Raw genomic sequence first — 88,175 nt, forward strand, 5'->3', positions numbered from 1 at the left:
CTCACCTGTTCGTGGGGGTCTCGAGGGACTTCGCCCGCTGGGTCTCGGCCCCTGGCCACCCGGCCGTGGGCCCCCCCGCGGGGGGCGGCCTTCTCCGGGTTCGAGGTCAGACTTTGCGGGCGCGGGCCCACATCACGGGGCCGCTCAGCAGGTATGCCGCGACGACCGCCACGAACGTGAGACGGGCGTCGACGAAGGCGGCCACCAGCGGCAGCAGCCACAGCCACGGCGGCAGCTTGAGCAGGCGGGCGAGCTTCGCGTAGGGGAAGCTCGACACCATCGCGAAGGCGAGCAACGCCACCCCGCCGAGCAGGGCGAACCCGGGCAGCGGCAGGTCGATCAGCACGGTCAGCGCCAGCACGGCCGCGGCCATGGTGGTGGGCACGCCGCAGAAGAACTTGCCGTCCTTGGGCGAGACGTTGAACCGGGCGAGCCGGATCGCGGCGCACGCGGCGACCAGCACGCAGGCGACCATCGCGGCCGCCGTGGGCACCTCGTGGGCCAGTGACGCGTAGACGACCACCGGGGCGGCCAGGCCGAACGAGCACATGTCGGCCAGCGAGTCCATCTGGGCGCCGAACGGGCTCGACACGCCCAGCTTGCGGGCGAGCGCGCCGTCGAGGCCGTCGAACGCCACGCAGGCGACCAGGCAGGCGGCCGCGCCGCGGACCTCGCCGTGCATGGCCAGGAAGATCGCGACCAGGCCGAGGCTCAGGCTGGCCAGGGTGCAGCCGTTGACCAGCGCGAACCGCAGTCGCCGGGCGACCGTGTGCTCGCCCGGCAGCAGGGAGGCGACACCCTCGGCCTCGACGACCGAGGCCGCGATGGCCGGTGCGGAGGCTGCCATGTGTACGCCGGTCGGGAGTTCGGTCCGGGGCGTGACGATCTCCGGCCCCGTGTAGATCACCTCGGCCCGGGTGGCGGTGGCGGCGCGTCCGGAATCACCGGGACGACGGCTCACCCGCACCAGCAGGGCTTGCCGGGCGATGCTTCCGCCTCGGCGCAACCGGCCTGCCCAACGACGCCCGGCGGGACGGGGACTATCCGTCGTACGCCGCCGGCGCCAAGGGGTACTCGGCACTTGCTTCCTCCAGTTGGGGATCGGTCGGCCCACCAGCTTCATTGCGGTGGGTTGTTGAGGTATCGCCCGTTGTCGTAACGGGCCCGGGGGAATGGCGGGTTACACCATCGCACAGCCGAAGGACCTTGGCGAGAGATCAAATGACGCTCCGAGGGTCGGTGCCTCGCGTCCTCTTCATCCCCCTCTGTCCACCCAGCTCGCTAGGCAGGTGAACTTCTTCGTGGGGCAAGTTTAACGCGTCGATTCACTATCGATCTCCGGTCCAACCGCCCGGCCCCGTCCCCGGGCGTACTAAAGGTGGTCGATGGCGGCCCGGGCCAGCTCGGTCAACTCCAACTTGTCGATCTCGTCACGGGTGAACCAGGCCGCCTGCGCGGTGGAACCACCGGCAGCCTCGGTGACCACCGCTTCGGTCGGCGCGTCGACCTCGACCCGGTAGAGCACGCGAATGGTGTGCCAGTCGATCGGCTGCCCCTCGGGCCCGAGCGCTCCGGGGTCGTAGCGGTGCGACACGCCGATCAGGCCGGTCACCCGGCCGTACTGGGAGCTCTCCTCGTACAGCTCGCGGGAGAGTGCCTGCTCGGGTGTCTCGCCGTGGTCGGTGCCCCCGCCCGGTACGTGCCAGAGGCCGGCTCCGGGGTAGCCCTCACTGATCAGGGTCAGCAGGATCCGCCGATCGGGGTCGGTGGCCGCCGCGTACGCCCCGAAGCGCTGGACCCGCTCGGGGCGGGCGAGCGGCTCGTCGGATGAGGTCGCCGGAGGCGGCGAATCGGACCGGCCGAGCAGATAGGCCGTGAACGGCATCAACGGCAGTTCCGGCAAATCCGAAGAAACGACCCATTCGACCCGATCGGTGGTCCCGTCGGCCTCGGCCCGCAGGCTGCCGCCGATGATCGAGACGTCGTAGACCAATCGGTCGGTGTGTTCCAGCGGCCCGGCCGGCAGCCGGAGCACGTCGGCGGTCACCGTGCGAAGTGAGTCGATGCGCACGGACAGACCGGTCTCCTCGGCGAACTCGCGGACCACCGCGTCGTCCGGATGCTCACCCTGCTCGACGCCGCCCCCGGGCAGCGTCCACTGCCCGGGGAACTCGCTGAGATCCGAATTGCGGGCGAGCAGCACCCGGCCGTCGGCATCCCGGCAGATCCCGTACGCGCCGACCCGTCTGATCTTCATCGCCCTAGATTAGTTGCGCCTTCCGCAGCGCCTCGGCCGTAATTTCCGTCAACTCGTCCTCGGACAGGGCCCTGACCTCGGCCAGCGGCATCCAGAGGGCCTCCGACGTGGAGCCGCCCACATCCTTGATCACAACCTCGGTCGGCTCGTCGACGATCACCCGGTAGAAGGCACGCACGCCGTGCCAGTCGATCGGGTAGCCCTCCGGGCCGAGCGACGCCGCGTCGCGATGGCTGGCCACGCCGAGCAGCTCGATCAGCCGGCCCTCCTGCCCGGTCTCCTCGACGAGTTCCCGGATCAGGGCGGTGCCGGGCTGCTCGCCGTAGTCGGTGCCGCCGCCCGGCAGGTGCCAGCGGCCCTCACCCGGATAGCCCGGGGCGATGCGGGTCATCAGCAGGTTGTCGTGCGGGTCGGTGGCGATGGCGTACGCCGCGAAGCGCTGCGCGCGGTGGAGGCCGTCCGGCCCCGGGTAGGCGTAGAAGGACGGGAAGTCGGGTGCCACCTCGGGCCGGAGGTCGCCGGCCGAGGCGTCGAGGCCGAGGGCGGCCGCCGCGAACGTGCGGAGTTTGAGCCGCGACGCCTCTTCGAGGGTGTGCCAGCGAGCCAGGTCGGTGGGGTGCCCGACGCGGTCGACGAGGGTGCCGCCGCGGATCGAGACGGCGTAGATGAGCCGGTCCGTGTGGATGGTGACGCCGCGGTGCGGCAGGGAGCGCATGTCCGCGAGGACGTCGCGCAGCCCGGTCACGGCCACCGAGAGCCCGGTCTCGGCGGCGGTCTCGCGGACGACGGTGTGGTTGGGGTCCTCGCCGTGGTCGACGGCGCCGCCGGGAAGCGACCAGACGCCCGGAGTGCCGGAGCGGCTGGACGCCCGGACCAACAGGACACGGCCGTCGTCATCGGTGGCAACGGCGTACGCGGCGATCCGGCGAAGCGGTTCGAGTGCGGGGGTCACGGGCGGCATTCTGCCCGGTTTAGGTGACCTTCAGAAAACGTCTGTCAAATTCCTGACAGACTGATCGCAGAACGTAACTGCTGATCAGAGCGTTGTAGCGGACACCACGCAGTCGGGTCGTTACCGGGCGTATCCACAAATCAGGGTTGGTATCCGGGCGGTCACCGAGGTCGTTGAGGGCCGTCCGCGGCGACCATCGAGGCATGACAGTCACCGCGTACAAGCAACTCCGCCGGCCCCTCGACGACCGGATCGTCGCCGGGGTCTGCAGCGGCCTCGGCCGTTACTTCGGCGTCGACCCGGTGCTGGTCCGGGTCGGTTTCGCGATCTTCGCCGCGGCCACCTGGGGCGCCGCCCTTCTCGCCTACCCCCTGATGTGGTTCCTGATGCCCGAGGAAGTCACTCCCACTCGATAGTGCCCGGCGGCTTGCTCGTCACGTCGAGCACGACCCGGTTGACCTCGCGCACCTCGTTGGTGATGCGGGTCGAGATGCGGGCGATCAGGTCGTACGGCAGGCGCGACCAGTCCGCGGTCATCGCGTCCTCGCTGGAGACCGGGCGCAGCACGACCGGATGGCCGTAGCTGCGGCCGTCGCCCTGCACGCCGACGCTGCGCACGTCGGCCAGCAGCACCACCGGGAACTGCCAGACGTCGCGGTCGAGCCCGGCCGCGGTCAGCTCCTCGCGGGCGACCAGGTCGGCGGCGCGCAGGATGTCGAGCCGGTCGCGGTCGACCGCGCCGATGATGCGGATGGCCAGGCCGGGCCCGGGGAACGGCTGCCGCTGGACGATCTCGTCGGGCAGCCCGAGCTCGGTGCCGAGCGCCCGCACCTCGTCCTTGAACAGCGTGCGGAGCGGCTCGATCAGCGCGAACTGGAGATCGTCGGGGAGGCCGCCGACGTTGTGGTGCGACTTGATGTTGGCGGTGCCGGTGCCGCCGCCCGACTCGACCACGTCGGGGTAGAGCGTGCCCTGCACCAGGAACTCGATGTGCCGCTCGGCGTCGAGCTCGCGGGCCGCGCCCTCGAACGTCCGGATGAACTCGCGCCCGATGATCTTGCGTTTCTGCTCGGGGTCGGTGACCCCGGCCAGGTGCCCGAGGAAGACGTCGGCCGCGTCGACCACCTTGAGCCGGATGCCGGTGGCGGCCACGTAGTCCTTCTCGACCTGCTCGGCCTCGCCCGCCCGCAGCAGGCCGTGGTCGACGAAGACGCAGGTCAGCTGGTCGCCGATGGCCCTGTGCACGAGCGCCGCCGCGACCGCCGAGTCGACCCCGCCGGAGAGACCGCAGATCACCTGCTTGTCGCCGACCTGCTCGCGGATCGCCGCGACCTGGTCCTCGATGATGTTGGTCGGCGTCCAGGTCGGCTCCAGGCCGGCGATGTCGTAGAGGAACCGGCGGAGCATCTCCTGGCCCTGCTCGGTGTGCGCCACCTCGGGGTGGAACTGCACGCCGGCCCGCTTGGCGGTGAGGTCTTCGAACGCGGCGACCGGGGCGCTCGGGGTCGACGCGGTGACCGCGAAGCCCTGCGGGGCGACCGCCACGCTGTCGCCGTGGCTCATCCAGACCGGCAGGCCCTCGGGCAGCCCCCGCAGCAGCGTGCCGCCCTGGGCGGTCAGGGTCGTCCGCCCGTACTCCCGGGAGCCGGTGTGCGCGACCGTGCCGCCGAGCGCCTGGGCCATCGCCTGGAAGCCGTAGCAGATGCCGAAGACCGGGACCTCGCTGTCGAACAGGGTCGCGTCGAGGCCGGGCGCGCCCGCCTCGTAGACGCTGGACGGGCCGCCGGACAGGATGATCGCGGCCGGGTCTTTGGCCAGCATCTCGGCGACCGGCATCGAGTGCGGCACGATTTCCGAGTAGACCCGCGCCTCCCGGACGCGGCGGGCGATCAGCTGAGCGTATTGAGCGCCGAAGTCGACGACGAGAACGGGACGCGGGGTAGTCACCGGCCAAAGTTTACCGAGCGCGTTTTCGCCTGCTCAGACGCGCACCCCGCGAGCGGTGCCGGCGGCGTTCCCGGCCCGGTCGTCGGCCCGCGCCTGGATCGCGACCAGGCCCTTGGCGGTCGCCTTCCAGGAGAGGGTGTACGGCGCGGTGGTGTCGGTGGCGACCAGACGACCGGCCGCGTAGAACCGCACCCGGGCGACACCGTGCTGGTCGGCGGCGGCGACCGTGGCCGTGACGACGCCGCGGGTCACCTTCGGGGTGGCCGCGAAGACCACGGTCGGCGCGGTCTTGTCACCCGCGACCGGCAGGGCGTTGAGCGCGTTCAGGGCGTCGACCCGGCCGACCGCGCCGACCCGGGAGGCGACGAGCGCGGCCCGGACCGTGGCCGCCGACGGCGCCGGGTCGGTCGAGGCGAGCAGGCCGGCCAGACCGGCGGCGAACGGGGTCGCCGACGACGTGCCGCAGTACTGCTCGATCGCGCCGTTCAGCGCCTGCGACGGGTTGCAGCCGGGCGCGGTCACGTCGACCCAGCTGCCGTAGTTCGACCACGCGTAGCGGGTGCCGGTGCTGGTCTCGCCGCCGACCGCGACCACAGCCGGGATCGCGGCCGGGTAGTGCGCGACGCTCGACCCGTCGTTGCCGGCCGCGGCCAGCACCAGGGCACCCTTGCCGGTCGCGTAGGTCACCGCGTCGCGCAGCAGCTGGCTGTCGTCGGTGCCGCTCAGCGACAGGTTGACGATGGTCGCGCCGTGGTCGGCGGCGTACCGGATGCCCTCGGCGATGTCGGTGTAGCTGCCGCTGCCGTCCTTGCCGAGCACCTTGACCGGCAGGATCCGGCAGGCCCAGCAGACGCCGGCGATGCCGGTCCGGTTGTAGCCGTCGGCCGCGATGACCTCGGCGGCCATCGTGCCGTGGCCGCTGTCGTCGCGCGGGTCGTCGTCGTTGTTGACGAAGTCGTGGCCCGGCAGAACCCGCCCGGCCAGGTCGGGGGTGGCGGTCACGCCGGTGTCGACGACCGCGATCACGACGCGGTTCGCGCCGCGCACCGACGACCAGGCCTGGTTGACCCGGGTCTGCACGGCACCCCACTGGGTCTTGTAGCCGGGGTCGTCCGGGGTCAGCGCGGCCGCGTGGGCGACGTGGTCGGGCTCGACGTAGGCGACGTCCGGGTCGGCGGCGAGCGTGCGGGCGGCGTCGGCGACCCGGGACGCCGGCACGTCGACGGCGACGGCACCGGGGAGGGCCTCGGTGCGTACGGGATCAACGGCGGCCAGCGCCTTCCGGCCGTCGGCCGACGGCCGGAGACCGACGACGAGGGTCTCCGCGGCGGTGGCGGCATGAGCGGGGAGGGCCGGCGTCACGGCGATCGCCGCGAGGGCTCCCAAAACCAGTTCCCGTACGCGCATGTACCCGCTCCCCTGTTGTCCCGGCCTGCCCCCTCACCTTCGGATTCGACGGGTTGAGTCTTGGTGGGCGCGTGGTTGCGGATCTGGTGCCGCTGGAGAGGGTCATTTACTGTGCGGCCATGCGAACTTCGAAGTTGCGACGCTCGATCGGCGGAGCCCTGGTCATGGTGCTGCTGGCCACCGGGGCCGCGTGTTCGCACTCGAAGAAGCCGGCCGGGCACCCGGCCGCCGCGGCGCCGACCACCTCCGCCCCGGCCGCGCCGACCTCCCCGCCGCCGTCGCCCGGTGCCGACATCAAGGGCCCGCTCGACCTGCTGCTGCTCGGCGTCGACACCCGCGTGACGATCCCCGACTGGGAGCCGCACTCCGACGCGATCATGCTGCTGCACGTCGAGCCCGGCCTGAAGACGGCCTACCTCTATTCGCTCCCCCGCGACCTGCTGGTCAAGATGCCGGCGTTCGGCAAGGCCGGCTTCGGCGGCGGCACCTACAAGCTGACCGAGGCGATGAGCCGCGGGTCGCGGGTGCCCGGCTCGAAGACGGCGAACGTGCCGCAGGGCTACGAGCTGCTCACCAGGACCCTGAGCAACTACACCGGCATCAAGACGTTCCAGGCCGGCGCGATCCTCAACTTCGGCGGCCTGTCCGGCCTCGTCGACAAGCTCGGCGGCATCGACATGACGGTCGACGAGACGGTCAAGTCGCACCACCGCAAGCCGGACGGCTCACTGCGGCCGCTCAAGCCGGGCGGCGGCGACTACACCGGCCCGCAGGCGGTCTACAAGCCGGGCCGACACCACTTCATCGGCTGGCAGGCGATCGACTACGCGCGCCAGCGCTACGGCCTGCCCAACGGCGACTACGACCGGCAGCGGCACCAGCGCCAACTGGTCGAGGCGATCCTGGCCAAGGCGCGCACCCAGGGGCTGAACGGCGACGCCGGCAAGCTTCAGGGCATCATCTCGGCGCTCGGCAAGTCACTGGTCGACGTGGGCGGGCGCAGCCCCCTCGAATACGCGTACGCCCTGCGCGACCTGACCCCGGCCGGCATCACCCTGGTCGGCCTGCCCGGCACCGGGGTCGGCAGCGGCGGCGCCTACCGGGGCGAGGCGCTCCAGAGCGAGGGCAAGGCGTTTCTCAAAGCGGTCGCGCAGGACAAGGTCGCCGCGTTCCTGGCCGCCCACAAGAAGCTGGTCAACCACTAGGGGTGCGGCGGTTTGGTCTTGCCGTAGAGCCAGGCCTGGAAGAGCGGCTCGAGGTTCTTGCCGGACAGGCTCGAGGCGAGCGACTTCATCTCGGCGGTGGTGCCGTTGCCGTCACGATGGGTGCTGGTCCAGGTGGTGAGCAGCTTGCCGAACGCCTCGTCGCCCATCGCCTCGCGCAGCGCGTAGACGGTCATCGCCCCGCGCTGATAGACGGCGTCGCCGAACAGCCGGGACACCCCCGGGTCGCCGGGCGGATCACCCCAGTGGAACCCGTTGTAGGCCTGGTCGAACGACCCGGCCACGGTCGCGCCGCCCGAGTGCTCGGTCCACAGCCACTCGGCGTAGGTCGCGAAGCCCTCGTTGAGCCAGATGTCCTTCCAGCGTTCGAGCGCCACGCTGTCGCCGAACCATTGATGGGCCAGCTCGTGGGCGACCACGGTCGGGTCGGGGCCGTCGTTGAAGAACGACGAGGCGTACGCGGGCCGGGTCTGGGTCTCCAGCGCATAGCCGATCCGGCTGTCGTCGACGACGATCGCGCCGTAGGCGTCGAACGGATAGGGCCCGAACTTACCGGCCAGGAAGTCAGCGATCTCGCCGGTGCGGTCCACCGACCGGGCCGCGGGGCCGTCGGCCGGCAGCGAGTTCGCCACCGCGATCACCATCGGCTTCCCGTCGTGAGTGGACGTTTCGACCCGGTAGTTTCCGATCACGACGGTGGACAGGTAGCTGGCCATCGGCGAGGCCTCGGACCAGTTCCAGGTCGTCCAGCCGCCGCTGCTCGAGGGCGGACCGGCCACCCCGTTGCTGATCACCTTCAGGCCGTCCGGCACGGTCATCGCCAGCTTGAAGGTCGCCTTGTCGGCCGGATGGTCGTTCACCGGGTACCACGTGCTCGCCGACTGCGGCTGGCCCAGCGCGATCGCGCCGTCCGGCGTGCGCAGCCAGCCACCCCCGCCGATGTCGGGATCCCGCAATTGCGCCGGCTTCCCGCTGTACGCCACGACGACCGTCATCGCCCCGCCCCGGCGAATCCCGTCCGAGGGCGTCACCACCAGCTCGTCACCGTCCACATCGGACGTGGCGGGAAGGTTGTCGACCACCACCGACTGGACGCTCAGGTGAGCCAGATCCAGGTCGAAACGCCGCAGGTTCTCGGTCGCGGTCGCCGTGATCGTCGCCGTACCCTCCAGCTGCCCCGACTCGGGGTCGTACTTCAGGGCCAGGTCGTAGCCGGCCACGTCGTAGCCGCCGTTGCCGGCGGTCGGCAGATAGGCGTCGCCGATGCCCTTCGCCCCGTCGACAAACGTCAGCGGGTCACTCGGCTTGCTCGTGCAGCCGTCCATCGCGCCGGCGCCCAGAAGCACGGCGGCGGCCAGCACCGCGACCGGCCGCCTCTCTCGTCTCACGTCGCCCGGCCTCAGTGGTCGAGGACCAGGGCGACCTTCTGGAACTCCTTGACGTCGCGGTAGCCGCACTTGGCCATCGCCCGGCGCAGACCGCCGAACAGGTTGAGCTGGCCGTCGGCCCGGTTGGCCGGGCCGTACAGCAGTTCCTCGAGCGTGCCGTCGGGCTCGCCCGCGATGCAGAACCCGCCCCGGGGCAGCGACGGGTGGCTGGCCGACGAATGCCACCAGGCGCCACCGGCCGGCGCGCCCTCGGCCAGCGACAGCGGCTCGCCGAGCATGACCGCGTCGGCGCCGCAGCCGATCGCCTTGGCGATGTCGCCGCTGGTCGAGATGCCACCGTCGGCGATCAGGTGGACGTAGCGCCCGCCGGTCTCGTCAAGGTAGTCGCGGCGGGCGGCCGCCGCGTCGGCGATCGCGGTCGCCATCGGCACGCGGATGCCGAGCACGGTGTCGGTCGTCGACCACTCGTCGGCGCCGACCCCCACGATCACGCCGGCCGCGCCGGTACGCATGAGGTGCAGGGCCGTCTTGTAGTCCGTACACCCGCCGACGATGACCGGGAGGTCGAGGTCGGCGATGAACTCCTTGAGGTTGAGCGGCTCGTCGGTGACCGAGACGTGCTCGGCGCTGACCAGCGTGCCCTGGATGACCAGCAGGTCGATGCCGGCGTCCAGCACGACCGGGGCGAGTGCCAGCGTGTGCTGCGGCGACACCCGGACCGCGACGGTGATGCCGCCGTCCCGCATCGTCTTGACCCGCTCGGCGATCAGCTCGGGACGGATGGGTTCCGAGTAGACCTCCTGGAGACGCTTGGTCGCGTCGGCGTCCTCGTCGAGCGAGGCCAGCTCCTCCAGCACCTTGGTCGGGTCCTCGTACCGCGTCCAGAGGCCCTCGGCGTTGAGCACGCCCAGGCCGCCGAGGCGGCCCAGGGCGACGGCCGACTCCGGGCTCATGGTCGCGTCGGACGGGTGCGCGACGCACGGGATCTTGAACGGGTAGGCGTCGACCCGCCACTCGGTGGACACGTCGTCCACGTCGCGGGTCCGCCGGCTCGGCACGATGGCGATGTCGTCCAGGTGGTAACCGCGCTGGGCGGTCTTGCCGAGACCGATCTCCACGACGTCACGCATATTGCACTGCCTTTAGTCGATGTTGGGTGGTGGGCGGAGCGGTTGGATGGCTCTTGGCGTTCGCTATTCAGCGGGAGTGGTAATTGGGGGCCTCGACAGTCATCTGGATGTCGTGCGGGTGACTTTCCTTGAGGCCCGCAGCGGTAATCCTGATGAGCTGCCCACGCTCCTGCAAGTCGGGGACGGTCTCGGCACCGACGTAGCCCATTGCTGCCCGCAGGCCGCCGACCAGCTGGTGCGCCACCCGGGAAAGCGGACCGCGGTAGGGCACCTGACCCTCGACGCCCTCGGGGACGAGCTTGTCCTCGTTGACATCCTGCTGGAAATAACGGTCCTTCGAGTACGACTTGGCCTGACCGCGCGACTGCATCGCGCCGAGCGAGCCCATGCCCCGATAGGACTTGTATTGCTTGCCGTTGATGAAGATGAGGTCGCCGGGGCTCTCCTCGGAGCCGGCGAGCAGGCTGCCCAGCATCACCGAGTCGGCGCCGGCCACGATCGCCTTGGCGATGTCGCCGCTGTATTGAATGCCGCCGTCGGCGATCACCGGCACGCCGGCCGGGCGGCAGGCCCGGGACGCCTCCATGATCGCGGTGATCTGCGGGACGCCGACCCCGGCCACTACCCGCGTCGTGCAGATGGCGCCCGGACCGACACCCACCTTGACCGCGTCGGCACCGGCCTCGACCAGCGCCCGGGCCCCCGCGTACGTCGCGATGTTGCCACCCACGATGTCGATCGAGACGTCCTTCTTGAGCCGGGACACCATCTCGAGCACCGCCCGCTGGTGGCCGTGCGCGGTGTCCACGATCACGACGTCGACGCCGGCGTCGACCAGGGCCCGCGCCCGCTTGTAGGAATCGTCGCCGACCCCGACCGCCGCGGCCACCCGCAGCCGGCCCTGGGCGTCCTTGGTCGCGTTGGGGTATTGCTCGGACTTCACGAAGTCCTTCACCGTGATCAGCCCACGGAGGTGGCCGCCCTCGTCGACCAGCGGCAGCTTCTCCACCTTGTGCTGGGAGAGCAGCGCGAGCGCCTGGTCCTTGGTGACCCCGACCGGGGCGGTGATCAGCGGCATCTTGGTCATCACCTCGCGCACCTTGGCGCTGGTGTCGGTGACGAACCGCATGTCACGGTTGGTCACGATGCCGACCAGCACGCCCTGCGCGTCGACCACCGGCAGGCCCGAGATGCGGTAGCGCGCGCACATCTGGTCGACCTGCTGCAGCGTGTCGTCGGGGCTGCAGGTGATCGGGTTGGTGATCATGCCGGACTCGGACCGCTTCACCAGGTCGACCTGGGACGCCTGGTCTTCCAGGGAGAGGTTGCGGTGCAGCACGCCGATGCCGCCCTGACGGGCCATGGCGATCGCCATGCGGGCCTCGGTGACCGTGTCCATCGCGCTCGAGAGCAGTGGGATCGACAACTCGACATGGCGAGTCATCTGGGTGATCGTGTTGACCCGGCTGGGCACGACATCCGACTCGGCGGGTTGCAGCAGCACGTCGTCGAAGGTCAGGCCGAGCGGCACGGTGCGAGCCGACTCAGAACGGGCGGACTCAGTTTCCCCGAACTCACTTGGCACGGACTCACTTGGCACTGGGCATCCCTTACTGCAGAAAGACGGAGTGTTTATCCTACCCATCGCCCCGCTCCGGCCTCCCGTGGCGGACAGCGCGTGCGGGCCAGCGCACACCTGCCGAAGGTGGGTACGGTAAGGGGGTGCAAGAAGAGCCGATCGACCCGTTCAACGGCGACCCCGCCGACCCGGCCGCGGGACTCGACGACCTCTCCGAGGAAGACGAGACCGAACCGCTGACCGAGACGGAGCGACAGGACGTCCTTGAGGACCTCTCCGACCTGGAGATTTACCAGGCGTTGCTGAGTCCCGCGGGCATCCGTGGGCTCGTGATCGAGTGCGAGGACTGCCACGAGCCGCACTACTTCGATTGGGACCTGCTGCGCGGCAATCTGCGGCACCTGCTGTCCAGCGGGCGCCCCCGCGTGCATGAGCCGGCCTATGATCCCGACCCCGATCACTATGTGACGTGGGAATACGCCCGGGGCTACGCCGATGGCGTACACGACACCCTGGCCGAGGGCACCGAGGAAGAACCGAGCTGACATTGAAGAAGGGGGCCGAATGGCCCCCTTCTTCAATGTATTGAATTGATCAGGCGACCAGGCCGGCCCGGAAGCCCGCCGCGACCGCGTGCGCGCGGTCCCGGGCCCCGAGCTTTCGGAACAACCGGCGAGCGTGCGTCTTGACGGTGTCCTCCGAGACGAACAGTTCACGACCGATCTCGGCGTTGCTCTTGCCGTCGGCCATCCCCCGGAGCACCTGCAGTTCCCGCTCGGTGAGCGTGAGCCGCCGGCCGGCCGGGGCCGGATCGGCCACCCCGACCTGGGTTTCGTTGCCCGGCCAGGCCACCATCGGCCGGCCGGTGACCGGGTCGATCGGGGCGTCGCCGCGCTGCGCCGGGACCATCGGCGAGTTGGGCAGCATGGCCGGCACCGCGGCGGCGTTGGGCGAGCCCATCGGCATGCCGTTCTGATAGGCCTGGCGGGCGGCGGCCGAGTTGGTGTTGCGGGCGCCCCCGGCCACGGTGGCCGGCTGGGCGTTGGTGCCGTTGATCGGCATGCCCTGGGGGCGCACCGGGAGCAGCAGCAGGAGCAGTGCCTTGGCGACGACGCTGACCAGGTCGTGTTCGACGCCGCGGATCACACCGCGGGCGCCGGCGGCGACCGCGGCCGCGGCGACCCGCGGATCTTCGGCGCCGAAGAGCACGAGCTGCGCCTGCGGGGCGCGGGCAAGCACACGCCGGGTGAACCCGACGCTGTCGGGACGGGTCACGGCAGTATCGGCCAGAACGACCTCGGCCGGCCGTTCAGCCAGTCGGATCATGGCCTCGGTCTCGCTGACCGCGGTCCGGACGACGCCGGTCATGCCGAGCCGGGCCGCGGTGGACGCGACGGTCTGGGCCGCCAGCGGGGTACGGACGCACACGAGGACGGTACGCACAGTGATCCTCCTTCTCTCTCAGAGGAGATCACGCGAGGGCCGCAGCATTACGCGCTTTAGATGGAAAAAATGGGAAAGATCGGTATGAGTTGCTTGCCCGATGTCATGCGGTTGTCGAAGACATCGAGATGTTGCGTGTGAGCCGGGGATCACCGGGGTAACACCGCGGCAGGCCTGAGCAAGGCCCCTCATGACGACACACCGCGGTGCCGCGCGGGAGGAGGGTGTTTCATGTCGAATGTTCGCAGACTGCCCGGGCCCATCGCCGATCTGTGGGACTGGCAGCGCCTCGGCATCTGCCGGGGGCGCGACAGTGCCCAGTTCTTCCACCCCGACGGCGAGCGCGGGTCGTCCCGCAACCGCCGCGAGGCCAAGGCCAAATCGATGTGCGCCGCCTGCCCGGTTCGGGCGGAGTGCGCCGCGCACGCCCTGGCGGTCCGCGAGCCGTACGGGGTCTGGGGAGGTTTCAGCGAAGCGGAGCGGCTGCGGCTGCTCGCCGTCGGCTGGGAGGACCTCGCCGACCGTTCTCACGGACGTGTTGACCTTGCGCGGCTGGAAGCTCGTCTCGGCCGGCCCCACAAATCGGCCGTTCCGGCGCAGAGGCAGGCACCGGCCGCCTGACGCCGGCCATCGCGCGGCATCACCACACAGCTGACGACACGGTCCCCGTCCGGGGGTCGTGTCGAGTTGTACCGCGGTTCTTCAACAACCGCATCGGCTGACATGCAAGCCACCGTATGAGCGACTTGCGTAATCCCGACGGACCGCTAGTGCGGCCTTCAACTAATCGACCTGGACCTGGATGGTGTGCCATCCGCTGGCCCCGTTGGGCGCCGGATCGGCCGGTTCACTGGTCTGGGTTTCTCCCGTCGCGTCGGTCGCCCGAACTCGCACAGTGTGCTTGCCGGAGGTGGCCGGCCACGGATAGCTCCACTCCCGCCAGGTGTCGCTGGACACCGTCGCGGCCAGGGTCGCCGGCTGCCAGGGACCGTCGTCGACCTGCACCTCGACCTTGCTGACCCCCCGGTGCTGGGCCCACGCCACCCCGGCCACCGCCACCGTGCCGGCCTTGCGCTTGGAGCCGTCGCGAGGCGTGTCGATGCGCGACTCGGTCTTGATCGGCGCCTGCTGCGACCAGCCGCGCGGCACCCAGTAGGCGTCGAAGTCGGAGAACCGGGACAGCTCGATCTCGGTGATCCACTTGCAGGCGCTGACGTAGCCGTACAGGCCGGGAACCACCATCCGCACCGGGAAGCCGTGGTCGATCGGCAGCGGCTGCCCGTTCATGCCGACCGAGAGCAGCGCGTCCCGCCCGTCCATCAGCACCGAGGTCGGCGACCCGCAGGTCCAGCCGTCGACCGACCGCTGGATCACCTGGTCGGCGCCGGGCAGCACCCCGGCCTCCTCGAGCAGCGCCTTGATCGGCGTGCCGAGCCAGAGCGCGTTGCCCACCAGATCCCCGCCCACCTCATTGGAGACGCAGGTCAGCGTCACGTACCGCTCGATCATCGGCCGTTGCAGCAGCTGCTCCCAGGTGATCGTGATCGGGTTGCGGACCATCCCGTGGATGGTCAGCGACCAGTTCGAAGGGTCGACCTGCGGCGGGTAGAGCGCGGTGTCGATCCGGTAGAAGTCACCGTTCGGCACGACGTAGGGCGAGGCGCCGGGCACCTGCACCCCCGCCGGCAGCGTCGGCGCGGGCTCCCTCGGCACGGGCAGCCGGATCGCGTTCCGCGCCTCGGTCACCGCCTGGCGCGAGGTCAGGAACCGGCCGGCCAGGCCGCTGGCCACGGCCACGCCGGCCGCGATTCCCAGGGCTTTGAGGAACCGGCGGCGGCTTTCCAGGACGTACGCGTAATCGCGCCCGCCGGCGCCGTTGCGCGAGCCGTTACTCCGGCCGCTGTTGTTGCCGCCGCTGTTGTTGCCGCCGCTCTTGTCCGCGCCCGTTTTGTCCGCGCCCGTTTTGTCCTCGTTGCCGGCCCCCGCAGACCTCCCCCGCCCCGGTACTGGGTGGGGACGAGTAGAGCGGTCGGGTACGACAATTTTCGCCTCGCTGTCCACAGCTGCGCCGCCCACCGCCACGCTGTCCACAGCGAGCACGGCCACCGGCTCCGGCTCGGCGGCGTCCTCGGCCACGCCGAGCAGATAGCGCAGCACCGGAACGGCCAGCCCCGTCCCGACCAGCGACGGCAGGGCGGCCAGCGCCGACGCGTCGTGCCGGGTCATCGCGGCCACGACGCCGACCAGCCCGAACACGGCGACCCCGACCAGCGCCACCCGCCAGTGCCGCCGCGCGACCACGCCGACGCCGAACGCGTACGCCGCCAGCAGAAGAGCCGTGCCGGTGATCAGGGCGGTCTTGTCGTGCACCCCGAAGACCTGCACACCGAAGTCCTTGACCGGCCCGGGAACGTTGTCGACGACCACCCCGCCCACCGCGAGCAACGGCGCCGACAGCGGCCCGGTCAGAACCGCCACGATCTCGGCCACGCCGAGGGCCACCGCCGCGGCCGCCACTCCGGCGAACCCGGCGCGCAGGGAAGATTTCACGTCCCCATCGTCCCGCGCCCCGGCGTCATCGACGACGGCCGCAAGCACCTCGTAAGAAAGCTCGCAGCTAACTAATCACCGGCCGCGCCCCGGGGCGAGGCTCCGGAGTGCGGTGGCGAGGGGCCCGGGGGCCTTGCCGGGCCGGGGAATGTGCTGCGGGTCGCGGGCGGGCAACGAGACCCGGAGGTGCGGTGGCACGTGGGCGTCCAGCCACGGGATCGCGGCCGGTAGGTCCCGGTAGAGCGTCGGCTCGACCCGCATCGCGAGGCCGTCGTTGCCGAAGAGCTGACGGCCGCCGTCCGGCCAGCACAGCATCATCGCGCACTCGGCGAAACGGACGGTCACGGCCACGTCCTCGTCGGTGATGCTGACCCCTTCGCCGCCCAGGATCGTGCTGCGGGTGGGCCGCTCCCGCGAGGCGTACGACCGACCGGTGACCGCGCGCCCGGAGGCCTCCGGCTCGGGGGCATAGCCGGCCCAGTCGGCGACGTGATCCCCGGGCGCCATCAGCAGTCCGTCCGCGTACGCGGCCGCCGCCACCCGCGCGACGTCGGCGCGGCTGATCGCGCGGTCTCGGCGACGGCCTCCGCCGGTTCGCGTACGGGGCGACCGGCGAGCAGTCCGAGCGCCTGCCCCCGCAGCAGGCCGCCCCGTTCCGCGGCCTCTTCCAGCGCGGCAACCCGCTGATTGATCACGGCGGTGACGTCGGCCGGGTCGATCCGGCCGATCCGCATCGCGGCCAGCACGTCGATCAGGCCGCCGAGCACCGCGCCCTGCTTGTCGGGCAGCGAGTCGGCCACGGCGGTGATCAGGGCGGTGCCGTTGTCACGCGGGTCGTAGTCGGTCTCCACGACGTAGGACAGGCCGCCCTGCTGGCGCAGCGACCGGAACATGACCCGTTTGAGCACATCGGCGAAGACTTCGGCCGCGGGCTCCTGGCGTACGGTCGCGTCCCAGACCACCGCCCCGGCCGTACCGGAAAAGGCGGCGCCGGAAAAGAACGCCGGCCGGACCGGCAGGATCGACGACGGCGCCGGCGCCGGCCGGCGCCCGCCGTCCCGAAGGGTGAGTCTCAGCCCGGCCGGCATCGCCGGACCGGACACCCAGAGCACCGCGTTCTGCCGCGTGAAGTAGTAGGCGGCCCAGGCGTGCAGGTCTTCGGCGGTGATCCCGGCGAGGCCCCACTCCGGGAATCCGCTCAGGCCGTAGTCGCGAGCGCCGTGGCGCCGCACCGACATCGGTTCGTTCGCCCGGTGCCCCCGGGAGGACGCCTCGGTACGCAGGATCTCCTTCTCGGCCGGAAGCCGGTCCAGTGGCGGCGCGGCCAGTGAGGCGCAGACGCCGGCGAGGAAGGCCACGATGTCCTCCGGCGAGCCCTGCGTGTGGAAGTAGGTGCGCTCCAGCCCGGTCGTGCCGTTGTAGTGATAGTCGGCCATCCCCGCCGAGTGCAGCGCCAGATGTTCGAGCAGGTGGGTGATACCGCTTTTGGGCAGCGTCTCGTCGGCGATCCCGACCCGGAAGCCGAGCCCGGCGCGCATCGGGCCGCTGGCCCGGGTGAACAGCGCGGGCACTCCGTCGACGTCGAACCGGGTGATCATCGAGGTCCTCCCGCGGCGGCGTGGGCCCGCCGGCGACGGTCGCGAACGACGGCGGCCACGTCCGCGCCGAGATACTCCCAGGGCCGGACCGAGGCCAGGGAACCCAGCAGCGAGAACGTCCGCGCTGCCGCCTGCTCGTCGCCGGCCTGGCTGAACGCCATCGCGAACGCGCTGGCCGCGTGCACCCAGCCGGCCGGTCGCCGAAAGTCCGGATTCCAGATCGAGTGATGCGCCGCGTAATGCAACTCGTCGCGCGCCGGGCCGAAGTAGGCCTGCCGTTGGACGTACGCCATGTCGATGCTGTGCTCGAGGTGAGCTTCGGCGACCAGTGCACCGGCAAGCGACCCGGGAGGCGAGGCCAGCATCTCCTCGCGGGCCCAGGCGTGCAGCTTCTCCCAGGTGCCCGCCCATTTCGGGCACATCAGCTGCAGGAACTGCGACTGCCCGAGGTAGTTGTGGGGGTCGGACGCCCGCAGCCGGTCGTACCGCCGCCTGCCCTCGGCCGGCCCGAGCTCCAGTCCCCGCGACGAGGTGATCCGCGCGACCCAGACCGCCGGCTCCTCCGGGTGACGTGCCGTAGCTTCGAGCAGCACGTGTTCGGCCCTGGTCAGCCACGCGCGAAAGGCAACGAACTGTTCGCGGCTGACGTGCCTGGCCCGCGCCCGGGTGCGGATCCGCCAGCCGACCTCGATCAGGTGCGTGCCGAGCAGGGCGGCGGCGAGCGCGTCGTCGGGGTCGTCCGCGAGCACCCGCAGCAGGAGATCCTCCAGGCCCGGCAGGTCGCTGCCCTCCCGCACCAGCAGGCACCGGGCGTCAGCGGGAGCGCTTTCGATCACCGATCGGGTCGCGGCCCAGTCGCGCCGGGCGAGGGTGGCCCGCAACTCGCCGACCTGCGGATAGGCCGCGGCGGGATCGAACAGGACGTCAGCGGCGGCGAGCATGGCGCGGAGCATAAAGGATCTTGAGCAGGCGGAATGGTCAGAACTTTTCAGCCGAGCAGGGGATCCTCGAGGAGGTGTTCGAAGGCGAGCTCGGCCGCGCCGATCAGGGCCGCGTCGGGGCCGAGCTCGGGCGTACGCAGGCGGATGTGCTCGCGGCACGCCGGCAGCGCGATCGCGTTGAGCCGGCTGCGGATCTGCGCGGCGGCGACCAGGTAGATGTCGCGCAGCGTCCCCCCGAAGATCACCGCCTCCGGGTTGAAGATGTTGACCAGGTTGCCGACGCCGAAGCCGATCCACTCGCCGACCTGCCGCACCGCGAACTGGGCCTGACTGTCCCCGCGCATCGCCGCCTCGACCACGTCGAGCACCGCGTCGCGGCCGCTCTGGTCGGCCCGCCCGGCGTACTTGAGCAGCGCCGCCTCGCCGATCTCGGTCTCCCAGCAGCCGCGCGACCCGCAGCTGCACTCCCGCCCGTACGGGTTGACGACCATGTGGCCGACCTCCCCGCCGTACCCTCCGTGGCCGGAGACCCGGCGGCCGTCGGCGATGATGCCGCCCCCGACCCCGACGTCGCCGTAGAGGTAGATGACGTTGTCGCAGCCGACCGCCGCTCCCCGGGCGTGCTCGACCAGCGCCGAGACGTCGGCGTGGTTGGCCACCGTGAGCGGGCCGAGGTCGCCCAGTTCGGTACGCAGCGCGGCGCCCACCGGCTCCTCGACCCAGCCGATCGTCGGCGCCAGGCGAACGACGCCGTCGGCCCGCCGCACCATGCCGGCGACCGCCACGCCGGTGCCGACGTAGCGACTGTCGTCGGGCGCGTCCCGGCGCAACTCGTGGACGAACTCGGCCAACGGCTCCACCGCGTCGAGCACCTGCATGCCGCGGGGCCGGTCGGTCTCCCGGCGGTCGAGGATCCGGCCGCCGAGTCCGACCCGGGCCGCGCGCAGCCGGTCGACCTCGATGCTCAGCGCGTACGCGAACACTTTGGACGACTCGGGCCGGACGACCAGTGACGGTCGCCCGGCCCGGCCGGTTTCGCGTGGTGTCGCCTCGCTGACCAGCCCGGCGGTGGTCAGCTCGGCGGTCAGGGCTCCGATGGTGCTCCGGTTGAGCCCGAGCCGGGTGGTGAGTTCCGCCCGCGACGTCGCCCCGTGCACGTGCACGTAGCGCAGCAGCGTCCCGAGGTTGTGCCGGCGAATCTCCTCCTGGCTGGGGCCGGCCCGCATCAGCGTGCCGCCCCCACACCCGGGTTGGAGTTGTTCATCGGTTGCCGGTGGCAGCCGCCCTGCGGCGCGACAGTGCGTCGACGCTGGCCGCGACCAGGAGGATGATGCCGGTGACCACGTACCGCACGCCGTCCGAGAACTCGAGCAGGATCATGCCGTTGTTGATCACGGCGATCACGAAGCCACCGACGACCGCGTGGACGATCTTGCCCTTGCCGCCGAAGAGGCTGGTGCCACCGATGACCGCCGCGGCCACCGCGTAGAGCAGGACGTTGGAGCCACCGGTGTTCGGGTCGACCGAGGCCGCCCGGCTGACCTGGATGATGCCGCCGACCGCCGCCATGAACGAGCAGAGCACGAAGACCGAGATGCGGATCCGGTCGACCGGAATACCGGCGCGGCGAGCCGCCTCGGTGTTGCCACCGACCGCGTAGATGTGGCGGCCGTAGGAGGTGCGGCCGAGGATGAACGTCCACAACACATAGAAGAACCCGATGATCGGCACGACGATCGGCACGCCCTTGAGCGAGTTGATCGCCGGGTTGATCGCGCGCTCCTGGGTCAGCAGGAGGGTGAAGACGATCGTCACGACGGTGAGGCCGACGATCCGCATGGCGATGATGCCCCACGGGTCGGAGACCAGGCCGCGCGAGAGCCGGCTGCGGGCGTTGTTGAGCTGCACCCCCGCGAACGCGATGATGATCACCGCGGCGAGGACCCAGCTCCAGGTCACCGACAGGTTGTTGTTGTTCAGCGCGACCGTGAACTTGTCCCGCACCGAGATGTTGGTGCCGCCCTTGACCAGCAGCAGCAGGACACCCTGGAAGCCGAGGAAGCCGGCCAGCGTCACGACGAAGGAGGGGATGCCGACCTTCGCGACCAGGAAACCGAGCAGGAAACCGATCAGCAGGCCGGTGACCAGGGCCGCCGGGATCGCCACGTACCAGGACATGCCGTGGTTGGTCAGCAGCACGGCCATCACCGCGCCGGCCACACCACTGGCGTAACCGGCCGACAGGTCGATCTCGCCCAGCAGCAGGACGAAGACCAGGCCCATGGCGATGAAGATGCCCGACGCGCCCTGGTTGAACAGGTTCGCGATGTTCAGGGTGCTGGTGAACGTGTCGGTGGTGACGCCGAAGATGACGCAGAGCAGGACCAGGCCGAGAACGGCCGGGAGGCTGCCCAGGTCACCGCCGCGGACGCGGCCGAAGTAGTCGCGGATGTGGCTCTGGACGGTCGGCTTGACGACCTTGAGGCCACCCACGGTGGTCGTCGTGGTTGCGGTGCTCACTGCTCGCCTCCGGGCGTGATGTCGATGGCCGCCTCGGCCGGCTTCTCCGGGGGCAGGCCGATGTTGCCGCTGCGCCCGGCGGTGATCAGCTCGACGATCTGGGAGTGAGTCACGTCCGTGGTCTTGACCTGGGCCGCCATTCGGCCGAGGTAGAGCGCGGCGATGCGGTCGGAGACCGCGAAGACGTCGTTCATGTTGTGCGAGATCAGCGCCACGCCGAGACCGTTGTCGGCGAGCCGGCGGACCAGCTCGAGGACCTGGGCGGTCTGGGCGACACCGAGGGCGGCGGTCGGCTCGTCGAGGATGACGACCCGCGAGTTCCAGAGGACGGCCTTGGCGATCGCCACGGTCTGCCGCTGGCCACCGGAGAGGCTGGCCACCAGCTGGCGCAGCGACTTCACCGTGCGGACCGAGAGGCTGGCCAGGGTGTCACCGGCCATCTGCTCCATCGTCGGCTCGTCGAGGACGATGCCTCGGGTCTTCTCCCGGCCGAGGAACATGTTCTGGACGATGTCCAGGTTGTCGCACAGGGCGAGGTCCTGGTAGACGACCTCGATGCCCAACGCGGCCGCGTCGCGCGGGGTGTGGATGGCCACCGGGTTGCCGTCGAAGCTAACCGTGCCCGAGTCGATGCTGTAGATACCGCTGATGCACTTGACCAGCGTCGACTTGCCGGCGCCGTTGTCGCCGACGAGAGCGGTGACCTCGCCGGGATAGACGCTCAGGGCGACGTCGTGCAGAACCTGCACGGGACCGAAACTCTTGTCGATCCCGCGAAGCTCCAGAAGGGGTGTCGCGGCCACGGATGGATCTCCTTCGCTAAGTGACCGGGGTCGTCGTCGTGGCTCCGCCACAGGCGAGAAGGGGGGTGGTGCCGACCCAACTCCGGCGCCGCCCACACCCGTTGGGCGTGAGCGGCGCCGTTGTCAGCCGTGTTTCGGGACTAGCCCGTCACTGGAGGTCAGCTGATGCCCGCGTCCGTGCAGGCCTTGGCCAGAGCCGCCGTGCAGATGGCGTCCTTGGTGACGAAGCCGTCCGCGATGACGTCCTTGACGTTCGCCTTGGTGATCGCCTCGGGGTCCAGCAGGACCGACGGGATGGTCGCCTTGCTCTGCGGGTCGGTGGTGGTGCCGGTCGCCGTGGTCGGCTTCTGGCCCTTGGCCAGCGAGATCGCCAGCCCGGAGGCCGCGTCGGCCTCCTTCTTGATCGCCTTGTAGACCGTCATGCACTGGTCGCCGGAAAGGATGTTCTGCAGACCCTGGACGGTCGCGTCCTGGCCGGTCACCGGGACCTGGCCGTTCAGGTGCTGCTTCTTGAGGATCTCGATGACCGCGTTGCCGAGACCGTCGTTGGCGGCCAGCACACCCTTGATCTTGTTGTTCTGGGTCAGCATCTGCTCGAAGTAGGTGCCGCCGGTGGCGTTGTCCCAGTCCGGAACCGAGCGGTTCGGGCCCTTGACCAGGGTGCCGTCGGTGTACAGCGGGTTGAGGACGCCGTCGTAACCCTGGGCGAACAGGGTCGCGTTGTTGTCGGTGGGCGAGCCGTTGAGCTCGGCGACGACCGGCTTGGTGTAGTTCTTGGCCTTCAGGCAGTCGACGAGGCCCTGGCCCTGGAGCTGGCCGACCTTCACGTTGTCGAACGACACGTAGTAGTTCGCGCCGCCGCCGAGGGTCAGGCGGTCGTAGTCGATCGTGGCGATACCCGCCTGCTTGGCCTTGGCGAGAACGGCCGCGCCGGTGCCGGAGTCCAGGTTCACGGTGATGAGGACCTTGACGCCCTCGGAGATCATGCTGTCCGCGATGGTCTGGAACTGCTGCTTGTCACCCTGCGCGTTCTGCATGTCGTACGACACGCCGGCCGCGTCGAACGCCGCCTTCAGGTACTTCGGGTCGTCCGTGCCCCACCGCTGCGAGCTCTTGGTGTCGGGCAGGATGATGCCGACCTGCTTGCCGCCCGCCTTCGTGCCGCTACCGCTGCCGGTGTCGTCGCTCTTGTCCTTGCCACAGGCGGCCATGCCACCGGTGGCCAGCAAGCCGACCGCGGCAAGGGCGAACAATCCCTTACGCATTCCTTGTGTCCTTTCGGGTAAATCCGGGCCTTCGATCGGATTCGATGTTGTGCGCTGCCGGGAGTGTCACTCCCCGTGCCGCGGTTCAGATCACGAGCTAGTTTGTTGTGCCCGGCAACGTATTCCTGTCGCCGCCCGTCGCACAAGCCGTGTTGCCGGGCGAACTCGTAACCGGGCATAACAATCCGGCAACACGGCCGTGATGCGGGGAATCCGACTCGATCTTCAGCCCGAAACCGGTCCCGGACATTCGCTGGTGGTGGGCCACATTGTGACGCTAAGTCACTTGCGTGCCCGTTCTCGGCCGATCTCAGGAGAAAGATCCTCTCGGCGCGTAACGTTGTCGTAACGGCGGATGCATCGACTGCGTGGATCGCCCCTTATGTCCGGATCGCGGCGGTAACGGCCTCGGTCAGCCGAATCAGGTCGCCGGGCGCGAGCCCCACCTGGAGGCCACGGCGGCCGGCCGAGACATACATCCTGGTCAGTGCCGTGGCCGAGTCGTCGATGACGGTCGGCAATCGTTTGCGTTGCCCGAGCGGGCTGATGCCACCCCGCACATAGCCACTACTGCGCTCGGCGGCCGCCCGATCGGCCAGCGCGGCCCGCTTGCCGCCCGCCGCCTGAGCCAGCGCCTTGAGGTCGAGCTCGCCGGTGACCGGCACGACCGCGACCACCAGTGCCCCGTCGACCTCGGCGACCAGCGTCTTGAAGACCTGCTCGGGCGCGATCCCGAGGGCCTCGGCCACGAGCGCCCCGTAGTTGGGCGCGTCGGGGGACACCTCGTACGGATGGAGGGTGTGCTCGACCCGTTGCGCGGTCAGGAGCACGGTCGCCGGGGTGCCGGCCGCGGCTTTCTTCGCCATGGGCGAACGCTACTACCGGCGATGATCGCCGCGCCTGCCCGTTTTCCCGTCGTTATCTGCCCCTCGGCGCCACTGTTTCTATAGAGGTCGACACAGAATGACGGTCGGGGCGCCGGCCACCCGGGTCAGCACGAGCGACGCGGCGGCCGGGCCGGACAACTTGAGATCGCGTCTCAGCTTCTCCGGCTCCAGCGCCGAACCCCGCTTACGGATCTCCAACCGGCCCACCCCGCGCTCCCGCAGCAGGGCCCGCAACCGCTTGAGCGAGAACGGCAGCACGTCGGTCACGGCCAGGCGCCGGGCGTACGGGGTGTCGACCGGCTCGTCGGTGTAGACGTAGGCGATCGAGGGGTCGGCGAGGCGGCCACCGACGGTAGCGGCGAACTCGGCGACCAGATGCGCCCGCACCACGGCCGGGTCGGGGTCGTACAGGAAGGCGCCGGGCGGGCCGACCGGAGCCGCCTCGATCCCCGAGCCGGTGAGCTCGGCCCCCGACGGCAGCAGAACCGCCCGGCGCGGCACCGAGGCCAGCGGGCCGCACCAGAACGCGGCCTCGACCAGATCCCCGTCGACGCTCACCCACTCCCCCTCGGCACCCGGCGGCAGCAGGTCGTGGTCGATGCCGGGGGCCAGCTTGAGCACCGTGCGGGGAACCCGGTCGGCCAGCGCGGCCACGAAATCCCACGGCGGCGAATAGGAGCGTGGGTCGAAGACGCGGCCGCGGCCCGCCCGGCGACGGGCCGGGTCGGCGAAGACCGCATCGAAGCCGGCCAGGTCGACGGTCGTCGCGTCGGCGCATTCGACCGTGATCAGATCGGCCAGTCCCGACTCGGCGACGTTCGCCGCGGCCAGGGCCGCGGTTTGTGGATCGGCCTCCACGGCGTACACCGAAAGCCCGGCGCGGGCCGCCGCCAGCGCGTCGGAGCCCAGCCCGCATCCCAGATCGGCCAGGCTCTTGACCCCGGCCGCCGCGAGGCGCGCCGCCCGCCGGTCCGCGACGACCGCCCGGGTCGCCTGCTCGAGGCCGGCGCGGGTGAAGAACATCCGCCCGGCCGCCGCGCCGAACTTCGCCACCGCCCGGCGGCGCAACTCGACCTGGGTCAGGGCCGCCGCCGCCAGATCCGGCGCGACCCCACGGGCCCGCACCGACGCCGCCGCGGCGAGCGGATCGAGGTCGGCGACCTCGCCCGCCAGGGCCAGCGCGTTCACCCCTTCGGGGGTTCGCAGGAGAGTGGTCAAGTCATCGGTCACGCAGGCATTCTCCTCGGCATGACGACATTGGCACTCTGGTTGACGGAGTGCTAGTTCCGGCATAACCTCGCGATTAGCACTCTCAACATGAGGGTGCCAGCCACCCGCCTTCCGGCGGGAGGTTAGGCACCAGGCGGACCGGCACCCGCGACGACGGCCCCGCCCGGTGGCATGAGGCATCAGTTCGGCCAGAACTGGCCGGCGAAACCTGTACCCAGGAGGGTATGCCCGTGACTACCGCGACCAAGGTTGCGATCAAGCCGCTCGAGGACCGCATCGTGGTCCAGGCGAACGAGGCTGAGACCACCACGGCGTCGGGCATCGTGATCCCCGACACCGCCAAGGAGAAGCCGCAGGAGGGCACCGTCCTCGCCGTCGGCCCCGGCCGGATCGACGACAAGGGCAACCGCGTGCCGATCGACGTCAAGGTCGGCGACACGGTCCTCTACTCGAAGTACGGCGGCACCGAGGTCAAGTACGCAGGCGAGGAGTACCTGGTGCTCTCCGCCCGCGACGTCCTCGCGGTCATCGAGAAGTGACCTACTGACAGTGCTGACCGCCCTGGCCCACATCGTGGGGTCAGGGCGGTGGTGCGTGAAGGGACCAATACATGGCGAAGATTCTCAGCTTCTCTGACAGTGCCCGGCACCTGCTGGAGCACGGCGTCAACACGCTCGCCGACACGGTCAAGGTCACCCTCGGCCCGCGCGGCCGCAACGTCGTCCTCGACAAGAAGTTCGGCGCGCCCACGATCACCAACGACGGCGTCACCATCGCCAAGGAGATCGAGCTCACCGACCCGTACGAGAACCTCGGCGCCCAGCTGGTCAAGGAGGTGGCGACGAAGACCAACGACGTCGCCGGCGACGGGACCACCACGGCGACCGTGCTCGCCCAGGCGCTGGTCCGCGAGGGCCTGCGCAACGTCACCGCGGGTGCCAACCCGATCGGCCTCAAGCGCGGCATGGACCAGGCGTCCGAGGTCGTCTCCAAGGCGCTGCTGGCCAAGGCCGTCGAGGTCGCCGACCACAAGGCGATCGCCAACGTCGCCACCATCTCGGCCCAGGACGCCACCATCGGCGAGCTGATCGCCGAGGCCATGGACCGGGTCGGCCGCGACGGTGTCATCACCGTCGAGGAGGGCTCGGCGATGGCGACCGAGCTCGAGGTCACCGAGGGTCTGCAGTTCGACAAGGGCTTCATCTCGCCCAACTTCGTCACCGACGCGGAGTCGCAGGAGTCCGTCCTCGAGGACGCGTACATCCTGATCACCACGCAGAAGATCTCCAGCATCGAGGAGCTCCTCCCGCTGCTGGAGAAGGTTCTGCAGGAGAGCAAGCCGCTCCTGATCATCGCCGAGGACGTCGAGGGCCAGGCCCTGTCGACCCTGGTGGTCAACGCGATCCGCAAGACCATCAAGGTCGCCGCGGTGAAGGCTCCCGGCTTCGGCGACCGCCGCAAGGCGATGCTGCAGGACATGGCGATCGCGACCGGCGGCGAGCTGATCGCGCCCGAGCTCGGCTACAAGCTCGACCAGGTCACCCTCGACATGCTGGGCCACGCCCGGCGCATCGTGGTCGACAAGGAGAACACGACCATCGTCGACGGCGGTGGCCGCTCGTCCGAGGTCGCCGACCGGGTCTCGCAGATCCGCAAGGAGATCGAGGCGTCCGACTCCGACTGGGACCGGGAGAAGCTCTCGGAGCGGCTGGCCAAGCTCTCCGGCGGCATCGCGGTCATCAAGGTCGGCGCCGCGACCGAGGTCGAGATGAAGGAGCGCAAGCACCGCATCGAGGACGCCATCGCGGCGACCAAGGCGGCGGTCGAGGAAGGCACCGTCCCCGGTGGCGGCGCCGCGCTCGCCCAGATCGTCTCGGAGCTCGACGGTGACCTCGGCCTGACCGGCGAAGAGGCGATCGGCGTCGGCATCGTCCGCAAGGCGCTGGTCGAGCCGCTCCGCTGGATCGCCCAGAACGCGGGCCACGACGGCTACGTCGTGGTCGGCAAGGTCGCCGAGCTCGGCTGGGGCCACGGCCTCAACGCCGCGACCGACGAATACGTCGACCTCGCGGCCGCCGGCATCATCGACCCGGTCAAGGTCACCCGCAACGCGGTGTCCAACGCCGTCTCGATCGCCGGCCTGCTGCTCACCACGGAAAGCCTCGTGGTCGAAAAGCCGGCCGAGCCGGAGCCGGCCGGCGCGGACGGACACGGGCACAGCCACGGTGGCCACGGCCACCAGCACGGCCCGGGCTTCTGATCCGCCGCAACGACGAAAAGGCGCGCTCCGCGAGGGGCGCGCCTTTTCGTATGGAGCGTTACAGTGCGGCCGTGGAAATGCGGGCGTCGGACGCGGACCGGCAGCGGACGGTGGCCGCCCTGGAGCAGCACACCGGGGCCGGCCGGCTGACGCTCGACGAGTTCGCAGAGCGGGCGCGACTCGCGCACGACGCCCGTACGCTCGAAGACCTCGCCGCCGTCGTGCGTGACCTGCCCGCCGAGGCCCCGCCGGAGGAGCGGCCCCGCCGCGACCTCCTGGCGCTGTTCGCGATCGCCGCCGTGACCCTGGTCCTGCTGGCGATCTTCATCGCGGTGACGCGCTAGCGGTCGACCGGGCTGAAATCCCAGACGTGGGGCGCCCGCGCGGTCAGCTTCGGCGGCGGGGCGGGCAGGTTTTCCGGGGTGTTGCGCCACTTCGTGATGACCACGATGCGGTTGTCGGTCGACGAATAGACCTCGCTGGACACGTGCTGCGGCAGCACCTCGAGCCGGGGCACCGCCACGTCGCACACCCAGGACAGCAGCTCGTCGAAGCCGCTGCCGAGGGCTCGCACTTCCCACATCCGCGCGATCATGGTTGGTTCCTATCCCGCCACGCTGACCGCGGTCAATGACATCGCGGAATCGGCAGGCAGATCGAGACGACTGGGTGCGACGCCGGCCGCGACGAGGTGCGAGCCGAGGGCCGCCACCATCGCGCCGTTGTCGGTGCACAACTGGGGCCGGGGCACGCGAACCTCGATGCCGTGCTTCCCGGCGCGCTCCGACGCGAGCACGCGCAGCCGCGAGTTGGCCGCGACTCCCCCGCCGATCAGCAGCGTCCTCACCCCGTTGGCCAGGCACGCGTCGATCGCCTTGGCGGTCAGCACGTCGCAGACCGCCTCCTGGAAGCTGGCCGACACGTCGGCCACCGGCACCGGCTCGCCGTCGCGCTCGCGGGCCTCGACCCAGCGGGCGACCGCGGTCTTGAGCCCCGAGAACGAGAAATCGAAACGGTGGGCGGCCTGGTCACGGGCCGCGGTGAGACCCCGGGGAAACGCGATCGACCGCCGGTCACCCTCGGTTGCCGTACGGTCGATGACCGGCCCGCCCGGGAAGCCGAGTCCGAGCAGCCGCGCCACCTTGTCGAACGCCTCGCCCGCCGCGTCGTCGATCGTCGCGCCGAGCGGTGTGACCCCGGCGGTCAGGTCGTCGACCAGCAGCAGCGACGAGTGTCCACCGGAGACCAGCATCGCGATCGCCGGCTCGGGCAGCGGCCCGTGTTCCAGGGTGTCGACGGCGACGTGGGCGGCCAGGTGGTTGACGCCGTAGATCGGCTTGTCGGCGGCGAGCGCGTACCCCTTGGCCGCGGCGACGCCGACCAGCAGCGCCCCGGCCAGCCCGGGCCCCGCGGTGACCGCGATCGCGTCGATGTCGGCCAGGGTGACCCGGGCGTCGGCGAGGGCCCGCCGCATGGTCGGGACGATCGCCTCCAGGTGTGCCCGGCTGGCGATCTCGGGCACCACCCCGCCGAAGCGGGCGTGCTGGTCCACACTGGACGCCAGCGCGTCGGCCAGCAGCGTGTGCCCGCGCACGATGCCGACACCGGTCTCGTCGCAGGAGGTCTCGATCCCCAGAACGAGGGGTTCATCACGCATTGCGCATCATCACCAGAGCGTCCGTGTTGCTGGGTTGGTAGTAGCCGCGCCGGATCCCGACCGGCTCGAAATCGTATCGGGCGTAGAGGTGCTGGGCGGGTGCGTTGTTGACCGCCACCTCGAGCAGCGTCTTCTTGATGTCCTGTCCGGCCGCCTCGGCGAGCAGCGCCTCCAGCAGATCGCGCCCGATGCCCCGGCGCTGGGCGGTGTCCTTGACCGCGATGTTCTGCACCCACGCCTCGTCGCCCGTCACCGCGAGTCCGGCGTAACCGACCACTTCGGACTCGTCGGTGGCCACGATGTAGAAGTTGCGCTGCGCGAGCTCGTTCCAGAACATCGCGCTCGACCACTTCTCCTCGCCGAACAGGTCTTCCTCCAGCGGCATCACCTCGGCGATGTGCCACCAGCGGAAACGCTCGATCCGCATCAGGTCAGCACCGGCTTGCGGGCGGACGGCTCGACCGCGTCGGGCCGTCGCAGGTAGAGAGGGGTCAGCGGCTCGCCGGGCGCGGACCCGCGGATGCGCGGTGCCGCGAGCGCCACCAGGGCGGCGCCGGGCGGATAGAGAAGGTGCTCCTCGACCGGCACGGCGAAGATCTCGCCGTATTTCAGGGCGCCCTCGCCGGCCGCCCGGTCGACGAGCCCGGTGAGATGGGCGGCGTCGAAGCCGGGCAGGTCGTCGTGCGCCCGCTTGATGCGCATGATCGCGGCCGCCGCCTCTTCCGCGGCGGCGTGCGCGAGGGCGGCCGCCTGACGGGCGCCGTCATTGCCGGAAAGCGCCTCGGCCGCCTCGACGACCTCGCTCTCCCCGATCTCGGCCGCGACGTGCACGGCGATCGCTCGCGCGATCGACGTCGCCACGTCGGCCGGCTTGGCGACGTCGGGCCCGATCACCCGCTCGCCGTCCAGGTAGGTCGCGTAGTAGACCTCGCGGCGCCGCGCGTCGGTCGCGACCAGCACCCGCCCCGGACCGGAGGCCCGCCCGAGCGCGTCGAGCGAGCACACGCCGTATGTCGGAATGCTCAGCGCCTGGCCGATGCTCGCCGCGGTGGCCAGGCCGACCCGCAGCCCGGTGAACGGGCCCGGGCCCAGCCCGGCCACGATCGCCCCGAGCTCGGACGGCCCCACCCCGGCCTCGGCCAGCGTGGCCGCGATCTCGGGGGCGAGCTTCTCGCCGTGCGCCCGCGCGTCGACCGTGCGCCGCTCGGCCACCCCCTTGATTCCCTCGGAGGTGACCTCGACCAGCGCGGCCGTCGAGGCCGGCGTAGAAGTGTCCAGAGCTAGAACGAGCACGCGACGACCCTAACTCGCGGCGGTCAGGTCCCAGTCGATGACCGGGCGACCGCCCGCGGCCAGCGCCTGGTTGGCCGCGCTGAACGGCCGGGCGCCGCGGAACCCCTTCGGGTTCATCGGGCTCGGGTGGCCGGCCTCGAGGATCACGTGCTTCGGGTTGGTGATCAGCTCGACCTTCTTGCGGGCGTACGACCCCCAGAGCAGGAACACCACCCGCTCGTCCAGGGCGTTGAGCGCCTTGATCGTCGCGTCGGTGAACGTCTCCCAGCCCTTGCCGCCGTGCGACGCGGCGGACGCGGCCCGCACGGTCAGCACCGCGTTGAGCAGCAGCACGCCCTGCCGGGCCCAGCCGGTGAGGTTGCCCGACTTGGGCACCTCGACGCCGATGTCCTCGGCCATCTCCTTGAAGACGTTGCGCAGCGACGGCGGGATGCGTACGCCGTCCCGGACGCTGAAGCTGAGCCCGTGCGCCTGGCCCGGCCCGTGGTAGGGGTCCTGACCGAGGATCAGCACCCGGGTGTCGGCCGGGGTGCACAGTCGGTAGGCCGCGAACAGGTCCTCGATCGGGGGATAGATCGTGTGCTCCGCGTACTCCCGGGCCACGAAGGCACCGAGCGCCGCGGTGGCCTCGGCGTCGAGGAACGGCGCGAGTTCGGCCCGCCACTCGTCCGGCAGCAGGTCAGGCAGGTTCACATTGTCTCCAGTCGGTGCAGGCGGGACGCCCAGTCGCCGCCGTGGGCCAGTAGTTCGATCACGCGTGTTTCGTCATCATCCGGGCGGTCGATGCGCACCTCGAGGTATTCCTCGTTGAGCCGCTCGACCATCCCGGCGCCCCACTCGACCACGGTCACCGCCTCGTCGGCCGAGGCGTCCAGGTCGAGGTCGTCGATCTCGCCGCGCGGGTCGGGCCGGTCGCCCAGGCGATAGGCGTCGGCGTGCACCAGCGGCACCGGCCCCCGGTGCACCCGGGCGATCACGAAGGTCGGCGAGGTGATCGGCCCCTGCACGCCGAGACCGGCCCCGATGCCCTGCACCAGCGCGGTCTTGCCGGCGCCGAGCGGGCCGGTCAGCACGACCAGGTCGCCCGGGCGCAGGACCGCCGCCAGCCGGCGCCCGAACGCCTTGGTGTCCTCGACGGTCGGCAGCTTCACGAGATCTTCTCCAGAAACGGGATGAGAACCGCGTTGACCTCGTCGGACTTCTCCAGCATCACCACGTGGCCGCTGTTTTCGATCTTGACGAGCTCGGCCTCGGGCAGGTGCTTGAGGATCGCCTCGGAATGCACGACCGGGGTCAGATAGTCCCTGGTGCCGACGATCACCAGCACCGGAACGCCGCGCAGCGCCGACAGCGCCGGTGCCCGGTCATGGTCGTAGAGCGTGCGCAGATATCGGGTGAGCGTCTCGACCGAGGTCTTGGAGTTCATGCTCTCGACGAACGTCACCAGCGACGGGCTGGGCTTGGCGTCGCCGAAGCCGTAGCGCCGGGTCAGCAGCCAGGCCAGATCGCTCGAGGCGAGCCGGGCCCGGTCGATGGTGCCGCCACCGAGGTGGGCCGCACGGCCCCAGAGCGGGAAGAACGGCGCGCTGGCCCGGGCGACCAGGGTCGGGATGCCCAGCTTGGTCTTGTCGACGAGGCCGGCCGAGGTGGACATCAGCACCACGCCCGTGACGCGCTTGCCGAACCACTCGGGATATTGCTCGGCGAACGCCATGATCGTCATGCCGCCCATCGAGTGCCCGACCAGGATGATGTGGCCGTCGGGAACCGTCGCGTCGAGCACCGCGGCCAGCGACTTGCCGAGCGCCGCGATGTCGTAGTCGCCGGACTTCAGCTTGCTCGACCGGCCGTGCCCCGGCTGGTCGTAGAAGACCAGCCGGTGGTCGCCCCGCTCGGCGAGCGCCTGGCGCTGGAAATAGAACGTGCCCATGTCGAGCGCCAGCCCGTGCACGAAGACGATCGTCGGTTTGCCGTGGCCTTTCTCCGCCGCGGGCTCGACCACCTCGACGTGCAGCTCGGTGCCGTCGGCCGCGGTGACCGTCAGTTCCTCGTCGAACGGCTGCTCGCCGAACGGCTCGTCGACGTGCGGATCGCCGGGGGCGTTGAGCGACTTGCGGACCAGCACCCGCTCGACGGCGAACGCGGTGGCCAGCCCGGCCGCGACCACGCCGACCGCGGCACCCGCGATGCCGACCTGCTTGGCCCGGCGCCGAGAAAAAGAGGGCGGGCTCACCGGGTCACTTCCACTGGGGGCACCCCGGCCGTTCCGTCGTAGACCCGGGGCACCCGGGTGCTCCCGAACCGGGTCACGATCTCGTAGTTGATCGTGCCGATGGCGTCGGCCCAGTCGGTCGCGGTGGGGCCGCCGTCGTCGCCCGGCCCGAACAGCGTCGCGATGTCGCCCGCCACCACCGGGTCGTCGCCGACGTCGACCATGATCTGGTCCATGCAGACCCGGCCGGCGATCGTGCGCCGCCCGCCGCCCAGCTGCACCGGGCCGATATTGCTGCCGTGCCGGGGAACGCCGTCGGCATAGCCCAGCGGCACCAGGGCCAGTGTCGTCTCGCGCTCGGTCACATAGGTGTGGCCGTAGGAGACGCCCTGCCCGGCCGGCACCCGCTTGGTCAGAGCGACCCGGGCCCGCGCCGTCATCGCCGGCCGCAGCCCGAACGTCTCGCCCGGCACCGGCGACAGACCGTAGACCGCCACGCCGGGGCGGACCAGGTCATAGTGCGTGTCGGGGCGGGTCAGCGTGGCCGCCGAGTTGGCCAGATGCCGGTAGGGCGGGGTGACGCCGAGCCGCTCGGCCACCGCCAGCGCCTCGTCGAACGCGGCCAGCTGGCGATCGGTCGTCTCATGACCCGGCACGTCGGCGTGGACCAGGTGGCTCCAGACGCCGATGACCTCGATGTGGCCGTCGGCCTGGGCCTTCGCCGCGGCCTCGACCAGGACCGGCCACCCGGCCGCGGTCGCACCCCCGCGCGCCAGGCCAGTGTCGATCTTGAGGTGCACCCGGGCCGTGCGCCCGACCCGGCCGGCCGCCCGCACCAGGTCGTCGAGCAGCTCGACTGTGCCCGCGCTCAGGTCGAGACCGGCCTCGACCCCCTGGTGCAGCGGCAGGCCGGGCGAGAGCAGCCAGGCCATGACCGGCACCTCGAGGCCGGCCTTGCGCAGCACCAGACCCTCGGCGAGCGTCGCGACACCCAGCCAGGTCGCCCCGCCGGCCAGCGCGGCCCGGGCCGACGGAACCATGCCGTGGCCGTAGCCGTCGCCCTTCACCACCGCCATGACCTCGGCGGTCGTGCCGGCGCGCAGCACCTCGACGTTGTGTCGGATTGCGTCCAGATCGACCCGGACCTCGGCCTGCCACATGAACGCCAGCCTACTGATGGGGTCTGACAGTTGCTCAAGCAAGCAGGTCGGCCAGCACCGGCCGCAACGCGCCGGCCACGTGCGGGGATGTCACCGGGCCGTCGGCGGCGGCCCGCCGGCCGGCCAGCCCGTGCACATAGGCCGCCGCGATCGCCGCCCGGTCGGCGGCCAGGCCACCGGCCAGCAGCGAGCCGAGCAGCCCGGCCAGCACGTCGCCGCTGCCCGCGGTGGCCAGCACCGAACTGCCGGTCGCATTGACCCACACCTCGCCGGCCGGGGTGGCCACGATCGTGCGGTCACCCTTGAGCAGGACCACGCCGTTGATCCAGGCGGCGAGCTTGCAGGCCGCGCCGACCCGGTCGGGCCCGGGCGCCTCGCCGGCCAGCCGCCGGAACTCGCCGTCGTGCGGGGTGATCACCAGCGGGGCGTCCCGCCGGCGCAGATCCTCCGCGTGCTGCCCGTCGACCAGCATCGTGATCGCGTCGGCGTCGAGCACGACCGGCACCGAGGTCGCCAGCACGCTGCGCAGGGCGGTGCGGGACTCGTCGCCGGTGCCGAGACCGGAGCCGCACACCCAGGCCTGCACCCGGCCCGCGTCGGCGACCTTGCCCACGGCGACGACGGACGGGTGGGCGCGAACGACGTCCTGGTCGGCGCTCCCCGCGTACCGGATCATGCCGGTGGGGCCGGCGAGGGCCCCGCCGACCGAGAGGATCGCCGCGCCGGGATAGGTCGCCGAGCCGGTCGCGATGCCGACCACACCCCGGCTGTATTTGTCGGAGTACGGGCCGGTCCGAGGCCACCAGCCGGCGATGTCGCCGGCGTCGGGCACCCGCAGCGCCGGGTCGCCCCGCAGCACCGGCCCGAGCCCGATGTCGATCAGCTCGACCTGGCCGCAGCGCGCCGCCGCCGGCCCGACCACGTGGGCCGCCTTGAGGCAGCCGAAAGTGACCGTGACATCGGCGGTGACCGCCTCGCCGGGCACGTCGCCGGTGTCGACCGCGACCCCGCTCGGCACGTCGACCGCGACCACCGGCGGGCGCTCGCCGTCGCGGCCGCGCAGACCGGACAGCCCGGCCACCAACGTGATCGCGGGCTCGCGGAGACCGCCGGTCGCCCCGATGCCGACGATGCCGTCGAGCACCAGATCGGCCCGGCGCGGCAGCTCGTCGACGGTGAAGCCGCCGGCCTGCCGGAGCGCGGCCAGCCCGGCCAGGTGGACCCGATCGGGCTTGAGCAGCAGCGCGCGCACCTGGGCGCCGCGGCGGGCCAGCGCGGCACCGGCATAGAGCGCGTCGCCGCCGTTGTCACCGCTGCCGATCAGCAGCAGCACGCGGGCGCCGTAGACCCCGCCGGAGTCCTCCAGCAGCAGCACGCAGCGCCGGGCCAGGCCGGCGGCGGCCCGCTGCATGAGCGCCCCCTCGGGCAGCTTGGACTTGAGCTCGCGCTCGGCCGACCGGACGTCCGAAACCCGCCACGCCTGCCGCATGTCTCCTCCTCAGGACTCCGCTACCACCATCGCGGAGGCGATGCCCCCGTCGTGGGAGAGGGACAGGTGCCACCGCTTGACGCCACGGTCGGCGGCGACCGCGGCGACCGTACCGGAAACCGTCAACCACGGGCGCCCGTCGGGATCGGACACGACCTCGCAGTCGTGCCAGCGCATGCCGGCGGGCGCGCCCAGGGCCTTGGCCACCGCCTCCTTGGCGGCGAAACGCGCGGCCAGCGACTCGCCCGAGCGGGGGTTGCCCGAGACGGTCACCCGCTCGTCCTCGGTGAAGAGCCGGACGGCGAGCAGGGGCGTGCGCTCCAGGGCACGGGCGAATCGGTCCACCAGGACCACGTCGATGCCGACAGCCACGATCACGGACCAACCCTATCGGTCCGGCACGGCGCAAGGCCTGTGCACAACTTCCGTACGCGGCCGCCCCGTCCACAACCGCATCCGCCGGGCCGTCCCCGCCTCCTAACCTCCACGCATCCCGTTCCCACCCGCCTGGAGCTGCCGATGAATCCCGATCTCGAGGTCGACACCGACGACCTGCACCGCATCGTCTCCGCGCTGTCCGGCACCGCGTCCCGGGTGACCGGCGCGGCCGCCCACGCCCCGGCACCCACCCCGTCCCCGCGCTGGGCGACCGTCGACGCGGCCACCCACGCCGCCGACGCCGCCCGCACCGAGCTCACCCGGCTCGACGCCGACCTGGCCGAGACCGCCCGCCAGATCACCGCTGCCGCCGCGTCCTACGAGGCCGCCGACGCCCGTGCCGCCGCCCGCCTGCGCCGGGCCCGATGACCGCCGAAGCCGTCTACCTTCGCCTCCGCGCCACCGATCCGCGCCACTGGCACGCCCTCGCCGCCGCCTGGCGGCAATGGGCCACGCTGGCCGGTCACCTGGCGGCCGAGCTGCCACCCCTGCTCGCCCGGTTCGCCGCCGCCTGGTCGGGCACCGCGGCCCGGGCGGCGGCCGACCGCCTCGGCCGGCTGCGCCGCGGCCTGGCCGTGTTCCGGGTGCTCTGCTGGCAGGCCGACCAGGCGATCAGCGAGTTCGCATCGGCCCTCGACCGCGCCCGGGCGCTGCTGTCCCGCGCATCGGCGGCCGCCGCCCGGGGTGGTCTGGCGATCGCCGACGACGGTTCGGTGCGCGGCGGCCCGTCCGCCGCCGTGTCGCCCGATTTGTCGGCGTCGCTGGCGGTCGCCGCGCGAGCCGACGAGGCCGCGACGGCTCGGCTCCGCGCGGCCCCCGACCGATCGCCGACCCTCGAACGGCCGGCCTGCACCGCCGGGCCGGCCGAGGTTCGGCGCTGGTGGGCCGGTCTGGGTGTGGGTGAGCAGCGCCGGCTCCTCGCGACCGAACCGGGCTGGCTGGCCCCGCTCGACGGCATCCCGGCCGCCGACCGCGATGTGGCCAATCGCCTGCTGCTCGACGACCGCCGCGCCGAGGTGTCGCCGGCCGGCCTCGCCACGCTGACCGCCCGGCTTGCCTCCGACGACGGGCCCCGCGCCTACCTGCTGCGGCTCGACACCACCGGGGAGGGCCGGGTGGTGGTCGCGCTCGGCGATCCCGACCAGGCCGACAACGTGCTCACCCACGTGCCGGGCATGACCTCCGACCTGGCCTCCTTCGACGGCGAGCTGACCCGGGCGTCGGGGGTGGCCACCCGCGCGACCGACGTCGGCCCGGCCGCCTCGACCAGCGCCGTGCTGTGGCTCGACTACGACGCACCCGACTTCGTCGACGAGGCCGCGAGCGCCCGCCAGGCCGACGCGGCCGCCCCGGCGCTGAACCGCTTCCAGGAGGGCTTACGCAGCACCCACCAGGGCGCGACCGCCCACCGGACGGTCGTCGGCCACAGCTACGGCTCGCTGGTCGTCGGGAAGGCAGCCGCCGCTCACGACGGCCTGGCCGCCGACGACGTGGTCTTCGTGGGTTCCCCGGGCGTGGGTGTCGACTCGGCCGCCCAGCTCCATGTCGCGCCGGGCCACGTCTGGTCGTCGACCTCGCGCAGCGACGTCATCCAATACGCCGCGGTCTCCCCGCACGGCCTGGCCGACGAACTGACCCGGGCCGGCTTCGGCGTCGTCACCCCGGAGCGGCACCTGTGGTTCGGCGAGAACCCGAGCGACCCGTCGTTCGGCGCTCGCGTCTTCGCCAGCCAGCCCGGCGGAGGCCACCTCGGCTACTGGGACCAGGGCAGCCAGTCCCTCAACGCCCTGGCCGCGATCACCTCGGGCCGCATTCCATGAACGCACCCCGGGGATAACGCCTGAAAAACGCCCACTGCGGCCCCGTCTCGGCGAAACGATGCGAGACGGGGCCGCGGTCAAATCGGAGACAGACCGGTCTGCCTACTCCACCGTGACCGACTTGGCGAGGTTGCGGGGCTGGTCGACGTCGAGCCCGCGAGCCGCCGCGATCTCGCAGGCCAGAATCTGCAGCGGCACCGTCGTCATCAGCGGCGCCAGCAGCGTCGGGGTCTGGGGAACCGTGATCAGGTGGTCGGCGAAGGCCTTCACCCCGTCGTCCCCCTCCTCGGCGATCACGATCGTGCGGGCACCGCGGGCGCGCACCTCCTGGATGTTCGACACCACCTTGTCGCGCATCACGCCCCGGCCGGCCGGCGACGGCACCACGCAGACCACCGGGGTGCCCTCGTCGATCAGCGCGATCGGCCCGTGCTTGAGCTCGCCCGCCGCGAAGCCCTCGGCGTGCATGTAGGCGAGCTCCTTCAGCTTCAGCGCGCCCTCGAGAGCCACCGGATAGCCCACGTGCCGTCCGATGAAGAGCACGGTCGAAGCCGTCTTGAGGTCGCGGGCCAGGGCGCGTACGTCCTCCATCGAACCGAGAAGCGCGCGCAGGTTGTCGGGGGTGTCGCTCAGCCGGGAGACGACGGCCGCGACCTCGTCGGCGTACATGACGCCGCGGATCTGGGCCAGGTGCAGGCCGATCAGGTAGCAGGCGACCAGCTGGGTCAGGAACGCCTTGGTCGACGCGACCGCGATCTCCGGCCCGCCGTGGGTGTAGAGCACGGCGTCGGACTCGCGCGGGATCGTCGAGCCGTTGGTGTTGCAGATCGCCAGCACCCGGGCCTTCTGCTCCTTGGCGTGCCGCAGTGCCATCAGCGTGTCCATGGTCTCGCCGGACTGGCTGATCGTGATGACCAGCGTCGAGCGGTCGAGGATCGGGTCGCGGTAGCGGAACTCGCTGGCCAGCTCGACCTCGCACGGGATGCGCACCCAGTGCTCGATGGCGTACTTGGCGACCATGCCCGCGTTGTACGACGTACCGCAGGCGATGATGAAGATCTTGTCGATGTCGCGCAGGTCCTGGTCGGTCAGGCGCACCTCGTCGAGCACGATCTCGCCGCGGTCGGAGAGCCGGCCGAGCAGCGTGTCGGCGATCGCCTGCGGCTGCTCGGCGATCTCCTTGAGCATGAAGTAGTCGTAGCCGCCCTTTTCGGCCGCCGACGCGTCCCAGTCGATGTGGAACTCTTTGCCGGTCGCGGCCTGGCCGTCGAAGTCGGTGATCTCGATGCCGGCCGGCGTGATCAGCACGACCTGGTCCTGTCCGAGCTCGATCGCCTCGCGGGTGTGCTCGATGAACGCCGACACGTCGCTGGCCAGGAAGTTCTCCCCGTTGCCGCGGCCGACCACGAGCGGCGAGTTGCGCCGGGCGGCGACCACCGCGTCGGGCACGTCGACGTCGATCGCGAGCAGCGTGAAGGCGCCTTCGAGACGGCGTACGGTCCGGCGCATCGCCTCGGCGAGCAGGGCGGGCCCGGTGAGATCGGAGCGCAGCAGGCGCATCTCCGCCGCGAGCAGGTGGGCCGCGCATTCGGTGTCGGTGTCGCTGGCGAACTCGACGCCGGTCGCCTCGAGCTCGGCGCGCAGGCGGGCGAAGTTCTCGATGATGCCGTTGTGGATGACCGAGACCCGGCCGTCGGCCGACAGGTGCGGGTGGGCGTTGCGGTCGGTCGGGCCGCCGTGGGTGGCCCACCGGGTGTGCCCGATCGCCGTCCGGCCGGCCGCGATCTCGTCGCCGGACCGCTCGGTCAGCGCCTTTTCGAGGTTGGCGAGCTTGCCGGCCCGTTTCTCGGTCAGGAGCTTTCCGGTGTCGATGACCGCGACTCCGGCCGAGTCGTATCCGCGGTATTCGAGGCGGCGAAGGCCGTCGAGAACGATGCTGAGAGCCGGGCGTCCCCCGACGTAGCCCACGATTCCACACATGCGGGGCAGCGTAGCGGACTTTCAATCATCCGTCATGCGCGAGAGACACCCTTTCGAGCATGAGCTTTGATCGAAACCGCCGCTTCGGTCGAAATGCCCCAAGGGGGACGAAGCCGAAACTGGCGGCTTTGGCGTACCGTCGTCAATTGCATCCGCGGCCCGACTGGGAGTGAAGTTGAGCGACAGCCCGCAGCCCGACGGCACCCAGAACCCGAGCTACCTCCCAGGCGCGGCCCCGATCCCGCCGCCGCCGCAGCAAGAGCCGCCGCTCAGCTACGCGCCTCCCGGCTACACGCCCGACTACGGCGCGGGCTACCAATATCCGCCCCCACCGCCGTACGCCCCGCCGCCGCGCAAGAGCAACGCCCCGCTGATCGCCGTCGTGATCGCGGTCGCGCTGCTGCTCTGCGGCGGCGTCGGCACCGCGGGCCTCCTGATCGCGCACACCGTCAAGGCCAAGGCCCACGAGGCGGTCAAGCCGCTGACCGACCCGACCCTGCCCGACCTTCCCGGCCTGCCCGACGGCGGCTTCCCGACCGATCTGCCGACCGACACCGGCAAGCAGATCCAGGTCACCTACGAGGTGACCGGCGACGGCCCGGCCCAGATCATCTACCTGCCGAAACTGGGCGAGGATCCGGTCCGGGACGACGACGTGAAGCTGCCGTGGCGGTTCAACGCCACGATGGAGACGCCGACGCTGGTCTCGGTCATCGCGATACGCACCGGCAGCGAGGACGGCTCGGTCACCTGTCGCGCGCTGGTCGACGGCAAAGAGGTCAAGAAGACCACCTCCGGCAAGAACGGCTTCGCCACCGCCGCCTGCACCTACTTCGCCTTCGACTGAGCAGGGGACCAGGGAAGATGATGACGACCGACCCACTGGTCGAACGCATGCGCGCGTTCGGCACCACGATCTTCACCGAGATGTCGGCGCTCGCCGTCCGCACCGGTTCGATCAACCTCGGACAGGGGTTCCCCGACACCGACGGGCCGCCGGAGATGCTCGAGGCGGCCGTGGCGGCCCTGCGCGGCGGCGCCAACCAATACCCGCCGCTCCCCGGCATCCCCGCCCTGCGAGCCGCGATCACCGCCCACGACCAGCGCTTCTGGGGCCTGACCCGAGATGCCGACTCCGAGGTCGTGGTGACCGCGGGCGCGACCGAGGCGGTGGCGGCCGCGATCATGGGTCTCTGCGAGGCCGGTGACGAGGTCGTGTGTTTCGAGCCCTACTACGACTCGTACGCGGCCTCGGTCACCCTCGCCGGCGCCGTGCGACGGCCCGTCACCCTCCGCCCGGGCCCCGACGGCGTCTACCGGTTCGACGAGGGTGAGTTGCGGCGGGCCTTCGGCCCACGCACCCGGCTGGTGCTGCTCAACTCACCCCACAACCCGACCGGCAAGGTCTTCACCCGCGAGGAACTCACGCTTATCGCGTCCCTCTGCCAGGAGTACGACACGTACGCCCTGACCGACGAGGTCTACGAGCACCTGGTCTTCACCGACGCCGCCGAACCGCACGTGCCGCTGGCGAGCCTGCCCGGCATGGCCGAGCGCACGCTGCGCATCTCGTCGGCCGGCAAGACGTTCTCGTGCACCGGCTGGAAGGTCGGCTGGGCGACCGGCCCGGCGCCGCTGGTCTCGGCCGTGCAGCGGGTCAAGCAGTTCCTGACCTTCGTCAGCGCGTCGCCGCTGCAGCCCGCGGTGGCCGTCGCCCTGGGCCTTCCGGACAGCTACTTCACCGGCTTCCGCGACGGCCTGCAGGCTCGCCGCGACCGCCTGGTGGCCGGGCTGTCCGAGGCCGGGTTCGAGGTGCTCCCCTCGTCGGGCACCTACTTCGTCACCGTCGACATCCGCGCTCTCAGCCCGAAGAGCGGCGCGGAGTTCTGCCGGGAGCTGCCGGAGCGCTGCGGGGTCGTGGCCGTCCCGACCGAGGTCTTCTACGACCATCAGGAGGAGGGCCGCCACCTGATCCGCTTCGCCTTCTGCAAGCGCGAAGAGATCATCGACGAGGCGGCCCAGCGCCTGCGGAAACTGTCTCGTTAGGCGGCCGGGCTGGCCGCCGCGACCTCGGCCGCGATCCGCTCGGCCACCGCGCGGGCCTGCTCCTCGGTCTCCGCCTCGACCATCACGCGCACGAGCGGCTCGGTGCCGGAGGGGCGCAGGAGCACCCGGCCGGTCTCGCCGAGCTCGTTCTCGGCCAGCGCGACCGCGGCCTGCACGGTCGGTGCGGCCGCGCCCGCGTCCCGGTCGCCGACCTTCACGTTGATCAGCACCTGGGGCAGCTTGTGCACCACGGAGGCCAGGTCGGCCAGCGACTTGCCGGACGACGCCAGCTGGGCCATCAGGTGCAGACCGGTCAGTACGCCGTCGCCGGTGGTCGCGAACGCCGGCATCACGACGTGGCCGCTCTGCTCGCCGCCCAGCGCCAGGTCGCCCGCGGTCAGCGCCTCGAGGACGTACCGGTCGCCGACCTTGGTCTCCAGCAGCTTGATGCCGGACTGCTTCATGGCGATCCGCAGGCCGAGGTTGCTCATCACGGTCGCGACCAGCGTGGTGTCGGTCAGCGTGCCGGCGTCGCGCATGGCCAGCGCCAGGATCGCCATGATCTGGTCGCCGTCGACGACGTCACCCGATGCGGTGACGGCCAGGCAGCGGTCGGCGTCGCCGTCGTGGGCGAGCCCGAGGTCGGCCCCCTCGCGTACGACCGCCGCCTGCACCTTCTCGAGGTGCGTCGAACCGCAGTCGTCGTTGATGTTGAGTCCGTCCGGGTCGGCGTGGATGGCGATGACCTCGGCCCCCGCCTCCTCGTACGCCGTCGGCCCGACCTCGCTGGCCGCCCCGTTGGCGCAGTCGACCACGACCTTGATCCCGTCGAGCCGGTTCGGCACCGAGCCGACCAGGTGCTTGATGTAGTGCTCGGCCCCGTCGAGCAGGTCGTGCACGCGACCGATCCCGGCCCCGGTGGGCCGCCCGACCAGCCCGTGCCCGTCCTCGATGGCCTTCTCGATCCGCGTCTCCAGCTCGTCCGGCAGCTTCAGCCCGCCGGCCGCGAACAGCTTGATCCCGTTGTCCGGCATCGGGTTGTGCGAGGCGGAGAGCATCACGCCGAGGTCGGCGTTGGTCTGGGCGACCAGGAACGCCACCGCGGGCGTGGGCAGCACTCCGACCCGGACGACGTTGGCGCCGGCGCTGGTGAGCCCCGCGACCACGGCCGCCTCGAGCATCTCGCCGCTGGCCCGCGGGTCGCGTCCGACGATCGCCAGCGGCGGGTGGCTGCCGTCGCTCTCGACCAGGACCCGGGCGGCCGCTACCGCCACGGCCAGCGCCAGCTCCGGGGTCAGATCGCCGTTCGCGAGTCCGCGTACGCCGTCGGTGCCGAACAGTCGGCCCATGGAGGCTTCCTTTCACAGAGCAATTGCGGTGGGAGGAGGCAGATCTTTGCTGTGCGCAGGGTCGGGAAGCCAAAACGGCCGGTGCCGTCCCCCACAAAACAGGGGACGATACCGGCCGTCGGTCAGACGCGGCGCAAAATCAGCGCTTCGAGTACTGCGGAGCCTTACGGGCCTTCTTGAGGCCGTACTTCTTGCTCTCCTTGACGCGGGCGTCGCGGGTGAGGAAGCCGGCCTTCTTCAGCGCGGGGCGGTCGTCGGGCTCGTTGGTGATGAGCGCGCGGGCGATGCCGAGGCGCAGCGCACCGGCCTGGCCGGTGATGCCGCCGCCGTGCAGGTTGGCGAGCACGTCGAACTGCTCGGCCTTCTCGGTGATGGTCAGCGGCTCGCGGATGAGCTGCTGGTGCACCTTGCTCGGGAAGTACGCCTCGAGGTCGCGGCCGTTGCACGTGATCTTGCCGGTGCCGGGCACGAGCCGCACCCGGACGATGGCCTCCTTGCGGCGGCCGACGGTCTGGATGGGACGGTCACCGGGACGGGGGGCGCGGACCGGGGCCGGCGCGGGCGTCTCGACGACGACGACCGTCTCTGCGGGCTCTTCGACGGTCTCGACGGCCTCGGGCTCGATGATGTCGGTCATGCTGCTGCCTTCTCCCGCGCTCACTGCGCGACCTGGGTGATTTCGAACGGCTGGGGCTGCTGCGCCGCGTGCGGGTGCTCGGCGCCCGGGTAGACCTTCAGCTTCTTGATGATCTGCCGCGCGAGCTTGTTGTGCGGGAGCATGCCCTTGACGGCCAGCTCGATCGCCTTCTCGGGGTGCTTCGTCAGCAGGTCCTCGTAGCGGACCTGCTTGAGACCGCCCGGGTAGCCGGAGTGGCGGTAGGCGATCTTGGTCTGCCGCTTGTTGCCGGTCAGCGCCACCTTGCCCGCGTTGATGATCACCACGTAGTCGCCGGTGTCGACGTGCGGGGCGAAGGTCGGCTTGTGCTTGCCGCGCAGAAGAGTGGCGGTGTGGGTAGCCAGGCGGCCCAGAACGACGTCAGAAGCGTCGATAATGTGCCACTGACGCTCGATCTCACCCGGCTTCGGGCTGTACGTACGCACAGAATTACCTTGTCTCGTTCGTCGGTCTGGGGTCGCGTGCTAGTCGCGTCGGAGCGCGACAAGAGCGCCTGCCGCACAACAGCAGGCAACAATACCCGCCCGCGCGGCGCCCGGTCAAAAAGGGCGTGTCAAACGGTGGCAGCTCGATAGAGCCTCCATAGAGAGTACCCCGAGCGCGGGACACGCCCGACAGCGGGAGCCGGAGACACCTCTTAGCAGGCTCGAAACATACGGGACGCCGGGTGGAAATCCCCCAGCGGCACAGTTCCGGCATGGTCGTTCGTGCGATTGCCGATGTGATGCGCCCCGGGCGAGCTAGCCCAGGCGTGCACCGGCGACGCACTATTGAGAAGCCACCGTCAGGGTTGAGGACGGACCTGATGGTGACCGCCGGGTCGGCTTGCCGATCCGGCGAGGAGAAGTCGCGGTGTGCGCCGGCCGGAGGTATGGCGGAGAACGCAGGCGTGACATGGGAGCGGGTCGACGCTGAGGACGGCGGACTCCGAGCGTGCCCTTCGGTGGACCGGACGGCCACGCCGCGACTTCTCGAACACCGATGACCGACCGGACGGGTGGCGCCCGTCGCGCGGTCATCACGGCGGCCGGGCTCCGTGAGCCGGCGACCTCGCTCTCCGGCTACACCGTGGGCGTGACCTCCGACCGCCGGCGCGACGAACTGGCCGGGCTCCTCGAGAGCCGCGGCGCCCGCGTGGTGGTGGCCCCCGCGCTGCGCGCCGTGCCGACCGCCGACAACGCCGAGCTGCGGGCGGCGACCCGGGCCTGCCTCGACACCCCACCCGACATCGTGCTGGTCAGCACCGGCATCGGCCTGCGCGGCTGGCTCGAGGCGGCCGACGGCTGGGGCCTGACCGAGCCGCTGCGCGGCCTACTCTCCCGCGCCTACCTGGTCGCCCGCGGCCCGAAGGCGCGCGCCGCGGTGCGTACGGCCGGGTTGCACGAGCAGTGGGCGCCCGAGGGCGAGGGCTACGACGAGGTGCTGGCCCACCTCGCCACCCGCGGCATCGCCGGCCTGACCGTCGCTCTCCAGCAGCACGGCGAGCCCCAGCCGGAATACGTGGAGGCCCTCGAGACGGCCGGCGCCCGGGTGATCGAGGTGCCGGTCTACCGCTGGGCCGCCCCGGCCGATCCCGCTCCCCTGCACCGCCTCGTCGACCTGATCACCGGACGGCTGGTCGACGCGGTCACGTTCACCGCCGCCCCGGCGGTCACCGCGTTGCTCCGGGCCGGCGGGCCGGCCGGCGAGGCGTTGCTCGACGCTTTCCGTACGCACGTGCTCGCGGCCTGCGTGGGTCCGGTCACCGCGGCTCCCCTGCGCCGGCTCGACGTCCCGGTCGTCTCGCCCGCCCGGGCCCGCCTGAGCGCGCTCGTCCGCACGATCGTCGAGGAGCTGCCGAAACGCGCCCTCTCACTGGAGGTGGCCGGTCACTCGCTCACGTTGCGAGGCCACGCCGCGATCGTCGACGGCGACCTGCGCCCGCTCGCTCCGGCGCCGATGGCCGTGCTGCGCGCTCTGGCCGCGACTCCCGGCCGGGTGCTCTCCCGGGCCGCCCTGCTGCACGGCCTGCCCCGCGGCGCCGACGAGCACGCCGTCGAGATGGCGGTGGCCCGGCTGCGGGCCGGGCTCGGTTCGACGGGCATCGTCCAGACGGTCGTCAAGCGCGGCTACCGCCTGCCGGTCTGAGGGACGCCGGTCTAAGGCAGGTCCGGGCGGATCAGCGAGAAGATGACCAGGTCGACCCGGCCGTCGTGGGTGTACCCGGCGTTGCGGGCCACGCCCTCCCGGGTGAAGCCGGCCTTCTCGGCGACCCGGGCCGACGCCGTGTTGCCGGAAGCGACCCGCACGACGACGCGCTGGAGGCCCGCCACGGTCAGCGCGTGGTGGGCCATCGCGGTGACCGCCTCGACCATGATCCCGCGGCCGCGGAACGCCGGGTGGGTCCAGTAACCGATCTCGGTCTCGCCGTTGTCCCAGTCGGTGCTCTTGAAGTCGACGACACCGGCCAGCTCGCCCTCGCACTCGATCGCCCGGATCAGCCCACGACCGCTCGTCTGGGCCGCCTCGGCGATGTCGTGCACGAAGCCCTCGGCGTGTTCCCGCCGGTAGGGCCTCGGCAGCGGCAGCCACTGCTGGATCAGCGGGTCCGACGTGGCGACCACGATCGCGTCGACGTCGGCGTCGGCGAGCGGGCGGATCGTCAGCCGCTCGGTGGTCAGCACGAGATCAGCGGGGAACTCACTCATGCCACGGATCTTGCCAGCACGATGATCGCCCTGCTGCCCCCGCCCGAACGGCGGGAGCAGCGGAGGCGCGTCAGCCGACGGAGGTGAGGCCGCCCTGCTCGGCGACCAGCGTCGCCATCGCGTGCTCGACGACGCTGACCAGAACCTGCTTGACCGAGTCACGGGCCCGCGCGTCGCACATGACCAGCGGGACGTGGGCCGGGATGGCCAGCGCCTCGCGGACCTCTTCCGGTTCGTAGCGCGGCGCGCCGTCGAAACAGTTGAGAGCGACCAGATACGGAAGGTGACGATTCTCGAAATAGTCGAGAGGCGCGAACGCGTCGGCGATGCGACGGGTGTCGACCAGTACGGCCGCGCCCACCGCGCCTCGAATCAGTTCGTCCCACATGAACCAGAAGCGGGTCTGTCCGGGTGTGCCGAAGAGATAGAGGATCAGGTCGTCGGCCATCGTGATGCGGCCGAAGTCCATCGCCACCGTCGTCGTCCCCTTGCCGGGCACCTTCGACGCGTCGTCGACCCCCTGACCCGCCGAGGTCATCACGGCCTCGGTCGTCAGCGGTTCGATCTCGGAGACGGCACCGACCAGGGTCGTCTTGCCCACGCCGAAGCCGCCGGCGACGACGATCTTCGCGGAGGTGATCTCCTTGGGTTGGGCACCCGCCCGCTCAGAGCTTGCGAAGTCCACTCAACACCCTTTCCAGCAGATCCATCCGCTCCGCGAATCCGGTTTTGGGAGCGGCACTGTGCAATGTCAGCAGCCCGTCGGCGACCATGTCGGCCACCAGTACCTTCATGACACCTAGTGGGTGTCTCGTGAAGGCCGATAACTCGGCTAGGGACTGCGGTTTCGACTCGCACAGCACGGCGATTCGGTACTTGTCATGCCCGGCGAACCGGGCTTCCTGCAGTCCGGCCTGGCTGGCGACCAGAACGGCTTCGATCGGTATGTCCCGGCGCGGTTCGGTGCGGCCTCGGGTGACGGCGTACGGGCGCACGAGGTTGCCCCTCGGGTCATTGGACTGTCCCATCCGTCACCCCCTCTCCGTACCGGTCGGCGCCGGGTGAATCAGTGCCCGACGACTTCGCGCGGAGCCGGTGACAATGCGGCACCGACCCGCTCGACGAGCAGGGCCATCTCATAGCCGACCTGCCCGACGTCGCAGTTGCGCGCGGCGAGCACGGCCATCGACGAACCGTCGCTGATGGACATGAGGAAGAGATAGCCACTGTCCATTTCGATGATCGTCTGCTGCACGGCACCGGCGTGGAACATGCGTGACGCGCCGTCGGTCAGGCTGACCACGCCAGAGGTGATCGCGGCGAGCTGGTCGGCCCGGTCGGTCGGCAGGTCACGTGATGAGGCCAACAGGAGGCCGTCCGCCGACACCGCCACGACGTGGGCGATCCCGGCGACGCTGTTGGCGAAGTTGTTGAGCAGCCAGCCCATGTCCTGCATGGTGGGGGGCCTGGTCACTGGTCCTTCTCCTTAGCCTGGAAGGCGGGGGTGGATTCGGCTACGCCGTCCGTCCGCCCTCGTTGCACTCCCCGGTGGTACGCGGACAGGAGTCCGCGCACCTCGTCCGGCGTGCGACGGTTCTGAGTGCGTTGTCCGCCGCTCTGCACGCCGCCCGGCACCAACTGTGCCTGCGGTACGCGCTTGGGAAGCCCGGATTTGGTCGTGCCGGCATCGACCGGTTCGGCCGCCGCCATCGCCCGCTTCCAGCCTTCGTCGGCCGCGGTCTTCCAACGGTCCTCGGCCGCGGGGCGCGGCTTGGGGACCGATCCATTCTGCCCGGTCGTCGACGAAGCGGCCGGGGCTGGTGGTGCGGAGACCGGAGGTGGTGCCGTAGCGGCGGCAGCAGCCGGTGATGTCGACGGCATGCGGGAGTCGGGCCCGCCGGTCGTGAGGGACGTGGACGCCCGCTGCTCCGGGACGAGGACCGTGGGCGCGGTCAACGCCGAGGAGTTGGGCGGTGGTGCGTAGCCGGCGGTGGGCATGCCCCATTCCTCCGGGCTCTGGTCGTGCTGCCGGAACCAGCTCTGCTGCATCTCGACGAAGATCGGCAGCTCGTTCCGCTCCTCGGCCGGGGTCTGGACCGGCGGTGGTGGCACGGGTGGCATCGCGGCCAGGGCCGCCCCCCACCCGTTGGCTTCGGAGGTCATCGGCGCGGCCGGCGGCGCCGGGGAGAAGGCCTGCGGTTCGCGGGTGACCGTCGGCGTCGACGCGGTCGGCGCGGCGAAGCCGGCCAGGGAGGTGTCGGTGTCGATCGGCCGGGCCGCCCGGGAGGGCAGCGGAGGACGGTTGGGAGTCGGCTCGATCTCGCCCGGCCGCCGGATCTCCGCCGGCCGCTGCTGAATCTCGGCCGGCCGCTGAATCTCCGCCGGCGGCCGCTGGGACGGGAACATCGGCAGCGACGGGTGCACCGGCTGGTCGGGGTCGGGCATGGGTGCCGGCGAGAGGGCGGGCAGGGTGGCCGTCGCGGTGCGGCCGGCCGGCAGGGTGTCCCAGCCGCCGGACGGGCCGCCCAGCTCCGGGATGGCACCGCTGCCGCCGCGCAGCGCGTCGCGCCGGCTCGGCAGCACCACGATGCTGCTCGGCAGTGTGACCTGGGCGACGGTGCCGCCCTCGAGGTTGGGCCGCAGCTCGACGCGGATGCCGTAGCGGGCGGCGAGCCGGCCGACGACGGCCAGGCCCATCAGCCGGAACGCGGCGACGTCGACGCTCGGCGGCTCGGACAGCCGGCGGTTGAGCTGGTCCATCTGCTCCTCGGACATGCCGAGCCCGCGGTCCTCCACCTGGATCACCACGTAGTCGCGGATGCGCCGGGCGTCGGCGACCACGATCGTGGTCGGCGGTGAGAAGCGGGTGGCGTTGTCGAGCAGCTCGGCGACCAGGCGGACCACGTCATTGACGGCCAGCGCGACGATCGAGACGTCGGTGTCGACCGTGCCGAACTCGATGCGGTTGTAGAGCTCGACCTCGGACTGGGAGGCGCGCAGCGCGTCCACCAGCAGCGCGTCCTCGCGGCGCGGGGCACTGGAGTCGGCACCGGCCAGGACCAGCAGGTTTTCGTCGTTGCGGCGCATCCGGGTGGCGAGGTGGTCGAGCTCGAAGAGCCGGGCCAGGCGCTTCGGGTCCTCCTCGGTGCGCTCGATCGTGTCGAGCTCGCCGATCATCCGGTCGACCAGTGACTGACTGCGCCGGGCCAGGTTGAGGAACATCGTCGAGACGCTGGTGCGCAGGGCGGCCTGCTCGGCCGCGATGCGGACGGCCTCACGGTGCACCACGTTGAACGCCTGGGCGACCTGACCGATCTCGTCGCGGTTGTTGAGCCGGATCGGATCCCGGACCTGCTCGACGATCTCCTCGGCGCTGTTTTCGCCCAGGTTGCGCGAGTCACGCAGCCGGGCCACCACCTCGGGCAGGTCACGGTGGGCCACCGAGAGCGCGCCCTCCCGCAGGCGGCGCAGCGAGAGGTTGAGCGAGCGGGCCAGGACGACGGCCAGCGCGATGGCGACGGCCAGCACCAGCAGCACCAGCACGGCCTCGACCGCGGTCTGCCGGACCACCGAGTCGCGTTCCTGGCCGGCCTTCTTCAGGATTTCGGACTCGAGCTGCGTCTCGGCCCAGCGCATCAGGTCGACGACGGCGCCGAGGGCGGAGACGACATCGGCCGGCACGACCGCCTCACCGCGGCTGATCTCGGTGCTGACCTGGTCGGCCAGGTTGACCGCGTCGCCGGTGACGACGCTGTTGACCAGGGTCTGCTGAGCCGGGGAGGCGGACAGGGAGAAGGCGGTGAGCGCCTCCTGCTGACTGGTCTGGGTCGCGATGAACGCGGTCCGCTGCTCGGCGCTGGTGTCCCGGGTGACGCGGGCGGCGTACGCGATCGCCTCCTGCTCGGCCGTGCCCGCCTTGGCCTTGGCGAACGCCGCGAGGGCGCGCAGGCCGTCGGCCACCGCACCGTCGCCGGCGAACTGGCTGACCGCGTCGCCGTACGACACCAGGTCGGTGATCACGACGCTGTAGCGGGAGACCGCCTCGGCGACCGCGATGCCGTTGCGCTGAGAGATCACGTTGCGCGTGGCGTCCATCGTGTGGAGGTGGTCGTCGATCCGGTTGAGCCGGTCGAGCACCGCCGCGGGCGGTTTGTCGAGCGCGTCCCGATCGGTGAAGTAGATCTGGATGCGATCGTCGGTGTTGCGGATCGCCGTGTTGTAGGGGCCGACCTTGCCGGTGGGACCGGACAGGAACTCCGCCGCCGCCATCCGCTCGACGTGCAGCAGCTGGGCGAGCTCGGAGACGTCGGTGCCGAGCTTGGTCAGCTTCTCCACCTGGCCGGCCGCCGAGGCCTGCTGTCCGACATCGACCAGCCGGACGCCGGCCAGTGCGAGCACCGCGATCAGAGGGACGACAAGAATGAGGGCCAGTTTGGCGCGGATCCGGGTGTCCCGCAGGCGAGGGAAGACACCACGGCGCGTCACCTGGGTCGAAGAACCGGTGCTCACGACATCTCCTCCGTGGTCATCCCCGTATCTCTTCGCCCGCGAAGTGCCTGCGGCCGAGGAATTTCATCAGAATGGCAGTCCCTTTGGGAAGCCTGAAAACGCCCGTAAACCTCTCGAGCGTTCATCCGGTAGGCCGTTTCTCGATTCGTAAGCGGTTATCTAAACTGCTTTGACGTGCACAAATGTTCGAGGCGTGACAATCAGTAGTGGTTCAGTGACTCTGCACTATCCCGATACCAACCATTATGTGGGACGCCCGTCCCGCGCCATCGATAGGGGTCCGCTTGACCGGGGACCTTCACGTTGGCAAGGTTTGCCGCGTTCAAAGCGGACTCCCTGTGCGTGTCGGCAGGGTCCACACCGGACACCGTAGCCGTCGGCAGTTCCCGCCCTCCCGCCCCCCTGGAGGCACCCGCAGTGAGGTTTCATCGTCGCGTCACGGCGTCCTGGTTGACGCCGCTCCTGTTGCTCGGCGGACTGGCCGCATGCAGCTCGGACGGCCCCGCCGGGTCCGGCGACACCCTGGTGATCGGCGCCGATCTGGACAATTCGTCGGTGGTCGACATCGCGTACGCGAAAGCGCTCCAGCTCCGCATCGACCAAGTGAACGCTTCCGGACAGCTCGGAGACAAGAAGCTGGCCCTGCGGACTCAGGACAACCGCTCCGACCTCAACTCCTCGGTGCGCAACATCGGCATCTTCGGAGGCGACAAGAGCGTGGTCGCACTGATCGCCGGCGACTGCGACCAGTGCGCGGTCGGCGCCGTCAAGACGATCACCGACGCGAAGCTCCCGACGATCGTGCTGGCCCCGTCCGACCAGGTCGCGACCCCGATCACCGAACGGCGCTACATGTTCAAACTGGGACCCAACTCGGCCGACAGCACGGCCGTGCTGGTCGCCGAGATGGTCCGGGCCCGCACCATCAAGAACGTCGCGATCGTCTACTCCGACGACCTGTACGGCAACGGCAGCGAGCAGGCGCTCACCGCCGAGCTCGCCAAGACCGCCATCAAGGTGCAGGCGTCCCGCTCGGTCAAGCCGACCGCCACCGACGTCAGCCAGGCGATCGGCACACTGACCGACGGCCAGCCCGACGCCCTGCTCGTGCTGACCGGTCCCGATCAGGCCCAACTGGCCGCGACCAGCGCAAAGGCGGCCGGCTTCCACGGCCGGATCTACTTCGACGCGGCCGCCGCGAGCGACCAGTTCATCGCGCCGGACGCGGTCGCCGCGACCGACAACGCGTCGATGGTCTTCACTCAGACGCTGGCCATCGACGACGTCATCGCGACCACCCCGGCCAAGGCGGCCCGCAAGCAGTGGTTCCGCGACTACACCTCGCGCTACGGCAACTATTCGGGGGTCGCCGCGTTCGCGGCCGACGCGGTCGACCTGATCGCCGCCGCGGTGGCCCGGGTCGGCGGCGACCGCGACCGGATCCGCGACATCATCGAGACGTCGCAGATCGACGGCCTCTCAGGACCGATCCGGTTCACCCCCGACAGCCACTCCGGCCTGATGCCCCAGGCGCTGACCATGCTGGTGGCCCGCAGCGGCCGCTGGCGGCTCGCCTCATGATCAGTCAAGGGCCCGAAAGGATTACCCTGAGTGATCGTGGCTGGATGTTACATAACCACTATTTTGGACTGACTTAAGAATCGCCCCCCGAGGTGGCGCCACCGGGGGCCGATTCCGTAACGTGCGCGGCATGGCTTTTCGGACCTGGGCGAAACTGTTCGGGGCGACACTCGGCGCCGGCGCGGCGGGCGGCGCCAGTCAGCTCGGCTTGGCGTACGGATTGGGCGTGCTCCGCCTGACCCGCGTCGTTGATGTCACTGCGCGTGACCAATGGATGGCACAGCTGGCCTGGGTCGCCTGGATCGCGATGACGTCAGCGGTGATCGGCGCGATGGCCGGGCGAGGGGCGTTGCCGCGGCAGGCCGGCGCGTTCACCCGCCTCGTCGCGTCGGTGTCGTCCGCTCTCGGCGCGGCCGTCGTGGTGCCGCTGACCATGGAGCCGGCCCGCACCGCGCAGATCGCCGGCGTACGCCCCGTGTTCATCATCGGCGTGTGCGCGACGCTGGGCGCGGCGGTCGGCATCCTCGCCGCGTACGCCACGATCAGCCGCGCCGTGGCGCGCTGGAACCTGACCGCGATGAGCGCCGTCGTCTGGGCGATCGCGATCGTCTCGGTGATCCCCTCGCTGGCCCCGTCCAAGCCGTTGCCCGCGATCCGCCTGGGCGTGATCGACGCGTCGTTCCTGAGCGACTCGGTGACCCGGCGGACCGCCCTGTTCACGATGCCCGTACTGGCTCTGATCTGCGGCATCGCGGTCGGCGTCGCGGCCCGGCGGCGGGTCATGTCGACCCTGACCGTCGCGCTGTCCGGCCTGGCCGGACCGGCCCTGCTGACGCTGTCCTACCTGGTCGCCGGCCCGGGCTCGGGCGACGACCACTACCAGGTCGTTCCCTACTGGGCGGCGATGACCGCGGCCGGGGCGGGCGTGCTCGGCTCGGTGCTGGTGGCCGTGCTCAGCCGTGGCCCGGCGGCGTCGGCCGACGGCCGCGACCCGGGGAAGGGCAGTCCCACGCCGGACCGTCCGCCGCTGCCACGCCGGGAGGCTCAGCCGTCCTCGGCGATCGCCCAGGCCGCGGCGGCCGCCGCTCAGCGCTCGGAGGAGCAGCTCAAGCCGTCCGATACCGGGATCTTCACGGTGCCATCGGACGACAGCGGCCCGAGGTTCAACGGATTCGCGCCCCGGCCGCAGCCGCAGGCGATGAACGCCCCGCCGACCGCCCCCGCGCCGGTGAGCCCGCCGCTGTCGACGAATCCGGCGCCGCGGCCCCGCGGACGTAACGGACAAGGTGACGAATTCGTCGACTGGGTGAGCGGGCTGGGCAATGGTTAACACGCGGCAAACGTTAACGCGCGTTAACCATTGACGAACGCCAATGGAATGATCCGGGTGAGAGGTACCACGGGTGGTCGCCGGCCCGCACGATGAGCGGGACCGGAAACAAACCCCGATGGCATCGGAGTCCGATCGTGAACATTGCGACATCCCCCGTCCGCCGGCGTCTCGCCGGCCTCGTCCTCGCCGCCGCTCTCGGCATTTTCGGGCTTATCGCCCCGGCCGTGGTGGCACCGTCCCACACCGACGCCGCCCACGCCTCGGTCGTCAACAGCTGCACGATCTCGCGCTGCTCGGCCGCCCGCACCGCCCGCACCGGCTGGACCTCGCTCGGCTGGCCGACCTCGGCCGGCTGGTACTCGTGGCCCTACGGTCAGTACAACTACACCGGCGGCACGTTCCGCAACGACGAGCGGGAGCTGCCGACGAACGCCACCTACAACGAGTACGACGTCTACCCGCGGTCGCGCGGTGCGGCCCGGGACGCGTACCGGATCGTGGTGAACCGGTCCACCAAGGAGACCTGGTTCACCCCCGACCACTACGTCACGTTCTACAAGCTCTGAGCAACCGGGTCTGGGGCCGGCGGCGCCGGCTCCAGGTCGACGTATACCTTCCCGCCCCGGGCGGCGAATTCATCGGATTTGTCGCGCATCCCCATTGCCCGCAACTCGTGGCTGATCTTCATCGAGCAGAACTTCGGTCCGCACATGGAGCAGAAGTGGGCCGTCTTGGCGGGTGCCGCGGGCAGCGTCTCGTCGTGATAGGCCCGCGCGGTCTCGGGGTCGAGCGCCAACTCGAACTGGTCCTCCCAGCGGAACTCGAACCGCGCCTTCGACAGCGCGTCGTCCCACGCCTGGGCGCCCGGATGCCCCTTGGCCAGGTCGGCCGCGTGCGCCGCGATCTTGTAGGCGATCATCCCGGCCTTCACATCGTCGCGATCCGGCAGCCCGAGGTGCTCCTTCGGGGTGACGTAACAGAGCATCGCGGTGCCGAACATCCCGATCATCGCGGCCCCGATCGCCGAGGTGATGTGGTCGTAGGCCGGCGCGATGTCCGTGGTCAGCGGCCCGAGGGTATAGAACGGGGCCCCCGCACAGACCTCGATCTGCCGGTCCACGTTCTCCTTGATCTTGTGCATCGGCACGTGGCCCGGGCCCTCGACCATGACCTGCACGTCGTACTCCCACGCCCGGTGCGTGAGTTCGCCCAGGGTCCGCAACTCCGCGAACTGTGCCTCGTCGTTGGCGTCCGCGATCGACCCGGGCCGGAGGCCGTCCCCCAACGAGAACGTGATGTCATATTCCCGGAAAATCGAGCAAAGCTCGTCGAAGTTGGTATAGAGGAAATTCTCTTCATGGTGCGCGAGACACCAGGCCGCCATGATCGATCCGCCTCGGGAGACGATCCCGGTCACGCGCTCCGCCGCCAACGGGACATAGGGCAACAAAACTCCTGCGTGGACGGTCATGTAGTCGACGCCCTGCTCGGCCTGCTCGAGCACGGTCCGGCGGAAGACGTCGAAGCTGAGCTTGGCCGGGTCCCCGTTCACCTTCTCCAGGGCCTGATAGAGCGGCACCGTCCCGATCGGCACCGGCGAGTTCCGGATGATCGCCTCGCGGGTCTCGTGGATCCGCGGCCCGGTCGACAGATCCATCACGGTGTCGGCGCCCCACCGGGTCGCCCAGGTCATCTTCTCGACCTCCTCGGCCACTGACGAGGTCACCGCCGAGGTGCCGATGTTGGCGTTGACCTTGACCAGGAACCGCGACCCGATCACCATCGGCTCGCTCTCCGGGTGGTTGCGGTTGGCGGGCAGCACCGCCTTGCCGGCGGCGATCTCGTCCCGTACGACCGGGGCGTCGACACCCTCCCGAATCGCCACGAACTCCATCTCCGGAGTCACGATCCCGGCGCGAGCGGCGGCGAGTTGGGTGCGTCCTCCCCACCACGGCCGGCGCAGCTCCGGCAGGCCGGCCTCCGGGTCGCTGCCCGGCCCCGACGTGTCGTAGAGCCGGACGGGCTCGTTCCCCCCGTCCAGTCCGACCTCGGTGAAGGGCACCCGGATGTCCGAGCGCGGGCCGTCGACGTACACCTTGCGCCTCATAATTCCTCCCAATCGGTATTTAACGGGCGACCGAAGGCCGCACGAATCCCTGGCCCGCCGGGCGAGCTGATCTAGGCGAAGTGGTTCAGCGGACCGGGCCCGGCACCCAGCCGCCACTCGCTGCCACCACGCAGCGCCGTCGTCACGTACGCCTTGGCCGCACGCACCGCCTCCGGAATCGCATCGCCGGCCGCCAGCCGGACCGCGATCGCCGACGAGAAAGTGCAGCCAGATCCGTGGTTGTTCGCGGTTTCCACGGGCTGCCCGGCCAGCATCTCCGTCACGCCGTCGTAACGGAGCACATCCACCGCCAGCTCACTGCCGGTCACCACCACCGCGCGCGCCCCGCGCCCGGCGAGCACAACAGCGTCCGCCTCCGGCGATCCGCCTTCTCCACCCGCAAGCGCCGCGGCCTCCCGCCGATTCGGCGTCAGCACCTCCGCGTACGCGATGAGCCGGCCGACGAACCCGGCGCTCCCCAACGTCGCCCCCGAGGTCGCGACCAGCACCGGATCGACGACGAGGTGAGGCAGCTCCTTGGCCCGCGCCGCGATAACCTCCGCGATCGCGGCGTCGCCGACCATCCCGACCTTGACCGCCGCGACCGGGAGATCGTCGAGCACCGCATCCAGCTGGGCCGCCACGATCTCGGCCGGCACCGGGTGAATCGCCGCGACCCCCACCGTGTTCTGCGCCGTGATCGCCGTGATCACCGACGCGCCATAGGCCCCGAGCGCCGCGAACGTCTTGAGGTCGGCCTGGATCCCGGCCCCACCCCCCGAGTCGGACCCCGCGATGGTCAACACAACCGGCGGCGTCACGATCCGGCCCCACCCAGCGCGCGAACCCCGGCCGCCGGCCCAGCCACCACCGGCCCAGCCGCTGGCCCAGCCGCTGGCCCAGCCACCCCCGGCCCAGCCACCACCGGCCCGGCCGCCGCCTCCCCCGCCCCGGTCTGGGTGGGGTGAGTAAAGCGCCCAGGTCCGACAACTTCCGCCAGTTGTCCACCGACGGAAACCGCAGCGCCGCTGTCCACAGCCGCCGCGAATGCCGTGGACAACTCCCGCGCGACCTGCTCGGGATCCCGCGCCCGCATCACCGCTCCCAGCACCGCGATCCCAGCCGCCTCGGCCCTCGCGCACGCCGCGACCCGTGCCGCCGAGTCGATCCCGCCGAGTGCCAGCCACGGCACCGAACCCGCCCACCGAGCCGCCTCACCAGGACCCAGCGCAGGGCCATACCCCGGCTTCGTCGAGGTCGGGAAAACTGGCGAAAGCGTGACATAGTCCTCTTCGGATGGGAAAACGACGTCGTGCCGGGAACGTCCGACCAGCGCGACACCCCGGGCCGGCCACGGATCGGCCTCGGCCAGGTGCACCGCGTCGCCGCCCAACGGGTCCGGCCCGGCCACGATCAACCGGCCCGGCGGCAGCATCGAGCGCAGCTCGTCGGCCAGTGCGCGCCTCACCGCGTACGGAAGGTCTCTCTCCCGCAGAATGACCCACGCGGCGCCGCCGCGGACCGCCGCCGCGACCACCGAGACCAGTGAGCCGGCGGCGAGCCGGCGGTCGGTGAGCACGACGAGCCCCGACGGCGTGGCGGTCACCATCGCGCGAGGCCTTCGTCCGAGGTGGAGGCCAGGGCGTGGAAGCGTCGCGGAATCCGCCCGGCCGAGTACGCCAACCGACCGGCCGAAACCGCGTGCCGCATCGCCGTCGCCATCGTCACCGGATCGTCGGCCCGGGTGATCGCGCTGGCGATCAGCACCCCGTCGCAGCCGAGTTCCATCGCCAGCGCCGCGTCCGAGGCCGTGCCGATCCCGGCGTCGAGGATGACCGGCACGTCGACGCTCTGCCGGATCAGCCGGATGTGGTGCGGGTTGGAGACGCCCAGGCCGGAGCCGATCGGCGACCCGGCCGGCATCACCGCCGCGCAGCCGGTGTCGGCCAGGCGGCGGGCGAGGATCGGGTCGTCGGTCGTGTAGGGCAACACCGTGAACCCGTCCGCGACCAGCGTCTCCGCCGCCCGCAGCAGTTCGACCCCGTCCGGCAGCAGGGTCCGGTCGTCGCCGATCACCTCAAGCTTGACCAGGTCGGTCTCGAACGCGTCCCGGGCCAGGTGGGCCGTCTTGATCGCGTCGTCGGCGGTGTAGCAGCCGGCCGTGTTGGGCAGCACCCGCACGCCGAGCCGGTCGAGCAGCGGCAGCAGGCCGGGCCCGGCCGCGTCGACCCGCCGCAGCGCGACCGTGACCAGGTCGGTGCCGGACGCGACGATCGCCTGTTCGAGTACGGCCAGGCTGGACGCCCCGCCGGTGCCCAGGATGAGCCGCGAATCTCCGAAGATCATTGTCAGCCTCCCTGGGCCGCGGTGAGCACCTCGACCGTGTCGCCGTCGGCCAGCGTCACCTCGGCCCAGCTCGACCGGGGCACGACCGTCCCGTTGACCGCGACCGCGACCCCCCGGCGTGCGGCGGCCAACGAGGTCACCAGGTCGTCGACCGACAGATTGACGAAGACGGACCGCTCCTGACCGTTCACCGTCACCCTCATGCGAACCTCCCCGGCGCGAAGTCGTCGAGCATCGGATCGGCCGGCCCGCCGAGGGCCAGATCGGCGATCAGGTCGGCGGTGACCGGCGCCAGCAGAACGCCGTTGCGGAAGTGCCCGGCCGCGACCAGCACCCCCTCCCGGAGCACCCCGAGCAGCGGGGCGTTGTCGGGCGTGCCCGGCCGATGACCGACCAGTGTCTCGGCCAGCGCGCATTCGGCCAGGTCGGGCACGAGTTCGACGGCCGCGCGCAGCAGGTCGTAGACGCCCCCGGCGGTGACCGTCCAGTCGGATCGTTCCTCCTGGGTCGCCCCGACCACGATCTCGCCGTCGGCCCGCGGCACGATGTAGACCGAGCGGCCGTCGACCGTCGCCTCGAGCACGTGCCGGATCAGTCCCGGTTCGCCGCGCAGCCGCAGCACCTGGCCCTTGACCGGCCGGACCGGCAGCCCGGTGAGCGCCGCCGTCCCGCAGCCCGCGGCCACCACGATCGTCGTCGCGTCGACCTCGTCGAGAGTGGACACCCGCTTGGCGACGATCCGGTCGGCGAGCCGGTCGCGCAGGGCTGCCACGACGAGACGCGGATCCACCTGCCGGTCGGCCGGAAGGTATACGCCCGCTCGCACTCGCGGCGAGAGGGCCGGCTCGAGTTCGCGCAGCTCGGAGGGGCGCAGAGGCGGCGTGGACCATTCGCGCGAGGCCGAGGCCACGTCGTCGGCCGTGACGGCGAGGCCGAGCGTGCCCGCCTCGTCGTAGCCCACGTCGACGCCGAGTGACGAAGCGAACGAGGGCCAGCGTTCGGCGGAGGCCTTCATCAGCCCGACCAGCGCCGGCGTCTCGAAGGCGGCCTCCCCGCCCGGGGCGAGCATGCCCGCGGCGACGTTCCAGGCACCGTCCACACCGTCGTCGAAGATCGTCACATCGGCGCCCCGGGACACCAGCCGCCAGGCGATGGACAGCCCGATGATCCCGCCGCCGACCACCGCGACGGTCATGACAGCACCTTCAGGAACGAGGCGGTGGCACCGGCCGGGTCAGCTGCGACGGCCGAGATCACAGCCACCCCATATGTCCCGAGTTCCGGCACCCGGTCAACCGTGATCCCGCCGATCGCGATCACCGGAACATCGGGAACTGCGGCGGCCACGGCGGCAACAAAGGAGGGCCCGAGTGGTGGCGGCAGGCCGTCCTTTGTAGACGTGGCAAACACCGGGCCGAGGCCGACATAAGAAGCGCCGTCGGCGACGGCACGGCGTATGCCCGAAATATCGCGACAGGTTGCACCGACGACGGCAGAAGGGCCCAGTAGCCGCCGAGCCACCGAGACCGGCAAATCGGACTCTCCGACATGGACACCGTCGGCCCCCGCGGCCAGCGCCACCTCGACCCGATCATCGACGAGGCACAAAGCCCCGGCATCTCGACATATCGGCAAGGCGGCCGAGGCTAACGAAAAAGCGATACGAGCCGACGACTTGACCCGGATCTGCACCGCGACCGGCCCGACACCGACCACCGCCCGCACGACGTCGAGCGAATCGGTAATGACATGTAGCCGAGGAAACACCACACGCTCCTCCCTGCGCCGGCATGATCCGGATCAGGTTCGACGGTCGGGGGCCGCAACAGCCCCCCTCTCAGCCCGGTGCTCCGGACTCCCGTGGGGTTGGTTCTTCTCCGGACCATAACCGGCCCGGGAACGAAAAACTAGCGCACGTCCCAAACCGGCTGTGGTGTCTCGATCACCTCTCCGTCGCTCTGGAAGAGCACGAACCGGTCGAAGGACCGGGTGAACCAGCGGTCATGGGTGACCGCGATGACCGTGCCGTCAAAGGCCGTCAGGCCTTCCTCGAGCGCCTCCGCCGAGGCCAGGTCGAGGTTGTCGGTCGGCTCGTCGAGCAGCAGCAACGTCGCCCCGGACAGCTCGAGCAGCAGCACCAGGAACCGCGCCTGCTGCCCGCCCGAGAGCGTGCCGAACTTCTGGTCGCCCTGTCCGGCCAACTCGTAGCGGTTGAGCGCCTTCATCGCCCCGGCCCGGTCGCGTCCGGCGCGATGTTCGTCACCCCGCCACAGGATCTCGACCAGCGTCCGGCCGAGCAACTCGGGCCGGTCATGGGTCTGCGAGAAGTGCCCCGGCCGCACCCGCGCGCCGAGTCGAGCGACGCCGTTGTGCTTCACCCGGGCCAGCGGCGCGCCGTCGACCGGCTGGTTCTCGACGTCGGGGCTGCTTCCACCGGCCGCCAGCAGCCGCAGGAAGTGCGACTTCCCGGTGCCGTTGGCCCCGAGCACGGCGACCCGGTCGCCGTACCAGATCTCGAGATCGAACGGGAAGGTCAGATCTTCCATCTCCAGGTCCGTGCAGATCACGGCCCGTTTAGCCGTACGCCCACCGCGCAGGTCCATCCGCACCGACTGATCCTTGGGCGGCAGCGGCGGCGGCCCGGCCTCCTCGAACTTGCGCAACCGCGTCTGCGCCGACTGATAGCGCGACGCCATGTCGGAGTTGTACGCCGCCTTCTGCTTGTACATCAGCATCAGCTCGCGCAGCTTCTGGTGCTCCTCGTCCCACCGCTTGCGGTTCTCCTCCAGCCGCTCGTGGCGGTGCACCCGAGCCTCGTGCCAGGAGGCGAACCCGCCCGGATGCGTCCAGGCGCTGCCGCCCTCGACGGTGACCACGCGGTCGGCGGTGCGGGCCAGCAGCTCGCGATCGTGCGAGACGTAGAGGACCGACTTGGGCGACTCGCGCAGCCGCTCCTCCAGCCAGCGCTTAGCCGGCACGTCGAGGAAGTTGTCGGGCTCGTCGAGCAGCAGCACCTCGTCGTCGCCGCGCAGCAGCAGGTCGAGGGCGAACCGTTTCTGCTGGCCACCCGAGAGGGTCCGCACCGGACGGTCGCGAACCTCGTCCCACGGCTTGTCCAGAATGGCCACGGCGACGGTGTCGAACAACACCTCGGTGTCATATCCGCCGACCTCACCCCAGTGGGTGAGCGCGTTCGCGTACGCGATCTGGCTGCGCTCCGATTCGTCGAGCGCCCCGAGAGCGGCCGCGACGCGCTCACCGGCCGAGCGCAGGGCGGGCGCCATCAGCGAGAGCGCCAGGTCGGACAGCGTGCGATCGTCGCCGATCATGCCGATGAACTGGCGCATCACGCCGAGGCCGCCGGAGCGCGCGACCGCACCGACCGGCACCGGCAGGTCACCGGCGACCATGCGCAGCAACGTGGTCTTGCCGGCCCCGTTCGGACCGACCAGCGCGACCTTGGCCCCCTCGCCGACCCGGAACGCCACATCGGCCAGCAACTCGCGCCCATCGGGCAGCACATAGCCCACGCCGGCGACATCCACGTAACCCATGGCCTGCATCCTGCCTGGTCGATGCCCTCGCGGTCAGTCGGTTTTCCGGGTCACGCGCAGCACGCGGTAACCCTTCTGGCTGGCCATCCGCTCGACCAGCCAGTCGCGCTCGACCAGCCAGGCGTGCAGCGAGTCGCCGCCCAGATGCCGGTTGATGACCAGCCAGGCGACACCGTCCGGCGCGAGCCGCGGCAGCCAGCGGTCCAGCACCGCGTGCAACTCGGCCTTCCCGACGTGGGTCGGCGGATTGCTCCAGATCTGGTCGAACGTCACCCCGGCCGGCACGGCGTCCGGCTCGGACACCCGGATCCGCTCGGCCAGGCCCAGCGACGCCGCGTTCTCGACCGTCAGCTCCCGCGCCCGGGAGTTCACGTCGATCGCGTACACCAGCGCCTGCGGCGCCTCCTCGGCCAGGACGGCCGCGATCGGCCCATAACCACACCCGAGATCCAGAAAGACCCCGGTGGTCGCGGCGGTCGGCAGGTCACCCTTCTTCAGGAGTACGGCCGTGCCCGGGTCAAGGCGTCCGCCCGAGAACACTCCCGAGGCCGTCGCGAGCCGGTAGTCCCGCCCGGCGACGCTGAACTCGATCTCGCCCCGGTGGGCGGGTGCGGTGGGCTCGGCGCTGAAGTAGTGGTCCGCGGTCACCGGTCAAGTCTGCCGCCGCGCAACGACCGGCCATACCCCGGGGGTGCCGCACACTCTGTGCGTTCATAGATCACCGTGCGCTTCTAGCGTGAATGCATGCTCCACGGCACCCCTTCACGCACCTTCCACTCACTGCACGCGGCCGGCCACCGCCGGGCCGCCGGAGATACGAGGGTCGGCGGAGATGCAAGGGTCGCCGCCCGGCACCGGCAGCGGGTCGCCCCCCGCTTCCGGTCCCGCCCGCTCGCCGTCACCGGCTCGGGCGTGCTGGCCCTGCCCCGCACCGCCGTCCTGCCGGTCAGCCCGCAGTGGGCCGCCCAGGCCCTGACCAAGGCCCTGGCCACCCTGATCGTGGCGTCCGTGTTCGGCCTGATCGCCTTCTTCATCGTCGCCGACGAGCGCCGCGACGACTCCCCCGCCACCGCGTCCGCTTTCGACGTGCTGGGGTCACGGGCCGCCGACCCCGCCCCGCTCACCCTGCAGGAAGTCTTCCCCGACCCGGCCGAGGTGCGCCCGCCCGGCGTCACCTCGGCCTACCAGGTGACGATGACCCACGTCGACAGCCAGTGCGGCATCGCCACCACCGGCACCCTGGGCGCCCTGCTGTCCGGCCGCGGCTGCTCCCAGGTGGTCCGGGCGTCCCTGACCGCACCCTACGGCGACTATCTGGTCACCGCGGGCCTGTTCAACCTGGCCGACGCGGCCGGCGCGAGCGCGCTGGACGCTGAGCTGCGGCGCCTGGTCGAAACCGGCGACGGCAGCTTCGCCGCGATGGCGGCCGAGCCGGGCAGCGACCCGGCCACCCCCACCGCCGCCCAGGTCGGCTGGCACGCCCGCGGCCACTACCTGCTCTATTGCGTCATCACCCGCCCCGGCGGCGCCGTGGTCCTCAACGACGACCCGAACGCCGCCCGCATCACCGCCGACCTGGTCGACGGCTACCTCGACGCCGGCGTTCTCACCCGCCGCAGCCAGAACTGAAGCCGGTCAGGCCCGCAGCCGCCGCGTGGTGTCGGCGCGCGACGCATACTCCGTCTCGGCCGGATAGCCGACCGCGATCAGGGTCAGCCCGTGCGCCGGGGCCACGGTCACCTCACTCGAACGTTCGCGCAGCGTGAGCAGGGTCCGCGGCCACGACGGGTCGCGCCGGCCGTCCCCGACCGAGAGCATCGCGCCGACCAGGCTGCGCACCATCGACTGGCAGAACGCGTCGGCCTGCACGGTCGCCACGCAGATCCCGTCCGGGTCGCGGCGCCAGTCCAGCCGGGTGATCGCGCGGACCGTGGTCGCGTGCTCCTTGCGCTTGCAGTACGCCGCGTAGTCGTTCTCCCCGACCAGCCCGGCCGCGGCCGCGTTCAGCCAGTCCAGGTCGAGCGGCCGCATCCAGCCGAGCGTGTCATGGCGGCGCAGCGGCTCGGGCCCCCACGGCGTGTCGGCGACGCGGTACTCGTACCGGCGGAAGGTGGCCGAGAAGCGGGCGTCGAAGGTGTCCGGCACCTCGGTCACGCGCCGCACGCGGGCATCCGGCGGCATCAGCGCGGCCAGCCGGCGCAGCAGCGAGCCCTCCAGCGCGGTCCACGCCTCGGCCGGCAGGTCGACGTGGCAGACCTGGCCGGTCGCGTGCACGCCGGCGTCGGTGCGGCCGGCGACGGTCAGACCCAGGGGGTGGTCCGGGCCGACGAGACGGCCCAGGGCCGCGGTCAGAACCCCGGCGACCGTACGCCGTGACGGCTGCACCGCCCACCCCGAGAAGTCGGCACCGTCGTACGACACGTCCAGTCGCAAGCGGATGGTGTCGCTCACGCGAAAGTCCCCTCTTCGGCCGTGACCCACGACGGCGCGGGGTCGTCGTGGCGGGACCGATCCCGACCCGTACGAAAAAGGGCCCGGCACCCCCGAAAGAGTGCCGGACCCGGTAGAGCTCAGCCCGTGATCAGGCCTTGTCGTCCTCGGTCTTCGCCTCGGCGTCGTCCGCGACGACATCGTCCGGAACAACGTTGTCGGCGACGACATCGTCTGCCACCGGCTCCGCCGAGGCGACCGGCGCGGCGGCCGGGGTCTCCTCGTCGGGAGCGAGCGCCTCGACCTTGGCCTGCTGCGCGGCCGCCTTGCGCGCGGCCTTCTTGGCCGGCGCCGTGGTGGCCACGACCTGCAGCTCCTCGACCAGCTCGATGACGGCCATCGGAGCGGCGTCACCCTTGCGGGGGCCGGTCTTGGTGATCCGGGTGTAGCCACCCGGCCGGTTGCCGTACCGCGGAGCGATGTTGGCGAACAGGTCGTACACGACGTCCTTGTCCCGCACAACGGTCATCACCCGGCGGCGGGCGTGCAGGTCACCGCGCTTGGCCTTGGTGATGAGCTGCTCAGCCAGCGGACGCAGGCGCCGGGCCTTCGTCTCGGTGGTCTTGATCTTCCCGTGCCGGAAAAGCTCGGTGGCCAGGTTGGCCAGGATGAGCTTCTCGTGCGCCGGGCTGCCGCCGAGGCGGGGACCCTTGGTGGGCGTGGGCATTGCGATGCTCCTTGTTATACGGCTGACCGGTCGCTCTTAGAGCTGCTCGGTCTCGCGGTAGTCGTCGGTGTCGTAGTCCACGTCGCCGAACGAGTCCACGACGTGCGCCGGGTCGAAGGACGGCGCGCTGTCCTTCAGGCCCAGGCCCATTCCGGCGAGCTTCATCTTGACCTCGTCGATCGACTTCTGACCGAAATTCCTTATATCGAGGAGGTCGGCCTCGGTGCGCCCGATCAGCTCACCGACGCTGTTGATGCCCTCGCGCTTGAGGCAGTTGTAGGACCGGACGGTGAGGTCCAGCTCCTCGATCGGCAGGGCCAGATCGGCGGCGAGCTGGGCGTCCTGCGGGGACGGTCCGATGTCGATGCCCTCGGCGGTCTCGTCGAGCTCGCGGCACAGGCCGAAGAGCTCGACCAGGGTCGAGCCGGCCGACGCCAGCGCGGTCCGCGGCGAGATGGACGCCTTCGACTCGACGTCGATGATCAGACGGTCGAAGTCGGTGCGCTGCTCGACACGGGTCGCCTCGACGCGGTAGGTCACCTTCATGACCGGCGAGTAGATCGAGTCGACCGGGATCCGGCCGATCTCGGCACCGGCGGTCTTGTTCTGCGCCGCCGTGACGTAGCCACGGCCCCGCTCGACGGTGAGCTCCATGTCGAGCCGGCCCTTGCTGTTGAGCGTGGCCAGCTTCAGGTCGGGGTTGTGCACGGAGACGCCGGCCGGGGGCTGGATGTCACCGGCGGTGACGTCGCCCGGGCCCTGCTTGCGCAGGTACATGCTGACCGGCTCGTCGTGCTCGGAGCTGGTGGTGAGCTCCTTGACGTTCATGACCAGCTCGACCACGTCCTCCTTGACACCGGGGATCGTGGTGAACTCGTGCAGGACGCCGTCGATCTTGATGCTGGTGACCGCCGCGCCCGGGATGGACGACAGCAGGGTCCGCCGGAGCGAGTTGCCGAGGGTGTAGCCGAAGCCCGGCTCCAGAGGCTCGATGGTGAACCGGGAGCGGGTCTCGCTGAGCGACTCCTCCGTGAGAGTCGGCCGCTGGCTGATGAGCACGCTGTTCTTCTTTCTGTCAGGCCATCCGCTATATGACGGCCGTCTTTCGGGTGCCGGCCGGACTTGGCCGGCACCCGGGAGCTCTACTTGGAGTAGAGCTCGACGATCAGCTGCTCCTGGACCTGGGTGTCGATGACACTGCGGGCCGGGAGCGAGTGCACGAGGATCTTCATCTCGCTCGGGATGGTCTCGAGCCACGCCGGCACGGGCCGCGAACCGGCCTGGGCCTGCGAGACGACGAAGGGAGTCATCTCCTTCGACTTCTCGCGGGTCGTGACGATGTCGTGCTCCTTGACCCGGTACGACGGGATGTCGACCTTGTGGCCGTTGACCAGGAAGTGGCCGTGCTTGACCAGCTGCCGGGCCATGTCCCGGGACTGCGCGAGGCCGGCCCGGTAGACGACGTTGTCGAGACGCGACTCGAGGATCTGCAGCAGCACCTCGCCGGTCTTGCCCGGCTTGGTGACAGCCTCCTCGTAGTACGTGTGGAACTGCTTCTCCAGCACGCCGTAGACGCGGCGGGCCTTCTGCTTCTCGCGGTGCTGAAGCAGGTATTCCGTCTCCTTCGTGCGACCACGGCCGTGCTGGCCGGGCGGGAAGGGACGCGACTCGAACGGGCACTTCGGCCCGTCGCACTTGCTGCCCTTGAGGAACAGCTTCATCTTCTCGCGGCGGCAGCGCTTGCAGTCCGCACCTGTATAACGAGCCATTGTTCCTAGATCTCCCTCAGACCCGACGACGCTTAGGCGGACGGCAACCGTTGTGCGGCTGCGGGGTGACGTCGGCGATCTGGCCGACCTCGAGGCCCGCGGCCTGCAGCGAACGGATGGCGGTCTCCCGGCCGGAACCGGGGCCCTTGACGAACACGTCGACCTTGCGCATGCCGTGCTCCATCGCCCGGCGAGCGGCGGCCTCGGCGGCCAGCTGCGCGGCGAACGGGGTCGACTTGCGGGAGCCCTTGAAACCCACCTGGCCGGACGAGGCCCAGGAGATGACCGCACCGGTCGGGTCGGTGATCGACACGATGGTGTTGTTGAAGGTGCTCTTGATGTGCGCCTGCCCGTGGGCGACGTTCTTGCGTTCCTTGCGCCGGACCTTCTTGACTGCGGCCCCTGCGCGTGCCTTCGGTGGCATAAGTCAGTGCGCTCCTATTACTTCCGACCGGGCTTCTTCTTACCGGCGACCGTGCGCTTCGGGCCCTTGCGGGTACGAGCGTTGGTACGGGTCCGCTGGCCACGAACGGGAAGACCCCGGCGGTGGCGGATGCCCTGGTAAGCCCCGATCTCCACCTTGCGGCGGATATCCGCGGCGACCTCGCGGCGAAGGTCACCCTCAACCTTGAAATTGGCCTCGATGTAGTCGCGGAGCTGAACCAGCTCCTCTTCCGTGAGGTCCTTCGAGCGCTTGTCCAGGCCGATACCGGTCGCTGCCAGTGCTTCCACCGAGCGGGTCCGGCCGATCCCGAAGATGTAGGTGAGTGCGATCTCCATCCGCTTGTCGCGGGGGAGATCCACTCCGACGAGTCGAGCCATAAGTGGGCGTACTCCTCAGTCATTTCGGAGGTCTGTGCCGCTCCCATCCCGTCTGCCCGGACGGGCCCCGGCCTCCGACCGGGGGTGTGGCCACCAGAGGTGGCCGGGAGAAGCTTGTTCGTGGTGCCGGATCTGGCCAGCGAACCCGGGACTCAGCCCTGGCGCTGCTTGTGGCGCGCGTCGGTCTTGCAGATGACCATGACGCGGCCGTGCCGCCGGATGACCCGGCAGTTGTTGCAGATCCGCTTGACGCTCGGCTTGACCTTCACGGTTTGCCTTAACTCTCAGTCGGAACGGGACGTAATACCCCGCGTCCCCTACTACTTGTAGCGGTAGACGATGCGTCCACGGGTCAGGTCGTACGGCGAGAGCTCGACGACGACCCGGTCCTCGGGAAGGATGCGGATGTAGTGCTGCCGCATCTTGCCGGAGATGTGAGCCAGTACCTTGTGACCATTCGCGAGCTCCACGCGGAACATGGCGTTCGGCAGGGGCTCGATCACTCGGCCCTCGATCTCGATGGCTCCGTCTTTCTTTGGCATGTCCTCCGCTACCTGACATCGGGGTTGGGGCTAGCGCTCGTGCAGTGTCTTACCCGATCCTCAAAGGTATGAGGGCTCGGACCAGCCGCGGCTCCCGCAAACCTCGAAGCGCTGAGGACATGCAAGAGTGGACGCTGCGCGCCAGCTAGCCAGTGTACGCGCGCCCCAGCAACGACACCAAACCGAGGTCGCCGTTACCCGAGGTCGGGTGTGTCGCCTCCCGAAGAACCGGACATGTCGGTCTTTTTCGCCTTAGGCGGGAACGCCTGCTGAGTCCGCCGCTCGTTCTCCAGCGCCCGCCGCTCCTTCTCCTCGCGCTCCCTGAGCTCCCGGGCCGCGCGCTCCTCGACCTCGCGCCGTGGCGCGCCTGTCATCAACCCGTTGATAGTCCGCCAGAGCAGGGCCGCGGCCCAGATGCCGATGATCCAGCCCGGCCAGTAGTCGCCGAATCCGCTGATCGCCCAGATCGCGGTCAGGACCACCGCGGCCGGCACCCAGCTCTGCCACTGATGGAAGATCCACTCGGCGGTCGGGTTCTTCGGCTTGGGCTCCACCGCGGCGGCGGCCGGGACCGGGGGCTGACCCACCGGCAGGTCGGTCAGGAGACCGTCGAGGTCGCCATAGGTCTTGGCGGCGTACGCCTGCTGCATGCGCTCGTCGTATTCGCCGAGGTCGAGCCGGCCCTCGTTCAAAGCGTCCCGCAGGCGCTCGACCACCCGCTCCCGGTCGGCATCGGACGCCCGCATCTGGTCCCGGCGCATCTCCTCCGCCATCGCAGCCCCGCGTTTCAGTAACCGCGGCGGCGGGACCGGCGCTCGTCGCGGGCCGCCCGGTACGCCGCACGACGCTCATCCCGCTCGGCGTGGCCGTGGTTGTAGCCGAACCACTGGCCGCCGACGCCGAGGACGATCGGAATCAGCATCCAGACCGGCCAGAAGTAGACGAGGTGGCCGGCGCTCAGGCTGGTGACCGCCCAGATCAGCACGCAGACCAGGAAGGCTCCGCCGTAGGGCCCCGTCCAGCGGGCCCACTGGCCGCCGATGGAGTGCCCGGGCCCCGGCGCGACCGGGGAGGCGACCGGCGCGGCCGGCTGCACCTGGGACTGCTGCGGCGGCACGGTGCCCGGCAGGTCGTCGAGCAGCCCGTCCAGATCGGCGAAGGTCTTCGCGGCGTACGTCCTCTGCAGTCGCTCGTCGTACTCACTCAGGTCGAGGCGGCCCTCGTCGAGAGCCGTCTTGAGCTGATCCGCCACTGCCTTGCGATCGCTGTCGCCGGCCCGCATTCCCTCGCGCCCCATGCTTCCCAGCATGCCAGCCCAGCGCCGCAGTGGCGATCCCGGGTTGTTACGACTGCCGCGCCGTCACGAGGTCGCCCAGCCGCGCGCGGCCCCCGTCGACGGCGGTGGTGACCCACACCCCGTCCTCGACGAGCGCGATGGTGTGCTCCACGTGGGCCGCCCTCGACCGGTCGCGGGTCACCACGGTCCATCCGTCGTCCAGCTCGCTGGTGCGCGGCGAACCCATGGTGATCATCGGCTCGATGGCCAGGCACAGGCCGGGCACCAGCCTCGGGCCCTTGCCCGGCTTGCCGTGGTTGAGCACGTGCGGGTCCTGGTGCATCTCGGTGCCGATGCCGTGCCCGCCGTAGCCGTCGACGATGCCGTAACGGCCCCCCTTGCGGACCGCCTTCTCGACGTTGAACGAGATGTCGGTCAGCCGGCCCCGGCCGTTGGCGGCGCCACGGGCGGCGGCCGCGATCCCGGCCCACATCGCGTCCTCGGCCACCTCGGCCATGCGCAGCAGCGCCGGGTCGGTCTCCCCCACGCCGACTGTGATCGCCGAGTCGCCGTGCCAGCCGTGCAGGATGGCACCGCAGTCGAGGGAGAGGAGGTCGCCTTCGGCGAGGACCTGGTCGGCGCTTGGGATGCCGTGCACGACCTGCTCGTTGACCGAGGCGCAGATCGAGGCCGGGAAGCCGTGGTAGCCCTTGAACGACGGGATCGCGCCCGCGTCGCGGATGACCTTTTCGGCGATCTCGTCGAGGTCGGCGGTGGAGACGCCGGGAGCGACGGCCTCCCGCATCGCGGCCAGCGCGGCGGCGACGACCAGGCCGGCGCCGCGCATCAGTTCGATCTGCTCGGAAGTTTTCAGCTGAATGTCCAGCTGGGGGCGGCGCATGGTCAGCCCCCGTAGGACCGCAGGGCGTCGATAGCGCGCACGGTGACGTCCTCGACCGGACCGGTCGCGTCGATGCCTACGAGCTTGCCCTGGGCGCCGAAGAAGTCCACCAGTGGCGCGGTCTTGTCCGCGTACTCCACGAGGCGGTTGGCGATGGTCTCGGCCTTGTCGTCGTCCCGCTGGAACAGTTCCGAGCCGCAGCGGTCGCAGATGTTGTCCTTGCTGGTCGGGTCGAACTCGACGTGCCAGATCTTGCCGCAACCGCGACAGGTCCGGCGGCCCGAGAGCCGCCGGATGACCTCGTCGTCGTCGACCACGAGCTCCATCACCAGATCGAGCGCGGTGCCGAGGTCGGCCAGGAGCTTGTCGAGCGCCGACGCCTGCGGGACGGTCCTCGGGAAACCGTCCAGCAGGAAGCCGTCGCCCGCGTCGGGCTCGGCGAGCCGGTCCCGGACCATGTTGATGGTGACCTCGTCGGGAACCAGCTGGCCGGCGTCCATGTAGCGCTTGGCCTCGACACCCAGCGGCGTGCCCTGCGACACGTTGGCCCGGAAGATGTCCCCGGTCGAGATCTTCGGTACGGCGAGGTGGGCGGCGATGAACTCAGCCTGGGTCCCCTTGCCGGCCCCCGGGGGGCCCACCAGTACCAGCCGCACCTACATCGCCTCGCTTCGGTGAGAACGAGAAACGCCCGACGCATGAGCCCCCCGGCTCCGCGCCGCCACTACCGGAGGAACCCTTCATAGTTGCGCTGCATCAGCTGGCTCTCGATCTGCTTCACCGTCTCCAGGCCGACACCCACCATGATCAGCACCGCGGTACCACCGAACGGGAAGTTCTGGTACTGCTGCTGATTCAGCCAGATGAAGAAGAAGTTCGGCAGCACCGAGATCAGGCCGAGGTAGAGCGCGCCCGGCAGGGTGATCCGGCTGAGGATGAAGTCCAGGTAGTCGGCGGTCGGCTTGCCCGGGCGGATACCCGGCACGAAACCACCGTACTTCTTCATGTTGTCCGCGACCTCGGTCGGGTTGAACGTGATCGAGACGTAGAAGTACGTGAAGAAGATGATCAGCACGAAGTAGATGCTGATGTACAGGTAGCTCGTGGGGTCGGCGAGCCACTTCTCGATCCAGACCTGGTAGCCCTTGAGGTTGTTCTTGTCGAAGAACTGCAGGTAGAGCTGCGGCAGGTAGAGGAGCGAGGATGCGAAGATCACCGGGACGACACCGGCCTGGTTGACCTTCAGCGGGATGTAGGTCGAGGTGCCTCCGTACATCCGGCGGCCGATCATGCGCTTCGCGTACTGCACCGGGATGCGACGCTGAGCCTGCTCGATGAAGACCACCGCGCAGATGATGAGCAGCACCAGGATGATGACGAGGCCGAACTTGCCCCAGCCGCTCGACTCCTTGATCGTCCAGCCCTCACCGGGAAGGCGGGCCGAGATCGAGGTGAAGATCAGCACGGACATGCCGTTGCCGACGCCGCGGTCGGTGATCAACTCGCCGAGCCACATCACCACGCCGGTGCCGGCGGTCATCGTCAGCACCAGGACGGTGAGTGTCAGCCAGGACGGCAGGCCCGTGTTGGTGGGGACGATCTGCATCTTGGGGTCGCTCTGGTCACACGCGTTGCCGAACAGCTGTCCGGTGCGGGCGAGGGCGACGAACGCCGAGGACTGCAGGATCGCCAGGCCGAGCGTCAGGTAGCGGGTGTACTGCGTGATCTTCGCCTGGCCGGACTGGCCCTCCTTGCGGAGCTGCTCGAGGCGGGGAATCACCACGGTCAGCAGCTGCAGGATGATCGATGCCGTGATGTACGGCATGATGCCGAGTGCGAAGACCGACAGGTGCAGCAGCGCACCGCCGGAGAAGAGGTTGAGCAGGTTCAGAACTTGACCGCCGGAGTCGGTGGAGTTGACCACCTTGAGACACGCCTGCACGTTGGTGTAAGACACCCCCGGACTGGGCATGGTGGCGCCCAACCGGTACAGCGCGATGATCGCGACCGTGAACAGCAGTTTCTTGCGCAGGTCAGGCGTCCGGAACGCACTGGTAAAGGCGGAGAGCAACTTCTTCCTCCTGCGCGGAAGCCGCCGGATCCGGCGGGTGGGGGAAAGGCATCGGCCGGAAGGCCGATATTCCTAGCTGGGAACGGACTCTAACAGTCTTGGAGCGCCGCAGTGAGTCACGGTAGCCACCACTGCGGGTAGGCGCCCACCCGGCCCGAGGAACGGCTGGTCAGACGCCACAAAGGGGATGCTGCCCAGGCGACGCGTTTCTCATCGCCCGGGCGAGCACCCCCACGTATCACAGCTCGGTGGCGGAACCGCCGGCTGCCGCGATCTTCTCCTTGGCCGACCCGCTGAAGGCGTGCGCCGAGACGGTCAGCGACACACCCTCGAGCTCGCCCGAGCCGAGGACCTTGACCAGGTGGCCCTTGCGGACCGCACCGGCCTCGACCAGTTCGGCCGGGCCGACCTCGCCGCCGTTCGGGAACAGCTCGGCGAGCCGGTCCAGGTTCACGACCTGGAAGACGACCTTGTTCTTGTTCTTGAAGCCCTTGAGCTTCGGCAGGCGCATGTGGATGGGCATCTGCCCACCCTCGAACCGGGCCGGAACCTGGTAACGCGCCTTGGTGCCCTTGGTACCGCGACCGGCGGTCTTGCCCTTGGAGCCCTCACCGCGACCCACGCGGGTCTTCGCCGTCTTGGCACCGGGCGCCGGGCGCAGGTGGTGGACCTTGATCGCCATTACTCGACCTCCTCAACACTCACGAGGTGGTTCACGGCGAAGATCATGCCCCGAATCTCGGGGCGGTCCTCCTTGACCACCACATCGTTGATCCGCTTCAGGCCGAGCGACCGCAGGGAGTCCCGCTGGTTCTGCTTGCGGCCGATACCGGACCGGACCTGGGTGACCTTCAAGCGTGCCATCAGTGCACCGCCGCTTCCGCACGCGCTGCCAGCATGGCCGCCGGCGCCACGTCCTCGACAGGCAGACCACGACGGCTCGCGACCTGCTCCGGCGACTCGAGGCCCTTCAGCGCGGCCACCGTCGCGTGCACGATGTTGATCGGGTTCGACGAGCCGAGGCTCTTCGAGAGCACGTCGTGGATGCCCGCGCACTCGAGCACGGCACGCACCGGGCCACCGGCGATGACGCCGGTACCGGCGGAGGCCGGCTTGAGCAGCACGACACCCGCGGCCGCCTCACCGGTGATCGGGTGCGGGATGGTCGCACCGATCCGCGGAACCTTGAAGAAGTGCTTCTTGGCCTCCTCGACGCCCTTGGCGATGGCCGCGGGCACCTCCTTGGCCTTTCCGTAGCCGATACCGACGGTGCCGTCACCGTCGCCGACGATCACCAGGGCGGTGAAGCTGAAGCGACGACCACCCTTGACGACCTTGGCGACGCGGTTGATCGCGACGACCCGCTCGAGATGCGGGGTCTTGTCGACGGGCGCGTTGCCGCGGCCGCCCTCGCGGCGGTTGTCCCGGCGGTTGCCACCCTCGGTGTTACCGCCGGACCCGCCGCCTCGGCGCTGCTGACCAGGCATTGGTCAATTCCTCCTAGAACTCGAGTCCGGCTTCGCGGGCCGCCGACGCCAGCGCGGCGATCCGCCCGGCGTACTTGTTGCCACCGCGGTCGAAGACGACCTTGGAAATGCCCGCGGCCTTGGCCCGCTCCGCGAGCAGCGCGCCGACCTTGGTGGCCAGGGCGCTCTTGTCGCCCTCGCCGCCCCGGATGGACGCGTCGAGCGTGGACGCCGAGGCCAGCGTGTGGCCCTTGAGGTCGTCGATGATCTGCGCGGTGATGTGCCGCGAAGACCGGGTGACGACCAGGCGGGGACGCTCGGCGGAACCGCGGACGTTCTTGCGGACCCGGAAGTGCCGACGCGCCTTGCCGACGGCACGCGCGGCGGCGACACCGGCGCCATTGCGGCGCTTGAGCAGCGTGGCGGTCACTTCTTACCTGCCTTTCCAGCCTTGCGGCGGATGACCTCGCCCTGGTACTTCACGCCCTTGCCCTTGTAGGGCTCCGGCGGACGGATCTTCCGGATGTTGGCGGCGACCTCGCCGACCAGCTGCTTGTCGATCCCGGCGACGGTGAACTGCGTCGGGCGCTCCACCGAGAAGGTGATGCCCGCCGGCGGAACCACGTTGACCGGGTGCGAGAAGCCCAGAGCGAACTCCAGGTCCTTGCCCTTCGCGGCCACGCGGTAGCCAGTGCCGTTGATCTCCAGGGTCTTCTTGTAGCCCTCGGTGACGCCGACGATCATGTTGGCGACCAGGGTACGAGAAAGGCCGTGCAGCTCCTTGGCCTTGCGCTCGTCATTGGGACGGTTGACGTGCAGCTCGGTGCCGTCCCGCTCGACCGTGATCGGTTCGGCGACGGTGTGCGAGAGCTCGCCCTTGGGGCCCTTGACCTTGACGGTCTGCCCCGTGATGGTGACATCGACGCCGGCCGGGACCGGGATCGACTTACGTCCGATTCGCGACATGTCAAAGTCTCCAGTTACCAGACGAAGGCGAGGACTTCCCCGCCAACGCTCCGCTTGCGGGCCTGCTTGTCGGTCAGCAGCCCCTGGGACGTCGAAATGATCGCGACGCCCAGGCCACCGAGCACACGCGGGAGCTCGTCGGCCTTGGCGTACACCCGAAGACCGGGCTTCGAGACGCGCTTGATGCCGGCGAGGCTGCGCTCGCGGCTCTGGCCGTACTTGAGCTCTACGACCAGACGCCTGCCGACGGCGCCTTCCTCGGGCTCCTCGGCCGACCAGGAAGCGATGTAGCCCTCGGCCTTGAGGACCTCGGCGATGTTCGCCTTGATCTTCGAGAAGGGCATGGTCACCTTGTCGTGGTACGCCTGGTTGGCGTTTCGCAGACGCGTAAGCATGTCTGCGATCGGGTCCGTCATCGTCATGGGTATTCGTCAACCTTTCTCGCCGGGGTTCCCGGTTCGACCGGGCCTACGGCGAAGCGGTAATACAAGTCGGGGTTACCAGGAGGCCTTGGACACGCCGGGCAGCTCACCACGGTGGGCCATGTCCCGCACACAAACCCGGCACAGGCCGAACTTGCGGTAGACCGAGTGCGGGCGACCGCACTTCTGGCAGCGGGTGTACGCCCGTACGGCGAACTTCGGCTTCGCGGCCGCCTTGATGATCAGCGCCTTCTTAGCCATTCTCAGTTCTCCTTGAACGGGAAGCCCAGGAGCTTGAGCAGCGCCCGGCCCTCGTCGTCGGTCGTGGCGGTCGTGACCACCGTGATGTCCATGCCCCGCGTGCGATCGATCCGGTCCTGGTCGATCTCGTGGAACACCGACTGCTCGGTCAGGCCGAACGTGTAGTTGCCGTGGCCGTCGAGCTTGCGCCCGTCGAGACCGCGGAAGTCGCGGATACGCGGCAGCGCGATCGACAGCAGCCGGTCCAGGAACTCCCACATCCGGTCGTTGCGGAGGGTGACCTTCGCGCCGATCGGCATGCCCTCACGCAGCTTGAACTGCGCGATGGACTTGGTGGCCCGGCGGACCAGCGGCTTCTGGCCGGTGATCGTGGTCAGATCCCGCACGGCACCGTCGATCAGCTTGGCGTCGCGGGCGGCCTCGCCCACACCCATGTTCACGACGACCTTCACGAGGCCGGGAACCTGCATGGGGTTGCCGTACTTGTACTGCTCCTGAAGCGCGCCGATGACCTCGGCACGGTACTTCTGCTTCAGACGGGGCAGCGTCTTGGTTTCGGTAGCGGCAGTCATCAGAGTTCCTTACCGGTCGTACGCGCGATGCGGACCTTCTGGCCGTTGTCGTCGATCCGGTAGCCGATCCGCGTCGGCTTGCCCTGGTCGTCCACGATCTGCACGTTCGAGATGTGGATGGGGGCTTCCTGGGTCACGATGCCACCGGTCTTCGAACCACGCTGGGTGGTACGGATGCGTTCATGCCTCTTGACGCGGTTGACGCCCTCGACCAGGAGCTTGTCCTGCCGTGGGTAGGCCGCGATGACCTTGCCCTTGGCACCCTTGTCCTTGCCGGCGATGACGACGACCGTGTCGCCCTTCTTGATCTTCACGGTCAGAGCACCTCCGGCGCCAGGCTGATGATCTTCATGAACCGCTTGTCGCGCAGCTCGCGCCCGACCGGGCCGAAGATGCGGGTACCGCGGGGGTCGCCACCGTCGCGGATGATGACGGCGGCATTCTCGTCGAAGCGGATGTACGAGCCGTCCGGCCGACGCCGTTCCTTGCTGGTGCGCACGATGACCGCCTTGACGACGTCACCCTTCTTCACACCCGCGCCCGGAATGGCGTCCTTGACCGTGGCGACGATGACGTCACCGATGCTCGCGTAACGACGACCGGAGCCGCCGAGTACGCGGATGCACAGGATCTCGCGCGCACCCGTGTTGTCAGCGACACGAAGTCGCGACTCCTGCTGGATCACTGGGGTCTCCTATGTCTGCCAGTTCTCCGGGCGCCCTCTTGCCGAAGTTCTGGTTTCGGCTGGATGGCGTCCGAAGCTTGGCGGAACGAAGGTCCGCTGGGCCGACCGGGGGCCGGCCCAGCGCACTCTCACTTGGCCTTTTCGAGGATCTCCACGATCCGCCACCGCTTGGTGGCGGAGAGCGGACGGGTCTCCATCAGGGAAACCCGGTCGCCGATACCGCACGCGTTCTGCTCGTCGTGCACGTAAAGCTTGCGCGTGCGACGCAGCACCTTGCCGTAGAGCGCGTGCTTGACGCGGTCCTCGACCTCGACTACGACGGTCTTGTCCATCTTGTCGCCGACCACGAGCCCCTCGCGCACCTTGCGCTGGGCACGGGGAGCAGCAGTGCTGTTCTCGCTCATGCAGTCACCTCATCCGGCGCAACCGAGAGCCCCAGCTCGCGCTCACGCATGATCGTGTAGATCTTCGCGATGTCCTTGCGGACGACCTGAAGCCGCCGGTGGTTGTCGAGCTGGCCGGTCGCACCCTGCACCCGCAGGTTGAAGAGCTCGCCCTTGGCCTCCCGAAGCCGGGCCACCAGGTCCTCTTCAGAGAGTTCCCGGAGCTCGGCCGCTTTCACGCCCGCCGCCATCAGCTTTCACCCAATTCGCGTGTAACGATGCGGCACTTCATCGGGAGCTTGTGGATCGCGCGGCGCATCGCCTCACGCGCGATCGTCTCGTTCGGGAACGACATCTCGAAGAGAATGCGTCCCGGCTTGACGTTCGCCACCCACCACTCGGGAGAACCCTTACCGGAACCCATGCGGGTTTCGGCCGGCTTCTTGGTCAGGGCCTGGTCGGGGAAGACCGAGATCCAGACCTTGCCGCCACGCTTGATGTGGCGGGTCATCGCGATACGGGCCGACTCGATCTGCCGGTTGGTCACGTACGCGGGCTCCAGCGCCTGGATACCGAACTCGCCGAAGACGACCCGGTTGCCGCCCTTGGACGCGCCGTGGCGGTCCGGGTGGTGCGGCTTGCGGAAGCCCTTCGGGGGCTTACGCGGGATCAGCATGGGTCAGCCCTCCTGCTGCGTTTCGGCCGCGGCCGGAGCAGCGGCAGTCTCGTTCTGCGCGGGCGCGGGCTCGGACTGCGCCGCCTGAGCGGCACGGCCGGCCTCGGTGCCGCCGGCGGTGGTGCCCGACGAGCCCGAACGGGTACGGCGCGGACGATCCGGACGGTCCGAGCGGTCACGGCGCGGACGCGCGGGCGCCTCGGGGGCGACCTCGCGACCCGGCACGGCGTCGCCCTTGTAGATCCAGACCTTCACACCGATGCGGCCGAACGTGGTACGGGCCTCGAAGAAGCCGTACTCGATGTTGGCGCGCAGGGTGTGCAGCGGAACGCGACCCTCGCGGTAGAACTCCGTACGGCTCATCTCCGCGCCGCCGAGGCGGCCGGAGACCTGCACCCGGATGCCCTTGCAGATCGGGTTCTTCATCGCCGACTGCATGGCCTTGCGCATCGCCCGGCGGAAGCTGACCCGGGAGGACAGCTGCTCGGCGACGCCCTGCGCCACGAGCTGTGCGTCCGACTCCGGGCTCTTCACCTCGAGGATGTTGAGCTGGACCTGCTTGCCGGTCAGCTTCTCGAGCTCGCCGCGGATGCGGTCGGCCTCGGCGCCCTTACGGCCGATGACGATGCCCGGCCGGGCGGTGTGGATGTCCACGCGGACCCGGTCACGGGTGCGCTCGATGTCCACCTTGGAGATGCCGGCGCGCTCGAGGCCCTTGGACATCATGCGGCGGATCTTGACGTCCTCGCCGATGTAGTCCTTGTAGAGCTTGTCCGCGAACCAGCGGCTCTTCCAGTCGGTGGAGATACCGAGGCGGAATCCGGTGGGGTGAACTTTCTGGCCCATTACTCGGACTCCTCCGTGGTCTCGGGCTCTGCCCCTGAATTCTGAGCAGTGGCGGCGCTCGTTTTCGCGGGCGCTGCCTTCTTCGCCGCCGCGGCCTTCTTGGCCGGCCGGGCGACCTGGACCGCCTCGACGGCGATCGTGATGTGGCAGGTGCGCTTGCGGATCCGGTACGCCCGGCCCTGCGCCCGCGGACGGAAGCGCTTGAGAGTCGGACCCTCGTCGACGAACGCCTCGCTGACGAGGAGTGCGTCGGGATCCAGCCGCTCGTTGTTCTCCGCGTTCGCGATAGCGCTCGCGAGCACCTTGTAGACCTGCTCGCTCGCCGCCTGCGGCGCGAACTGCAGGACTGTCAGAGCCTCCTTCGCGGGCAGTCCGCGGACGAGGTTGACCACACGGCGTGCCTTGTTCGGCGAGATGCGGACGTGCTTCGCAACCGCACGACTGCCCGGAAGCGCCGGTGCATCGTTCTTTACTGGCATCGCTGTGACCCCTTTCTTGTCCGTGGACTGACTAGCGACGACGGCTCTTGCGGTCGTCCTTCTCGTGACCCTTGAACGTGCGGGTCAGAGCGAACTCCCCGAGCTTGTGCCCGACCATGGCCTCGGTGATGAACACCGGGACGTGCTTGCGCCCGTCGTGCACCGCGATCGTGTGCCCCAGCATTTCGGGGATGATCGTCGAGCGCCGCGACCAGGTCTTGATGACGTTCTTCGAGTTCTTGTCGTTCTGGACTTCCACCTTCTTGAACAGGTGGTCGTCGACGAACGGGCCCTTCTTCAGGCTGCGAGGCATCTTCTTCTACTCCCGTTACCCGCGCTTGCGGGTGGCGTAGCGGCGGCGAACGATCAGCTTGTCGCTCTCCTGGCCCTTGCGGCGGGTACGACCCTCCGGCTTACCAGCCGGGTTGACCGGGTGGCGACCACCAGAGGTCTTACCCTCACCACCACCGTGCGGGTGGTCGATCGGGTTCATGGCGACACCACGGACGGTCGGGCGCTTGCCCTTCCAACGCATGCGGCCGGCCTTGCCCCAGTTGATGTTCGACTGTTCGGCATTGCCGATCTCGCCGACCGTCGCGCGGCAGCGGATGTCGACCCGGCGGATCTCACCGGAGGGCATACGCAGCGTGGCGTACGCGCCCTCACGGCCGAGCAGCTGGATACCGACACCGGCCGAGCGGGCCATTTTGGCGCCACCGCCGGGACGAAGCTCCACACCGTGGACCGTCGTACCGACCGGGATGTTGCGCAGGGGAAGGTTGTTCCCCGGCTTGATGTCCGCGCCCGGACCCGACTCCACGGTGTCGCCCTGGCTCAGGTCCTTCGGCGCGAGGATGTAGCGCTTCTCGCCGTCGGCGTAGTGCAGCAGCGCGATGCGGGAGGTGCGGTTCGGGTCGTACTCGATGTGCGCGACCTTGGCCGGCACGCCGTCCTTGTCGACCCGCTTGAAGTCGATCAGCCGGTACTGCCGCTTGTGGCCGCCGCCCTGGTGCCGGGTGGTGATCCGGCCGTGGACGTTGCGGCCGCCCTTCTTGGGCAGCGGAACCAGCAGAGACTTCTCCGGCGTCGACCGGGTGATCTCGGCGAAGTCGGCGACGCTGGAGCCACGACGGCCCGGCGTGGTCGGCTTGTACTTACGGATAGCCATGATTTACACCCCTTAGCTGACCGGGCCGCCGAAGGCCTCGATACGGTCACCGTCAGCCAGCTTGACCATCGCGCGCTTGGTCGCCTTGCGACGGCCGAAGCCCGTCTTGGTCCGCTTGCGCTTGCCCTCGCGGTTCGCGGTGTTCACCGTCAGCACGCGGACATCGAAGATCTGCTGGATCGCGATCTTGATCTGGGTCTTGTTCGCGTCCGGGTGGACGAGGAACGTGTACCAGTTCTGGTCGAGAACGCTGTAGCTCTTCTCGGAGACCACCGGCGCGACGATCACGTCACGCGGGTCGGCGATGGTAGTCACTTGTTCCCCTCCTCAGCGGCCGCCGGCACGCCCAGGAATTCGTCGAGCGCGTCCTTGGTGAAGACCACGTCGTCGGCGACCAGCACGTCGTACGTGTTGAGCTGACCGGACTCGATCAGGTGCACGGACGCCTCGTTGCGCAGCGAGAGCCAGTTCAACTCGTCGGTGCTGCTGAGGACGACCAGGACCTTCCTCGACTCGGTCACCTTGCGCAGGGTGGCGATCGCGGCCTTGGTCGACGGCTTGTCGCCGCTGACGAACGCCTCGATCACGTGCACCCGCTCGTCGCGGGCCCGGTCGGAGAGAGCGCCACGCAGGGCGGCGACCTTCATCTTCTTGGGGGTCCGCTGGCTGTAGTCGCGGGGCACGGGACCGTGCACGACGCCACCGCCGGTGAACTGCGGCGCGCGGATCGAGCCCTGGCGGGCGCGACCGGTGCCCTTCTGCTTGTACGGCTTCTTGCCGCCGCCGGCGACCTCGCCGCGGTTCTTGGCCTTCGCCGTACCCTGGCGGGCCGCGGCCAGCTGCGCCACGACGACCTGGTGCATCAGCGGGATGTTGGCCTGCACGTCGAAGATGTCGCCGGGCAGCTCGACCGAGCCGGCCTTGGCGCCCTCGGCGTTGAGCACGTCAACCGAGCTCACTTGGCACCGCCCTTCTTAGCCGCGGTACGGAGCAGGATGAGCCCACCCTTGGGGCCGGGAACCGCGCCCCGCACGAGGATCAGGTTGTTCTCGGCGTCGACCGCCTGCACCGTGAGGTTCTGGGCGGTGAAGCGCTGGCTGCCCATCCGGCCGGCCATCCGCACGCCCTTGAACACGCGGCCCGGGGTGGCGCAGGCGCCGATCGAGCCGGGTGAGCGGTGCTTGCGCTCGACACCGTGGCTGCTCTTGAGACCGTGGAAGCCGTGCCGCTTCATGACGCCGGCGTAGCCCTTGCCCTTGGTCTTTCCGGTGACGTCGATCGGCGTACCCGCCGCGAACGTCTCGACGGTGACCTCTTGGCCGAGCTCGTACGACTCGGCGTCGGTGGTGCGCAGCTCAACCAGGTGGCGGCGCGGCGAAACGCCGGCCTTGGCGAACTGCCCGCTCTTCGGCTTGTTGACCTTGCGCGGGTCGATCGCACCGAACGCCAGCTGAACCGCCGAGTAGCCGTCCTTGTTGTCCGTGCGGACCTGGGTCACGACGCACGGGCCGGCCTGCACCACGGTCACGGGGACGACCTTGTTGTTGTCCCAGACCTGGGTCATGCCGAGCTTGGCGCCCAGGATGCCCTTAACTTGCCTGTCCATTAGTCCGGATCCCTACAGCTTGATCTCGATGTCGACGCCAGCCGGCAGGTCGAGGCGCATGAGCGAGTCGACCGTCTTCGGAGTCGGGTCGATGATGTCGATCAGCCGCTTGTGCGTGCGCATCTCGAAGTGCTCGCGCGAGTCCTTGTACTTGTGCGGCGAACGGATCACGCAGAAACGGTTGATCTCCGTGGGCAGCGGCACCGGGCCTGCAACCTGTGCCCCGGTACGCGTGACCGTCTCAACGATCTTCCGCGCCGAGGAGTCGACGACCTCGTGGTCGTAGGCCTTCAGCCGGATGCGGATCTTCTGTCCCGCCATGGTGGCTTCTGTTTCCTTCTCTCGATGCCGCTACGTGCGAAAGCGGTGGCCCTCGCATGCCCGCAGGACCCTTGATCCTGCGATGTCCGACCCCCGCGGTCGGGCGTGTCGCGCAAACTGACGTTATTCAGCGTTCAGACAAACATGATCACGGGGATCAGATGGTGTCGGCCGGGCAACAAACACGTCCTGACACCGGGCGAGGGGGGTCGACTGCCTGAGCTCGATCTACATGGAGCTAGATCAGCCTGGACAGCCAACCCCCCTGCGCGGACGCAACCTGACTAGTATGCCGTACTCATCGCGGCAATGCTAATCGGGGTACTAATACTCAGTTGATGATCTTCGTGACCGTTCCGGCGCCGACGGTGCGGCCACCCTCACGGATCGCGAACTTCAGGCCCTGCTCCATGGCGATCGGCTGGATCAGCTTGACCGCCATCGAGGTGGAGTCGCCCGGCATGACCATCTCGGTGCCCTCGGGCAGCGTGACGACGCCGGTGACGTCCGTGGTGCGGAAGTAGAACTGCGGCCGGTAGTTCTGGAAGAACGGGGTGTGCCGGCCACCCTCCTCCTTCGAGAGGATGTAGACCTGGCCCTCGAACTCCGTGTGGGGAGTCGTGGTGCCCGGCTTCACGACGACCATGCCGCGCTCGACGTCCTCGCGCTTGATACCGCGCAGCAGGAGGCCGACGTTCTCACCCGCGCGAGCCTCGTCGAGCAGCTTGCGGAACATCTCGATGCCGGTGCAGACGGTCTTCGTCGACTTCTCGCGGATGCCGACGATCTCGACCTCCTCGTTCGGCTTGAGGATGCCACGCTCGGCGCGACCGGTGACGACCGTTCCACGACCGGTGATCGTGAAGACGTCCTCGATCGGCATGAGGAACGGCTTGTCGGTGTCCCGCTCGGGCTGCGGAATCGCGGTGTCGACCGCGTTCATCAGCTCCATGAGCTTGGCGGTCCACTCCTTGTCGCCCTCGAGCGCCTTGAGCGCCGAGACGCGCACGACCGGCAGGTCGTCGCCCGGGAACTCGTAGGTGCTGAGCAGCTCGCGGACCTCGAGCTCGACGAGCTCGAGGAGCTCCTCGTCGTCGACCATGTCCGACTTGTTCAGCGCCACGACGATGTACGGAACGCCGACCTGGCGGGCCAGGAGCACGTGCTCCTTGGTCTGCGGCATCGGGCCGTCGGTCGCGGCGACCACCAGGATCGCGCCGTCCATCTGCGCGGCACCGGTGATCATGTTCTTGATGTAGTCAGCGTGGCCGGGGCAGTCCACGTGCGCGTAGTGACGCGCCGCGGTCTGGTACTCGACGTGCGCGATCGAGATCGTGATGCCGCGGGCCTTCTCCTCCGGCGCCTTGTCGATCTCGTCGAACGGGGTGTACGGGTTCAGGTCCGGGAACTCGTCGTGCAGGACCTTGGTGATGGCCGCAGTCAGCGTCGTCTTACCGTGGTCGATGTGACCAATGGTGCCGATGTTGACGTGCGGCTTAGTCCGCTCGAACTTCGCCTTCGCCACTGGTGTCCTCCTGTGGACTGTGTCTTTTCTTGCGCCCGGCACGCCCGATAAGGCGATAGGGACTCTGTCGACTGCTCGTGCGCGTGCGGCCCTCGACGGACCGCACGCGCCTCAACGCATCAGGCTGAGGGAACCTCAGGCACCCGTCGCCTTTGCGATGATCTCCTTCGCCACGCTCTGCGGAACTTCGGCGTAGGAGTCGAACTGCATGCTGTAGCTGGCCCGGCCCTGGGTCTTCGACCGGAGGTCGCCGACGTAGCCGAACATCTCGGACAGCGGCACCAGCGACTTGATGACTCGGGCGCCGGAGCGCTCCTCCATCGACTGGATGATGCCGCGCCGGGAGTTGAGGTCGCCGATCACGTCGCCCATGTTGTCCTCGGGCGTGGTGACCTCGACGGCCATCATCGGCTCAAGCAATGCCGGGTCGGCCTTGCGGGCCGCTTCCTTCATCACCATGGAGCCGGCGATCTTGAACGCCATTTCCGACGAGTCGACCTCGTGGTACTGGCCGTCGACGAGCGTCAGCCGGACGCCGACCAGCGGGTAGCCGGCCAGCACGCCGTACTGCAGCGCGTCCTGGGCACCGGCGTCGACCGACGGGATGAACTCCCGCGGGATGCGACCACCGGAGACCGCGTTGACGAACTCGTAAGTGGGAGCGTCGGCGGTCAGCGGCAACGGCTCGACGGTGACGACGACCTTCGCGTACTGACCCGAGCCACCGGTCTGCTTCTTGTGGACGAGCGTGAGCTTCTCCACGGTGCCGCGGATCGTCTCGCGGTACGCCACCTGCGGCTTACCGATGTTCGCCTCGACGTTGAACTCGCGCCGCATGCGGTCGACGAGGATGTCGAGGTGCAGCTCGCCCATGCCGGCGATGACCGTCTGACCGGTCTCCTCGTCGTTCCAGACGCGGAAGGTCGGGTCTTCCTCGGCCAGGCGCTGGATCGCGGTGCCCAGCTTCTCCTGGTCCGACTTGGTCTTCGGCTCGATCGCCACCTGGATGACCGGCTCCGGGAACGTCATCGACTCCAGGATCACCGGGTGCGCCGGGTCACTCAGCGTGTCGCCGGTGGTGGTCTGCTTGAGACCCTGCACCGCGATGATGTCGCCGGCCCACGCCGTTGGGCGCTCTTCGCGCTTGTTGGCGTGCATCTGGTAGATCTTGCCGATCCGCTCCTTCCGGTCCTTGGTGGAGTTGACCACCTGGGAACCGGACTCGAGCGTGCCGGAGTAGACCCGGACGTAGGTCAGCTTGCCGAGGTGCTTGTCCGTCTGGATCTTGAAGGCCAGGCCGGAGAAGGGCTCGCTGTTGGACGGCTTCCGCAGCAGCGGCGTCTCGCCGTCCGGCGCGGTGCCCTCGATGGCCGGAACGTCCAGCGGCGACGGCAGGTAGTCGATCACGGCGTCGAGCATGGGCTGAACGCCCTTGTTCTTGAACGCCGAACCGCACAGCACCGGGTTCGCCTTGCTGGCGATCGTGGCGCGCCGGATGGCCGCCTTGATCTCCTCGTTCGAGACTTCCTCGCCCTCGAGGTACTTGAGCATGACGTCGTCGTCCACGTCGGCGAGCGTCTCGATCAGCTTCTCGCGCCACTCGTTCGCGGAGTCGACCAGGTCGGCCGGGATCTCCTCGACCGCGTAGTCGTCGCCCTTCTGGGTCTCGCCGCGCCAGGTGAGCGCGCGCATACCGATCAGGTCGACGACGCCGATGTGGTCGCCCTCAAGACCGATCGGGATCTGCACCACGAGCGGGGTCGCGTTCAGCCGGTCGATCATCATCTGCACGCAGCGGAAGAAGTCCGCGCCGGTCCGGTCGAGCTTGTTGACGAAGCACATCCGGGGAACGTGGTACTTGTCCGCCTGGCGCCAGACGTTCTCGGTCTGCGGCTCCACGCCGGCGACACCGTCGTAGACCGCAACCGCACCGTCCAGCACACGCAGCGACCGCTCCACCTCGACCGTGAAGTCGACGTGGCCGGGCGTGTCGATGATCTGGATCGTGTGGCCCTTCCACTCGCACTTGGTGGCGGCGGAAGTGATCGTGATACCGCGCTCCTGCTCCTGCTCCATCCAGTCCATGACGGCGGCGCCCTCGTGGACCTCACCGATCTTGTACGTGATGCCGGTGTAGAACAGGATTCGCTCAGTAGTCGTGGTCTTACCGGCATCGATGTGCGCCATGATGCCGATGTTGCGTACGTTGGCGAGCGCGTCTGCGGCGGCCACTTCAATCCCTACTTTTCTTCGTCGTCGTCTCGTGGACCGGTAACGACTTCTGCCGCGGCCCGGCGAACGCCGGGCCGGCAGGCGGGTCTTACCAGCGGTAGTGCGCGAAGGCCTTGTTGGACTCCGCCATCTTGTGGGTGTCCTCGCGCCGCTTGACGGCGGCACCGAGACCGTTGCTGGCGTCGAGCAGCTCGTTCTGGAGACGCTCGATCATGGTCTTCTCGCGGCGGGCCTTGGAGTACTGGACCAGCCAGCGCAGACCGAGAGTGGTCTGCCGCGGCGTACGGACCTCGACCGGAACCTGGTAGGTCGCGCCACCGACACGGCGGCTGCGGACCTCGAGGGTCGGCTTGACGTTGTCCATCGCGCGCTTGAGGGTCACCACGGGGTCGGTGCCGCTCTTCTCGCGGGCACCCTCCAGGGCGCCGTACACGATGCGCTCGGCGAGCTGGCGCTTGCCGCCGACCAGGATCTTGTTGATCAGCTGCGTGACCAGCGGCGAGTTGTAAACCGGGTCGGCGACCACTGGGTGGCGCGGAGCGGGGCCTTTACGAGGCATGTCAGCTCTTCTCCTTCTTCGCGCCGTACCGGCTGCGAGCCTGCTTGCGGTTGCGGACACCCTGGGTGTCCAGCGAACCGCGGACGATCTTGTAGCGGACGCCGGGGAGGTCCTTCACCCGGCCGCCACGCACGAGCACGATCGAGTGCTCCTGAAGGTTGTGGCCAACGCCGGGGATGTACGCCGTGACCTCGATCTGGCTGCTGAGCTTCACACGAGCGACCTTGCGCAGCGCGGAGTTCGGCTTCTTGGGGGTAGTGGTGTACACGCGCGTGCACACGCCGCGCCGCTGAGGGCTTCCCTTCAGCGCCGGCGTCTTGGTCTTGCTCGTCTTCGCCTGGCGGCCCTTTCGGACCAGCTGCTGGATCGTGGGCACCGGGTTTCTCCGCTCCCTTCGGCCGCTCCTAGGCGGCCGGACCGTCTTGTTATGACTCTGTGTGTGCTGGTCACCTCCCCGTCCCGGGGAGGAGTCCGGCACCCGCGGTCGGGCGTGTCGTCCGGCTCACGGTCCCGCCACGCGCTCACACGCGTTTCGGGTCTTGTTCTGTGCCAGCTCCAAGATGTCTCAGAGCCGAGCTCTCGTTGCGCTCGACGCCCCGCGCTCGGCATCAGCCGAAGGAGGCACGCACAAGTTGCCCGAGCAAGCTCGGGCGCGAGGGGAAAGACTACCTACCACAAGCACCCAGGTCAAAACGAGCGGATCGCTGTCCACTCTTGTCGCATGACCGGGGCTCTCACGATTGATATCTCCAACACAAGTGTACCGGGTGCTCCGGAGCGGTTTCGCCGCGGTGCCGGATCACCCGGAAAGGCAATCTCGTCGCTCAGGACGAGACTTGCAACACCAGGGCCAACGCCAGGGAGAGCAGGGCAATTCCCGCCCCGGCGCAACCGCAGACGAGGCCGCTGATCGCCATGCCGCCGCCGGTGAAACGCACCTGGCCGGTGTGCCCGGAACGGCGGATCTGCCGCCGGGCGACCAGGCCGAGCGCGACCGCCCCGGCTCCGAAAATGACACTGAGCAGCGTGAAAGCGCCCGACACCCAACCGCCCCAGCCGCTCTGGGCACCCATCACGCCGAAGCAGAGCACGAGAATCGAGACCAGAATGGAGCCGATGCCCGCGACCAGTGAGCCGACGGCCAGGCCGGACGTGATCGGCATGACTCGCAACTGGACGAGGCCGAACTCGGTGCCCGGCAGCGGGTCGACCCGCTCCGGCTGCCAGCGCCCGGACGGGGGCGGAGGCGGCACATAGACCGGCGAGGTCTGCGCGGGGTGTTGCTGCGCCGGCGGCGCGCTCGGTGGCGGGAAGGGATCGGCCGCCGGCTGCTGGGTCATGAGAGAAGCATGTCACCCGAACGAGGCTCGCCGCAGCCCGCCCTGGCCGGGCCCTCGCCGGCTCAGTCGGTGCCCGGCGCGAAGTCGGTGCCGCCCGGCCGTGCGGCCAGGTGCAGCAGCCCGGCGATGGTGGCCACGACCAGCGCGGCCAGCGCCAGCACGATGCCGGCCCAGGCCAGCCGGCGGCCCCGCCGGATCCACGCCGAGCCGGTCAGATAACCGCCCGCCTGCCACGCCTGACGGGACGCCTGACGGGCCAGCACGAGCGCGAGGGTGGCCGGAATCACCCCACCGACGAACGCGCCGGTCAGAAAGCCCAGGAGGCCGAGCGCGAAGACCGCCCGCGCCTTGGTCGAGGGCTCCGGGTCCGGATCCATCGGATGGCGGGTGGGCACGGCCGCGGGAAGGGTCACCCACCCATAGTCGGCCGTAGTGCTCGGTGGCGGCCTGGGGGTCGCCGCTCGCAGCGTGTAGCCACCCCGCGAATTGCTCCCATTGGCCGAGCTGATCGAC

General features: G+C 70.0%; 102 protein-coding genes, 1 pseudogene and 1 riboswitch. Of the genes and pseudogenes, 16 read left to right on the top strand and 87 right to left on the bottom strand.

Annotated features, from left to right (window positions below):
- Positions 1-106: 106 nt before the first annotated feature.
- The 3 genes from AB0M88_RS19210 to AB0M88_RS19220 all read right to left on the bottom strand — a co-directional run bounded on the left by AB0M88_RS19210 (position 107) and on the right by AB0M88_RS19220 (position 3,209).
- A complete protein-coding gene (locus tag AB0M88_RS19210; RefSeq protein ID WP_364103470.1) occupies positions 107-1,006 on the bottom strand; it encodes a CDP-alcohol phosphatidyltransferase family protein in 900 nt (299 codons plus the stop codon).
- Between the two features lie 366 nt (positions 1,007-1,372).
- Positions 1,373-2,257, bottom strand: coding sequence for an NUDIX domain-containing protein (locus AB0M88_RS19215; RefSeq protein ID WP_364103473.1), 885 nt, complete (start codon positions 2,255-2,257; stop codon positions 1,373-1,375).
- 4 nt (positions 2,258-2,261) lie between these two features.
- Positions 2,262-3,209 carry an NUDIX domain-containing protein gene (locus tag AB0M88_RS19220; RefSeq protein ID WP_364103476.1) on the bottom strand — a complete coding sequence of 316 codons (948 nt, stop codon included), beginning with the start codon at positions 3,207-3,209 and terminating at the stop codon, positions 2,262-2,264.
- Positions 3,210-3,412: 203 nt separating this feature from the next.
- On the opposite strand from AB0M88_RS19220, the gene AB0M88_RS19225 reads away from it, so the two are divergent.
- Positions 3,413-3,625 carry a PspC domain-containing protein gene (locus AB0M88_RS19225; protein ID WP_364103479.1) on the top strand — a complete coding sequence of 71 codons (213 nt, stop codon included), beginning with the start codon at positions 3,413-3,415 and terminating at the stop codon, positions 3,623-3,625.
- Here the strand turns inward: AB0M88_RS19225 and guaA are convergent.
- Positions 3,609-5,156, bottom strand: coding sequence for a glutamine-hydrolyzing GMP synthase (guaA, locus tag AB0M88_RS19230; RefSeq protein ID WP_364103482.1), 1,548 nt, complete (start codon positions 5,154-5,156; stop codon positions 3,609-3,611). The genes AB0M88_RS19225 and guaA overlap by 17 nt on opposite strands.
- Positions 5,157-5,189: 33 nt before the next feature.
- On the bottom strand, positions 5,190-6,563 hold the full coding sequence (locus AB0M88_RS19235) for a S8 family serine peptidase (protein WP_364103485.1): 1,374 nt from the start codon (positions 6,561-6,563) through the stop codon (positions 5,190-5,192).
- Positions 6,564-6,682: 119 nt separating this feature from the next.
- Between AB0M88_RS19235 and AB0M88_RS19240 the strand changes: the two genes are divergently transcribed.
- On the top strand, positions 6,683-7,768 hold the full coding sequence (locus tag AB0M88_RS19240) for an LCP family protein (RefSeq protein ID WP_364103487.1): 1,086 nt from the start codon (positions 6,683-6,685) through the stop codon (positions 7,766-7,768).
- On the opposite strand, the gene AB0M88_RS19245 is transcribed toward AB0M88_RS19240, so the two are convergent.
- From AB0M88_RS19245 to guaB, 3 genes are all read right to left on the bottom strand, one after another.
- Positions 7,765-9,111, bottom strand: coding sequence for a M1 family metallopeptidase (locus tag AB0M88_RS19245; protein WP_364103727.1), 1,347 nt, complete (start codon positions 9,109-9,111; stop codon positions 7,765-7,767). The two genes, AB0M88_RS19240 and AB0M88_RS19245, sit on opposite strands and share 4 nt — an antisense overlap.
- A 74-nt stretch (positions 9,112-9,185) precedes the next feature.
- On the bottom strand, positions 9,186-10,304 hold the full coding sequence (locus AB0M88_RS19250; protein ID WP_364103490.1) for a GuaB3 family IMP dehydrogenase-related protein: 1,119 nt from the start codon (positions 10,302-10,304) through the stop codon (positions 9,186-9,188).
- A 67-nt stretch (positions 10,305-10,371) separates the two neighbouring features.
- Entirely contained in the window at positions 10,372-11,889 is a 1,518-nt protein-coding gene (guaB, locus tag AB0M88_RS19255; RefSeq protein WP_364103493.1) for an IMP dehydrogenase, read from the bottom strand.
- Positions 11,890-12,026: 137 nt separating this feature from the next.
- Here guaB and AB0M88_RS19260 point away from each other — a divergent pair, with 137 nt between their 5' ends.
- Positions 12,027-12,428 carry a DUF5319 domain-containing protein gene (locus AB0M88_RS19260; protein ID WP_364103496.1) on the top strand — a complete coding sequence of 134 codons (402 nt, stop codon included), beginning with the start codon at positions 12,027-12,029 and terminating at the stop codon, positions 12,426-12,428.
- 49 nt (positions 12,429-12,477) lie between these two features.
- Here AB0M88_RS19260 and AB0M88_RS19265 read toward each other — a convergent pair whose 3' ends face one another.
- Complete coding sequence (locus tag AB0M88_RS19265; protein ID WP_364103499.1) at positions 12,478-13,326, bottom strand: response regulator transcription factor; 849 nt, start codon at positions 13,324-13,326, stop codon at positions 12,478-12,480.
- A 231-nt stretch (positions 13,327-13,557) separates the two neighbouring features.
- Between AB0M88_RS19265 and AB0M88_RS19270 the strand changes: the two genes are divergently transcribed.
- Positions 13,558-13,947, top strand: coding sequence for a WhiB family transcriptional regulator (locus AB0M88_RS19270; RefSeq protein WP_364103502.1), 390 nt, complete (start codon positions 13,558-13,560; stop codon positions 13,945-13,947).
- Positions 13,948-14,109: 162 nt separating this feature from the next.
- Here AB0M88_RS19270 and AB0M88_RS19275 read toward each other — a convergent pair whose 3' ends face one another.
- The 10 genes from AB0M88_RS19275 to AB0M88_RS19320 all read right to left on the bottom strand — a co-directional run bounded on the left by AB0M88_RS19275 (position 14,110) and on the right by AB0M88_RS19320 (position 25,120).
- The gene (locus AB0M88_RS19275) at positions 14,110-15,876 is read right to left on the bottom strand and encodes a molybdopterin-dependent oxidoreductase (protein WP_364103504.1); all 1,767 of its coding nucleotides are present in this window, start codon (positions 15,874-15,876) and stop codon (positions 14,110-14,112) included.
- Positions 15,877-15,951: 75 nt separating this feature from the next.
- Entirely contained in the window at positions 15,952-16,383 is a 432-nt protein-coding gene (locus tag AB0M88_RS19280; RefSeq protein ID WP_364103507.1) for a hypothetical protein, read from the bottom strand.
- Entirely contained in the window at positions 16,383-17,474 is a 1,092-nt protein-coding gene (locus AB0M88_RS19285; protein WP_364103510.1) for a hypothetical protein, read from the bottom strand. Before AB0M88_RS19285 ends, AB0M88_RS19280 begins: the two co-directional genes overlap by 1 nt.
- Positions 17,471-18,415, bottom strand: coding sequence for a hypothetical protein (locus AB0M88_RS19290; protein WP_364103513.1), 945 nt, complete (start codon positions 18,413-18,415; stop codon positions 17,471-17,473). The genes AB0M88_RS19285 and AB0M88_RS19290 overlap by 4 nt, the downstream gene beginning before the upstream one ends.
- Positions 18,416-18,462: 47 nt before the next feature.
- Positions 18,463-19,641, bottom strand: coding sequence for an ROK family transcriptional regulator (locus AB0M88_RS19295; protein WP_364103515.1), 1,179 nt, complete (start codon positions 19,639-19,641; stop codon positions 18,463-18,465).
- Positions 19,642-19,675: 34 nt separating this feature from the next.
- Positions 19,676-20,935 carry an ABC transporter permease gene (locus tag AB0M88_RS19300; protein ID WP_364103518.1) on the bottom strand — a complete coding sequence of 420 codons (1,260 nt, stop codon included), beginning with the start codon at positions 20,933-20,935 and terminating at the stop codon, positions 19,676-19,678.
- Positions 20,932-21,738, bottom strand: coding sequence for an ATP-binding cassette domain-containing protein (locus tag AB0M88_RS19305; RefSeq protein ID WP_364103520.1), 807 nt, complete (start codon positions 21,736-21,738; stop codon positions 20,932-20,934). Before AB0M88_RS19305 ends, AB0M88_RS19300 begins: the two co-directional genes overlap by 4 nt.
- Positions 21,739-21,896: 158 nt before the next feature.
- Positions 21,897-23,003, bottom strand: a complete 1,107-nt coding sequence (locus tag AB0M88_RS19310) for a substrate-binding domain-containing protein (protein ID WP_364103522.1) — start codon at positions 23,001-23,003, stop codon at positions 21,897-21,899.
- Positions 23,004-23,383: 380 nt separating this feature from the next.
- The gene (gene ybaK, locus AB0M88_RS19315; RefSeq protein ID WP_364103525.1) at positions 23,384-23,869 is read right to left on the bottom strand and encodes a Cys-tRNA(Pro) deacylase; all 486 of its coding nucleotides are present in this window, start codon (positions 23,867-23,869) and stop codon (positions 23,384-23,386) included.
- Positions 23,870-23,947: 78 nt separating this feature from the next.
- Positions 23,948-25,120, bottom strand: coding sequence for a methyltransferase domain-containing protein (locus tag AB0M88_RS19320; protein WP_364103528.1), 1,173 nt, complete (start codon positions 25,118-25,120; stop codon positions 23,948-23,950).
- A gap of 224 nt (positions 25,121-25,344) precedes the next feature.
- On the opposite strand from AB0M88_RS19320, the gene groES reads away from it, so the two are divergent.
- From groES to AB0M88_RS19335, 3 genes are all read left to right on the top strand, one after another.
- A complete protein-coding gene (groES, locus tag AB0M88_RS19325) occupies positions 25,345-25,659 on the top strand; it encodes a co-chaperone GroES (RefSeq protein ID WP_018222648.1) in 315 nt (104 codons plus the stop codon).
- Positions 25,660-25,730: 71 nt separating this feature from the next.
- Positions 25,731-27,380 carry a chaperonin GroEL gene (gene groL, locus AB0M88_RS19330; protein ID WP_364103531.1) on the top strand — a complete coding sequence of 550 codons (1,650 nt, stop codon included), beginning with the start codon at positions 25,731-25,733 and terminating at the stop codon, positions 27,378-27,380.
- A 77-nt stretch (positions 27,381-27,457) separates the two neighbouring features.
- Complete coding sequence (locus tag AB0M88_RS19335) at positions 27,458-27,724, top strand: DUF1707 domain-containing protein (RefSeq protein ID WP_364103730.1); 267 nt, start codon at positions 27,458-27,460, stop codon at positions 27,722-27,724.
- Here the strand turns inward: AB0M88_RS19335 and AB0M88_RS19340 are convergent.
- From AB0M88_RS19340 to AB0M88_RS19385, 10 genes are read right to left on the bottom strand one after another with little or no spacing between them, the layout of a single operon-like run.
- Positions 27,721-27,975, bottom strand: coding sequence for a hypothetical protein (locus AB0M88_RS19340; RefSeq protein WP_364103534.1), 255 nt, complete (start codon positions 27,973-27,975; stop codon positions 27,721-27,723). The genes AB0M88_RS19335 and AB0M88_RS19340 overlap by 4 nt on opposite strands.
- 9 nt (positions 27,976-27,984) lie before the next feature.
- The gene (gene tsaD, locus AB0M88_RS19345) at positions 27,985-29,037 is read right to left on the bottom strand and encodes a tRNA (adenosine(37)-N6)-threonylcarbamoyltransferase complex transferase subunit TsaD (protein WP_364103536.1); all 1,053 of its coding nucleotides are present in this window, start codon (positions 29,035-29,037) and stop codon (positions 27,985-27,987) included.
- A complete protein-coding gene (gene rimI / locus AB0M88_RS19350) occupies positions 29,030-29,464 on the bottom strand; it encodes a ribosomal protein S18-alanine N-acetyltransferase (RefSeq protein WP_364103539.1) in 435 nt (144 codons plus the stop codon). The genes tsaD and rimI overlap by 8 nt, the downstream gene beginning before the upstream one ends.
- On the bottom strand, positions 29,464-30,330 hold the full coding sequence (gene tsaB, locus AB0M88_RS19355; RefSeq protein WP_364103542.1) for a tRNA (adenosine(37)-N6)-threonylcarbamoyltransferase complex dimerization subunit type 1 TsaB: 867 nt from the start codon (positions 30,328-30,330) through the stop codon (positions 29,464-29,466). Before tsaB ends, rimI begins: the two co-directional genes overlap by 1 nt.
- 9 nt (positions 30,331-30,339) lie before the next feature.
- Entirely contained in the window at positions 30,340-31,023 is a 684-nt protein-coding gene (ung, locus tag AB0M88_RS19360; protein WP_364103545.1) for a uracil-DNA glycosylase, read from the bottom strand.
- On the bottom strand, positions 31,020-31,481 hold the full coding sequence (tsaE, locus tag AB0M88_RS19365; RefSeq protein ID WP_364103548.1) for a tRNA (adenosine(37)-N6)-threonylcarbamoyltransferase complex ATPase subunit type 1 TsaE: 462 nt from the start codon (positions 31,479-31,481) through the stop codon (positions 31,020-31,022). The genes ung and tsaE overlap by 4 nt, the downstream gene beginning before the upstream one ends.
- Positions 31,478-32,563: an alpha/beta hydrolase gene (locus AB0M88_RS19370; RefSeq protein WP_364103551.1), complete on the bottom strand. Its 1,086-nt coding sequence runs from the start codon at positions 32,561-32,563 to the stop codon at positions 31,478-31,480. Before AB0M88_RS19370 ends, tsaE begins: the two co-directional genes overlap by 4 nt.
- Positions 32,560-33,702: an alanine racemase gene (gene alr / locus AB0M88_RS19375; protein WP_364103553.1), complete on the bottom strand. Its 1,143-nt coding sequence runs from the start codon at positions 33,700-33,702 to the stop codon at positions 32,560-32,562. The genes AB0M88_RS19370 and alr overlap by 4 nt, the downstream gene beginning before the upstream one ends.
- A 34-nt stretch (positions 33,703-33,736) precedes the next feature.
- On the bottom strand, positions 33,737-35,191 hold the full coding sequence (locus AB0M88_RS19380) for an NAD(P)H-hydrate dehydratase (RefSeq protein WP_364103555.1): 1,455 nt from the start codon (positions 35,189-35,191) through the stop codon (positions 33,737-33,739).
- 9 nt (positions 35,192-35,200) lie between these two features.
- Entirely contained in the window at positions 35,201-35,569 is a 369-nt protein-coding gene (locus AB0M88_RS19385; protein ID WP_364103557.1) for a holo-ACP synthase, read from the bottom strand.
- 141 nt (positions 35,570-35,710) lie between these two features.
- Here AB0M88_RS19385 and AB0M88_RS19390 point away from each other — a divergent pair, with 141 nt between their 5' ends.
- Both AB0M88_RS19390 and AB0M88_RS19395 read left to right on the top strand, forming a co-directional pair.
- Positions 35,711-35,998 carry a type VII secretion target gene (locus AB0M88_RS19390; RefSeq protein ID WP_364103560.1) on the top strand — a complete coding sequence of 96 codons (288 nt, stop codon included), beginning with the start codon at positions 35,711-35,713 and terminating at the stop codon, positions 35,996-35,998.
- Positions 35,995-37,449 carry an alpha/beta hydrolase gene (locus AB0M88_RS19395; RefSeq protein WP_364103563.1) on the top strand — a complete coding sequence of 485 codons (1,455 nt, stop codon included), beginning with the start codon at positions 35,995-35,997 and terminating at the stop codon, positions 37,447-37,449. Before AB0M88_RS19390 ends, AB0M88_RS19395 begins: the two co-directional genes overlap by 4 nt.
- A gap of 102 nt (positions 37,450-37,551) precedes the next feature.
- On the opposite strand, the gene glmS is transcribed toward AB0M88_RS19395, so the two are convergent.
- On the bottom strand, positions 37,552-39,429 hold the full coding sequence (glmS, locus tag AB0M88_RS19400; RefSeq protein WP_364103566.1) for a glutamine--fructose-6-phosphate transaminase (isomerizing): 1,878 nt from the start codon (positions 39,427-39,429) through the stop codon (positions 37,552-37,554).
- A gap of 175 nt (positions 39,430-39,604) precedes the next feature.
- Here glmS and AB0M88_RS19405 point away from each other — a divergent pair, with 175 nt between their 5' ends.
- Both AB0M88_RS19405 and AB0M88_RS19410 read left to right on the top strand, forming a co-directional pair.
- Positions 39,605-40,276, top strand: a complete 672-nt coding sequence (locus tag AB0M88_RS19405; protein ID WP_364103568.1) for an MmpS family transport accessory protein — start codon at positions 39,605-39,607, stop codon at positions 40,274-40,276.
- Between the two features lie 17 nt (positions 40,277-40,293).
- Positions 40,294-41,475 (top strand): pyridoxal phosphate-dependent aminotransferase, encoded by a 1,182-nt coding sequence (locus tag AB0M88_RS19410; RefSeq protein ID WP_364103571.1) that lies wholly within the window; start codon positions 40,294-40,296, stop codon positions 41,473-41,475.
- Here the strand turns inward: AB0M88_RS19410 and glmM are convergent.
- The 3 genes from glmM to rplM form a co-directional block, all read right to left on the bottom strand.
- Positions 41,472-42,824 carry a phosphoglucosamine mutase gene (gene glmM / locus AB0M88_RS19415; protein WP_364103574.1) on the bottom strand — a complete coding sequence of 451 codons (1,353 nt, stop codon included), beginning with the start codon at positions 42,822-42,824 and terminating at the stop codon, positions 41,472-41,474. The genes AB0M88_RS19410 and glmM overlap by 4 nt on opposite strands.
- Before the next feature lie 139 nt (positions 42,825-42,963).
- Complete coding sequence (gene rpsI, locus AB0M88_RS19420; RefSeq protein ID WP_364103577.1) at positions 42,964-43,461, bottom strand: 30S ribosomal protein S9; 498 nt, start codon at positions 43,459-43,461, stop codon at positions 42,964-42,966.
- Positions 43,462-43,481: 20 nt separating this feature from the next.
- On the bottom strand, positions 43,482-43,925 hold the full coding sequence (gene rplM, locus AB0M88_RS19425; RefSeq protein WP_364103580.1) for a 50S ribosomal protein L13: 444 nt from the start codon (positions 43,923-43,925) through the stop codon (positions 43,482-43,484).
- A gap of 556 nt (positions 43,926-44,481) precedes the next feature.
- On the opposite strand from rplM, the gene AB0M88_RS19430 reads away from it, so the two are divergent.
- Complete coding sequence (locus AB0M88_RS19430) at positions 44,482-45,627, top strand: uroporphyrinogen-III synthase (RefSeq protein WP_364103583.1); 1,146 nt, start codon at positions 44,482-44,484, stop codon at positions 45,625-45,627.
- An 11-nt stretch (positions 45,628-45,638) separates the two neighbouring features.
- Here AB0M88_RS19430 and AB0M88_RS19435 read toward each other — a convergent pair whose 3' ends face one another.
- The 5 genes from AB0M88_RS19435 to AB0M88_RS19455 all read right to left on the bottom strand — a co-directional run bounded on the left by AB0M88_RS19435 (position 45,639) and on the right by AB0M88_RS19455 (position 50,696).
- Entirely contained in the window at positions 45,639-46,187 is a 549-nt protein-coding gene (locus AB0M88_RS19435) for a GNAT family N-acetyltransferase (protein WP_364103586.1), read from the bottom strand.
- Between the two features lie 70 nt (positions 46,188-46,257).
- On the bottom strand, positions 46,258-46,872 hold the full coding sequence (locus tag AB0M88_RS19440; protein ID WP_364103589.1) for an ATP/GTP-binding protein: 615 nt from the start codon (positions 46,870-46,872) through the stop codon (positions 46,258-46,260).
- On the bottom strand, positions 46,853-47,215 hold the full coding sequence (locus tag AB0M88_RS19445; RefSeq protein WP_364103592.1) for a DUF742 domain-containing protein: 363 nt from the start codon (positions 47,213-47,215) through the stop codon (positions 46,853-46,855). Before AB0M88_RS19445 ends, AB0M88_RS19440 begins: the two co-directional genes overlap by 20 nt.
- Positions 47,216-47,253: 38 nt before the next feature.
- The gene (locus AB0M88_RS19450) at positions 47,254-47,661 is read right to left on the bottom strand and encodes a roadblock/LC7 domain-containing protein (protein ID WP_364103595.1); all 408 of its coding nucleotides are present in this window, start codon (positions 47,659-47,661) and stop codon (positions 47,254-47,256) included.
- On the bottom strand, positions 47,658-50,696 hold the full coding sequence (locus AB0M88_RS19455) for a nitrate- and nitrite sensing domain-containing protein (RefSeq protein ID WP_364103598.1): 3,039 nt from the start codon (positions 50,694-50,696) through the stop codon (positions 47,658-47,660). The genes AB0M88_RS19450 and AB0M88_RS19455 overlap by 4 nt, the downstream gene beginning before the upstream one ends.
- Before the next feature lie 450 nt (positions 50,697-51,146).
- Here AB0M88_RS19455 and AB0M88_RS19460 point away from each other — a divergent pair, with 450 nt between their 5' ends.
- The 3 genes from AB0M88_RS19460 (at position 51,147) to AB0M88_RS19470 (ending at position 54,176) form a co-directional block, all read left to right on the top strand.
- The gene (locus tag AB0M88_RS19460) at positions 51,147-52,277 is read left to right on the top strand and encodes an ABC transporter substrate-binding protein (RefSeq protein WP_364103601.1); all 1,131 of its coding nucleotides are present in this window, start codon (positions 51,147-51,149) and stop codon (positions 52,275-52,277) included.
- Between the two features lie 130 nt (positions 52,278-52,407).
- The gene (locus AB0M88_RS19465) at positions 52,408-53,607 is read left to right on the top strand and encodes a hypothetical protein (RefSeq protein WP_364103604.1); all 1,200 of its coding nucleotides are present in this window, start codon (positions 52,408-52,410) and stop codon (positions 53,605-53,607) included.
- Positions 53,608-53,744: 137 nt separating this feature from the next.
- Positions 53,745-54,176 (top strand): ribonuclease domain-containing protein, encoded by a 432-nt coding sequence (locus AB0M88_RS19470; RefSeq protein WP_364103607.1) that lies wholly within the window; start codon positions 53,745-53,747, stop codon positions 54,174-54,176.
- Here the strand turns inward: AB0M88_RS19470 and thiC are convergent.
- The 9 genes and pseudogenes from thiC to AB0M88_RS19515 all read right to left on the bottom strand — a co-directional run bounded on the left by thiC (position 54,164) and on the right by AB0M88_RS19515 (position 62,265).
- On the bottom strand, positions 54,164-55,717 hold the full coding sequence (gene thiC / locus AB0M88_RS19475; RefSeq protein WP_364103610.1) for a phosphomethylpyrimidine synthase ThiC: 1,554 nt from the start codon (positions 55,715-55,717) through the stop codon (positions 54,164-54,166). The genes AB0M88_RS19470 and thiC overlap by 13 nt on opposite strands.
- A gap of 71 nt (positions 55,718-55,788) precedes the next feature.
- Positions 55,789-56,538 (bottom strand): bifunctional hydroxymethylpyrimidine kinase/phosphomethylpyrimidine kinase, encoded by a 750-nt coding sequence (thiD, locus tag AB0M88_RS19480; RefSeq protein ID WP_364103613.1) that lies wholly within the window; start codon positions 56,536-56,538, stop codon positions 55,789-55,791.
- A gap of 245 nt (positions 56,539-56,783) precedes the next feature.
- Positions 56,784-57,326 (bottom strand): annotated as a pseudogene (locus AB0M88_RS19485) (thiamine phosphate synthase); the annotation flags it as partial.
- Positions 57,320-58,063, bottom strand: coding sequence for a thiazole synthase (locus AB0M88_RS19490; protein ID WP_364103616.1), 744 nt, complete (start codon positions 58,061-58,063; stop codon positions 57,320-57,322). The gene AB0M88_RS19490 and the pseudogene AB0M88_RS19485, both read right to left, overlap by 7 nt.
- A 2-nt stretch (positions 58,064-58,065) precedes the next feature.
- Positions 58,066-58,266, bottom strand: a complete 201-nt coding sequence (thiS, locus tag AB0M88_RS19495) for a sulfur carrier protein ThiS (protein WP_364103619.1) — start codon at positions 58,264-58,266, stop codon at positions 58,066-58,068.
- The gene (thiO, locus tag AB0M88_RS19500) at positions 58,263-59,258 is read right to left on the bottom strand and encodes a glycine oxidase ThiO (protein ID WP_364103622.1); all 996 of its coding nucleotides are present in this window, start codon (positions 59,256-59,258) and stop codon (positions 58,263-58,265) included. Before thiO ends, thiS begins: the two co-directional genes overlap by 4 nt.
- Positions 59,255-59,833: a thiamine phosphate synthase gene (thiE, locus tag AB0M88_RS19505; RefSeq protein ID WP_364103625.1), complete on the bottom strand. Its 579-nt coding sequence runs from the start codon at positions 59,831-59,833 to the stop codon at positions 59,255-59,257. Before thiE ends, thiO begins: the two co-directional genes overlap by 4 nt.
- Positions 59,824-59,935, bottom strand: a riboswitch (TPP riboswitch). Its footprint overlaps the gene before it by 10 nt.
- 35 nt (positions 59,936-59,970) lie before the next feature.
- On the bottom strand, positions 59,971-61,617 hold the full coding sequence (locus AB0M88_RS19510) for an ATP-binding cassette domain-containing protein (RefSeq protein ID WP_364103628.1): 1,647 nt from the start codon (positions 61,615-61,617) through the stop codon (positions 59,971-59,973).
- Between the two features lie 33 nt (positions 61,618-61,650).
- Positions 61,651-62,265 carry a methyltransferase gene (locus tag AB0M88_RS19515; protein WP_364103631.1) on the bottom strand — a complete coding sequence of 205 codons (615 nt, stop codon included), beginning with the start codon at positions 62,263-62,265 and terminating at the stop codon, positions 61,651-61,653.
- Between the two features lie 96 nt (positions 62,266-62,361).
- Between AB0M88_RS19515 and AB0M88_RS19520 the strand changes: the two genes are divergently transcribed.
- Positions 62,362-63,246 (top strand): hypothetical protein, encoded by an 885-nt coding sequence (locus AB0M88_RS19520; RefSeq protein ID WP_364103633.1) that lies wholly within the window; start codon positions 62,362-62,364, stop codon positions 63,244-63,246.
- Between the two features lie 6 nt (positions 63,247-63,252).
- On the opposite strand, the gene truA is transcribed toward AB0M88_RS19520, so the two are convergent.
- The 40 genes from truA to AB0M88_RS19720 form a co-directional block, all read right to left on the bottom strand.
- On the bottom strand, positions 63,253-64,068 hold the full coding sequence (gene truA, locus AB0M88_RS19525) for a tRNA pseudouridine(38-40) synthase TruA (RefSeq protein WP_364103636.1): 816 nt from the start codon (positions 64,066-64,068) through the stop codon (positions 63,253-63,255).
- Between the two features lie 130 nt (positions 64,069-64,198).
- The gene (rplQ, locus tag AB0M88_RS19530; RefSeq protein WP_364103640.1) at positions 64,199-64,774 is read right to left on the bottom strand and encodes a 50S ribosomal protein L17; all 576 of its coding nucleotides are present in this window, start codon (positions 64,772-64,774) and stop codon (positions 64,199-64,201) included.
- Positions 64,775-64,810: 36 nt separating this feature from the next.
- Entirely contained in the window at positions 64,811-65,833 is a 1,023-nt protein-coding gene (locus AB0M88_RS19535) for a DNA-directed RNA polymerase subunit alpha (RefSeq protein ID WP_364103643.1), read from the bottom strand.
- 83 nt (positions 65,834-65,916) lie between these two features.
- Positions 65,917-66,543, bottom strand: a complete 627-nt coding sequence (gene rpsD, locus AB0M88_RS19540) for a 30S ribosomal protein S4 (protein ID WP_364103646.1) — start codon at positions 66,541-66,543, stop codon at positions 65,917-65,919.
- Between the two features lie 16 nt (positions 66,544-66,559).
- On the bottom strand, positions 66,560-66,967 hold the full coding sequence (rpsK, locus tag AB0M88_RS19545) for a 30S ribosomal protein S11 (protein ID WP_020513613.1): 408 nt from the start codon (positions 66,965-66,967) through the stop codon (positions 66,560-66,562).
- Positions 66,968-66,984: 17 nt separating this feature from the next.
- Positions 66,985-67,365, bottom strand: a complete 381-nt coding sequence (gene rpsM / locus AB0M88_RS19550; protein WP_364103650.1) for a 30S ribosomal protein S13 — start codon at positions 67,363-67,365, stop codon at positions 66,985-66,987.
- 152 nt (positions 67,366-67,517) lie between these two features.
- Complete coding sequence (gene rpmJ, locus AB0M88_RS19555) at positions 67,518-67,634, bottom strand: 50S ribosomal protein L36 (protein ID WP_015619018.1); 117 nt, start codon at positions 67,632-67,634, stop codon at positions 67,518-67,520.
- A gap of 51 nt (positions 67,635-67,685) precedes the next feature.
- Positions 67,686-67,907, bottom strand: coding sequence for a translation initiation factor IF-1 (gene infA / locus AB0M88_RS19560; RefSeq protein ID WP_007073013.1), 222 nt, complete (start codon positions 67,905-67,907; stop codon positions 67,686-67,688).
- 194 nt (positions 67,908-68,101) lie between these two features.
- Positions 68,102-68,680, bottom strand: coding sequence for a DUF1707 domain-containing protein (locus AB0M88_RS19565; RefSeq protein WP_364103655.1), 579 nt, complete (start codon positions 68,678-68,680; stop codon positions 68,102-68,104).
- Between the two features lie 14 nt (positions 68,681-68,694).
- Positions 68,695-69,204 (bottom strand): DUF1707 domain-containing protein, encoded by a 510-nt coding sequence (locus AB0M88_RS19570; RefSeq protein ID WP_364103658.1) that lies wholly within the window; start codon positions 69,202-69,204, stop codon positions 68,695-68,697.
- 46 nt (positions 69,205-69,250) lie between these two features.
- Positions 69,251-70,084 carry a type I methionyl aminopeptidase gene (map, locus tag AB0M88_RS19575; RefSeq protein WP_364103661.1) on the bottom strand — a complete coding sequence of 278 codons (834 nt, stop codon included), beginning with the start codon at positions 70,082-70,084 and terminating at the stop codon, positions 69,251-69,253.
- Positions 70,085-70,086: 2 nt separating this feature from the next.
- Positions 70,087-70,740 carry an adenylate kinase gene (locus tag AB0M88_RS19580; protein WP_364103664.1) on the bottom strand — a complete coding sequence of 218 codons (654 nt, stop codon included), beginning with the start codon at positions 70,738-70,740 and terminating at the stop codon, positions 70,087-70,089.
- Positions 70,741-70,808: 68 nt separating this feature from the next.
- Positions 70,809-72,155, bottom strand: coding sequence for a preprotein translocase subunit SecY (gene secY, locus AB0M88_RS19585; protein ID WP_364103667.1), 1,347 nt, complete (start codon positions 72,153-72,155; stop codon positions 70,809-70,811).
- Between the two features lie 238 nt (positions 72,156-72,393).
- Positions 72,394-72,837: a 50S ribosomal protein L15 gene (gene rplO / locus AB0M88_RS19590; protein ID WP_364103670.1), complete on the bottom strand. Its 444-nt coding sequence runs from the start codon at positions 72,835-72,837 to the stop codon at positions 72,394-72,396.
- On the bottom strand, positions 72,837-73,019 hold the full coding sequence (gene rpmD, locus AB0M88_RS19595) for a 50S ribosomal protein L30 (RefSeq protein WP_014440739.1): 183 nt from the start codon (positions 73,017-73,019) through the stop codon (positions 72,837-72,839). The genes rplO and rpmD overlap by 1 nt, the downstream gene beginning before the upstream one ends.
- Positions 73,019-73,642, bottom strand: coding sequence for a 30S ribosomal protein S5 (gene rpsE, locus AB0M88_RS19600; protein ID WP_360245554.1), 624 nt, complete (start codon positions 73,640-73,642; stop codon positions 73,019-73,021). Before rpsE ends, rpmD begins: the two co-directional genes overlap by 1 nt.
- 13 nt (positions 73,643-73,655) lie before the next feature.
- On the bottom strand, positions 73,656-74,039 hold the full coding sequence (gene rplR, locus AB0M88_RS19605; RefSeq protein ID WP_364103733.1) for a 50S ribosomal protein L18: 384 nt from the start codon (positions 74,037-74,039) through the stop codon (positions 73,656-73,658).
- An 8-nt stretch (positions 74,040-74,047) separates the two neighbouring features.
- Positions 74,048-74,587 (bottom strand): 50S ribosomal protein L6, encoded by a 540-nt coding sequence (gene rplF, locus AB0M88_RS19610; protein WP_364103674.1) that lies wholly within the window; start codon positions 74,585-74,587, stop codon positions 74,048-74,050.
- Positions 74,588-74,601: 14 nt separating this feature from the next.
- Positions 74,602-75,009: a 30S ribosomal protein S8 gene (rpsH, locus tag AB0M88_RS19615; RefSeq protein ID WP_364103677.1), complete on the bottom strand. Its 408-nt coding sequence runs from the start codon at positions 75,007-75,009 to the stop codon at positions 74,602-74,604.
- Between the two features lie 75 nt (positions 75,010-75,084).
- Positions 75,085-75,270 (bottom strand): type Z 30S ribosomal protein S14, encoded by a 186-nt coding sequence (locus tag AB0M88_RS19620; protein WP_014440734.1) that lies wholly within the window; start codon positions 75,268-75,270, stop codon positions 75,085-75,087.
- Between the two features lie 2 nt (positions 75,271-75,272).
- Positions 75,273-75,842: a 50S ribosomal protein L5 gene (gene rplE, locus AB0M88_RS19625; protein ID WP_364103679.1), complete on the bottom strand. Its 570-nt coding sequence runs from the start codon at positions 75,840-75,842 to the stop codon at positions 75,273-75,275.
- Entirely contained in the window at positions 75,842-76,162 is a 321-nt protein-coding gene (gene rplX, locus AB0M88_RS19630; protein ID WP_364103736.1) for a 50S ribosomal protein L24, read from the bottom strand. The genes rplE and rplX overlap by 1 nt, the downstream gene beginning before the upstream one ends.
- Positions 76,159-76,527, bottom strand: a complete 369-nt coding sequence (rplN, locus tag AB0M88_RS19635) for a 50S ribosomal protein L14 (protein ID WP_364103682.1) — start codon at positions 76,525-76,527, stop codon at positions 76,159-76,161. Before rplN ends, rplX begins: the two co-directional genes overlap by 4 nt.
- Before the next feature lie 128 nt (positions 76,528-76,655).
- Entirely contained in the window at positions 76,656-76,931 is a 276-nt protein-coding gene (rpsQ, locus tag AB0M88_RS19640; protein WP_364103685.1) for a 30S ribosomal protein S17, read from the bottom strand.
- Positions 76,928-77,161 carry a 50S ribosomal protein L29 gene (gene rpmC, locus AB0M88_RS19645; protein WP_364103688.1) on the bottom strand — a complete coding sequence of 78 codons (234 nt, stop codon included), beginning with the start codon at positions 77,159-77,161 and terminating at the stop codon, positions 76,928-76,930. The genes rpsQ and rpmC overlap by 4 nt, the downstream gene beginning before the upstream one ends.
- Positions 77,161-77,586, bottom strand: coding sequence for a 50S ribosomal protein L16 (rplP, locus tag AB0M88_RS19650; RefSeq protein ID WP_364103691.1), 426 nt, complete (start codon positions 77,584-77,586; stop codon positions 77,161-77,163). Before rplP ends, rpmC begins: the two co-directional genes overlap by 1 nt.
- Positions 77,587-77,589: 3 nt before the next feature.
- Complete coding sequence (gene rpsC, locus AB0M88_RS19655; RefSeq protein WP_364103694.1) at positions 77,590-78,432, bottom strand: 30S ribosomal protein S3; 843 nt, start codon at positions 78,430-78,432, stop codon at positions 77,590-77,592.
- Positions 78,432-78,911 (bottom strand): 50S ribosomal protein L22, encoded by a 480-nt coding sequence (gene rplV / locus AB0M88_RS19660; protein WP_364103697.1) that lies wholly within the window; start codon positions 78,909-78,911, stop codon positions 78,432-78,434. The genes rpsC and rplV overlap by 1 nt, the downstream gene beginning before the upstream one ends.
- A 31-nt stretch (positions 78,912-78,942) precedes the next feature.
- The gene (rpsS, locus tag AB0M88_RS19665; protein ID WP_364103700.1) at positions 78,943-79,224 is read right to left on the bottom strand and encodes a 30S ribosomal protein S19; all 282 of its coding nucleotides are present in this window, start codon (positions 79,222-79,224) and stop codon (positions 78,943-78,945) included.
- A gap of 15 nt (positions 79,225-79,239) precedes the next feature.
- Entirely contained in the window at positions 79,240-80,079 is an 840-nt protein-coding gene (gene rplB / locus AB0M88_RS19670) for a 50S ribosomal protein L2 (protein ID WP_364103703.1), read from the bottom strand.
- A 12-nt stretch (positions 80,080-80,091) separates the two neighbouring features.
- Positions 80,092-80,394 carry a 50S ribosomal protein L23 gene (gene rplW, locus AB0M88_RS19675; protein ID WP_364103706.1) on the bottom strand — a complete coding sequence of 101 codons (303 nt, stop codon included), beginning with the start codon at positions 80,392-80,394 and terminating at the stop codon, positions 80,092-80,094.
- The gene (rplD, locus tag AB0M88_RS19680) at positions 80,391-81,038 is read right to left on the bottom strand and encodes a 50S ribosomal protein L4 (RefSeq protein WP_364103709.1); all 648 of its coding nucleotides are present in this window, start codon (positions 81,036-81,038) and stop codon (positions 80,391-80,393) included. Before rplD ends, rplW begins: the two co-directional genes overlap by 4 nt.
- Positions 81,035-81,685 carry a 50S ribosomal protein L3 gene (rplC, locus tag AB0M88_RS19685; protein WP_364103712.1) on the bottom strand — a complete coding sequence of 217 codons (651 nt, stop codon included), beginning with the start codon at positions 81,683-81,685 and terminating at the stop codon, positions 81,035-81,037. The genes rplD and rplC overlap by 4 nt, the downstream gene beginning before the upstream one ends.
- Positions 81,686-81,697: 12 nt before the next feature.
- Positions 81,698-82,006 (bottom strand): 30S ribosomal protein S10, encoded by a 309-nt coding sequence (rpsJ, locus tag AB0M88_RS19690; protein ID WP_007073037.1) that lies wholly within the window; start codon positions 82,004-82,006, stop codon positions 81,698-81,700.
- A gap of 331 nt (positions 82,007-82,337) precedes the next feature.
- Positions 82,338-83,531: an elongation factor Tu gene (gene tuf / locus AB0M88_RS19695; RefSeq protein WP_364103715.1), complete on the bottom strand. Its 1,194-nt coding sequence runs from the start codon at positions 83,529-83,531 to the stop codon at positions 82,338-82,340.
- A gap of 135 nt (positions 83,532-83,666) precedes the next feature.
- Positions 83,667-85,763 (bottom strand): elongation factor G, encoded by a 2,097-nt coding sequence (fusA, locus tag AB0M88_RS19700; RefSeq protein ID WP_364103718.1) that lies wholly within the window; start codon positions 85,761-85,763, stop codon positions 83,667-83,669.
- A gap of 88 nt (positions 85,764-85,851) precedes the next feature.
- Positions 85,852-86,322, bottom strand: coding sequence for a 30S ribosomal protein S7 (gene rpsG / locus AB0M88_RS19705; protein ID WP_364103721.1), 471 nt, complete (start codon positions 86,320-86,322; stop codon positions 85,852-85,854).
- Position 86,323: 1 nt separating this feature from the next.
- Positions 86,324-86,698, bottom strand: a complete 375-nt coding sequence (gene rpsL / locus AB0M88_RS19710) for a 30S ribosomal protein S12 (protein WP_014440718.1) — start codon at positions 86,696-86,698, stop codon at positions 86,324-86,326.
- 448 nt (positions 86,699-87,146) lie between these two features.
- Entirely contained in the window at positions 87,147-87,662 is a 516-nt protein-coding gene (locus AB0M88_RS19715) for a DUF4190 domain-containing protein (protein WP_364103724.1), read from the bottom strand.
- Between the two features lie 62 nt (positions 87,663-87,724).
- Positions 87,725-88,039 carry a hypothetical protein gene (locus tag AB0M88_RS19720; RefSeq protein WP_364103739.1) on the bottom strand — a complete coding sequence of 105 codons (315 nt, stop codon included), beginning with the start codon at positions 88,037-88,039 and terminating at the stop codon, positions 87,725-87,727.
- Positions 88,040-88,175: the final 136 nt, after the last annotated feature.

The sequence above is a fragment of the Actinoplanes sp. NPDC051411 genome (assembly GCF_040682075.1).
Lineage (GTDB): Bacteria > Actinomycetota > Actinomycetes > Mycobacteriales > Micromonosporaceae > Actinoplanes.

Excerpts from the sequence above, each read along its gene's own strand:
- thiO (WP_364103622.1), bottom strand. The coding sequence starts at position 59,258 with ATGACCGTCGCGGTGGTCGGCGGCGGGATCATCGGGCTGTCCATCGCC.
- map (WP_364103661.1), bottom strand. The coding sequence starts at position 70,084 with ATGCGCCGCCCCCAGCTGGACATTCAGCTGAAAACTTCCGAGCAGATC.
- groES (WP_018222648.1), top strand. The coding sequence starts at position 25,345 with ATGCCCGTGACTACCGCGACCAAGGTTGCGATCAAGCCGCTCGAGGAC.
- rpmC (WP_364103688.1), bottom strand. The coding sequence starts at position 77,161 with ATGGCGGCGGGCGTGAAAGCGGCCGAGCTCCGGGAACTCTCTGAAGAG.
- rpsS (WP_364103700.1), bottom strand. The coding sequence starts at position 79,224 with ATGCCTCGCAGCCTGAAGAAGGGCCCGTTCGTCGACGACCACCTGTTC.
- rplO (WP_364103670.1), bottom strand. The coding sequence starts at position 72,837 with ATGGCGATCAAGGTCCACCACCTGCGCCCGGCGCCCGGTGCCAAGACG.
- rpsH (WP_364103677.1), bottom strand. The coding sequence starts at position 75,009 with ATGACGATGACGGACCCGATCGCAGACATGCTTACGCGTCTGCGAAAC.
- rpsC (WP_364103694.1), bottom strand. The coding sequence starts at position 78,432 with ATGGGCCAGAAAGTTCACCCCACCGGATTCCGCCTCGGTATCTCCACC.
- AB0M88_RS19565 (WP_364103655.1), bottom strand. The coding sequence starts at position 68,680 with ATGGCGGAGGAGATGCGCCGGGACCAGATGCGGGCGTCCGATGCCGAC.
- AB0M88_RS19430 (WP_364103583.1), top strand. The coding sequence starts at position 44,482 with ATGACCGACCGGACGGGTGGCGCCCGTCGCGCGGTCATCACGGCGGCC.
- AB0M88_RS19295 (WP_364103515.1), bottom strand. The coding sequence starts at position 19,641 with ATGCGGGCCGGCCCCAGCCAGGAGGAGATTCGCCGGCACAACCTCGGG.
- AB0M88_RS19435 (WP_364103586.1), bottom strand. The coding sequence starts at position 46,187 with ATGAGTGAGTTCCCCGCTGATCTCGTGCTGACCACCGAGCGGCTGACG.
- infA (WP_007073013.1), bottom strand. The coding sequence starts at position 67,907 with ATGCCAAAGAAAGACGGAGCCATCGAGATCGAGGGCCGAGTGATCGAG.
- AB0M88_RS19310 (WP_364103522.1), bottom strand. The coding sequence starts at position 23,003 with ATGCGTAAGGGATTGTTCGCCCTTGCCGCGGTCGGCTTGCTGGCCACC.
- groL (WP_364103531.1), top strand. The coding sequence starts at position 25,731 with ATGGCGAAGATTCTCAGCTTCTCTGACAGTGCCCGGCACCTGCTGGAG.
- AB0M88_RS19490 (WP_364103616.1), bottom strand. The coding sequence starts at position 58,063 with ATGATCTTCGGAGATTCGCGGCTCATCCTGGGCACCGGCGGGGCGTCC.
- AB0M88_RS19340 (WP_364103534.1), bottom strand. The coding sequence starts at position 27,975 with ATGATCGCGCGGATGTGGGAAGTGCGAGCCCTCGGCAGCGGCTTCGAC.
- AB0M88_RS19410 (WP_364103571.1), top strand. The coding sequence starts at position 40,294 with ATGATGACGACCGACCCACTGGTCGAACGCATGCGCGCGTTCGGCACC.
- AB0M88_RS19620 (WP_014440734.1), bottom strand. The coding sequence starts at position 75,270 with ATGGCTAAGAAGGCGCTGATCATCAAGGCGGCCGCGAAGCCGAAGTTC.
- tsaD (WP_364103536.1), bottom strand. The coding sequence starts at position 29,037 with ATGCGTGATGAACCCCTCGTTCTGGGGATCGAGACCTCCTGCGACGAG.
- AB0M88_RS19215 (WP_364103473.1), bottom strand. The coding sequence starts at position 2,257 with ATGAAGATCAGACGGGTCGGCGCGTACGGGATCTGCCGGGATGCCGAC.
- AB0M88_RS19520 (WP_364103633.1), top strand. The coding sequence starts at position 62,362 with ATGCTCCACGGCACCCCTTCACGCACCTTCCACTCACTGCACGCGGCC.
- AB0M88_RS19465 (WP_364103604.1), top strand. The coding sequence starts at position 52,408 with ATGGCTTTTCGGACCTGGGCGAAACTGTTCGGGGCGACACTCGGCGCC.
- ybaK (WP_364103525.1), bottom strand. The coding sequence starts at position 23,869 with ATGGCGAAGAAAGCCGCGGCCGGCACCCCGGCGACCGTGCTCCTGACC.
- AB0M88_RS19240 (WP_364103487.1), top strand. The coding sequence starts at position 6,683 with ATGCGAACTTCGAAGTTGCGACGCTCGATCGGCGGAGCCCTGGTCATG.
- rpsE (WP_360245554.1), bottom strand. The coding sequence starts at position 73,642 with ATGCCTGGTCAGCAGCGCCGAGGCGGCGGGTCCGGCGGTAACACCGAG.
- rplQ (WP_364103640.1), bottom strand. The coding sequence starts at position 64,774 with ATGCCCACGCCCACCAAGGGTCCCCGCCTCGGCGGCAGCCCGGCGCAC.
- rplF (WP_364103674.1), bottom strand. The coding sequence starts at position 74,587 with ATGTCGCGAATCGGACGTAAGTCGATCCCGGTCCCGGCCGGCGTCGAT.
- glmS (WP_364103566.1), bottom strand. The coding sequence starts at position 39,429 with ATGTGTGGAATCGTGGGCTACGTCGGGGGACGCCCGGCTCTCAGCATC.
- rplE (WP_364103679.1), bottom strand. The coding sequence starts at position 75,842 with ATGACTGCCGCTACCGAAACCAAGACGCTGCCCCGTCTGAAGCAGAAG.
- AB0M88_RS19280 (WP_364103507.1), bottom strand. The coding sequence starts at position 16,383 with ATGGCGCCCGGGGATCACGTCGCCGACTGGGCCGGCTATGCCCCCGAG.
- AB0M88_RS19270 (WP_364103502.1), top strand. The coding sequence starts at position 13,558 with ATGTCGAATGTTCGCAGACTGCCCGGGCCCATCGCCGATCTGTGGGAC.
- AB0M88_RS19225 (WP_364103479.1), top strand. The coding sequence starts at position 3,413 with ATGACAGTCACCGCGTACAAGCAACTCCGCCGGCCCCTCGACGACCGG.
- AB0M88_RS19570 (WP_364103658.1), bottom strand. The coding sequence starts at position 69,204 with ATGGGGCGCGAGGGAATGCGGGCCGGCGACAGCGATCGCAAGGCAGTG.
- AB0M88_RS19290 (WP_364103513.1), bottom strand. The coding sequence starts at position 18,415 with ATGCTCGCCGCCGCTGACGTCCTGTTCGATCCCGCCGCGGCCTATCCG.
- AB0M88_RS19510 (WP_364103628.1), bottom strand. The coding sequence starts at position 61,617 with ATGGGTTACGTGGATGTCGCCGGCGTGGGCTATGTGCTGCCCGATGGG.
- rplB (WP_364103703.1), bottom strand. The coding sequence starts at position 80,079 with ATGGCTATCCGTAAGTACAAGCCGACCACGCCGGGCCGTCGTGGCTCC.
- thiC (WP_364103610.1), bottom strand. The coding sequence starts at position 55,717 with ATGAGGCGCAAGGTGTACGTCGACGGCCCGCGCTCGGACATCCGGGTG.
- rpsM (WP_364103650.1), bottom strand. The coding sequence starts at position 67,365 with ATGGCTCGACTCGTCGGAGTGGATCTCCCCCGCGACAAGCGGATGGAG.
- rpsG (WP_364103721.1), bottom strand. The coding sequence starts at position 86,322 with ATGCCTCGTAAAGGCCCCGCTCCGCGCCACCCAGTGGTCGCCGACCCG.
- rplC (WP_364103712.1), bottom strand. The coding sequence starts at position 81,685 with ATGGACAGGCAAGTTAAGGGCATCCTGGGCGCCAAGCTCGGCATGACC.
- rpsJ (WP_007073037.1), bottom strand. The coding sequence starts at position 82,006 with ATGGCGGGACAGAAGATCCGCATCCGGCTGAAGGCCTACGACCACGAG.
- AB0M88_RS19235 (WP_364103485.1), bottom strand. The coding sequence starts at position 6,563 with ATGCGCGTACGGGAACTGGTTTTGGGAGCCCTCGCGGCGATCGCCGTG.
- rplV (WP_364103697.1), bottom strand. The coding sequence starts at position 78,911 with ATGCCAGTAAAGAACGATGCACCGGCGCTTCCGGGCAGTCGTGCGGTT.
- rpsD (WP_364103646.1), bottom strand. The coding sequence starts at position 66,543 with ATGGCTCGTTATACAGGTGCGGACTGCAAGCGCTGCCGCCGCGAGAAG.
- thiS (WP_364103619.1), bottom strand. The coding sequence starts at position 58,266 with ATGAGGGTGACGGTGAACGGTCAGGAGCGGTCCGTCTTCGTCAATCTG.
- AB0M88_RS19250 (WP_364103490.1), bottom strand. The coding sequence starts at position 10,304 with ATGCGTGACGTCGTGGAGATCGGTCTCGGCAAGACCGCCCAGCGCGGT.
- rpsI (WP_364103577.1), bottom strand. The coding sequence starts at position 43,461 with ATGACCGACATCATCGAGCCCGAGGCCGTCGAGACCGTCGAAGAGCCC.
- AB0M88_RS19715 (WP_364103724.1), bottom strand. The coding sequence starts at position 87,662 with ATGACCCAGCAGCCGGCGGCCGATCCCTTCCCGCCACCGAGCGCGCCG.
- AB0M88_RS19445 (WP_364103592.1), bottom strand. The coding sequence starts at position 47,215 with ATGGGACAGTCCAATGACCCGAGGGGCAACCTCGTGCGCCCGTACGCC.
- AB0M88_RS19390 (WP_364103560.1), top strand. The coding sequence starts at position 35,711 with ATGAATCCCGATCTCGAGGTCGACACCGACGACCTGCACCGCATCGTC.
- rpsK (WP_020513613.1), bottom strand. The coding sequence starts at position 66,967 with ATGCCACCGAAGGCACGCGCAGGGGCCGCAGTCAAGAAGGTCCGGCGC.
- rpmD (WP_014440739.1), bottom strand. The coding sequence starts at position 73,019 with ATGGCACGCTTGAAGGTCACCCAGGTCCGGTCCGGTATCGGCCGCAAG.
- AB0M88_RS19335 (WP_364103730.1), top strand. The coding sequence starts at position 27,458 with ATGCGGGCGTCGGACGCGGACCGGCAGCGGACGGTGGCCGCCCTGGAG.
- AB0M88_RS19245 (WP_364103727.1), bottom strand. The coding sequence starts at position 9,111 with ATGGACGGCTGCACGAGCAAGCCGAGTGACCCGCTGACGTTTGTCGAC.
- AB0M88_RS19720 (WP_364103739.1), bottom strand. The coding sequence starts at position 88,039 with ATGGATCCGGACCCGGAGCCCTCGACCAAGGCGCGGGCGGTCTTCGCG.
- rimI (WP_364103539.1), bottom strand. The coding sequence starts at position 29,464 with ATGCGGATCGAGCGTTTCCGCTGGTGGCACATCGCCGAGGTGATGCCG.
- AB0M88_RS19380 (WP_364103555.1), bottom strand. The coding sequence starts at position 35,191 with ATGCGGCAGGCGTGGCGGGTTTCGGACGTCCGGTCGGCCGAGCGCGAG.
- alr (WP_364103553.1), bottom strand. The coding sequence starts at position 33,702 with ATGTGGCAGGCCGAGGTCCGGGTCGATCTGGACGCAATCCGACACAAC.
- AB0M88_RS19395 (WP_364103563.1), top strand. The coding sequence starts at position 35,995 with ATGACCGCCGAAGCCGTCTACCTTCGCCTCCGCGCCACCGATCCGCGC.
- rplP (WP_364103691.1), bottom strand. The coding sequence starts at position 77,586 with ATGCTGATCCCGCGTAAGCCCCCGAAGGGCTTCCGCAAGCCGCACCAC.
- glmM (WP_364103574.1), bottom strand. The coding sequence starts at position 42,824 with ATGGGCCGACTGTTCGGCACCGACGGCGTACGCGGACTCGCGAACGGC.
- rpsQ (WP_364103685.1), bottom strand. The coding sequence starts at position 76,931 with ATGAGCGAGAACAGCACTGCTGCTCCCCGTGCCCAGCGCAAGGTGCGC.
- AB0M88_RS19285 (WP_364103510.1), bottom strand. The coding sequence starts at position 17,474 with ATGATCACCCGGTTCGACGTCGACGGAGTGCCCGCGCTGTTCACCCGG.